Here is a 112,004-nt window from a genome sequence, read left to right as displayed (position 1 = left end):
AACGACGCTTCGGGCACTCATTACCGATCGGGTATCGACGGGAGTGGTCTATACGACCTTCCACCATCCGACGACGCAGGCCAACGTCATCACCACTGATTTCTCTGATTGGGCGACCAATTGTCCGGAATACAAGGTGACGGCGGTTCAGGTCGGCGCATCGAACGGTCCGAGCGACTGGCAGCTCAAATATGACGAGCAGGCCCGCCGGAGCAGGCGCATTGCCCCCGTACTGGACGCGGCCGAATAGTTATGCAATCGCGCCCCACAAGGTTGCCTGTGCCACGCATCACCCGCCGCCGCAAGGACTCGGGTGAAGCCTATGCGACAGACAGCCGGATGGTGCCCGAAGAGACACCGGTCGCCTTCAGCTATAATGGCACGACCCATGCGGTCATGATGGCGACGCCTGCGGATGTTGAAGATTTCGCGGTCGGTTTCAGCCTGTCGGAAGGCATCATTTCGCAGATCGATGAGATCAGCGAGATCAATGTCGAGGAACATAACGAGGGCGTCGATATCCAGATACGTCTTGCCAGCGAGGCAGGCCAGGAACTGACCGATCGCCGCCGGCGTATGGCCGGTCCTGTTGGTTGCGGTTTATGCGGCATCGAGTCGATCGAGCAAGCGTTGAAGCCGGTTGCTTCGGTGCACCGGGTAGGGCTCAAACTGACGCCGAATGAAATCGCCGAGGCAGTGAGGCTGCTCTCTGAAGTGCAGCCGCTGCACAGCGAGACCGGCGCGGTTCACGCCGCCGGCTTCTATATTCCGGGAAAAGGCATCGTCGCGGCGCGCGAAGACGTCGGCCGTCACAATGCGCTGGACAAGCTCGCCGGGGCGCTCTGCCGCGCCGGCATCAAGGGCGAAACCGGAGCCGTGGTCATCACCAGCCGGGTGTCGATCGAGATGGTGCAGAAAACGGCGATCATAGGCAGCCCGATCCTGATAGCTGTTTCGGCGCCGACGGCCCTCGCAATCCGCACGGCGCATGCGGCCGGAATGACCCTGATTGCACTCGTCAGAGGTGATGAGTTTGACGTCTTCACGCGTCATGAGCGTATCCCGCTGATTTCTGTCGAGCTGGCGACCGGCTCGAACGATGTCTTTCTCGGCAATGCGGCGCCGAAACCGAATCCCGACCCCGCCGCATCGACACTTGTTCAATCTCCGTCCGTTCGAATGGTGCAATATGGATAGCAAGAGCCACAAGACAACCGCCGACAAGCTGGTCTACATGGCCAATCAGATAGCGATGTTCTTCCATACTCAGCCGAAGGATGAGGCCGTGGCGGGCGTTGCCGACCATATCAATCATTTCTGGGAGCCGCGCATGCGCGCGCAGCTGTTCACTATCCTCGATCAGGACGACAATGGCCTCGATCCTCTCGTCATCGAGGCCGCAAAGCAAATCCGCAAGCCAGGGCCGGTTCCGGCCTGATAATCTTCACGTACCGCCGTTCTCGGCAACGAGGAGGAAACTCCAAGTATCGCTGATCTAACTCGTTTTTGAACATGAATCATCTACCAGCAGGTGGGAGGAGAAACTCGTCATGTCAGTAACAGATCGGGCAGAAGCAGGCGCATTGGGTAGTCCGGGTATTCTGGACAGGGAGCGCATCGTCGCCAAGGCAGGTTTCAACCGCTGGTTGGTACCGCCGGCCGCGTTGGCCATCCATCTTTGTATCGGCATGGCCTATGGTTTCAGCGTTTTCTGGCTGCCCTTGTCACGGGCCATCGGTGCGGAACAATCCGCCGCCTGCGCCGATCTCAACCTCTTGACCGCGTTGTTCACCACAAGCTGCGACTGGCGCGTCAGTGATCTCGGCTGGATTTACACCCTGTGCTTCGTCCTGCTTGGCTGCTCGGCGGCCATCTGGGGTGGCTGGCTCGAGCGCGCCGGCCCGCGCAAGGCAGGCGTCGTCTCGGCATTGTGCTGGTGTGGCGGCATGGTTCTGGCAGCAATCGGCGTCATCACCCATCAACTCTGGCTGATGTGGATTGGCTCGGGTGTCATCGGCGGCATCGGCCTCGGTCTTGGTTACATCTCTCCGGTTTCTACCCTGATCAAATGGTTCCCGGATCGCCGTGGCATGGCCACCGGCATGGCAATCATGGGATTTGGCGGTGGCGCGATGATCGGCGCACCCCTCGCGAACCTGCTGATGAACCATTTCAAGACACCGGACTCTGTCGGTGTATGGCAGACATTCCTGGTCATGGCTGCAGGCTATTTCGTCTTCATGATGTGCGGGGCCTTCGGCTATCGTATCCCGCCGGCCAACTGGCGTCCTGAAGGCTGGTCACCGCCCGCTGATGCCAAGGCCATGATCACCACCCGCCATGTTCATCTGCGGGATGCGCACAAGACAAAGCAGTTCTGGCTGATCTGGGCGGTGCTCTGCCTCAACGTCTCTGCCGGCATCGGCGTCATCGGCATGGCTTCTCCAATGCTGCAGGAGATTTTCGCGGGCAAGCTGATCGGCCTGCCGGAGTTAAGCTTCACGCAGCTCGATGCCGGCCAAAAGACTGCCATCGCGTCGATCGCTGCCGGCTTTGCGGGCCTGCTCTCGCTCTTCAATATTGGCGGCCGCTTCTTCTGGGCATCGCTGTCGGATCGTCTCGGCCGCAAGGCGACATACTTCACCTTCTTCGCGCTCGGCATCGTCCTTTATGCGCTGGCGCCGACAGCCGCGCATATGGGCAGCCAGGCTCTGTTCGTCGCCATTTTCTGCGTGATCCTGTCCATGTATGGCGGCGGTTTCGCCACTGTTCCCGCCTATCTCGCCGATATCTTTGGCACGCAATTCGTTGGTGCCATCCACGGCCGGTTGCTCACCGCATGGGCAACGGCGGGCATCGTGGGGCCTGTCGTGGTCAACTACATTCGCGAGTTTCAGATCAGCGCCGGCGTGCCTCGCGATCAGGTCTACGATCGCACCATGTATATCCTCGCCGGGATGTTGGCACTCGGGCTAATCGCCAATCTGTTCGTTCGTCCGCTCGCACCGAAATGGTTCATGCCGGATGCTGAAGTAGCGGCGCTCCAGGCCAAGACGAAGACAAGCGCGGCCGGACCGTCCGGCTCATTTGGCATTGGTCATGGCGGGCTTGATGCCAAGGCGGTGCTCGCCTGGGCGGCCGTCGGCATCCCGATCCTTTGGGGTGTGTGGATGACGCTGCAACAGGCGGCAATCCTTTTCAAATGATGCTTGTGAGGTAAGTCAGGAAGGGCCGCACGCGACCCTTTATTTCATTGCCTGCAGACGGTTCGCGGATCGAACGGCAGGTCTGCCAGTTGGTCGAGGCACATGGCCTCCAGTGCCGGGTGCGACAGGGGATCGCGATGCCAGTCAGCGGGCGCATCATCACCGCGGGACCACTTGGACAGAATTCGGAGTAGAGAGAAAATCTTCATTTCATCCATCCCTGAATTTCTAAATATGCGCTATTTTGTTCGTGATTAATGCGAGCCGCAATCCAGATTGCCGAAACCGATGTGAAGAAAATCTTGATGAAGAACTTGAATCGCGTTCATCTGAATGGCTTGAAAGCCGTGGAGGCAATCGGGCGCCTGGGGTCTTTGCCAAAGGCGGCGGGCGAACTCGGCGTATCGGTGAGCGCTGTCAGTCAGCAATTGATCCGCACCGAAGCACAAATCGGTCACGCGATATTTGACAGGACGCGAGGAGGGTTGGTACCGACGTCATTTGGCAAGAGCTTTCTCGCCAAACTGGAAGACGGCTTCCAACAGCTTTCCAGAGCTGTGGCGCTTGCCGACGGCACCGACCAGACCCTGTTGCTTTCCGTTGCCCCGACCTTCGCTTCGAAATGGCTCGTCCCGCGCCTCGGGCGCTTGCGCGCGGCGCATCCAGATCTCAAGATCCGCATCGATCCCTCGCCAGGCATTGTCGATCTGAAAAGCTCGGACATCGATCTCGCCATAAGACTGGGCAGCGGGGACTGGCAGGACGGCGCGCCGGAATGCCTGCTGCCGCAGCGAATGTTTCCTGTCTGCACACCCGCCTTTGCCGAACGCCTGCAGGGGCCGGCCGACATTTTCAACCAGCCGATCATTTGTTACGAGAATCCGATGTTCAGCTGGGACGATTGGCAGGCCGCAACCGGACTTGCCGGGCCTCTGCCGTTTGATGGTCCGACCTTCACTGATCCTTGGCTCGGCCTCGAAGCCACGATCAGCGGGCAAGGCATCATGCTGGCTTGGGATCTCTTTGTCCACGATGCGCTGGCTGATGGGCGGCTGGTTGCGCCATTTCCGGCACGCATACCATCCTCCATCGCCTATTGGCTGGTATCACCGAAAAACCGCAAGCCGTCGGTACAGATGTTGAATTTCCAGCGCTGGATCCGTGCCGAAATTGCGCAAGAGAAAATGACCTAAGCCGCTTGATCTGTTGACAAGTTGGACCGAACTTTGAAGAGTGCCGGACATCTGGATTAGCAGCGGTGGGAGGACATTATGTCTATGCGCGCGGTTATCGGGTTTTCCGTATTGCTTCTCTCCGTTTTCGCTGCCTCCCTGCCGCTTGGTGCGGCAGAAACCAATCGCGATGTGGTCACAACCCAGGATGGTGATTATTTCGGTTTTGACCTGCGCACGGAGCAAGACGTCACGCTGGATCAATGCGAACTTGTTTGCCTGGCCGATCGGTCCTGCAAGGCGTTTACCTACAACCCCAAGGTGAAATGGTGCTTTCTGAAGTCTGATTTCAATCAGCTCAAGAGTGCCCCGGGGTCGGTCGCCGGCAAGGTCGTCGAGACCGCTGCCGAACCGGATATCGGCGCGCCTCCGAAGCTGCAATTCGTATCCGAACTGCTGCTTCAGGATGCACGTCAGGCCAAGGCAACTTTGTCATTGACCGACGAACAGAAGGCGCAAGGCGTCGAGGGTCTCGTCGCCGCAGCACGGCGCGAGCTCGCTGCCGGGAACGTCGCCAATGCGCTTAACGCTTTCAAGGGCGCTCTGGCTGTCATGCCGGATAATGCCGAGCTTTGGATTGAGACGGCTCGCGCCGCCAACCAGGATTCGAGAAACACCACTATCGCCGGGCAGGCAGCACTTGCGGCGTTGAATGGCTATCAGCTCACGCGTACCGCTCAGAGCCGTGCTGATGCGCTGGCAGCGCTGGCGGGGGCCCTTCAGAGCGCCGAAAACTACCGTGGATCGCTCGATGCCTACAAAGCCAGTCTCGCGCTGGTGAACGACAAGATAGTCGAGACCGCCTACCTCGACCTGAGGGCGCGTCAGGGCTTCCGTGTAGTGAACCACACCATCGATGCGGACAGCGCTACGCCCCGCGCTTGCGTGCAGTTCTCTGATCCGCTGGTGAAGATGGGTACGGACTATGCGCCATTCGTCACTCTAAATGGTTCCGCCCCCAAGGCTGTCGAAGCCAGGGGCAGCGAGATCTGTGTTGAAGGTCTCGAACATGGCCAGCGCTACAAATTTGCGTTCCGTCCCGGTCTGCCATCTTCTGTCGGTGAATCTCTTGAAGCGCCAGTCGATCTTGACATCTACATCAAGGATCGTTCGGCCATGGTGCGCTTCACCGGCGATAGTTTTGTCCTGCCGAGCACCGCTCGGCGTGGCATCCCCATCGTCTCCGTCAACACCACAAGCGCCAACCTCAAGCTTTATCGTATTGGCGATCGCGGGCTCGCACCGTTGATGACGAGCTCGCAGTTCCTCACCCAGATCGATGGTTTCAATGCCCAGCGTATGCAGGACGAGGCTGGCGAACTCGTCTGGCAAGGTGCGATCGATATCCAGTCCGAACTCAACAAGGATGTCGTCACAAGCTTCCCCGTCGATGAAGCCTTACCCCAGCGCAAGCCTGGGGTCTATGTCCTTACCGCTGTCTCGCCGGATGCAAAGACCGAGGAATGGGATGCGCAGGCGACCCAATGGTTTGTCGTCTCAGACATTGGCCTCTCCACCTATGCGGGCACTGATGGCCTGAACGTCTTTGCCCGCTCGCTCGCGACGGCACAGCCACTCATCGGTATGGAACTGCAGCTTCTCGCCAAGAACAATGAGATTCTCGGCACCGCCGTTACCGACACCGAGGGCAGGGCCACCTTCACGGCCGGGCTGATGCGTGGCACCGCGGCGATGGAACCGGCCGTGATCACCGCCAAGAACGGCGATGCCGACTACGTCTTTCTGGATATGACCAGAGCAGGCTTCGATCTGTCGGATCGCGGCGTGACGGGACGTCCTGCGCCTGGCGCCATCGACATTCTCGCCTGGACCGAACGCGGCATCTACCGCGCTGGTGAGACCGTACATGCCTCGGCGCTCGCCCGCGACAATGCAGCCAATGCCATCGAACAACTGCCGTTGACATTCGTTTTCAAACGCCCCGACGGCGTCGAAGATCGCCGCATGGTCAGCGACGGTGCCAATCTCGGAGGCCACACCCTCGATCTCGCGCTGCAAGCCAATTCCATGCGCGGCACTTGGACCATGCAGATATTCACGGATCCCAAGAGTTCGCCGATCGCAGAGAAACAGTTCCTGGTTGAAGATTTCGTACCGGATCGTGTCGAGTTCGACCTGACCAGTGATGCCAAGGCGCTTGAAGTGGGCAAGCCGACGCCCGTTAAGGTCGACGGCCGCTATCTTTACGGCGCCCCTGCTGCGGGGCTCAATCTGGAGGGTGAAATTGCCCTGAAGCCGACCCGCGAAAGCGCTGATTTCAAGGGTTATTTCTTTGGTCTCGCCGACGAGCAGGCAAGCGAAGACACGCGTATCCCGCTCGAAGATCTGCAGGCACTGGATGATGACGGTAAGGCAACTTTCGACGTCTCATTGAGCGATGTGCCTTCCACTACACAATTGATCAATGCCGACGTTGTTGTGCGCATGCAGGAAGCAGGCGGTCGCGCGGTCGAGCGCACGCTGACGCTTCCGGTCAAGTCAGAAGGATCGATGATCGGCATCAAGCCGGAGTTTTCCGGCGACCTCGCCGAAAACTCCATTGGGAAATTCCATGTCATTGCGGTCGATCAGAATGGCCTGAAACAAGCGATGCAAGGTCTCGAGTGGAAACTCGTCAGCGTCGAGCGCAACTACCAGTGGTATCGCGACGGCAATTCGTGGAAATACGAACCGATCCTGTCAACCAAGCAGATCGCCAACGGCGTGGTGAACGCAACCCCGGATGGAGCCGAGATATCAGTTCCGGTTACCTGGGGCCGTTTCCATCTGGAAGTGGAAACCGCTGCCGCTGATGGGCCGGCTTCTAGCGTTGAATTCGATGCAGGCTACTACGTCGCTGCAACTTCGACGGAAACGCCGGACGGGCTCGAAATTGCTCTCGACAAGGACAACTATGTCGCCGGCGATACCGCAAAGCTGAAAGTGTCGCCGCGCTTTGCCGGAGAACTTCTGGTCACTGTCGGCGCTGAAAGCCTGCTTGCTACGAAGCGGGCAAGCATTCGGGCAGAGGGCGGCGAAATCGAAATCCCGGTCACCGCCGATTGGGGTGCAGGCGCCTACTTAACCGCCACATTGTTCCGTCCAGGCGATGCGCAGGAAACCCATATGCCCATGCGCGCCATCGGCATCAAATGGCTCAATGTCAGCCCCGGCGATCGCAATCTCGCGGTGAAGCTGGAGGCTCCGCAGAAGACCGAACCGCGCAAGCCGTTGAACATCGCGCTGCAGGTGACAGGGGCGGGTGCCAATGAGAATGCCTTCGTTACTGTCGCCGCTGTTGATGTCGGCATCCTCAATCTGACCCGTTACGAAGCGCCCAATCCCGATGGCTGGTATTTCGGCCAGCGCCAGTTGGGCCTCGAAATCCGCGATCTCTACGGGCGCCTTATCGATGGCTCGCAAGGCGTCACCGGCAAGCTGCGAACGGGTGGTGACGGTGCACAGATGCCGATGCAGGGCAGCCCGCCGACCGAGAAGCTGGTCGCGTTCTTTTCCGGACCTGTGAAGCTTGATCCGCAGGGCAAGGCCAATGTCAGTTTCGACATTCCGCAGTTCAATGGGACGGCCCGGCTGATGGCTGTTTCCTGGTCGAAGACAGGGGTGGGGCACGCCACATCGGATGTGGTCATCCGCGATCCCGTCGTGGTGACGGCGAGCATGCCGAAGTTCCTCGCGCCCGGTGACAAATCATCATTGCGGTTCGACATTGCCAACACGGACGCTCCGGCTGGTGATTACCAGTTGCAGGTCACCAGCAACCCTGTAGTCAGCGTCAATCAGCCAGGTGCATCGCAGACCGTCAATCTGAGCGCCGGTGGCAAGTTTGACCTGACGCTGCCGCTCACCGGCGAACATCCAGGCGATGGCGTTGTTTCGATCAAATTGTCCAATGCTGCCGGCCTTTCATTGGAACAATCACTGAATGTTCCGGTCCGTCCCGCAACCCTGCCGATGACGGTACGCAAGCCAATCAAGGTGGCACCGAACAGCAGCCTCAAGGTCGACGGCGAATTGCTGGCCGGCAACATCCTGCAGGGTGCCTCGGTCAGCCTCAACGTTACCCGTTCGGCTGCGTTCGACATCCCGGCCTTGCTGATGACGCTGGACCGCTATCCCTATGGTTGTGCCGAGCAGACAACGAGCCGTGCCTTGCCACTGCTCTACATGAGTGAACTCGCCAAACAATCCGGCATTGCCGAGGATGGCGAGGTACAGAAGCGCGTGCAGGAGGCGATCTACCGCGTTCTGTCCTACCAGGCTTCGTCCGGTAGTTTCGGACTGTGGAGCCCCGGTTCAGGCGATCTGTGGCTCGACGCCTATGTCACGGATTTCCTGACGCGTGCCCGCGAGCAGAAATACGAGGTGCCGGAAGAGGCGCTCGCGCAGGCATTGGAAAACCTGCAGAACTCGCTGAGCTATGACGTCAACGTCAAGGACCAGGGCAATGAGATCGCCTATGCGCTTTACGTCCTTGCACGCAATCGTAAGGCCGCGATCAGCGATCTGCGCTACTATGCGGATACGAAACTCGCAGAGTTTCCGACACCGCTGGCCCGCGCACATCTCGCGGCGGCTCTGTCACTCTATGGCGATGCGCAGCGTTCGCAGAGCATCTTCACCGATGCCCTGCAGCAATCGACATTGGTGACCAATGTCAGCCTGGTCCGTTCCGACTACGGCTCCTCGCTGCGCGATGATGCTGCCGTTCTGGCACTTGCAGCCGAAAGCCGTCCAGTCCCGCCGATCATCCCGCAACTTTCGAAGATCGTGTCGGAGCAATGGGAGCGCAAGCCCTATACAAGCACACAGGAACAGACGTGGATGTTGCTTGCCGCTCGCGCTATCCAGGGCGGCGACAAGGACCTGAAGCTCGACATCAATGGCGCTGCCCATGCCGGCGGCTATGTTGCGCGTCTGACCGGAGACGAACTGCTTGCCCAGCCTGTGACCATCACCAATGCCTCGACCGAGCCTGTTTCCGCAGTTGTCACGACGGTTGCTTCCCCGGCGCAGCCCCTGCCGGCCGGCGGTGATGGGTTCAGCATAGAGCGGACCTATTACACGCTCGACGGTCAGGCGGCGAATGTCAGCGAGGCCAAGCAGAATGAACGCTATGTGGTCGTTCTGAAGGTGACCGAAACCAACAGCTGGCCGTCACGGGTCCTGATTACCGATCTTCTGCCGGCCGGTTTCGAGATCGACAATCCCGGTCTCGTCAACAGTGCCAGCCTTTCGAACTTTGACTGGATCGGCGAAGTGGAAGCCGCCCATACGGAGTTCCGTAGCGATCGCTTTGTCGCCGCCTTCGACCGGATGTCCGGTGACAACGGCGAAATGACCCTTGCTTACGTCGTCCGGGCGGTGACGCCGGGCACCTATGATCATCCGGCAGCCAGTGTCGAGGACATGTACCGTCCACAGTTCTCGGCGCGCACGGCAACCGGCCGCATGGAGGTCGTCGCAGCACAATAATGACTGTCTGGCGAACATTCTGCATCGGTGTCTCGGCCAATCTGGTTCTGGCCACGGTGCTGGCCTTTGGCCTTGATGCGGCAGACCGTGCGTTCCCACCGCCGCTTCAACGAGCGAGCGAAGTGTCGACAGAAGTCCTGGACTCCGATGGCCAGTTGTTGCGGGCCTTCGCGACCTCTCAGGGTCGGTGGCGGCTCGGCACCACAGCAAAGGACGTCGATCCGCAATTCCTAGCGATGTTGATCGCCTATGAGGATCAGCGCTTCTGGCAGCACCGCGGCGTTGATCCCATTGCGTTGGCGCGCGCTGCGCTCCAACTGGCCAGCAACGGCCGCATTGTTTCCGGGGCGTCGACCCTGTCGATGCAGGTCGCCCGGTTGATCGAGCCGCGCGCGGGACGGTCGCCCACGGCAAAATTTCAGCAGCTTGCTCGCGCCTTGCAGATCGAGCGTCGTCTGAGCAAGGCGCAAATTCTCGATCTCTATCTGACGCTCGCCCCCTATGGCGGCAATCTCGAAGGGATACGCTCGGCAAGCCTTGCTTACTTCGGCAAGGAACCGCGCCGCCTGACCGTGGCGCAATCGGCACTGCTCGTTGCCCTGCCGCAATTGCCGGAAAGGCGCAGGCCGGACCGCAACCTCGCCTTGGCTGAGGCGGCCCGCAGCCGTGTCCTGCACCGAATGGCGGTCGAAAGGGTTGTGGGTGAAGGCGAGGCCGAACGGGCAGGGCTAGCGCCGATCCCATCGCGCCGACTGCAACTCCCGGCCTATGCTGCCCATCTCGCGGAAGCCGCACAGCGCAAGGAACCGCAGGTAAAACGCCACAGGACCACCTTGCATCGCTCCATCCAGAAGGGGCTTGAAACTGTTGCGAAAGATGCGGCGGGCAAGCTCGGCCCGAAAGTCTCCGTTGCGATGGTCATGGCCGATGTTCGCACTGGCGAGATTGTCAGCGAGGTTGGTTCCGCTGATTATTTTGATGCGAGCCGTTCCGGCTGGATCGACATGACCCGCATCAATCGATCGCCCGGTTCGACGCTGAAACCCTTCATCTATGGCCTGGCGTTTGAAGATGGGCTGGTCAGCCAGGAGACCATCATCGAAGACCGTCCCGCCGATTTCTTCGGCTACCGGCCGCGCAATTTCGACATGAGCTACCAGGGCGATGTAAGCATCAGACAGGCATTGCAACTCTCGCTCAACGTGCCTGCCGTTCGCCTGCTCGACGCAGTCGGTCCGACGCGGCTCATGGTCCGGTTCCGCCGTGCGGAAGTGCGGCCCATTCTGCCGCCCAACGAAGCGCCAGGCCTCGCCATCGGCCTTGGCGGTGTCGGCATCACGTTGAAGGATCTGGTGCAGCTCTATGCGGGCCTGGCCAATCGCGGTCGGCCGGTACAACTTGGTGACGGTATCCAGGATAAGCCCGGTACCATCGAGGGTGAACCGCTGCTTAAACCTGTGGCCGCATGGCACGTTGCCGACATTTTGTCCGGCGTGCTTCCGCCGGTCGGGGCAGGCCAGCGCGGTATCGCCTACAAGACCGGCACAAGCTATGGCTATCGCGATGCCTGGTCCGTTGGGTTTGACGGCAATTATGTCCTGGGCGTCTGGGTCGGCAGGCCGGATAATGGCGCGGTCCCCGGCCTCACCGGTTACGGCTCAGCCGCCCCCATCCTATTCGAGGGCTTTGCCAAGTCCGGCGTCGCCATCACGCCCCTGATACCAGCGCCTGCCGCCGCTGTCCGTATCGCGCAGGCGCAATTGCCGGTGAGTCAGCGGCGTTTCTCCATGAATTCGAGCGGACTGCTCGCCTCGACGCGCGAACCCGCCCCGCAGATCATTTATCCGCCGGAAGGCGCACGTATAGAACTCGGGGCAACCGCTGGTGGCGAGATCATGCCGCTTGCCCTGAAGCTCCAGGGCGGCAGGGCGCCTTTTCGTTGGCTCGCCAATGGCAGGCCCCTGCCGGAGACCTCACGCCGCCGTGTCAATCAGTGGGTGCCGGATGGCGGCGGCTATTCCACCCTCACGGTTATCGATTCTATCGGCCGCGCGGCAAGCGTGCGGATATTTGTCGATTGAACGAAAAAGCGGCGCCCGATGGACGCCGTTTGTCGATGTTTACAGGCGCTAGCGGATCTGCACCAGCGTCGAGATCATACCGGTGGCAATACTGATCATGACATAATCATTGTCCGCTCGTACCCACTGGTAGCCGCGCGGTGGCGTGCGCAAATGATAACGATGATAGTCGCGCACCACATTGCGGCGATAGCTCGAAGGAAGGGCGTGGCCACGCGACCAGCGTGTTTTCTTGACGACGACCTTCTTCTTGACGATCACCTCTTTCTGCTGGTGGCCATACCCGTGGCCCCTGTAGTTTTGCTGCTGCGCAAAGGCAGCCGGCGTCGCGATCAGGGAGATGGCAAGTGCAGCCAGAGCTATCTTCTTCATGTTCGTTACCTCGTCAGTTGAGCGGTTGGGTTGAAACCACAGGTGTCTTGGGACGCGCTGTGGTTTTAGGCCCGACGAGATGAACGAAAACTGAATGCTCACCTTAACAATTTGTAATGTTTAAAATGGCTTAGCGCTGATTCTGAGCTCCGCGCACTGTCTCAGCCATACCGGCTGATATTGAGTGGTGACGCATCGACATCCGGCGATTTTCCCGAGACGAGGTCCGCAAGAACTCGTCCGGTACCGCACCCCATTGTCCAGCCGAGAGTGCCGTGGCCGGTGTTGAGGTAAAGATTGGAATATTTGGTACCGCCGCCAATGATCGGAGGGCCGTCCGGCGTCATCGGACGCAGTCCCGTCCAGAAAGTCGCCTTGCTCAGGTCGCCGCCACCGGGAAACAGATCGCCGACCGAGTGGTGCAGCGTCGCCCGGCGCGCATCGCGCAGGTTCAGGTCGTAACCGGAGATCTCGGCGGTACCGCCCGCGCGAATGCGGTTTCCGAGACGCGTGATCGCCACCTTGTAGGTTTCGTCCATGATAGTGGAGACCGGTGCCGCGTCCTCGTCAGCCACCGGGGCGGTGATTGAATAGCCCTTGATCGGATAGACCGGGATGTGCACGCCTATGCGCCTCAGCAGGAACGGCGAATAGCTGCCAAAGGCGACGACATAGGCATCAGCCGTTAGTTCCTCCGTTTCGGTCGAAACGCTGGCGATACGATTGCTGCCGGTGTTGATCGAAGTAATCGTCGTGTTGAAGCGGAATGTTACACCCTCATCGGCGCAGAGTGCCGCGAGCTTTTCGGTGAACATCTGGCAGTCACCGGTCTCATCGCCCGGAAGGCGCAGGCCACCGACGAATTTGCCTTTGACGTTGGCGAGTGCCGGTTCTGCAGCGATGCACCCGGCCGGGTCGAGGAGTTCATAGGGAACGCCAAATTGCTTCAGCACCTCGATGTCTCCGCCGGTGCCGTCATATTGCTTCTGGGTGCGAAAGAGCTGCAGCGTCCCTTGCGTGCGTTCGTCATAGGCAATGCCTACTTCGGATCGCAACGCCTTCAGGCAATCGCGGCTATACTCGGCAATCGGCACCATGCGCGCCTTGTTGCGGGCATAGCGTGCCGAGGTGCAGTTGCGCAGCATGCGCAGGACCCAGAGCGCCATGTAGGGATCGACTTTTGGCCGAACGACCAACGGTCCGAAATGCATCAGCATCCATTTGATCGCCTTGATGGGGACGCCCGGTCCAGCCCATGGCGAAGAATAGCCCGGCGATATTTCCCCGGCATTGGCAAAGCTTGTTTCCAGCGCCGGGCCGGGCTGGCGGTCGACCACGACAACTTCATGTCCTGCCTGAGCCAGGTACCAGGCCGATGTGACACCGACAACGCCACTGCCAAGGACAAGAACTTTCATGGGCGGGAGACTCCTTCAAACAAAGCGATACCCCTTGGAGAAAGGGGAGAAGATGAATCGCACTGTGTGATGGCGGCATATTTCTTTCCAGACTTTTCTTGGGCTTGCGCTGAAATGTCTTGGCTTTTCTGCCGTTCCGCAAAAATTTGGGCAAAATAAAAGGCCGGGAAAACCCGACCTTCTCAAATTCGTCTCTACAATCAGTGCCAGTACATCCGTGGTCAAAGACGCGAAGTCGAATTATTCTTTAGGCAGCCTGAAGCTGATCAGCAGTCATCTTGCCGGACTTGTTGTCACGGACCAATTCGAAGCGGATCTTCTGGCCGTCATTGAGGCTGCGCATGCCAGCGCGCTCAACGGCAGAGATGTGTACGAATACGTCTGCAGAACCATCATCTGGCTGAATGAAGCCGAAGCCTTTTGTGGAATTGAACCACTTTACTGTTCCAGTGCTCATAATGAACCCTTTCAATGGAAATATTTCAATACAGGGCGCGACGCGCCATGCAGTTTTTAGCTCGATTTTTGAAGAAGGATCTTTCAGAGCGCGTAAGGCGCAATAAAACTTATAACAAACTACCAAATACCGAGACTGTTACATAGGACTAGATGGTTGCTTCGTCAATGCCCGGAACGCGGAAATAAATTGCAAATCCAAAATAACGCCCATCGATCGATATTTTTTATTTTGAATTAGTTCCCAACCGCCACTGTCAGCACCCGCGTTTTACTGGCGTCAGGTTGACGTAACAGGAAGAACGTGATCCGAACGCCTCCGCAGCGTTACTTGGGTTTGGCAGTGCGAGCTGACTTCGTCTTCGCCACCGGCGGATTTGCGGCGATCTCCGCTTGTTCTTCCGCTTCCTTGGCGAGACGCAACGCCTTCAGGCGCGCTGTCTTGCTTTCCCATTTTGCCGTTTCATCATTGATGATCGCGGCGGCGGCGGCTGTGGTTGCCAGGCTCTTCTGTTCGGAGGGGCTCAGGACTCGCTTGGGGTGGACGCCGACTTCCGGCATCTTTTTCAGACTGTGTTTCATCATATCTCGCATTGTTGGCTTGCAACCATCGCATGCGGTTAGGCCTAAGTCTATCGTACAATCTTTTGCTGGCCTGGCTTCCAGCCGCGCGCGAAACCATAGGACATGGCAAGAGAGGCATATTCAATCTCGCGCAGCAGGAACTCCCGTTCCGCCAGAAGGGCGGCTATCGTCGCCCGCACATCACCCTGATGATAGGCCAGCGCCTCATCGATTTCGTCTTCCAGTTGTTTGGATATGGCGTTCATCAGAATCTCTCCTTTTCAGAAAGATTGCCACAACCGAGGATATAAGAAAAGGAATTTGTTCCTGTTATGTTCACGTATGTAATGCACCCCGATGTAACCGCAAATTCACAACAGCCTTGAGAATTATTGATTCCGGAACAGTTGTGAGACGACCTCTGTCAGGCTAGCCTCCCTCTTCGAACTGCCATGCCAATAGGCGATATTCGAGCCTGTACCCAACGAGGTGCAAGTCATGGGTAAAGTGTTTGCTTCTTTTACAATGTCACTGGACGGCTACGTCGCCGGGCCGAACATCGACCACGAAAACCCCATGGGCGAGGACGGAGAACAACTGCACGAGTGGTTGTTCGACAAGGGAACCGACGTGGACCGGCAAATGGCTGACGATATCAACGGCCGCGTCGGCGCCGTGGTTCTGGGCCGGCGCACTTTTGATTTGGGGCTGCCCCATTGGAACGATACGCCATTTCCGGCCCCAAGCTTTGTCGTTACCCATGAAAGGCGGCAACCTCTGACCATGCCGAGCGCTGCCTTTACCTTCGTCAATGACGGTGTCGAGAGTGCGGTTCGGCAGGCACGGGAGGCGGCGGCGGGCAAGGATGTCGTTGTCATGGGGGCCAGCATAGCCCAACAGGTGTTGAACGCCGGGCTTGTTGATGAGTTGGTGCTGCAAATCGCGCCCATCCTGCTGGGACAGGGTAGCCGCCTGTTTGACAATATTCAGAAGCAATCGGTTCAGCTGAAAAGTACAAACGTGATCGGGTCATCTCTGGTCACGCATCTGCACTACGAAGTGCTGTAGCCCCGGCCAAGACCGGGGCTTCCAGACGGTTCAGGCCTTTGGCTTGCCTTTTGGCGTCGTGCTCTCGGCCTTCTTCAGCATCGAGCTGAATGGAACTTCCGCCTTGGGAGCGGCCTTGTCCTTCTTTGGTTTGCGTACTTCACGATTGCTGCGCTGTTGACCTTTGGCCATGGTATGCTCCTGCGGCTTGAATCCGATGATGTGTCGACGTGAAATCGGCAATTTGGAATGAGATTGGCGGGTCGAGAACCTCTGACGCCGCGAAGAGCCAAGCCTGGCCAAAAGACGATCTAAATATTTCTCGGCGTCATTTGCGGTTTAATTGCGGTTGTTCTTGGTGCTATCCCGCGCGATCGAATGGTGCTAAAATATCGCCACTTGCCTGAAAAGCCGACTTCAGTCCGCTGGATGATCCATCCACTGCGGCCCGATGGCATTTGGAGGACCCCCACCATGATGTTCATGCACGCAATGAACTTTCTTAAGAAGATCAGGAAACCTGTCGTCACATCGGAGGAAACACCCGTCAAGATCACGATACCGCCCGTCAAGAAGCCCGTCCGCCGGGAAGTTGACGACTGCGATGGAAAGCTGCGGCGGATGCGTCAGCTCGTCGAGCAAAATCGCCTGATCTGATCAGCCAACACATCAAAACCGGCGCTGTGGTCAAATGTGGCGCCGGTTTTGCATGCTCTAACCAAGACTTCCTGCGAAACGCTCGGCCAATCTGTCGCGTTTGACGGCCTCGATGAGAAAATCAACAAACACACGTGTCTTGGCGGGCAGCAGCGAGCGACTGGCGTAATAGATCGAAATTGGTCCGGCATCCCCGTACCATTGCGGTGTCAGACGCATGAGGGCGCCGCTTTCCAGGTGGGGCAGGGCATCCGGCACTGCGATCAATGTCACGCCGAGGCCAAGGAGCGCCGCCCGACACATCGCGACAGGGTCGTTGAGCATGATCGTCTCGCGGGGTACAGCCGGCATCTCGGCGCCATGGGTATTTCTCATGGTCCACTGCCGCACCCTGCCGGTGCGCGAAGAGCGCATGACGATCCCGTCCAAGTCGGCCAGGCCTTGCGGGTCGGCGGGCGGTATCCGTCCCTGCATGTATTGGGGTGATGCAACCGCGATAATGTGCGCCGGCGCCAGCGTGCGCGCAACGATACCCTGCGCCAGTTCGAAACCGCCGCCGATCGCGGCGTCGAAACCCTCGGCAATCAGATCGACCTGGCGATTATCGAATTGCCAGTCGGGACGGATCTGCGGGTAGCGCTCAAGGAAGGACGGGAGGAGCGGCAGGATATAGTTGGTGCCGAAATTGATGCTGGCGCTGATCTTGAGCACACCTGCCGGCTCGCCCTGGTCGGCGGCAACATTGGCGATGGCCTGCTGCAGTCCCTCGAGATTTCCTTCGACAGCAAGCAGAAACCGCTCTCCCTCCTCGGTCAGCGTCAGCTTTCGTGTGCTGCGGTGAAACAGGCGCACACCCAGGTTGCGCTCGAGCATTGCCACGTTACGGCTCACTGCTGCGGGCGTCAGCGCGAGGCGTCGTGCCGCCGCGGAAAAGCCCCCCGTTTCAGCACTGCGGACAAAGGATTCCAGATTCGCCAGCGTTTCCATGATTCAACCTTCAATGATTAGTTGAAAGTAATAAAAGCCATTACTCACTTATCGTCAATGAATGAATGGGCCATCTTCACTCCATCAAAACCAACGAAGAGCCTCAAAGGAGTATGATCATGAGTATTGGAATTATTGGATCTGGCGCAATCGGCTCAGCCTTTGCGCGTGCTCTTGCCAACGCCGGAATCGAAGCCACAATCGCCAACAGCCGCGGCCCGGAGTCGCTGAAGGATTTGGTCGATGAGCTCTCCCCTTCGATCAGGGCCGGCACGGCTGCGGAGGCGGCAAGCGCCGACATGGTGTTGGTCGCGGTGAACTGGAAGAAATTGCCAGATGCCCTTGCCAACTTGCCGGCATGGCGTGACCGCATCGTCATCGACGCCAACAACCCGATAGAGGCGCCATTGTTCGAGCCGGTCGACCTTGGCGGTCGCGCCTCCAGTGAGGTGTTTGCGAAACTGGTGCCCGGTGCACGCGTTGTGAAGTCATTCAATCATCTGCAAGCGCGTTTGCTGTCATCCGACCCGAAGGCTGAGGGTGGACGCCGCGTCCTCTTCTATTCCGGCGACGACACTGCCGCCAAGGCCGAAGTCGGCGCGCTCATTGAACGGCTCGGCTTTTTCGGCCTTGATCTTGGCCCGCTAGCCACGGGCGCACGGCTCGTCCAGTTCCCGGGAGGGCCGCTACCGGTACACAATCTGGTCAAGTTTGGCTAAAGCGCTTGTTCAGAAAGAACCCGCTTCCGGCGACGAGGCGGGTTCCTTGCATTGAACATAATCAGCATTCTCGTTTTCTGGTCCATGAGGCTTGGCACCGCCCGGGGAGGGCATGAATTGAAGTCGATGCCAAACCCCGCTGACGCCAATATGGTCAGCTTACGACAACGCCAGGATCAGTAATTTGTTCCACGGACCAAATGCTATTCCGGTCCGTGCAAATGCCGCTCCTACGGCCCATACAATGGCGAGAAATATCAGCGCGACTGCAGTCAGCAATAGGACCCCGGCAAGAGTGACGGGCCTGTGATCATGCTCGGACATTTTAACATCTCAAGATTGTGTTGGCCGCTTTAATACAACTTATGCGCGAATAAGCAACGAGAACATGTGTCGATGCGGAGGCGCAAAAGAAAGCGGCTTTGGTACCAGGTGGTTGGGACGAGGGCGATCAGACGTACCGGCTTGACGGAATCAAGGCGGCGAGGAATTTCGTTTTGAGAGATTGAAAATCAAGCTGACGCATACGCAAACTTCCCATGACATTCGTGCATTGCGGTATTTCTCCCCGAGTCACGTCGATCGACTCGAGTTTGCAGGCTAACATGGCACCGGCATATGCCATACTGCGCAGCACTAATCCTTTCGATGTAGGCAAACGTGTCACTTGATGATGTTGGCATTGGCGGGCGACGCTGCATTGCAACAAAACCGCTCCTGTTGCTATGAGTGGCGATCGAAGAGAAGGGACAGGCTATATGGTAGCGGGCACAGTTCTCGTAACGGGAGCTTCGGGTTTCGTCGGACTGGCGCTCGTCCCGCAGTTGCGGTCCGCGGGCTACCGCGTCGTTGCTGCGACGCGAAATCCCGACAAATTCGAGGGCTTGGAAGCCGTTCGCTTGCCGTCACCGGCAGAACCGGCCGAGGCTTTCGCGCATATCGTCGCGAACGTTGATCACGTGGTGCATCTGGCCGCCATTGCCCACACGCAGCTTGCCGGCGCCGCCGCCACCTACCACGCCGTCAACTGCGAGCTGGCGGCCAAGCTGGCCGAAGCTGCCCACAGGACCATCGCCGGCAAGTTCGTCTTCGTCTCGTCCATCCGGGCACAATGCGGAAGTGTTCACTCAGGAGTTGCGGTCGAGAGTGATCCGCCGCAACCGACCGACGACTACGGGCGGGCAAAGCTCGCCGCAGAGGCCGAAATTGCCAGCATCATGACGCGCGGCAACTACACCATCCTGCGCCCCGTCCTCGTCTATGGCGCCGGTGTCAAAGGGAATATGGCGGCGCTGAGCAAGCTCGCATCGCTGCGAGCGGCACTGCCGTTGAAATCGCTTGATGCGAGGCGCTCCCTGCTCGACCGCGCCTCTCTCTGTGCCGCGATCATCCATAGTCTGCGCGAGACAGGAACGGATGCCGGTACATTCATAGTAGCAGACAAAAGCCCGGTAACAGTGCCGCAAATTATCACTGCCATTCGCCGCGGGCTGGGGCGCAAACCTGGGCTGTTTTCCTGCCCGACCTGGGTTTTGGCGGCGGCGGCGCGGCTGACAGGCCAGGGTGCCCGCTGGCAAACGATGAACGGCGATCTTATCGCCAGCTCGGCAATGCTGCAGTCGACCGGCTGGAGCGCGGTTGAAAATTCTGCACGTCGGATTGAGGACCTGTCGCGGCATTGACCCTGACGCAGATTGCTAATTTGCGCCTAAAGTCTGCTGAGGTTCATGTCAGGGCGCGCCGAAAATGGTGATTTTCGAGAACCGGAGCGCAGTGAACTTTTCATGTTCATGAGCACCGGATCGCAGAAGAGCGCCATTTGCAGGCCGTCATGACGTTGAATATCAAAAGACCTTGGCCCTTGGATATTCGCCAAAGCATGCTACATTGTGCCCAACGTTAATTGAACAGCGTCATGCTTGCGTCCTTTTAGGTTCGCGCGGCGCTCGAAGGATAAGACTTTGAAAGACCCCGAATCGGGCGCATCGGACGCGCCGAATGGAGGGGCGTCTGGCGGTGGCAACGTGTCGAATGGCACGGTAGGTCCCGCCAAGAACGGACCCGGGCCGCATGGGGATCCTGCGCAAAATGTGCAGGAAAACTGGTCCGATTCTGAAGGTAGACGCTTCGACAAAAACCCCAAGAAACGTGCGCGCCGCCGCAGGCGTGGCAAGTCGAAACAGTCGCCTGCTTCGACGGTGCCGGCTGTTGCCACGGCGGCGCCGCCTGTTACGGCGGAGGGCATAAATCCCACCGTAAAGACCGGCAAGAAGCGCCGCCCCAACCGGTTTCGCCGTCGTGGCCGCGCGGGCATCAAACCGGCCGACGCAGTTGCCCCGGCTGTCTCTTCGCCGTCAAACGGATCTTCTGCGCCATCCGCGCCGGAAGCACCGCGGCATGAACCCAGGCACTTCAATCCGCTTTATGCCGCGCTTGATCTTGGCACCAACAATTGCCGGCTTCTGGTGGCATCGCCCACGCGCCCCGGGCAATTCCGCGTGGTGGATGCATTCTCGCGTATTGTTCGTCTTGGCGAAGGGTTGGGCGCTTCGGGGCGCCTTAGCGTCAACGCCATGAGCCGGGCGATCGAGGCGCTGAAGATTTGCCGCGACAAGCTCGACAATCATGATGTGCGCAAGGCGCGCCTGATTGCCACTGAGGCTTGCCGCCAGGCAGAGAATGGCGAGGAGTTCCTCGACCGGGTGAAGGAAGAGACCGGTCTGGAGCTTGAGATCATCAACCGTCAGACCGAGGCGCGCCTTGCGGTCTCGGGCTGCGGTACGCTGGTTGAGCGCGAGACCGACGCGGTCGTGTTGTTCGACATTGGCGGCGGCTCATCTGAGATCGCGCTGATCGATGTTTCGGAGCGCCGTTCGCCGCGTCTTGCCGAGCATATCATTGCGTGGACATCACTGCCGGTAGGCGTTGTCACGCTTGCCGAGCGCTTTGGCGGGCGCGATGTGACGAGGGACAACTTCGCCATCATGGTCAATCATGTCGCGGAACTCCTGAGCGATTTCTCCGAACGTCATAAGCTCGGCGATCTCGTCAAGAGCCAGAACTTTCATTTGCTCGGCACGTCGGGCACTGTGACCACGCTTGCAGGCATCCATCTGGGGCTAGAGCGCTATGACCGCCGCCGCATTGATGGCATCTGGATGCAGAATGACGACGTTACCGAAATGACGAGCCGGCTCTTGTCCTGGAGTTTCGACGAGCGCGTTGCCAATCCGTGTATCGGCGCAGACAGGGCTGATCTCGTTCTTGCCGGCTGCGCCATCCTCGACGCCATTCGCAATGTCTGGCCCAGCCAGAAGCTGCGCGTCGCCGATCGCGGCTTGCGCGAAGGCATATTGACTGAACTCATGTCGCGCGACGGCGCGTGGCGCAATCGTTGGCAGCGTTCCGGGAGTGCACATGGCTAAGACAACAACTGGTGGCCGTGGTGGTACGGGTACGCGCGGACTTCATACCAAGATCAAGAAAAAGGCCGGCACGATCAAGGAATCGTCGCGCCGCTGGCTTGAGCGTCACATCAACGATCCCTACGTACAGCGCTCCAAGCAGGATGGCTATCGCTCTCGTGCAGCTTACAAGCTGATCGAGATCAATGATCGCTACAAGCTCCTGAAGAAGGGCCAGCGGATCATTGATCTGGGCGCCGCTCCGGGCGGCTGGAGCCAGATTGCCGCGTCGATCGTCGGTTCTCCCGATGATTTTCCGACGGTTGTTGGCATTGATTATCTGCACGTCGATCCCTTGCCGGGCGTGACCTTGCTTGAAATGGATTTCCTCGACGACGCGGCACCGGAAAAATTGATTGAAGCGCTCGGCGGCAAGCCTGACATCGTGCTCTCCGACATGGCAGCGCCAACCACTGGCCATCGTCGTACCGATCACATCCGCACGACGCATCTTTGCGAGGTTGCTGCGGATTTTGCGGTTTCCGTCCTGCGCCCGGGCGGTCATTTCCTCACCAAGACGTTTCAGGGTGGCACGGAAAACGAGTTGCTCACGCTTCTGAAGCAGAATTTCAAGTCGGTGCACCACGTCAAACCGCCGGCATCGCGGGCAGAATCGGTGGAGCTTTACCTGCTGGCGCGCGACTTTAAAGGGTAACCAGGCGACGCTTCATCGCCTTGGAAATGCAACGAACGCTGCTATATTGCATCCTGGAGTGGGAACGAGCTTTCGCCCGTCCCCGATCCTTATCTTGAGAATTGAACCCGGACAGTGACTTGCCAGCCAGGCCGGGTTCTTTTCATGATAAGGGTGATGCACAACGGTTTCACCCGCATGGATCACCTCCAAGTTTGAGGGCAAGGCTGATGTCGCAGTTGGAGGAGCCAATCTCCTCCAATGCACCGGCTGGCGCGGTGTTTGTTGCTTTTACCTTCAACCCAATCACTATCGATTTTGTTGCGATTGGGCACAACAAACGCAGAGTTGTAGCGCTCTCACTCCGCCGGCGCAGCAGACTTGACCAGCGACCGGTGTCCCGAGACCTCTGCGCCCGCATCGGGCTTTAGGCCCCTGAACGAAAGACACGCCAGCGCCGATATCGCCGCAACGATAAAGAATCCGATGTGGAAATCCGACAGCTGCAGCGGTCCGCCATGAATCTTGGTCGAAACCTCGAGAATGCCGCCGGCGACCGCAACGCCGAGCGCGATGGAGATTTGCTGCGCCACGGAACTGATGGGCGTCGCGAGGCTCGTCTGCTCGTTCGGGATATCCGCATAGGCGAGGGCATTGGTCCCGGTGAAGAACAGAGAGCGGAAGAAACCGCCGGCAAGCAAGAGAACGACCATCAGCCAATACGGCGTTTCGGGTGTGAAGAACCCGTTGATCGCGATGAACGCCGCGGCGACCACGGACCCATACATGAGGGAATTGCGGAAGCCGGTCTTTTGGTAAAACCATTTCGTCACGAGCTTCATGCTCATGGCGCCCAGTGCCGACACAAACGTGATCAGGCCAGATTCGAACGGTGTCATACCGAAGCCGATCTGGAACATAAGCGGCAGAAGAAACGGAACAGCGCCGACACCGATGCGAAACAGGCTGCCGCCGACGATTGACGCTCTGAACACCTGGTTGTTGAAAAGATCGAGCGCGAGCAAGGGCTCCGCCGTTCTGCGCGCGTGAAGCAGATAGAGGATCGTCGATACGATGCCCAGGGCGAGCGTCGACAAACCCACCCAGGTCGGCAAGGCAGGAAGGCTGACGACCGATAGCCCGAACACAATCCCGGACGCGGCAATGCCGCTGAGGAAAAAGCCGGGTACGTCAAGCGGCCGCTGCACCAGGGTCTCGATCGCCGGAAGATAGCGCGTCGCGAACCAGATTCCGATGATGCCAATCGGAACATTGATCAGGAAGATCCAGTGCCAGCTGAAATAGGTGGTGAGGAAACCGCCGACAGGGGGCCCGAGGAGCGGACCTATAAGGGCTGGCATGGTCAGCCAGGCCATCGCCCCGACGAGCTCATTGCGCGGTGTCGATCGCACCAGAACAAGGCGCCCGACAGGTGTCATCATTGCCCCGCCCACGCCCTGGAAGAAGCGTGACATGACGAACGCCAGCAATGAATTGGAGACAGCACAGGCAATGGATCCAAGCACGAATACGACGATCGCCGCCCGGAATACATTCTTGGCACCAAATCTGTCGGCCATCCAGCCGCTGACCGGAATGAAGACGGCGAGAGAAACGAGATATGCCGTCAGCGCCAGTTTCAGTGCAATCGGGCTGGTACCGATGTCCGCGGCGATTGCCGGAAGCGATGTGGATATGACGGTAGAGTCCATTTGCTCCATGAACAGAGCCACAGCAAGCACGAGCGGAACGATGCGATTCACATTGAATTCCAGTTCTCAAATGGTTGAGAAAGCAGGCGGCGGGGTCCAGGCGGAAGGACTCGATTGCTCTTGATGCGAGTTCCGATAGCACCGGTGGCGGCAGCGCTCAAGCGCCGATCAAACAGAAGTGATCCAACACCCAATTCTTGTGATCGATTCGGAGTGTGGCAACCGGCGACGGCGACGGAGCGACGTGTAAACTGCGCCGACCCATAATGGCTGATCAAGGAGATATCTTCATGTCGACATTCGAGATTTCCCGCCGCGATCTTTTCCTTGCTTCCAGCGCCGTGGCAGGAGGACTGGCGATCCCGCAATTCATGACAGAAACTGCCGATGCGGCCGTACCACCATCAGACGCAAAGACCCCGGGTTTCAAGCGTTTCCAGCTGGGGGAGTTCGAGGTCACTACACTGCTCGATGGATTGCGGCCTGGCGATGGTCCGCATCCAACCTTTGGCGCTAATCAAAAGCCGGAAACCGTCGCCGAATTGATGAAGGCAAACTTCCTGCCTGAAACGAAAACCGTCAATGGTTTTGCTCCCACTTTGATCAATACGGGATCGGAACTCATCCTGTTCGATACCGGGTTTGGGGCAGGTGGCCGGGAGAATGGTCTCGGGCAAGTCGAAGCCAATATGAAAGCGGCCGGTTACACACCTGATCAGGTCACCATCGTCGTCATCACCCACATGCATGGCGATCACATCGGTGGGCTCATGAACGGCGAAACGCCAGGTTATGCCAATGCGCGCTACGTTGCCGGTGAGATTGAATATGGCTACTGGACCGATCCCGCCCGCGCTGGAACGCCAGCGGAAAACGGCGCGAAGGGCGTCAATGCCAAGGTCAAGCCGCTTGCCGAAAAGACCACATTCATCAAGGCGGGCGATTCCGTCGTCACGGGCATCACCAGCGAGGCGGCCTATGGCCATACGCCCGGGCACATGATTTTCCACATTGAGTCTGCCGGAAAACATCTTGTCCTGACCGCCGATACCGCCAACCACTATGTCGCGTCGCTGCAGCGCCCGGATTGGGAGGTTGCTTTCGATACGGACAAGCAAATGGGTGCGGCAACGCGTACGAAGGTCTTCGACATGATCGCGACCGACAAGCTTCCATTCGTCGGCTACCACATGCCATTCCCGGCTGTCGGCTTTGTCGAAAAGCAGGATATGGGCTATCGCTTTGTGCCCGTCACCTATCAGTTCGACGTCTGAAAGATAGACCGGACGATGCGGTTCGGCGCATTCCCGTCGAACCGCTCGGTTTGGACAATTCTTGTCCGGGGGCTTTCCAAACCGACATATCCGTGTTACCAGCCCGTGCCAATTCACTTGAACACAACCGACTCGGCGCTCCACCACCGTGGTGCGCCCTTTAGTCGTATTAGCGGTATGGTAAGGAATTGGTCATGGCAAAAATCGTTGAATCCGCGACAGGCGCGTTGGCGTTGACATTTGATGATGTCCTGTTGCAACCCGGTCATTCCGAAGTCATGCCCGGCCAGACCGATATTCGTACGCGCATTGCTCCTGATATCGAACTCAACCTGCCGCTGCTTTCGGCAGCCATGGACACGGTCACTGAATCGCGCCTCGCCATCGCCATGGCACAGGCGGGCGGCATGGGCGTCATCCATCGCAATCTCTCGCCGGAATTGCAGGCCGAGGAAGTCCGGCAGGTCAAGAAGTTCGAATCCGGCATGGTCGTCAATCCCGTCACCATTGGTCCCGATGCAACGCTTGCAGATGCGCAGGCTTTGATGCGCTCCCACGGGATTTCGGGTATTCCGGTCGTTGAGAACGCCGGCGAGGGCAGTCGCAAGCCGGGTCGCCTCGTTGGCATCCTCACCAATCGCGACGTCCGTTTTGCCTCCGATCCGGCGCAGAAAATCTATGAATTGATGACGCGCGAGAACCTGATCACCGTCCGCGAGAACGTCCAGCAGGACGAAGCCAAGCGCCTCCTGCATCAGCACCGCATCGAAAAGCTGCTCGTCGTCGACGACAAGGGTTATTGTGTTGGCCTGATCACAGTCAAGGACATGGAGAAGTCGCAGCTCAACCCGAACGCTGCCAAGGATGCCCAGGGCCGGCTTCGTGTCGCTGCCGCATCGAGTGTTGGCGAGGATGGGTTCGAGCGAGCCGAGCGCCTGATTGCCGCCGGCGTCGACGTCCTCGTCATTGACACTGCCCACGGCCATTCGCAGCGCGTGCTGGATGCGGTCACCCGTGCCAAGAAGATGTCCAACGCGGTTCGCATCATCGCCGGGAACGTCGCGACTGCCGCAGGAACGCAAGCGCTCATCGATGCTGGTGCGGACGCCGTCAAGGTCGGCATTGGACCGGGGTCGATCTGCACCACGCGTATTGTCGCCGGTGTTGGCGTGCCGCAATTATCCGCGATCATGTCCGCCGTCGAAGCGGCGCATAAATCAGACATTCCAGTCATTGCCGACGGCGGCATCAAATACTCCGGCGATTTCGCCAAGGCTCTCGCTGCCGGCGCCGCCGCTGCCATGGCCGGTTCGGCGCTTGCCGGAACCGAGGAAAGCCCCGGCGAGGTCTATCTATATCAGGGCCGCTCGTTCAAGGCTTACCGCGGCATGGGCTCGGTCGGTGCCATGGCCCGTGGCTCGGCGGATCGCTACTTCCAGGCGGAAGTGCGCGACGAACTGAAACTCGTACCGGAAGGTATCGAAGGCCAGGTTGCTTACAAAGGCCCGGTCTCCGGTGTCCTGCACCAGCTGGCCGGCGGCCTGCGCGCCTCCATGGGCTATGTCGGCGCAAAAAATCTGGAAGAATTCCGCGAAAAGGCTACATTTGTCCGCATCACCAATGCGGGCTTGCGCGAAAGCCACACCCATGATGTCACGATCACCCGCGAAAGCCCGAACTATCCGGGCGGCAACTAAAGCAATTCCACGAAAAGTGGGAACCGGTTTTCCGTTCGGAATTGCTCCAAAACATAGAGTTAGAGCATTTCCATGCATCTGTCTAAAATGGGAATGCTCTGATAGAGGAGCGGAAGGCGATGGCTGACAACGCCCTCCGCGACCACTTCTCGGCCATGGCGCGCAACAGCGCCTGGTCGAACCACAGGCTGCTCAGCGCCTGCTTGGAACTGACGGATGAAGAGTTCGCGCAGGAGCGCACCAGTTTCTTCCCGTCGATCCAGATGACGCTCAATCACAATCTCATCGTCGATCATATCTACATGGCGGACATGATCGGCAAGGGGCGCCAGAATATCGGCCTCAAGGGCGACATCCCCTTTCCGAAGGCCGCCGATCTGAAACGGGCCCAGGACGAATTCGACAGAAGTCTGATCGAGTTCTGCGATGGCCTGACTGCTTCCGATCTCAACCAGGCCATCTCGATCACCTGGCGCACGGGCGAGACCTCGCAGGAACCGATCCGCCTCGTGCTGTCGCATCTGTTCGTGCACCAGATCCACCATCGCGGCCAGGCACATGCCATGCTGGCAGGGACGAAAGTCCCGCCGCCGCAGCTCGACGAGTTTTTCCTCAACTACGACATTCCACGGCGGAAGGGCGAACCTCACGCTGGTTAGGCCGCTGCCTGATTGCCATTACGCTCATTGATATCCATCTGTATATCCACTATGTTATATCCAAAATATACCCATGAGGATATACCGTGCCGCTTTATATCAAAGACGACAGGATCGACGAGCTAGCCCGACGCTATCAAACCGCGATCAAGGCGACATCCAAGACCGAGGCAGTGAAGAAAGCTTTGCAGCGCGCGTTGGCTGAGCAGAATGCACAGCTTAGTCTTGCCGACATGGTAGCTGATTTCGCCCGGGCATTGCGGGTCAAGGGCGAGGTGGAAGCAGGGCTTCCGGCAGACAAGCAATTTCGGGATAGCCTCTATGACTGATTCCGTACGTGATTGCCTGCGCGGTTGATGCCATGTTCATAGATGCATCGGCGATGGTATCGATGATGACTGGCGAAAGTGATGCTCGTTCGCTTGCTACAAGAATGGAGACGTCACCGCGACGCGTAACCTGCCCCGCTGCCGTCTGGGAGACGGCTGTGAGTGTAGCGAGGGTCCTAAATCTTCCGATCAAGGAAGCAGCGGCGGCTGTTCAGGACTTTCTGGCTTTGGCAACTATTGAGCTGGTCGAAATACCACCGCAGGCGGCTTTTCTCGCGCTTGAAGCTTTTGATCGCTACGGCAAGAACCGTCATCCGGCAAATCTCAACTTTGGCGATTGCTTTGCCTATGCCTGCGCTCGCTTCTACAGCATGCCCTTGCTCTACAAGGGCAATGATTTTCTGCAGACCGATATTGACGCCGCCTGATCATCACGGGTGAGCTGTCACGGAATAATCCTCCGTGCCTTGAGATCACTGAACACGCGCAGGAACATCTCTTCCGTATCGACGTACTCGTGAAAACCCGCGCGCCGCAGCTTGGTGCCGTCGGCAAAGAAGTCGTAGTTCCAGCCGAATACCGCATCGCCGAACGCCCAGGACGACACGTCCCCGTAGGGCGTATCCGCAAGACCATGCTTTTCAACCATTCGGTTCCAGAGCGTTTCCTTGTCCGCCATTATGGTGTTGAGTGACATCGGCAGTGGCGGCGCCACCTCCAGCTCAAAGAATTTGGCGATCTTTGGCCACATCTCGCTCCAGCGAAACAAATCGCCATTGTTTATATTGAACGCCTGGTTGCCGCATTGCGGGTTCGTTGCGATGAATACCGTTGCCCGCGCCAGCAGTCCCGCATCGGTCATCTCCAGCAGACTGTCATAGGCGCCGGGTTTACCGGGAAAGCGCAGCGGAATGCCGAGTTCTTTCGACATCGAGGCATAGACGGCGATCACCGAAGCAAGGTTCATGGGATTGCCGAGCGCAAAGCCTACGACGACTGATGGCCGTAATGCCGACCACGTCCAGCTCTTGCCCTTCTGCAATGCCTCCAAAAAGTCCTGCTGATCGATGTTGAATTCCGGCGGCATGTGACTGGCATCGGTCTCGCGCGCCGGCGTCTTGAATGGCCCAAGATGCGCGCCGTAGACCTTGTAGCCCTGCATCAGGCTGATGTGCTCCAGCCCCGGCGCTATAGATTCAATCGCATTGATGACGTTGACCAGCATCGCCAGGTTGGGCGGCACCAGTTCGGCCCAGGTCGGCCGGTCCTGATAGGCGGCATAGAAGATGTGCGTTGCGTCGGTGAGGTGCGCGAGCTTGTCTCTGGCATCCGCCGCGTCGAGCAGATCGACGGCAATATGGCTGACTTTGCTCACGGCTTCTCCACCGCGCCGCGACAGACCGACGATCTCCCAGTCTCCGAGTTCAACGAGATGGGTGATCAAATTACCGCCGATGATGCCATTGGCTCCAACAACCACTGCTTTCTTGGTCATTCCAGAATCTCCAGTTCAAGTTTCTGCGACCAGAAATGGATCATTCGCCCAGCTTTGCGTAGCCTGTTGAAAATGATAGCATTCATAAGAAATGCTTTGAGGACACCGAATGGACAGATTCGCCGCGATGAACACTTTTGTCCGCGTTGCGGAACTCGGCACCCTTTCCGCGGCAGCGCGAGAGCTCGGGTTGACGCAGCCGGCCGTCAGTCAGCAGATCGCCGCGCTCGAACGGCATCTCGATGTGCGGCTGTTTCATCGCTCAACCCGCAAGCTTGCGCTGACCGAAGGCGGCGAGACCTACTATCAGCACGCGCTTCACATTCTGCGGGCGGTCGGCGAGGCGGAAGAAAGCGCCGGCGAATTGTCCTCGGCATTGCGCGGCAATCTGCGCCTGCATGGACCCGTCGGGTTTGGCCAGACGCATCTATCACCGATCGTCATCGAATTTCAGCGCCTGCATCCGGAATTGATCATCGAGCTCGTCCTTGACGACCGTGTTGCTGATCTGATCGCCGAAGGTGTCGACGTCGCGATCCGTTTCGGCGAGCTGAAGTCATCCGAGCTCATTGCCCGCAAACTCGCCACCTTCGAGCGCATCCTCGTCGCATCGCCGGACTATATTGCGGAACACGGCAACCCGCGGACCCCGCAAGATCTCGCCACCCACCGCCATGTCCGTTTCATATGGTCCCCGCAGGGCGAAGCCATTCCGCTGATCGGACCGCGGGGGCACGTTGCCGCGCCGGTTCGCTCCACCTTCCTCGCCAACAATGCATTCGTTCTCAATGATGCGCTCTGTGCCGGGCTCGGCATCGGTGGAGCACAGGCGCCGCTGGTGCAGGCATTGCTGGACGAGGGCAATCTGGTGCGGGTCCTGCCGGAGTACTCCTACGCTCCCATGGACATTCATGTTGTCTACCCGACAACCCGCTTTCTGCCGCGCAAGGTGCGCGTCTTCGTCGATCACCTCGAGTCACGATTGAGCAGCGTCGCGGGCTTGCGCATGATCCGCAATCCTGAAAGGTACGTAGAGTAATCTCATCAGGAGGATTTCATGTCGCAAACCGCAATTTTCTGGCCGATGATCGCGCTGACATTTTTGATCTGCTGTGTCTATGCCGTTCTCTTTCTCCGGCGCCAGCAGGCCTTGGCAATCGGACAGGCGACTCCGCATGATTTCAAGCTCCCGCTGAAGGAACCGGAAGCCAGCGTCACGGCCATCCGCAACCTGATGAATCTCTACGAACTGCCGACACTGTTCTATGTGGTCTGTCTCTCGCTCTATGCGGTCAACGGCGCCACATTGCTTGCAGTCATCCTCGCTTGGCTGTTTGTGGCCGCGCGCGCCGTCCATACGATTGTCCACATCACGTCGAACCGCTTGCGTCTGCGCCAGCCGCTGTTCCTTGTCGGCTTCATATTGAATGGAGCGCTCTGGGTGCTGCTTGCCCTGCACCTTGCCTTGCCGCCCGTCGCTTAGGCCGCCAGGCCATCCAGCTCTTCGGCCGAAACCATCAGCTTGCTTCTGCAATCGACAATCGAGGCCGCCAACGCTTCGAAATCATCGCGACGCTCGCTCTGCTTGCGCCAGATCAGGCCAATTTCGCGCGATGGTTCCGGATCGGCAAAGGCGACGATGCGGACATTGTTGCGGCTGGCTTCGGTACGGACCGCAATCTCCGGTATAAGCGTCAATCCCATGCCGTGGCTGACCATCTGCAGCAGTGTAGCCATGCTCGTTGCACCGAAATTGACGAGCTGGCGGTGTTTGACGCTGGTACAGACCGCAAGCGCCTGGTCGCGCAGGCAATGGCCTTCCTCGAGCAGAAGCAGTCTTTCCACCGCGACATTTTCCTGCGTCATTGGAGACGTGAGCACGTCGGTATCGTTGCTGGACGTCGCAATCAGGAAGCGGTCGCGAAACAGCGGCTTGGCAACCGTGCCCTCGCCATCGATTGGCAGGGCAGCGATTAGCACGTCGAGATCGCCAAGGCGCAGGTCCTCCACAAGCTTCGATGTAACCGCCTCGCGCAATTCGATCACGAGTTCTGGATACGCCGCCCGTAACTCCGGAATCAGCAGCGGCAGCAGGTAAGGGGCAATTGTTGGAATGATGCCAAGCCGCAATCGACCTCTTAGGATGCCGCGCTTCTGCGCCGCCATCTCCTCGAGTGAGCGTATTTCCTCGAGTATGCCGCGTATGCGAGGTAGCAGCCGCCTGCCCATATCGGTGAGAACAACCGTCCGCCGGGTTCGCTCGAACAGACTGGCGCCGAGCCGCATTTCCATTTCCGCGATCTGCGCCGAGAGCGCCGGCTGCGATATGCGGGCCAATTCAGCGGCTTTGCGGAAATGCAGCGTCGTGGCGAGGATATCGAAATAGTGCATTTGGCGAACTGAAAACATGATAAGTAAATCCTATCAATAATTATTCTAAATTCAATTGGAAACTATGATTAGAAAGGTTCTATGGTATTGGTGAGGATGCGGCTGCCCTTGTGCGCCGGCGATTCCAACTGTCAAACACGAGATTCAAGGGGAGAAGCCAATGGCTGACCGTCCGACATTGACGACAACTGCCGGTGCGCCGGTATCAGACAATCAGAACAGCATCACCGCGGGCGAACGCGGTCCTGTCTTGATGCAGGACTACCAGCTTCTGGAAAAGCTGGCCCACCAGAATCGTGAACGCATTCCCGAACGCGTCGTGCATGCCAAAGGCTGGGGTGCATTCGGCACGCTGAAGATCACGGGCGACATTTCCCGCTACACCAAGGCGAAAGCCTTGCAGCCCCGTGCGGAAACGCCGATGCTGCTGCGCTTTTCGACGGTTGCCGGTGAGCTCGGCGCTGCCGATGCGGAGCGCGATGTGCGCGGCTTCGCGCTGAAGTTCTACACCAGCGAAGGCAACTGGGATCTCGTCGGGAACAACACGCCGGTCTTCTTTGTGCGCGATCCGCTGAAATTCCCCGATTTCATTCACACGCAGAAGCGTCATCCGCGCACCAACATGCGTTCCGCAACCGCCATGTGGGACTTCTGGTCGCTGTCGCCGGAGAGCCTGCATCAGGTCACGATCCTCATGTCCGATCGGGGTCTACCGGTCGCTCCGATGTACATGAACGGCTACGGCTCGCACACCTATTCCTTCTGGAACGACAATGGCGAGCGTTTCTGGGTCAAGTTCCACTTCAAGACCCAGCAGGGCCACAAGTTCTACACCAATGCCGAAGCCGAAAACCTTATCGGCAAGACGCGCGAATCCTATCAGGAAGAGCTGTTCGGCGGCATCGAGCGTGGTGAGTTCCCCAAATGGACCGTTCAGGTCCAGATCATGACCGAAGCCCAGGCCGAGCAGACCTCGTTCAATCCGTTCGACCTGACGAAGGTCTGGCCGCATGGCGAGTTCCCGCCAATCGAGATCGGTGTCATGGAACTCAACCGCAACGCTGACAACTACTTCGCAGAAATCGAGCAGGCGGCCTTCTCGCCGTCGAACGTCGTGCCCGGTATTGGCCATTCGCCGGACAAGATGCTGCAGGCTCGGGTGTTCTCCTACGCAGATGCACACCGCTATCGTCTCGGCACCCATTATGAGGCGCTGCCGGTCAACCAGCCGAAGTGCCCTGTCCATCATTACCACAAGGATGGCCAGATGAACTTCTTCGGCCAGAAGACCGGCAATGTCGACGCCTATTACGAGCCGAACAGCTTCTCCGGTGCCGTCGAGCAGCCTTCGGCAAAAGAGCCGCCGCTGCCAATTTCCGGCGCTGCCGACCGCTACAACCACCGTATCGGCAATGACGACTACGGCCAGGTGACGGCGCTGTTCAACCTGTTCGATGCCGGTCAGCGCTCGCGCCTGTTCTCCAACATCGCTGCGGCGATGGGCGGCGTACCGGGCGAGATCATTGAACGGCAGCTGGCGCACTTCAAACGCGTGCACCCGGCCTATGAAGCCGGCGTACGCGCCGCATTGAAGGAAGCGCATGGCTACGAAGCCAACGCAATTTCCAACGAAGAGAAGAACGCAGCTGCCGAGTAATCGCCGCTCGAACCATCTTCATAGCAAATCAGAAAGCCGGAGTTCACGCTCCGGCTTTCTTTTCTTGCCGGGCCCATGTATGCGACACTCTTGATTGAATGAAGGAATGAACATGCGACTTGGTGGACGCCTGCAGGCGGCAATCGAAGTTCTCGACGATATTGAAAACCGCAAGCGGCCAGCCTCGGATGCTCTGAAGGATTGGGGTCTGTCGCATCGCTTTGCCGGTGCCGGCGATCGCGCGGTCATTGGCAATATCGTCTACGATGCCCTGCGGCGGAAACTTTCGCTCGGCTGGCGCATGGATAGCGACGCCGCGCGCCACATCGCTTTTGGCGTCCTGCTTTCGGATGCTGAACTTGATATCGAGGACATCAACACCGCCCTCGAAGGCGATAAATTCGCGCCCGAACCGCTGGAAGCAGAGCGCATGGCGAGCTGGGGTGAGCGCGATCTCAGCTCTGCGCCGGATCATATCCGCGCCGATGTTCCAGAATGGTGCATTCCGCATTTCCAGGCAATCTTTGGCGACAGGTGGGTCGAGGAAGCGGCAGCCCTCAGTGACCGCCCGCCGGTGGACCTTCGCGTCAATACGCTGAAAGCCGATCGCGACAAGGTGCTGAAGGAACTTGCTCGCGCTGGCGCCAACCCCGCGCCCCTGCTGGAAACGGCCGTGCGTGTGCCGCCCCTGCGTGCCATGGGACGCCATCCCAATGTCCAGGCGGAACCTGCGTTCCAGCGCGGCCTGTTTGAGGTGCAGGACCTCGGATCGCAGCTCGCGGCCAAGCTCTCAAGCGCCAGGGCCGGCGAGCAGGTGCTTGATTACTGCGCCGGTGCCGGCGGCAAGACGCTCGCCCTTGCGGCCGAGATGGGCAATAAGGGCCAGATCCATGCTTACGATGCCGAGCGCGCCCGGCTAGCTCCGATCTTCGACCGGCTGAAGCGGGCAGGGGTGCGCAACGCGCAGGCCCACGCCAATGTTGGCGATCTTGCCCCGCTCGAAGGCCAGATGGATCTCGTGCTCGTTGATGCGCCGTGCACCGGATCGGGCACATGGCGGCGCCGTCCCGATGCCAAGTGGCGCCTCAGTGATCAGCAGCTCGAACGCCGCGAAGTCGAACAGCGCGAGGTGCTCGATGCGGCAAAAGCATATGTGAAGCCGGGTGGACGCCTCGTCTATATCACCTGCTCGCTGTTTGCGCCGGAAAACGGCAATCAGGTTGCCACATTTCTGGAGGCGAACAGTGACTACAGCAGAGTCGATACGCGAGCCTTGTGGGATCAAGCCGTGTCAGCAAAGACCGAACTGAAGCCGCTGTTCAAGGATGGAACGGCGATTCTCTCACCCCTGTCGACATCCACGGATGGCTTCTTCATTTCAGTTCTCAGGCGGGAAAAATAACGATACAAACGGGACAGCACCGTACGCATGAGAGAGGTCATGTATGTCCCGTTCGCAGGCGCTTCTGTTGTTTCTCGTATTGGTTGTCGGCGGCGGTCTCGCCATAGGTTACGTCACCTTGCCGGGCGAATGGTACGCCAGCCTGATCAAACCCTCTTTCAACCCGCCGAACTGGGTCTTCGCGCCGGTCTGGACAGTCCTTTATGTCCTCATCGCCATTGCCGGTTGGCGGGTCTGGGATCACGAGCTGACCGCACCGCAGCAATTCTGGTGGGGGCAGCTGGTGCTGAATTTTCTCTGGTCGCCGATCTTCTTCGGCTTGCAGCAGATGGGGCTGGCCCTGGTCGTCATCGTCCTTCTGCTTCTCGCCATCATCGGCTTCATCAAGGTGACCTGGAAGTCCGAACAGGTCTCGGCTCTGTTGTTTCTTCCTTATCTCCTCTGGGTGGCGTTTGCGACGCTCCTCAACGCTTCACTCTGGATGCTCAATGCAGGTTGACATGTTGGCTTACTTAACGCCGCTCGCCGGCAAACGTGTACTCTTTGCCATGGCCGTGGATGCGGAATACGGGCCACACCTGCAGCAGCTTTTCACACCGCTGATTACGGGTGTCGGTCCGGTGGAAGCTGCCGTGAGCGTGTCGGCTACGCTGGCCAGTCTCGCTGCCAACCAATCCTTGCCGGATCTAGTCGTCTCGCTTGGCTCGGCCGGATCGCGAACGTTGGAGCAAACCGAGGTCTATCAAGTCACCAGCGTCTCTTACCGCGACATGGATGCATCGCCGCTCGGCTTCAAAAAGGGTGCGACGCCTTTCCTCGATTTGCCTGTCACGGTGCCGCTCCGACACCGCATACCCGGCGTCAAGGAAGCAACGCTTTCGACCGGCGCCAACATCGTCTCCGGCAACGCCTATGATCTGATCGACGCTGATATGGTCGAGATGGAGACTTTTGCGGTCCTGCGCGCATGCCAGCGTTTCGAATTGCCGCTCATCGGCTTGCGCGGTATCTCGGACGGCGCCGCAGAACTGCGCCACGTCAGCGACTGGACCGAATATCTGCATGTGATCGATGAAAAGCTGGCACGCGCAGTGGAGGCGATGGCTGAAGCGATCGTATCGAGAGCCATCGTTTTGTGATCCTTTTAGGCTATTTCTCGATACAGAAAAATGATGCATGATTTGCCTATGACCACGATGCACTACAAAGGCTATGAAGCCACTATAGAGTTCGATGAGCACGCCAATGTTTTTAATGGCGAAGTGGTCAATTTACGCGATGTCATTACGTTTCAGGGCTCGTCAGCGGCGCAGCTGAAACAGGCGTTTGCGGAATCGGTAAAGGATTACCTGGCATTCTGCGCCGAGCGCGGTGAAGAGCCGGAAAAGCCATTCTCCGGCCAGTTCGTGGTGCAGGCCGAACCCGATCTGCACAAGGCCATTTCCAGCGCGGCACAGCGGGCAGGCGTCAGCCTGAACAAATGGGTCGTCACGACGCTTGAACGCTCGGTCCGCTGACGATCATTGCCATCTCCTGAATCAATTTGGCAATGGCTTCATCCATCCTGTGAACAATCGGAATCACTTTTTGAGTCACTTGCGGTAACCCATTGCGCCGACTCGACATTTGCTTTAAAGGCCCGCCATGAACACACCCACTCATCCCGATACAGTCCTCATCGTCGATTTCGGCAGCCAGGTTACGCAGCTGATTGCGCGCCGCGTGCGCGAAGCCGGTGTCTATTCCGAGATCGTCCCGTTCCAATCCGCTGACGAAGCTTTTCGCCGTATCAACCCGAAGGCGGTCATCCTTTCCGGCAGCCCGCATTCGACTGTCGATATCGGCAGCCCGCGTGCGCCGCAGGAAGTCTTTGATGCCGACATTCCGGTCCTCGGCATTTGCTACGGTGAACAGACCATGTGCGCCCAGCTTGGCGGCAAGGTCGAAGGCGGTCATCACCGCGAGTTCGGCCGCGCCTTCCTCGACATCCAGGAAGATTGCGCGCTGTTCGACGGTGTCTGGGCCAAGGGAACACGCCATCAGGTGTGGATGAGCCACGGCGACCGCGTCGTCGAAATTCCGGATGGTTTCAAGGTCGTCGGCACATCGACCGGCGCGCCGTTTGCGGCGATCGCCAACGAGGCACGTAAATATTACGCCGTGCAGTTCCACCCGGAGGTCGTACACACGCCGGATGGGGCCAAGCTCCTCGAAAATTTCGTCCATCGCATTGCCGGGATCCAGGGCGACTGGACCATGTCCGCCTATCGCGAGCAGGCAATCAATGCGATCCGCAAACAGGTGGGCGACAAGAAGGTCATCTGCGCGCTTTCCGGCGGCGTCGATTCCTCGGTGGCGGCCCTGCTGATCCATGAAGCGGTTGGCGACCAGCTGACCTGCATCCTCGTAGACCATGGCCTGATGCGCAAGAACGAGGCTGCGGATGTCGTCAAGATGTTCCGCGAGCATTACAATCTGCCGCTCATCCTCGTTGATGCGTCCGAGCGTTTCATCAGTGCGCTCGAAGGCGAATCCGATCCCGAGAAGAAGCGCAAGACGATTGGCAGGCTCTTCATCGAAGTCTTTGAGGAAGAAGCCAAAAAGCTCGGTGGTGCCGATTTCCTCGCGCAGGGAACGCTCTATCCGGATGTCATCGAAAGCGTCTCCTTCACCGGTGGCCCTTCGGTGACGATCAAGTCGCATCACAATGTCGGCGGTCTGCCGGATCGCATGAACATGAAGCTGGTCGAGCCGTTGCGCGAGCTCTTCAAGGACGAGGTTCGCGTCCTCGGCAAGGAGCTCGGCCTGCCGGAGCATTTCATCGGCCGCCATCCTTTCCCGGGGCCTGGCCTTGCCATTCGCTGCCCCGGCGGCATCACCCGCGAGAAGCTGGAGATCCTGCGCGAGGCCGACGCGGTCTATCTCGATGAGATCCGCAAGGCCGGTCTCTATGATGTCATCTGGCAGGCTTTTGCCGTGCTCCTGCCGGTGCAGACCGTTGGTGTCATGGGCGACGGCCGCACCTATGAGTTTGTCTGCGCGCTGCGCGCCGTGACTTCGGTCGACGGCATGACCGCCGATTTCTATCACTACGACATGAGTTTCCTCGGTCAGGCGGCAACGCGTATCATCAATGAAGTCAAGGGCATCAACCGCGTTGTCTACGACGTCACTTCAAAGCCACCCGGCACGATCGAGTGGGAGTGACGGATACAAACGGGGGCAATAGCGTAGTTTCGGCGGCTATTTTCGCCGCCGTTCGAACGTCGTTCCAGTCCGTCTCTCAATTTCTGACGCTCTTCATTTCGTATCGTCAGCTCCGATCTGCGCCCGCTTTCGCAATGATGTAAAGTCGCTTCAACGAACCGGAGTGCCCTGGCGTAGCGTGGCGTGCAGAAAGGCGGAGTAGTGAAGAGCCAAGCGGCCGACCTCGAGATCGACGACTTCATGACCCTCCCACGCTCGCGCCCAGGCTGACGAGAAGCTCGTCTAGTTGCTCGAACTGCTCGGGCATCCCACCCTCCATCCCTTCGATGGCCTCGTCGAGAGCCTCCTTCGAGGGATAGAGTTCGTGCAGGACCAGCAGCGTCTTGTCGCCTTTTTCCTCGAAGGTCACCGTGGTCACGGCAGCGTCATCACTTTCCTCATTCGTCCAGACGAGGCGCGCGTTCGGTATCACTTCGATGTACTTGCCGAAGAATACCATAGGCTCTGAGGCGTCTTGGCCAAATGCAACACGGTACCCGCCTCCGACACGAACATCCATCTCGCAGGAAAGCAGCGGCACGCCCGTCGACTTGGGTGCCCACCACCGCATGAACAGCTCGGGCTTGGTCCACGCCTCGAACACGATGCGCGCGGGGCCATTGAAGATTCGCGTAACGACCAGCTCACGCTCGGACTTCCTTTCTACCGTCGTGCCGTTCTCCATCGGGGCGGGCTCACTCTCTCTTCTTGCGTCCATCGACCTTCTCCTTCCGTTTCAGTTCCTCAACAATCTTGTCCAACTCGTCGAAGCGTGCGTCCCAGACCTGGCGGTACCTCTCTATCCATGCCGCCTCTTCCTCCAGTCCGCGTAGGCCGAGCTTGCAGGTCCGCACGCGCCCGACCTTCTCCGTGGTGACGAGCCCCGCCTGCTCCAAGACGCCGACATGCTTCTTCATGCCTGTAAGGGTCATGTGAAACTTCTCGGCAAGGTCCGTGATCGAAGCGTCTGCACGTCCGAGCTGCTCCAGAACGCCGCGTCGGGTGGCGTCCGAGAGCGCGGCGAACGAGGCATCGAGACGGGCTTTCGCATACTGAACCATTCGGTTCAGTATGTAGCACACGGATTAGCGGCATGCAAGGGAGACCGAGCGCGCTGCTTTGCCGGCCGCCTTCACTCCCAAATCGACCTCATTTCAATGCAGATTCGATCTTCTCTGCCGTCCACAATCTCTTCGTCCCACCCCGCACAAGCCGGTCCGCATTTCAAATTCAATTGCATCGCCTCGGCGCCATGGCCGAGTGGAAAACCATGACCGAAACACTCGCCTGAAAACCCAGATCACTGCTTCCATACATTCTTTTGCCAACAAGGTGACAACGCCCTTTCGCGTGCGATACTGCATTGGTTGGAAAGTCAAAGGGCTATCTGTCCGCCGATTTCATCGGCGAGAAACCGTGAAAAATCGTCGACCAGGCGTGGCAATTTACGCGCCGCCATGGTCTGGATTTCCAGACTTCTGTTGAACGCCGTGTCCTCCACGAATGGGCGGGCGACAAGCAGTCCATCGGTAATCCATGTCCGTACCGAAATTGGAGATGCAAAGGCAATGGCACCACCCTGCCGGGCGAAATGCATCAGGCCAGCACTGTGACTGGACACCATGACGACGTTGAGCAGAACGCCTTCCGCGGCGCAGCGCATGTCAATGACTTGGCGCAGTGTGGTGTCGGGGGTCGAAAGTGCAACAGGATAATTCGCAAGGTCCGCCATCGTTAGATGATCGCGTGCCGCGAGCGGATGGTTTGGATGCATGATTGCCACGGTGGTCACACGGACGCGCCGGACCACATGAACCGGAATTGGTGTGCCGACAGCAAAAGCAATGCCGATGTCGACCTCGCCTTCGCGAACCATCAGCGCGATATTGGGTGGCGCCACGACGTGGATGTCGAAACGCACCTCCGGATATTTCTCCCGGAAGAAATATGCCATCTCGGACATGAAAACATTGGCTAAGCCCTCACTGGTTGCGATGCGGATCGTTCCTCTGAGTGTGTCGACTCTCCCTCGTATCTCAGCTGCAACATCCTCGGCATCCAGAAAGGCGCGACGAGCGTAGTCTGCGAGCTTTTCGCCGGCAGGGGTCAGGACCATGCCACGCGGTTTGCGTTCGAATAGCGGCGTTTCGAATTGCATTTCCAACGCCGAAATTTGTCGACTGATGGCAGAGCCAGCAACGTGCAATCGCTCTGATGCCCCGTTGACCGAACCGATACGCGCGACTTCAAGGAAATATCTCAATGCGTTGGGTAGCATGATTTAAAGGAGCCTCATTGCCGCTATGGCAATGGCCTATTCTAAACATTGATATTGCAGCATGGCAATGGTTGCCTCAATAATGAGCGAAAAATACAACAGGCGAAAAAACGAGCAGCTTGGTTGCCGTGGTATTGCGGCTTCAATAAATGGGAACTACTGGCTATGAAGAAGTTTATTTTCGGCTTGGCAGCGGCTGTCACGCTTGCTGCGTTTAATATCGGTGGTGCTTTCGCAGGAAAGCCGGACAACAGTATCCGATTTGCCTATGATCAAGCACCTGAAAGCGTTGACCCTTATTTCAACAATGTCCGCATTGGTGTGATCATCGGCCAGCATGTCTGGGATACGCTGATCTATCGCAACCCGGAAACGGGCGAGTACAAGGGCGAACTCGCGAGTGCCTGGCAGCAGGTCGATGACCGCACCATTGAATTTGACCTGCAGCACGGAATCAAATTCCACAATGGCGAGGAGTTCGACGCTGACGATGTCGTCTACACGCTCAACTACGTTGCCGACCCAAAACATGGTGTAACGACGCAACAAAACGTCGCTTGGATCGAGAAGGCCGAAAAGATCGACAAGTACAAGGTCCGCCTGACCACCAAGGAAGTTTTTCCGGCAGCGATCGAATATCTTTCCGGACCTGTGGTTATTCACCCCAACGAATATTACGAAAAGGTCGGACCAGAGGGAATGAATGCGAAGCCGGTAGGGACAGGGCCGTTTCGTGTTACCGAATACGATGTTGGCAAGTCCATCACTTTGGAAAAAAACCCGGACTACTTTGCCGATTCTCCCAAGAAACAGGGGCCGATCGAAAAGATCGTGATACGTTTCATTCCAGATCGTCAGACGCAGATGGCCGAAGTGCTCTCGGACGGTGTCGATTTTATCATGTATGTACCAAAGGATCAGGCGGAGCAGCTCGAGGCAGTACCCAACCTTCAGGTGGTTTCGGGCGAGACCATGCGAATTGCCTTCATGCAAATGAATTCGCAAGAAAATACGCCGTCGAAAGCACTTAAGGATGAGCGTGTGAGAAAGGCGATCATTTATGCCATCGACCGCGAAACCATGGTCAAAGAGATCGTTGGAGCAGGTTCACGTGTTCTCAACACGATCTGCTTCCCCAAACAGTTCGGCTGCACCGATGAAGGCGCGCCGGGATACGAATATAATCCTGACAAAGCCAAAGCGCTGCTTGCAGAGGCAGGATATGCCAACGGTCTTGAACTCGATCTGGTTGCCTACCGTGAACGCAATCAGACTGAGGCCATTATTGGTTACCTCAAAGCTGTCGGTATCAATGCCAATCTGCAGTTTCTTCAATATGCTGCCATGCGGGATCTCATCCGCTCGAACAAGGCAATGCTAACCCACCAAACCTGGGGTTCGTTCTCCGTCAACGATGTGTCGGCTGCAACGCCGGTCTATTTCGGGTATGAGAAAGACGATATCTCACGTGATTCGGAGGTGCGGGACCTTCTCAAGAAAGGTGACACGACAATGCTTCCAGAAGATCGCAAGGCCGCCTATCACGATGCGCTCAAGCTCATTGCCGAGCACGCCTACGCTGTGCCTCTATATTCGCTGCCGGTCTACTATGTCGCGACAGCCGATTTGAACTTCAAAGCCTATCCGGACGAGATGCCCCGTTTCTGGGAAATGACCTGGAAATAGCTGCATTAGCGCTCCGTTTCCAATTTCTGGGAACGGAGCGCGCCTTTACATCTTGAAAGGGAATAGCGCATGACGTTTTTCATCCTGAAAAGATTGGGCCTGGCCATTCTTGTTTCGCTGGCCGTGTCGGCAATAGCGTTCTTTCTCCTGCGCATCTCCGGAGACATCGCAATCGCTATCGCGGGGGAGGGTGCACGCGATATCGATATCGCTGCCGCCCGCCAGCTACATGGCCTCGACCGGCCCCTGATTGTTCAGTACTGGGTCTGGCTCCTGCAGATATTCAACGGCGATTTCGGCCAATCGATCTTCTTCAAGAGCGACGTACTGTCGCTGGTTTGGGCCAAGCTCCCGGTGACCCTTCTGCTCGGCGTCCTTTCTCTCGCGTTCGCGCTTGTGATTTCCATACCGCTCGGTATCCTTGCCGCTGTCTTCGCCAACAGTTGGATCGACCGTTTGGCGCTGTCCGTCGCTGTGGTTGGACAGGCACTGCCGAATTTCTTCTTTGCCCTTGTCCTCATTGTGCTCTTTTCGATCACATTGCGTTGGCTGCCCGTTTCAGGGAGCGCCACGTGGGCCCATTATATCATGCCGGTGATTGCGCTCGGCTACTACGTTGCACCGGCCTTCATGCGTCTCGTGCGGGCAGGCATGATCGACGTGCTCTCCGCCGACTACATACGCACGGCGCGCGCCAAGGGCCTTCCCGCTCATATCGTCATTTTCAAGCATGCACTGCGCAACGCCGTGATGCCGGTCGTGGCACTGACGGCGGTCCAACTTGGTTATCTCCTCGGCGGTTCTGTGGTGATCGAGACCATCTTTGCTCTCGATGGACTGGGCTTTCTTGCCTATCAAAGCATCACGCATAAGGACTTCCCGGTTATTCAGGCGGTCGTCATGCTTCTCTCTGTGCTTTACGTGCTGCTGACGCTGCTGGGCGACATCGCCAATGCCTGGCTCAATCCGCGGTTGAGGATCTCCTAAGATGGTCGACGCTGCACTGTCTCTCCAGACAATTATGGAGCCGGCCGCAGGGGCGCGGCTTCGGCGGCGCATGTTCGGTCAGAAGAGCTTTGTCTTGGGTGGCGGACTTCTGCTTGTCATCATAGTCGTTGCGTTGCTGGCGCCATTACTGGCCACACACGATCCTTATACGCAAGATCTGGCACGTCGCATGGTGCCGCCTTTCTGGTACGGCAAAGGTTCATTCGAGCATATTCTCGGGACGGACAATCTCGGTCGCGATTATTTCTCGCGCCTGCTCTATGGCGCGCGCATATCTCTGTTGATCGGCCTTTCCGTCATGGTGATATCCGGCATTATAGGTACAGCGCTCGGCCTTGTGGCCGGGTATTTTGGTGGCAAGGCCGATCTTGCGGTTACCTTTCTCGTCACGACGCGGCTTGCGATGCCGGTCATGCTGGTGGCTCTCGCTGTGGTCGCCATCGTGGGAGGATCCCTGCCGGTGATCATTCTCGTGCTCGGCTTTCTCAAGTGGGATCGTTTTGCGGTTGTCATGCGCAGCGCAACCCAACAAGCCAGATCGCTTGATTACGTGGCGGCCGCCGAAGCTGTCGGCGCCTCGACTTCGCGTATTATACTTGGTGAAATCCTGCCCAATGTCCTGCCGCAACTAATTGTGGTGGCAACGCTGGAAGCCGCCAGCGCCATTCTTCTGGAAGCCTCTCTGTCGTTTCTCGGTCTCGGCGTCCAGCCGCCCTTGCCATCCTGGGGGCTCATGATCTCAGAGGCGAAGAGCTATATGTTCTTCTCTTTCTGGCTGATCGCTATCCCCGGCACCATGCTGGCGCTGCTTGTCCTGGCGATCAATCTGGCTGGCGACGGGCTGAGGGATATTTTCGCCCCGGAGGGTCGCTGACATGGCAGACACTTTGCTTGAGGTCGAGGGCCTGTCGGTCGATATCAAGACCGGCAATGGTACATTGCACACCGTGCGCAACATCTCGTTTTCCGTCAAACGCGGCGAGACGCTCTGTCTGGTTGGCGAATCCGGTTGCGGAAAGTCGATGACCTCTCTCGCCATTATGGACCTGCTTCCCAAAGGTGCAAAGCGCAGTGCACGCCAACTGGTATTCGCCGGGGAGGACCTGACGAGCAAGAAGGCGGACCAGTTCAACGTGCTGCGCGGCAATCGAATGGCCATGATTTTTCAGGAGCCCATGACGGCGCTCAATCCGGCCTATACGATCGGTGATCAGCTGATGGAAGGGTATCGGCGCCACAAGAGCGCAGGTATCGCCGAGGCGCGCGATCGAGCAGTTTTCCTTCTCAACAAGGTTGGCATTGCTGCGGCTGATGAGAGGTTTGGTCAATATCCCCATCAGCTTTCCGGTGGGTTGCGTCAGCGCGTCATGATCGCCATGGCGCTGATGTGTGGGCCGGAACTGCTGATCGCCGACGAACCGACGACAGCGCTCGACGTGACCATTCAGGCACAAATCCTGCGTCTTCTAGCAGAGCTTCGCGAGGAATTGGGCATAGCGATTATTCTTATCACGCATGATCTGGGTGTCGTGGCGCGTATAGCAGATCAGGTTGCGGTCATGTATGCCGGCGAGATCGTAGAGCAGGGGCGGGCAACCGATATCTTCAGCGATCCGCGACATCCCTATACACGCGGCCTGATCGACTGTATTCCCCTTCCGGGCAAGACGACACCGGGCAGAAAGCTTGGTGTTATTCCCGGCGTCGTGCCGTCGCTCATCGGTGAAATCACCGGTTGTACCTTTCGCGATCGCTGCGCTCACGCCGAGGCGCAATGCCGTGAACCTCCACCGCCCAGACAGGTTCCGCATCATTCCTGGCGCTGTATTCTGGAGGACGCATGACCGCTCTCATCGAAGCCCATGATGTCACACGCTCGTTCGAAGTAAGCGCCGGGATGTTCCGCAGAAAACGCAAACTGCATGCCGTCAACGGAATTGACTTGACGCTTGAGAAGGGAGAGGTCCTCGGCATTGTGGGTGAATCGGGTTGTGGCAAGTCGACCCTTGCCCGCATTCTGCTCGGTCTGTTGCCGCCGACCTCTGGAACCATTCGTTTCGACGGTCGGGATCTGCGCACGCTTAAACGGCGTGATTTGGCGCGCCAAGTGCAGCCGGTCTTTCAGGACCCGTATTCCTCACTCAATCCCCGTCGCACAATCGCTTCGATCGTGGCTTTTCCGCTCGATGTGCATGGCATCGGCTCATCCGCCGACCGCAGGCGGGAAGCGTTGAAGATCATGGATCTTGTCGGGCTGCCCGCCCGTTTCGCAGACCGCCACCCGAGAGAGCTGTCAGGTGGCCAACGCCAGCGCGTCGCGATCGCCCGTGCTCTCATCATGAAGCCCGAGATCATTGTTTGCGACGAGCCCACCTCGGCACTTGATGTTTCGGTGCAATCGCAGATCCTCAATCTGTTGCTTGAGCTTCGCAACGAATTTGGCCTGACCTATGTTTTCATCAGCCACAATCTGGGTGTGGTTGAGCACATCGCGACCCGTGTCGCGGTGATGTATCTCGGTCGTGTCGTGGAGCTTGCCGAAACATCTGCGATGTTTGCTAATCCGCGCCATCCCTATACGCGCGCGCTACTATCTTCCATTCTCACACCTGTGCCGGGGCTTGGTATTCCGGAAACAGGCCTCGGTCTTGCTTTCCCGGACCCGCTCAATCCGCCCTCTGGCTGCGTTTTCCATCCTCGTTGCCCGTCGGCTTTCGACGCCTGCAAATGCGTGGAACCACAACTTGCCGGCAATGGACAGGTTCGTGCCGCCTGTCATCTTGAATCGTTTAATACCGGACCAGAAGGAACGTCTGCTTATGAGTCGTGAAGCCGCAATTGCCCGCGCAACAAGCTATTTCGATACGGGCGCCTTTCGTGACGATCTGGCGCGTCGTGTCGCAATGCCCACGGAGAGCCAGAATCCAGAACGGGCTGACACGTTGCAGGCCTATCTTGCCGACGAAATGAAACCGGCGTTGGAAGAGCTCGGCTTCTCGGCCGAAATTGTTCGCTGCGGGGGTGTCACACCGCCATTTCTGCTTGCGCAGCGCATCGAAAACGATGCGCTGCCAACTGTTTTGGGTTACGGCCACGGAGATGTCGTCCGGGGCCTGGATGATGGTTGGTTGCCGAATCTTTCGCCGTGGAGCATGAGCGAGGTTGAAGGAAAATGGTACGGGCGGGGCACCGCCGACAACAAGGGCCAGCATTCGATCAATATAGGAGGGCTCAAAGCCGTCCTTGAAACACGCGGCAAGCTGGGTTTCAACGCCAAATATCTTGTCGAGATGGGCGAGGAGCAAGGGTCCCCCGGACTGCGCGAAATTTGCACACAATATCGGGAGAGGCTGTCTGCCGATCTCTTGATCGCTTCCGACGGACCGCGACTTCGTGCTGAGCGGCCGACCGTGTTTCTCGGATCCCGGGGCGGGGTGACGTTTGATCTTTGGATTGATGCGCGCGAGGGCGGTCACCATTCCGGCAATTGGGGAGGAGCACTGTCAAATCCGGCCATTCAGCTCGCCCACGCCATTGCATGCCTTGTCGGACCGACAGGGCAAATCCGTGTGCCGGAATTGGTGCCGGACGAAATTCCGCAGTCAGTGCGCAATGCGCTTGCCGATTGCGAGATTGACGGTGGGCCTGGTGGTCCGGCAATCGAACCTTGGTGGGGCGAGCCTGGCCTGACAACTGCCGAACGTGTCTTCGGCTGGTGCTCACTGGAAGTGCTCGCTTACGAGACCGGCAACCCGAAAACCCCCGTGAACGCCATTCCGCCACGAGCCTGGGCTCGATTGCAGCTGCGTTTCGTTGTCGGTGTTGATCCGCACGCCGTGCTTCCAGCTGTACGCCGCCACCTCGATCGGCATGGCTTCGCCATGGTAGAAACCGGCCTGTCACGCGATGAAATATTCAACGCCACACGCCTTGATCCGGAAGATCCATGGGTGAATTGGGCCATCGCCTCGATAGCCCAAACCACCGGAAAGAAACCTGCGCTTCTCCCCAATCTCGGCGGATCGCTGCCGAACGATGCATTCTCCGATATTCTAGGAATGCGCACAATTTGGGTGCCACATTCCTATCCAGGCTGTTCACAGCATGCGCCGAACGAGCATCAGCCCTCGGAAATTGCTCGGGAAGGATTGGCGATCATGGCGGGTCTCTACTGGGATCTTGGAGAACCGCGCATCCCGGTGCGTTAGGGTTCTCCACCCTGATAATAGCGCGCTAGACGGAACGAATTATGATCAGAAATCAAGTGGCGCGTTGTCAACGACCTCTTTCATGACGAAAAAGGTTCTGGTCTGACGTACGCCCGGCAGAGCAATGAGCTGGCTGCCATGAATGCGATTGAAGTCCGCCATGTCTCGGACCCTGATCTTCAGGAAATAGTCGAAATCTCCAGCAACCAGATTGCAATCGAGGATGAAACTGAGCTTGGAGACCGCTTGTTCGAACTGGGCAAAGCTTTCCGGCGTCGAGCGGTCCAGGACCACACCAACCATCACCAACGCTGCCCGGTCCACCATTTGCGGTTGCACCATTGCCCGGACAGTTTTGATGTAACCGTCGTCGAACAGGCGCTGAGTGCGGCGATGGCAAGTCGCGGGACTAACGTCGGCGAGGGACGCCAGTTCAGCGTTGGTCAACCGGCCGTTTTTCTGGAGCAGGCGCAGCATTTTTAGATCAATTCGGTCTAGTCCTGCCGACATGAAAGAATCTTCCATAATTAGATCAATCTTTGAAGCTGCAAGACAAAAGCTGTGTCAAAAATTTAGATGAAGCGAATGTTTGCGTCAAACTATGAGAGCACCTTTCATTCGAAGAATGATAGCGTTTTGCTGAAGCAGCCACATCGGAGGGAAAACTCATGTTGGAAAAATTTGAACGCTACCCGCTTACATTCGGACCTACTCCAATTGAAACCCTGGACCGGCTGTCTGAGCATTTGGGTGGGAAGGTCCACCTTTACGCCAAGCGCGAAGATTGCAATTCAGGATTGGCTTTTGGTGGCAACAAATTGCGCAAGCTTGAATACATCATACCGGATGCCATCGCGTCGGGAGCTGATACTCTGGTGTCTATTGGCGGCGTTCAGTCCAATCACACGCGCATGGTTGCGGCAGTTGCCGCAAAGATCGGCTTCAAATGCCGACTGGTGCAGGAAAGCTGGGTGCCGCATGAGGACGCCGTCTACGATCGCGTCGGCAATATTCTCTTGAGCCGGATCATGGGCGCAGACGTCGAGATGGTTGACGAAGGTTTTGACATTGGCATTCGCGAAAGCTGGGAAAATGCCATCGAAGATGTGAAAGCCAATGGCGGCAAACCCTATCCAATTCCGGCGGGCGCTTCAGTTCATAAATATGGCGGGCTCGGTTATGTCGGATTCGCGGAAGAAGTCCGTGCGCAGGAAGCGGAACTCGGATTCAAGTTTGACTACATTGTGGTCTGCACGGTTACGGGTTCGACCCATGCCGGTATGCTGGTCGGCTTTGCCAAGGATGGGCGCGAACGCAATGTCATCGGCATTGATGCCTCGGCAACGCCCGAAAAGACCAGGGCCCAGGTGTTCGAGATTGCCCGCCGTACGGCAGACCTTGTTGAACTCGAACGAGAACTGACCGAGGACGACGTGGTGCTTAACGAAGATTATGCTTATCCGATCTATGGCGTGCCTTCGCAAGAAACCAAGGCTGCCATTCGGCTCTGCGCACGGCTTGAAGGCATGATCACGGATCCGGTTTATGAGGGAAAATCGATGCAGGGGATGATTGATCTTGTCGGGAAGGGCTTTTTCCCGGAAGGGTCTCGGGTGCTTTATGCCCATCTCGGTGGGGCACCAGCGATTAACGGTTACGCCTACACGTTTCGCAACGGGTGAGGCGCGGGAAGAAAGGTGCCCGCGCCAATCCTTTGTCCGTGTCTATTCTCAGATAATGCCGGGGACAACAAGAACGAGCCAGGCGACAACGGGGCCGATAATGGCAATCAATGCACTGTAGATGAGCAGCTTGCGCAGCACATCATCGCGTTCGGCTTCAGGTGCGTTGGCCACCACAAGAGCACCATTGGTCGAAAATGGGCTCGTATCGACAATCGTGGTCGAGATAGCGATGGCGGCGACGACACCGATGGCGCTGATGTGTCCCTGCATGAGGAAGGGGACCGCCAGCGGAATGATCGCGCCGAGCAGTGCGGTCGAGGAGGCGAAGGCTGAAACGATCGCACCGGTGAAACACAGGAGCAGGGCGGCCAGAAGCGGCATGCCGAGACCAGAGATACCGGATGCCACATAGTCCACCGTACCGGCCTTTTGCAGTACACCCACATAGGTGATGATGCCGGCGATCAACAATACGGTTGACCAGCTGACCTTGTCGATCGCCGCTTTTTGCGTCTTGGGCGACAGCAGCGCCAAAGCCACAGCCACGGTGATCGCAACGAGACCCACATTGAACTTGAGGACGAGTGCACCGATGGCGAGTGCGGTGAGGCCAACCAACGTCATCAACCTTTCCCGGGTCAGGCCTTCGCCCGATGGGATTGCCGCGCCTGTGGGTGAAACTGCGCTGCGATGGTAGGCGGGGGACGCCGGTGTGCCGCCATGGCCGACGATCGAGCGCGACGCGCCGGCGAGATGGGTGTCAGGGCCGGGACCTGAGGCGGCCGCATGATTACGCAGGCTCTTCCAGCCGCCAAAAACGAAGAACACGACAATGGCGATGGCGAGGTTGAAGAAGAGGCTGGAGAGAAACAGCGATGTCGGGCCATAGGGCAAGCCGGCTTTCTCGACGATCTGGTTGGTGATGCCACCATAGACGCTGATAGGCGAAAAACCGCCTCCCTGGGCGCCGTGAATGACCATCAGTCCCATCATGACCGCGCTGATGCGGTATTGCGCGGCAAAACGCAAAGCGACCGGAGCCAGAATAGCGACAGCCGCAGGACCGAGAGCACCAAAGCCAGTAATGATAGCAGCGACGAGGAACATGACCCAGGGTATGAGCGCCATATGTCCGCGCACCAGCCGGACGGCCTGTTCAACCAGCCAGTCGATCGTTCCGTTATTCTGGGCGATAGCAAAAAGATAGGTGATGCCGACCAGCGTTAGAAAGAGATCGCTCGGAAAACCGGCGAATATGTCATTGGGCGTCATTCCCATAATCAGCGAACCGACAATGAAGGCGGCAGCGAAGGCCAGCGCACCCATGTTGATTGGTAGGATCGTTGCAATAACGAACATGCCAATCAGGACAAGAATGGATAGAATCTCAATATTCACGGCAAAAATCCTCCCTCTACGGCGCGCCGGACGACGGCCGTCTTTCCTCATTGATGTGGCGTGAGCTCCCCTACGCCGCTTTCGCGCCTGTCATCCTCCCGACGACAGCCTTGCTTGCTTCAGTCATGCACTCGCGCGACCGGTATAAAGATTGCAATAGCGTTCGCGCAGGACGTTTTTTTGGACCTTGCCCATCGTGTTACGCGGCAGGTCATCGACAAAGATGATCTGTTTTGGCTGCTTGTAACGTGCAAGACGATCCCGAAGCGCATCAAGAATAGCTCGCTCGTCAAGGCTGGAATCGGACTGCCTGACGACGATGGCAGTGACCCCTTCGCCAAAATCAGGATGGGCAACGCCGATGACCGCGCATTCGATAACGCCGGGAAGCTGATCAATTTCGCTCTCGACCTCCTTCGGATAGATGTTGTAGCCGCCGGAGATCACCAGATCCTTGCCCCGTCCGATAATGTGTACATAGCCTCGCGGGTCAATCTTGCCGAGATCGCCTGTGATGAAGAAACCGTCGCCGCGGAATTCCGCCTTCGTCTTTTCCGGCATGCGCCAATAACCCTTGAAAACGTTCGGCCCCTTCACTTCGATCATGCCCGTCTCACTTGTGACAAGCGTTTCACCGGTTTCGGGATTGGTAACCCGTACCGTGACACCCGGAAGCGGGAAACCGACGGTCCCGGCAATCCGATCACCATCATAGGGATTGGACGTGTTCATGTTGGATTCCGTCATGCCGTAACGCTCAAGGATGGCGTGGCCGGTGCGTTCTTGAAACGCGCGATGAGTATCGGCCAGTAGCGGTGCTGAACCGGAAATGAACAGTCTCATGTTGGCCACGACGTCGTGGTTTAGCCCTTCATGCTGGAGCAGGCGAACATAGAAGGTTGGAACGCCCATCATTGTTGTAGCACGCGGCATCAATGCCAGGATTTCCGCCGGATCGAACTTCGGCAAAAGAAACATTGATGCGCCGGAGGTCAGAATGACATTCGTTGCAACGAAAAGTCCGTGCGTGTGAAAGATGGGCAGGGCATGGATCAGCCTGTCGTTCGGCGTAAAGCGCCAGTGGTCTCGCAGCGTCAAGGCATTCGACAACAGGTTGTCATGTGTGAGCATCGCCCCTTTCGACCGGCCGGTTGTGCCAGAGGTATAAAGGATGGCAGCGAGATCATCGGCAGTTCTCGAAGCTTCGACAAAATCCGCTGATTCATCATTTGCAAGCTCGATGAGCGATCCGCCGCCATGCTGGTCCAGCGTCTCGACAAGTGCGCCATATTTGGAGGCGATAGTCTTGGTGCCATCTGCACTCTTCGGGTCGGCCACGACAAGACGCGGCTCTGCATCGCTGATGAAATAGTCGAGCTCGGCCAGCGTATAGGCCGTGTTCAGGGGCAGATAGACTGCTCCGCAGCGGATACAGGCAAGGTAAAGCATCAGAGCCTCAGCGCTCTTCTCCACCTGAACGGCAACGCGATCACCGGGCCTGACGCCGAGCGTATCGATGGCGCCTGCGATCCGCCCCGACCACTCCACCATGTCGCCATAGGTCCACCGGCGGCCCTCCGCGGTTTCGATGAAGATGGCATCATCGGCAGCGATTGAACGACGAATAGCGTCAAACAGATGATTGCTCATGAACTCAATTCCTTGCTGTTCGCTTTGTTCTTGTCCGGCTGTTTATCTTTCGTGTTCGTCCCGCTGGTTGCAGCAAAGCTGCGTCCGGACCGTTCGCTGCGCAGCAACTTCCGGACGCCCGGTGCGGCCACGATCTCGTTGCGCTGGGCAAACGCTTCGTGATTGGCTTCAATATCGTCGAGTTTGTAGAGATAATTGACCATGAGGCCATGCGCCTGTCGCATTGCCCGGCTGGACGTGTCGCCAAGAAAATTCATCCGTTCGAGCCGCGCACCATTGCCCAGGTGAAAACGGGCAACCGGGTCGATTGGACGTCCATCTGTTGTACGCCCCTTGAAGAAATACCACGCGGCGGCGGGCATCAATGCTGCTCTCACCGCTGCAGCTTTTGCAGGATCGTCGGACCATTCGGCATCGTCCAGCGCCGCGAGGGTGGCTTGTTCCTCTGTGCTCAGGATCTCAGAGTGTTCCTTACGCCTCTCATGTGTCAGCCAGCCAGAGAATCCTGGAACCGGTGAGAGCGTGACGAACGTATCCAGTTTGGGAAGATCCCGGCGCAAATCTTCCACCACCTGTTTGATGAGGAAATTGCCGAAGGAAATGCCGCGCAAGCCGGCCTGACAGTTTGAAATCGAATAGAAAACGGCGGTTCTGGCATCCTGTGCCTGAATGGGCGCGCGCGTCTCATCGAGGACAGCGGAAATGTTTTCGGGAATGTCCCTGGTCAACGCGACTTCAACGAAGATGAGGGGGTCATCAGCGAGCTGCGGATGAAAGAAGGCGAAACATCTGCGGTCGGCAGGCGCGAGCCGCCGGCGCAATTCATCCCAATTGCCGATCTCATGCACCGCCTCATAGCGAATGATCTTTTCGAGGATATGGGCAGGTGTCGACCAGTCAATGGGGCGCAGGATCAGAAAACCCCGGTTGAACCAGGAGGCAAAGAGATGGGCAAAATCGGCATCGACGGTTTCAAGATCGGGCGTGTCGGCTTTCAGCCTCAACAGCCGCTCACGCATACGCACGAGCGTGGAAATGCCGCTCGGCGCAAGATTGAGGCGCCGGATCAGTTCCTGCCGGCGGGGTTCGGCCGCCTGATGAAGTTCAAGCACTGCCCGTGAGGTCCGCGCAGCGCGATAGGCCTCGATCGCCGCATCGAGTTTGTCCGGGTCCGGACCGAATTTTTCGAAGAGCAGAAGCATGAACTTGCGCTGGTCTTCATCGCTCAGGCGCAACCACTGCTGCAAGATTTCTGCTGCAAGCGCCATGCCGGAGGCCTCGCCGCGGCTCGACAACAACATCTCACACAGGCGTTCGAGACCCGAAATGCCAGAGGGGAGCCGTTCCGCACGGGGGGCGAACGATAACAGCTTCCGGCCTCGCTCCGTTATGGTCTGCACCATGTCGCTGAAAAAGGATGTGCCAGTCATTGCGAGCTCCGATGTATCGGATGGGTGAAACAGGAAGATAGTTTGGGCTGGGATTATTCCAAATCTCCCGCCGGAGTGATATAAGGTTTCAACGATCTAGCGTGCAAAGTCAACATCCTTGTATGCAAGAATAAGAGTTATGCATTTTTTAGAGGGCTCATGGCCGAAAATATCGTACAAAGACTGAGAGATGAGATCGAAAACGGGATTGTCACAAATCAGTTTGCTCCAGGCGACAGGCTGGATGAAATGCAATTGGCCAAGCATTTTGGCGTCTCGCGAACACCTATCCGCGAAGCGTTGATGCAGCTTGGCGCCATTGGCCTGATTGAGATGCGCCCCCGTCGCGGCGCCGTGGTTGTTGAGCCGGGACCGCACCGGATCTATGAGATGTTCGAGGTGATGGCCGAATTGGAAGGAATGGCCGGGTCGCTCGCCGCACGCCGCCATACGGACACGGATCGGACCGAGCTGCTTGCCGCTCATGGCAGATGCGAACAATCCGCCAAAGCCGACGACGCAGATACCTATTATTACGACAATGAACTGTTTCATCAGGCCATCTACACTGCAAGCCACAGCAGCTTTCTGATCGAGCAATGTACGGCGCTGCATCGCCGCTTGCGCCCTTATCGCCGCCTCCAGCTTCGCGTACGCAATCGGATGAAGACGTCATTTAGCGAACATGGAGGTATCGTCGAAGCTATCCTGTCGGGAGAAGCGGAGCTGGCTCGCGCACTGCTCCGGCAGCATATCGCCGTGCAGGGCGACCGCTTTAGTGATCTCGTTGCAACCCTTGCCCAGCGCGAAGTGCGCCCGGGCTAGTGTGACAAGAGTTGGGCCCGACCTTAAATCTATATGGTTCTGTCGCGAACTTTTCAGTTGCGAGTCTTGTGGCATTAGTCTTCGACGGTTCTCGGAGGTTTGTAATGTTCAAAGGTTGTCATTTCGATCGCTCAGTCATTCTACTTTGCGTACGCTGGCGCGATCTGGAAGAAATGATGGCTGAACGCGGCACCAGCGTCGATCATTCCAGTGTTCATCGCCGGGTCGTCCGCTTCTCGCCATTACTGCTGAAGCGGTTCAATCTGCGCAAGCGCGCCGTGACCCGCAAATGGCACATGGACGAAACCTACATTAAGGTACGCGGGCAATGGCGGTATCTCTATCGGGCTATCGACAGCGTCGGTGACACGGTCGAGTTCCTGTTCAGCGAACATCGTGATCCAGCCGCAGCAAAGCGTTTCTTCAAGCGAGCTCTCGCACGGCACGGAAGTCCCCGTCGCATGGTCATCGATGGTAGCCAGACCAACCATGAAGCCATTGTTTCCTGCGATATGACACATCGACTTCAAGTCCACACGGCGGGATCCACAAAGCCGATCGCGATCCGCAAAAGCAAGTATTTGAATAACCGGATAGAGCAGGATCACAGGAGGATCAAACGTCGCATCCGACCGATGCTCGGGTTCAAATCGTTGGTGGCGGCAAACAGCATCCTGCAGGCATTGAGATGATCCACATGATGCGAAAACGACAGGCGAGGTTCGCCTTCAATCCAAATCCGTCTCTGGCCGAGCAGTTTGCTATTCTGGCTGCGGGAGACAATTCTCACCACCTGTAATTCCCGCCACACTGCAAAATTTCGCGACAGAGCCCTATACAGGACATTCAACCGTGGAACTACCATCGCAAGGCAACTTCTGACATACCCGTGCAAGAACTGCTGGCTAAGTCAGCGAGGCCCCGAGCCATGGAGTTCATTTTACAGATAACAATTGTGGACAATACTTGGATGGGCTGAAACTCTAAACAGGAACCGGCATGCCCCCAATCATTCGAAAAGCCAGCCGCGCCGATCTCGATATCATGATCGACTGGGCCGCAAGGGAGGGCTGGAATCCCGGCCTCGACGATGCGCCTGCCTTCTGGGCGGCAGATGCGGCAGGATACTGGGTCGCCGAGGAAGACAATGTCGTCGCGGCGGCGCTTTCGTTGGTCCGCTATGGTGCGACCTATGCCTTTCTCGGTTTCTACATGGCGCATCCGGATTATCGCGGCCAGGGCATCGGCTTCGCCCTCTGGCAGAAGGTGGTACTGAACGCGGGAGTTCGTACGATCGGGCTCGATGGCGTGGTGGCGCAGCAGGACAACTACCGCAAATCGGGTTTCGTCCATGCGCATGCCAATTTTCGTTATGGCGGCGAGGTCCAATGTGTTGGGCCATCGGCTACGGCGTTGGTTTGCGTCTCCCCGGCGCATGTCCCGATATTGGTCAATTACGACGCGCGTTTCAATCCGGCCCGGCGCGATGCTTTCCTGCGCGAATGGCTGAAGGCACTTTCAACGCGCAAGAGCTTTGCGCTGATCCGAAACGCAGAGATATTGGGCTATGGCAGCATCCGCGCCTGCCGGGAGGGCCACAAGATCGGACCATTGTTTGCCGATACGGAGACGAGCGCAGACCTAATCTTTCGCAAACTGGTGACGAGCGTCGGCGGTGGCCGGATCTATCTCGATATCCCCGAGCCGAACGCCGCCGCGCGGGCGCTCTGCGATCGCTACAATCTGAAGCCGGTGTTCGAGACGGCGCGAATGTATCGCGGCCGGACGCCGGATCTGCCCCTTGGCCAAATCTATGGGATCACCACGTTCGAGCTTGGATAGGGGATTTGGCTGGCATCAGGCCAGTGGAAATGATTGTGCTGCCTGCCGATGATCAGGACGCTGGAAAACGCTGGTATCTCGACTGAGTCAGCGTCGACCATTCATCGGATCATCGCTTTGACGGTACTATATTGGAATTGCCAAATCCGATTATCGACGTTCGCAGCGCGTGCAAAATGTCCGATAGATGTCGATAGTCCACAGAATTTTTACAGCTGCAGCTGCGCCGAAAAACCCTGTAAAATCAACAGGCTAACTTTTTGACGGTCCCGTTAGCGGTGTATGAAGCGCGACGAGAAATTTTCGATAATAAAAACAAATGCTTAGAGTATAAAAAATAATTGAGTGGGAGTGAATAGGCGCTGACGGCGCAAGCGAAGCGCCGTCGGCACGCGTGTCTGCAAACCTGATTGTATTCACTTTTATACGCTGGTGCTTCGCGCGCTGCGCCATTTGGTGGTATATGGCAGCACGAACATATAAAGGCCGCTGAACAGGAGCAGGAACAGCGGCGGCAGCGGCGAGTAGACGATCCAGGCAGGCGGTTGCCCCATCCCCATGGCGACGAAGTTGGCGATCACGGTCACCGTAAAGGCGATCGAGAGCCAGCGGTGGATTTGTCGAATAGATTTGTTCCAGTTCAATGTTACCTCCTTTTAAAACGACCCGGAGCCGACGCGACGGCCTTCATTCCGCCCGCGCCAGGACTTTCTCCAGGTTTGCGAAGAACTCCTTCCACCCGCTCTTGGCGCCTCCATAGGCCTGCTTCTGATCCGGACGGAAGCCCTTTTGCTCCATGCGCAGGTGAGTGCCGGTATTTGTTGGGGTCAGCGTAAAGGTCACCACACTCCTCAGATTGTAAGCGGCATCGTCGTGCATGAAATTCCAGGTGTACGACAGTGTCCTGTGCGGCTCGATGGCGACGACCTCGCAGTCCAGCACGCCGCCCCAGTCTCCGCGAAGATTGAAGCGGTGGCCCTCGACTGGCTTGAAGTCGTTCTTCATGAGCCACTCTTCGATCAGGTGCGGTTGCGTAAGCGCGCGCCAGAGCTTTTCCGGCGGATAGGGCATCTCCCGCTCGACAATGACGGAGAGCGTTTCGGTTTGGTTCATTGATCCATCCTTTTGAGCAGATCTTCGAGATGGTCAAACCGGGTTTCCCAGAACCCGCCCATCTGTTTTGTCCAATCGATAAGCGGAGCCAGGGCACCAAGCCGCGCGCTATAATGCGTCTGGCGGCCTTCGTGCCGGTCGTTCACCAGCCCGGCGCGCTTCAGGACCCCAAGATGCTTTGAGACCGCGGGCTGCGAGACTCCGGCCTGGGCCGTCAGCGACCCGACCGTCTGCTCTCCTTGGCGGCACAGCCGTTCAAAGAGAGCCCGCCGGGTCGGATCGGCGAGCGTTCTGAACAGTATGTCGTGGGCATCCGGCATTGGAACATATAACCCGTTGGCTATTGATCTGACGTATAACCGACGGGATATATGTTAGTCAAGCAGGAGCGACACCCCGAAAGGTGCGCAACACAAACAAATTAGCATTGACTAATGAATTAGTATTCGCTAATCATTGGCGTATGACCGAAGCTGCAACCATTACCGCCGTCATGCGCGCCCTTGCCGATCCCACCCGGCGGGCCGTGTTTGAACGCGTAGCCAGTTCCGACGAGATCACCGTGGTCGAGTTGACCCGGGGGAGTGGCGTAACCCAGGGCGCCATCTCCCAGCACCTCAAATCATTGAAACAGGCTGGTCTGGTCGCTGAACGCCCCGACGGCCGGAATGTCTATTATCGCGCCGAGCCTGAAGGGCTCGAACCGCTTTTCGACTGGATGAGCCACTATGGCGTCTTCTGGCGTGAGCGGTTTACCAACCTGCGCACCCTCTTGAAGGAGATCGATCCATGAACAACGCCGCATTGAAGAGCCGCACGCAGGATATTGTCGTCGACGAAATCTTCCCGCATGCGCCGGAGACGATCTGGAAAACGCTGACGAGCGGCGAACTCATGGCCCGCTGGATAATGGAGCCGACAGGATTCGAGCCTGTCGAGGGCAATCGCTTCACGTTTCAGACAACTGCATCCGGCCCTTGGGATGGTGTCATACATTGCCAGGTTCTGGAGGTGATCCCAAATGAGCGCTTCACCTACGCCTGGAAAGGCGGGCACAAGGACAACGTCGGATACGGCTCACAGCTCGACACCGTGGTTACCTTCATCCTCTCCAAAGTCGAAAACGGCACGCGTCTTCGGCTTGTCCATTCCGGCTTCGTGCTGCCGAAGAATGACACTGCCTACAAGAACATGAGCGATGGCTGGAGGAAGGTTGTCCGCAACCTCGACGCAGTCGCGGCGGAACAGGACTCATCCAAAAAGCATTGATTGGACAGATGCGACGATCTTTCGGGGGAATGGTACAACGAAGGAGAAGAGCTATGACGAAGCACATGACCGGCACCCGTGAAGAGTGGCTTGCTGCCCGGCTCGAACTGCTCAAGCAAGAGAAGGAGCTGACGCGGCAAAGCGACGAGGTGGCGCGACGACGGCAGGAGCTGCCATGGGTCCGCATCGACAAGGATTACCGCTTCGAGACCGACGCGGGGAGCGCTTCGCTGAAGGATCTTTTCGGCGGACGCTCGCAGCTCCTCGTCTACCACTTCATGTTCGGTCCTGACTATAAGGCGGGGTGTCCGTCCTGCTCGGCAATCGCCGATGGGTTCAACGGCATTGTCGTTCACCTGGAGAACCACGACGTTGCCTTCACGGCAATCTCGCGCGCGCCGCTGGCCAAGCTGCAGGCCTACAAGCAGCGATTAGGCTGGACGTTTCCTTGGGCGTCCTCGTTCGGCGATGACTTCAATTACGACTTCAGTACCTCGTTCACCGCGGAGCAACAACGCGAGGGCATTGAATACAACTACGTGCGGGAACCGAAGCTGGAAGCCGCCTCGGGGGGAGACGACCCCTTCGCAGCCATGTCCGGAACTGACTCCGACACGTATACGCGTGAGCGGCCGGGCATAAGCGCATTCGCCCTCGAAGATGGTGCCGTCTATCACACCTATTCCGCCTATTCGCGCGGTGTGGATGGCATCTGGGGCATGTACCAGTGGCTCGATCGCGCACCCAAGGGACGCAACGAACCCGACGTTTGGTGGCGCCGTCACGACGAGTACAACAAGGGCTGATACGGGAGAAACAAATGAGCAAGGCTTATACCGGCGGGTGCGCCTGCGGCGCAATCCATTATAAAGTTTCGGTAGAACAGGTGGTCATGAACGACTGCCAGTGCCGCGACTGTCAGCGGCGCAGTGGCACAGGGCACGGTTCCTACCTGACTTTCGTGGATGCAGACGTGAAGCTTGAGGGCGACGCAAAGCATTGGGAAGTCGCCGGCGAGAGCGGCAATATGAAATCGCACGCCTTCTGTCCCACCTGCGGGTCACCCGTCTATCTGACCTTCGCGGGCATGCCAAATCTTTTCACCGTCCACGCAGCGAGCCTGGACGATCCTGGCCTGTATCAGCCGCAAATGGTGACGTACCGCATACGCGGTCACGCCTGGGACCATACCGATCCCGCCCTGCCGCATTTTGACAAGATGCCGCCGATGTAGGCCGAGCGCGCGGCGTCACGCCATTACCTTGGGCAGGGCGGACGCCAGCGCATCGACAGCGAGGCGGACCTTCAGCGGCAAATGCGGTGTCCGCAGCCATAGCGCGTAATTGTCGAAGACATAGGCCGGCTCGTCCGCCAAGAGGATCACAAGCGCGCCCGCTTCGACGCGCTCGCGAATGAGCCAGGATGGAAGCCAGGCAAGCCCCATTCCGGCGGTAGCAGCATCGGCGATCGCGTCGAGATCGTCGAGCCGCAGCCGGTTTGGGGGCGTGACCTCCGCTGGCCGCTGGCCATCGCGCGGAAACAGCCAGGGGTGAACCCAGCCCGGCCGGCTATAGATGACGGCGTGATGGCTGCCGAGATCCCCTAACTGCTGAGGCTGGCCGTGCATATCCAGATAAGATGGCGATGCGCAGACGAGCATGCGGTGGCGCGCGATGCGGCGTGCAATCACCCCGGCTCTGTCCTCGAGAGCGCCGGTCCGGATGGCGAGGTCATAACTACCCTCTGCAAGATCAGTGATGCGGTCGCCGAAAAACAGGTCGAGTTCCAGGGCAGGATATTTCTGCGCAAGCTCAAGCAGGATAGGGGCGACGCAGCGCCGGCCGAGGAGTGCGGGCATGGTCACCCGCAGGCGTCCGCGCGGTTCTGACAGTTGATCCGCCGCGAGGTCGTCCGCTGCATGCGCCTCGGCAAGCACAATGCGGCAACGCTCATAATAGACGCGCCCGAAATCCGTCAGGCTCTGGTGACGTGTGGTCCGGTTGAGAAGACGCACGCTGAGGCGCTCCTCAAGAAACCGCACGTGCTTGCCGACCATCGGTCCGGACAGGTCGAGCGCCGCCGCGGCCGCCGCAAACGAGCCGAGATCGACGGCCTTTACATAGACAGCCATGCTCGTGAGGCGATCCATATTCAAAACTCCTGGTTTCTACTGCTCTGCCCATAGCGCTATTTATCCAAAGAATGCCCGCTGTCATAGCTCATTCAGTCCAAATGATTTGGAGTTGTATCAGATGGCGCGTGTTGTTCGCTTTCATGAGCATGGTGGTCCCGAGGTCTTGCGCATCGAGGAGATGGAGGTTCCGGGACCGGGCCGGGGCGAGGTTCAGATCAATGTCAGGGCGTTGGGTCTCAACCGGGCGGAGGCTCTGATCCGTTCCGGCTCCTATATCGAGACGCCGCCTTTGCCATCCGGGCTTGGCCTTGAGGCAGCAGGGGTCGTCGCGGCAGTCGGGGAGGGCGTCCGCGATTTCGCGCCGGGCGATGCCGTCAGCGTCGTGCCGCCGCTGTCGATGGTGCGCTGGCCCGCCTATGGCGACGTTGCTACCTTTCCGGCGGAACTTGTCGTGAAGCATCCGCCATCGCTCCGTTGGGAAACGGCGGCCGCCGTCTGGATGCCATATGTCACCGCCTACGGTGCACTGATCAACATCGCCAAGCTCAGTAAGCCGGACTTTGTCGTCATTACCGCCGCATCGAGCAGTGTCGGACTTGCTGCGATCCAGATTGCCAACATGGTTGGGGCGACCCCGATCGCCGTCACCCGGACATCTGCCAAGAAACAGGCACTGCTTGCGTTCGGCGCGGCCTATGTCATCGCCTCAGCGGAGGAAGATCTGGAAGCGCGGCTGAAGGAGATCGTGGGTCCGGGCGGCGTACGGGTGGCGTTTGATGCGGTTGGCGGCCCGGCGTTTGAGCCGCTGACTGCTGCGATGTCGCGGGGCGGCATCCTCATTGAATATGGCGGGTTGAGCCCGGAACCGACACCTTTCCCGCTGTTCAGCGTGCTGAGCAAGAACCTCACGCTGCGCGGCTACCTCATCCATGAGATCGTCAGCGATCCGGCGCGCCTTGAGGCTGCCAAGGCGTTCATCCTCGACGGGCTGGAGTCGGGTCAGCTCAAGCCAGTGATTGCCAGGACCTTTCCGTTCGACCAGATCGTCGAGGCCCACCGCTATCTGGAGTCGAACGAACAATTCGGCAAGATCGTCGTGACGGTCTGACCGGCTAACCTAATGCACCCCTAGAAACTGCTTTAGTTCCGGTGTCTTCGGGTCGGCAAAGACCTCCTCCGGCTTGCCGATCTCATGCACCCGGCCCTGGTGCATGAAGACCACCCGGCTGCAGACGTCGCGGGCGAATTTCATTTCATGCGTGACCATCAGCAGCGTCATGCCCTCCGACGCGAGTTCCCGCACGACACCGAGAACCTCTGCCACGAGTTCCGGGTCGAGCGCCGAGGTGATCTCGTCGCATAGCAGCGCGATCGGCTGCATCGCCAACGCCCGTGCGATAGCCACGCGCTGCTGCTGGCCGCCGGACAGTTCGTCGGGAAAGGCATCGTATTTATGGCCAAGGCCGACACGCTCAAGCATCTTGTGCGCCATCGCTTCGGCCGCGGCCTTGGGCGTCTTCTTGACCACCATCTGCGACAGCATCACATTGCCGCCTGCCGTCAGATGCGGAAACAGATTGAACTGCTGGAAGATCATGCCGACCTTCAGCCGCAGCGCCTTGAGATGGAGCTCATCCGGCAGCAATTGCGCGCCCGCAACGGAAATCGAGCCGTCGTCGATCAGCTCAAGGCCGTTGATGCAGCGCAAGAGCGTTGATTTACCGGAGCCGCTCTTGCCGATGATGGCAATGACTTCGCCTGGATCGACATCGATGTTGATGCCCTTCAGAACCTCATTGGCCCCGAAACTCTTGCGGACTTCAGTGATTTCGATGAGCGACATTGAGCTTCCTTTCCAATACCTGGCTGCTCTTTGATAGTGGCCAGCACAGCGCGAAATAGATGAGCGCGACGAGTCCATAGACCATGAAGGGCTGGAAGGTCGCATTGGTCACGACGGTTCCGGCCTTTGAGAGCTCGACAAAACCGATGATCGAGGTGAGGGCAGTCCCCTTGATGACCTGAACGGAGAAGCCGACGGTCGGGGGGATCGCAATCTTCAGCGCTTGCGGCAGGATCACGTAGCGCATCTGCTGCACATACCCCATGCCGAGGCTCGATGATGCCTCCCACTGGCCCTTGGCGATCGCTTCAACGCAGCCGCGCCAGATCTCGGTGAGGAATGCAGCGGACCAGAGGATCAGCGCAACGCCCGCCGCCAGCCAGGCGGGGACGTCGATGCCGAAAAGACCGAGCCCGAAGAATGCCAGGAACAATTGCATCAGCAGCGGCGTGCCCTGGAACAGCTCGACATAATATTTGGCGAATAGGCGCAATACGCGCCTGCGTCCGATGCGCATGAACAGCAGGAGCGTTCCTACCAGAGCGCCTCCAATGAAGGATACCAGCGACAGAACGACTGTCCATCGCGCCGCCAGCAGGAGGTTGCGGACGATGTCCCAGAGCGAAAATTCGATCATCGGCCGCTCCTCCGCGGGAAAATGAATGAACCGGCCGCAATGAGCACCTGCCGCAGCAGGATCGCCAGCACCAGGTAGATTGCCGTCGAGACGAAATAGGCTTCGAAGGCCCTGAAGGTGCGGGACTGGATGAAATTGGCGGCAAATGTCAGGTCTTCGGCAGCAATCTGCGAAACGACGGACGAACCGAGCATGACGATGATGACCTGCGAACAGAGCGCCGGCCAGATCCGCTGCAGCGACGGGACAAGGATGATATGACGGAAGGTCTCGAACGGCGTCATGGCAAGGCTCGCCCCCGCTTCGAATTGCCCGCGCGGCGCCGCCTGGATTCCCGCCCGGATGATCTCGCAGCTATAAGCACCGAGATTGATGATCATCGCCAGGTTGGCCGCCTGCAATTCGCTCATCTGCAGGCCGAGCGACGGTAGGCCGAAAAAGATGAAGAACAGCTGGATCAGGAACGGCGTGTTGCGGATGAGTTCCACATAGGCCGTTACCGGCGGGCGCAACCATTTCGGCCCCAGGCTTCGAACCCAGGCACACGCGATACCGAGCGCTGTGCCCGCAACCGCGCCGACTGCGATCAGCTGGACGGTAACGAGAATGCCTTTCAACAGCACGGGCCAGTACTGGGCCAGCCAGGCATAATCAAACATGTACTTCAAGTGGAACCCCCGTCCGCTCGAGAGGATGGGCGCCCCGCATCAGGGGGCGCCGAGCGATGGTCTTTCAGAGGTCGGCCGGGATGCCGGCGCCCAGCCATTTCTGCGCAATGCTGTTCAGCGAACCATCGGACTTTGCGGATGCAATGACGGCATTGACCTTTTCGAGGAGCGCCGGCTCATTCTTGTTGAGGCCGATATAGCAGGGAGAATTTTTGATCAGGAACTTCAGCTCCGGGCGCTTTGGCGGGTTCTTGGCAAGGATGGCCGCTGCAACCACATTGCCAGTCGCCACGACTTCGACCTGGCCGGAGAGGAAGGCGGAAATCGTACCATTATTGTCTTCATAGCGCTTGATCACCGTGTCGCCGGTGGCGATCTTGGTCAGTTCGAGATCCTCGATGGCGCCGCGCGTCACGCCGACTGTCTTGCCGGAGAGATCTTCAGCTTTCGATACGGCGATGGTCTCTGGCGCAAAGACGCCGTTGAAAAACGGCGCATAGGGTGTTGAAAAATCGATGACTGCTTCGCGTTCTGCGTTCTTGCCAAGACTGGAAATCACCAGATCAACCTTGTTGGTCTGCAGATAGGGAATGCGGTTGGTGCTCGTTACCGGCACCAGTTCGGTCTTCACACCGAGTTTCTGGGCGATCAGGTTGGCCATGTCGATGTCATAGCCCATGGGCGCCATGTCGGTGCCAACGCTGCCGAAGGGCGGGAAGTCCTGCGGCACTGCCACACGCAGTGTACCGCGCGCCGTGATATCGGCGAGCGCGTCGGCATGCGCGGCCTTGGGCGCCAGCATGGGCGTCATCATCATGACCGCGGCACCGAGGGTGAGGAGAAATTGTCTGCGCTTCATCTGCATGTTTCCTGTTCTGGCTTGTTCTCAGGATTTGTTGAAGCAAGTCCCATGCCAAACATCCGGAACATTTGCATGCGGGCGAACAGATCAATGAAACTGCCGGTTGCAGCTAGTACACACACCTCGCCGCGACAGGCGAGGTGCTGGTTTCGTCGGCAGTCCTGCACGATTGCCTAAGACTTGAGCAGTCAATGGTCATATCGTCTTGACGTAGGCCACCATCTGGTCGAGCACTGTACCCCAGCCGTCGAAGAAGCCCATCTCCTCATGCTGCTTCTGCGTTGCCTCGTCGCGGTGCATCGCCATCGCGGTGTATTTCGTGCCATTTCCATGGGCTTCCAGCGTGATGATCGCCGTGAGGAAGGGCTTTTCCGCAGGGCGGTATCCGGGTAAGAGAGCATCGGTCCACACCAGCCGCTCATTCGGAACGATCTCCAGATAGCAGAAGTGGTTGATCGCTTGTTCGCCGTCTGGTCCGTTCATGATCGTCCGGAAAATGCCGCCGGGCCGCAAGTCGATCTCGCAGTCAGAGATAAACCAGGGTTTCGGAGTGAACCATTTGGCGACATGCTCGGGCGTCGTCCACGCCTTCCACACCAGTTCGCGCGGCACATCGACAACCCGTTCGAGCACGAGGTCGAGCTTGGGATTGGGTACAATGGGAGCTTGTGTCATGCGTCTTTCTCCTTGAGTTCAATGAGATAATCGTCGAGTTGATCGAGGCGGCGCTCCCAAAGCGTGCGCTGTGTGGCCAGCCAGTTCTCCGCGAGTTGCAGGGGTTCAGGGACGAGCGAATAGGTCCTGACCCGACCAGCCTTTTTTGAACGCACAAGTCCGCTTCCTTCGAGAACCTTGAGGTGCTCGACGAAGGAGGGCAGGGCCATCTCGAAGGGCTCGGCAAGTTCGCTCACCGATGCGGGGCTGCGGGTCAGGCGCTCCAGCACATGGCGGCGCGTTGGGTCGGACAGGGCGCGGAAAATGCCGTCGATAGGGGGTAGGCTTGGCGCCGCATTGAGGGCAGGTTCCATATGGTTTGATCCCTTCTTATCCTTGCAAAATATTACTTAGGATAAAACCTAAGTAATTGCAACCGCACCCGTCAGCGATTCCACAGGCAAAGCCCCAATCGATCACTCGAAATTACCAAACGATCAAATTTATTGGCTTGTCACTGGTCCGGGCGGCGATAATGTCCGGCGCATGAATCCTCCCAGTTCCAATCCTGTCCGGTTTGCCCTCGGCGGTCTCGTGGCAATGGCCATCGGCATGGGTATCGGCCGATTCATTTTCACGCCCATCCTGCCCGGCATGATGACAGAACTTGGCCTGACGCCAGGCGATGCAGGGATCATCGCCTCGGCCAATTATGTCGGCTACCTGCTCGGAGCCATCATCGCCGGCTTCGGCTGGGCGTCTGGGATCGAACGCACGCTGGTGTACCTGTCGCTTGCCGCGAGCGCGGCGCTATGTTTCGCCATGAGCGTCAGCGATGGCGTTGTTGTGTTTTCCGTCGTCCGGTTCTTCGCCGGTGTTGCCAGTGCCTTCATGCTGGTCTTCACCGCAACCATTGTCTTCAGTCACCTTGCTGTCGCCAATCGCCAGGATTTGCAGGCGGTACACTTTGGCGGTGTCGGCTCCGGCATAGCTCTTTCCTCCCTGCTGGTCGCATTCAGTTCCGCCAGCGGCTATGGCTGGCGGGAAAACTGGATAGCGGCGGCGATCCTGTCAGCGCTCGGGCTTCTCGCCGTTCTGACATTGATCAGACAGGGACCGGTGCGCGGCGGTGCAGCGGCGACAGAGCCGCCCGTCACCTGGACGTCGGACTTCGTCAAGATCAATGTCGCCTATGGCATATTCGGCTTCGGCTACATCATTACGGCAACCTTCATTATCGCGATTGTGCGCTCCAGCCATGGCGGAGCCTGGATGGAAGCGCTGGTCTGGCTGCTGACTGGTGCTTGCGGTGCAGTCTCCGTCTGGCTATGGACGCCGCTCCTGCGCAAGGTCGGCCCATTCGTCGCGCTGGCGCTTGGCTGCGCGGTGCAGGCTGTTGGCGTCGCTGCGAGCGTGGCTCTGCCGTCGCCCGCTGGTCCGTTGCTGGGCGGTATCCTTCTCGGACTGACATTCATCGTCATCACGGCGTTCGGGTTCCAGGCGGGACGCGTTCTCCTGCCGCACTCGCCGCGCCGGGTCATGGCGGTGATGACCGCGGCATTCGGCATCGGCCAGATCATCGGTCCGCTGGTTGCAGGCTATCTCGCCAACATCACCGGAGACTTCACCTTCGCCACGCTCACTGCAGCGGCGAGCCTTGTCGTGGCAGCATTCTTCGCTTTTTCAGCCGGGCGCCATCAGGGTTGAGGTTGGCTATTGAGCTGCTTGCACCTGCCGACGTGCAGTCCGATATCAAAGATTACAGCAATTTAATTGCCGCTGTTCACTCTTTGCCCAAATCGTGCTGTTAAGTTCAATTCAGAGCAACTCCGAATTGCGACTTTTCACCCCGAGGGATCTACCAACGTGTTTATTTCATTCTTTCCCAAGCCAAAGCTCTTCTTCATTTCTGCCGTGCTTTGGTCATTGGCGGCCGTGCTGTTCTGGTTCTTTGCCGGGCGTGATTTTGGCGCCTATCTTGGCATGCCGCCTGCGGCGCCGGATGTGCCGCCCGTCGTGGGTATCGCGATTTTCGCGACCAAGCCATTCATCTGGTTCTACATTTATTACACGATCTGCGTTGCAATCTTTTACGCGTTCTGGTCGTGGTATTCTCCCCACCCTTGGCAAGCATGGTCCATTCTCGGTTCAGCGCTGATCCTGTTCATCATCTACTTTCAAGTCCAGGTCGACGTCGCGATCAACAATTGGTACGGCCCTTTCTGGGATATGGTGCAAGGCGCCATGGCGAAGACGGCGCCGATCACCATTGATCAATACTATACCGGCTTTGCCACCTTTGCCGGCCTTGCCTTTGTCGGCGTCTTCGTCAGCGTGCTGACGGCGTTCTTCGTCAGTCACTACATCTTCCGCTGGCGCATCGCCATGAACGGCTACTACATGGATCATTGGAGCAAGCTGCGTCACATTGAGGGTGCCTCACAGCGCGTCCAGGAAGATACGATGCGGTTCTCCACGATCATGGAGGGATTGGGCACCAATTTCGTGCAATCCATCATGACGCTGATAGCGTTCCTTCCGGTGCTTTTGCACCTCTCAGTCAACATCACCGAATTGCCGTTCTTTGGGCACGTCCCCAATGCTCTCGTTGTGGCGGCCATCTTCTGGTCGATCCTCGGTACCATCACAATTGCTGTTGCAGGCATGAAGCTTCCCGGGCTGCAGTTCCGCAACCAACGCGTTGAAGCCGCCTACCGTAAGGAGCTCGTCTACGGCGAAGATCATGATGACCGCGCGCAACCGGTGACAGTGCGCGAGCTCTTTGACAATGTCCGCCGGAACTATTTCCGCATGTACTTCCACTATGTCTATTTCAATGTGGTCCGCTACATGTACGGGCAGGCGAACGGCATCTTCTCGTTCCTGATCATGGGCCCCTCCATCGTGGCCGGGAAGATCACGCTCGGCCTCATGAACCAGGTGGCCTTTGCGTTCTCGCAGGTGACGTCGTCGTTCCAGTACCTTGTGACGTCGTGGTCGACGATCGTCGAACTACTTTCGGTCTATAAGCGCCTGCGTGCTTTCGAATCCGTTATCTATGACGAACCCTTGCCCGAGATTGACGAGCGTTATCTCAAGACGCAGTCCGAGGACGCTTGATATTTCAACCCCGCGAGCGGCGGTCACATCCCGCCGCTCGTGTCTTCATACTCATAATTTCCCAGCCTCAGACGAGCTATGGACATGCATAATGTTGATGCGCCAAAGGTATCTGTGGGGAAGATAATTATTCACGCCACCAGGTAGGAGTTTTCAGCACTTCTTCCTAGCCGCAGCCGCATTTTTTACGTGCTGCCTGACCCAGTTCACTTGGATGGTCGCGGGCGTTGATAGAGGCTCGGTAGCTTGCCCGCAGAGTAAGGTTGCACACCGAGCCCCGTCGAACTCAAGATCCGACAATGCACTGTCGTCCTGCGGACAATTTGAGTCAAATCACAACAAAACTCGAAACGCCACAATATCGGAGAAAGGCTCGGCGGAGCTGGTGATTGTGGTCTGGGTCTCGACGCCGAGCCTATGCCGTTAACGGGCACATTCGAAATATCTAGTTATTTCCGATATTTAACAATAAATCGTGGTTTCGATAATAGGAGTGATGACCAAAGGATTTGGAGTGATGACCAAAGGCCCGACCGCTAATCGGGGCAGCGGTCGGGTGCACTGACCTGGATGGGGACTTGGGGAAGGGCCAGTCACCAAAGGCTGCTCCTGCATGGTTAAGAAATGATTAAGCGTTCCGAGAGAAGTGTCGGGCTTCTAAAAGAGACTTGGCCCGCGGACCAAGTCTCTTGAAGCATCTCCGTACCTACTCGCCTAAGTAATTACGGTGAGACTTCAACTGATGACGGATATCGCTTGTGGACAACGCCATCAATCGCTTTCACGTTACTTAGAATAGAAGATTGTGCAATGCACAATCTTCCCCGATCTGCACGTCATCGATCAAGCGTAACCCAAAGGTCACAGAAAGGATCATCTACTAACGAAGTCGGAGCGGCTGGAAGGGCACTGATGCCCCAATTTTGTGACGTGAACGGAAGCAATCTGGACAAGTCTTGTTGAAATGTTTGCTTTTAGCGCGAAGCGGGCATTCTTGTGAAAGTGGAGAGTGTCCAATGGAACGTCTTTGCGATGAGGTAGATAATGCGCCAGCTGACCCCGGGAGAATTTTCACATCCCGCCGCTCGATGCCGGCAGCCTCAGATCGGCGCCTGCAACGGGCGTCACCGCACCCGTTTCCTTCAGATATTCGCTATAGGTTGTGCATCGCACGTCCGGCTTCGTGCAAACTTCGGTGGTAAAGCGCTCCAGCGCCCGCCAGTAGGCATCGCCGTTCATCAGGGTAAAATGCAAGCCGATCTGGAATGGTATGCGCTGACCCTCATATTGCCGTTCGAACGCGCCCTTGAACGCGGTATAGGCGCGGGTTTCGAACTCACCCAGATGATCGGTGCGCTCAAAGCCGCCGGAGTGGCGAACGAAGAGATTGTAATCCATGGCGATGACAGGCCGGTTTTGCGGACCTTCACTGATGGTCGGCAGCCCGAACTGATATAGTCCGTTTGCCCGGATGGGCAGGGCCGGGCCCTTCGAAACCCCGCTTCCGTCAAAAACATAGGCTTGGTTTTTCAAAGCCGCCAAGAGGGCAGGGTTCTCTGAAAGATAGGGCGCGCGAAACCCGCGGATTTCTTCTGTAACGAAAGGTTTCCAGCCCTCCGGCTCCGGATCGCTGCCATATTTACTCCAGGCCTGGCTCAGAACCTGTTTGTAGGTGGTCAGCTCACGTTCCCAGTCGGATTTTGACCAGGCCTTGCCGTCAAAATGGCCGCAGGCATGGCTGGCAATTTCGTTGCCCTCATTGCGGGCGCGCCAGATATTGTCCAGCCGTTTGGCAATATCCGCTTTGGAGGTGGCAAAGCCGATATTCGAGCGGCCGGGGGCTTCGCCCGGTGCCTGATAGGATTTGCGGTCGTCCCGGTTGATCAGGAACACGCAGGACAGAAAATAGGTGAACTTGGCGTTGGAGCGCTGGGCGAGTGCTCTGCTGCGATCCCAAAGAGCATTGCTGCCGGAATTATCGAACGAGATCAGCACATATTGCGGCTTGGCGCCGATCGAGCCGCGCAGCTCCGTGCCGCTATTCGCAAATGCGGGCGCAAATTGCGACAAGGCGAGGGTTGCTGCGAGAGTTGGGCAAATCGAACGCATGATAATTGGACCGGCGGTCTGGGAAGTGAAGCGGAGTCGCTACAGGTGAATTGTGGCGATGATCGGACGCGGCGATCCACCGCAAGCCTTATACCTTCTAACATGTGCCGCATGGGTCTATCTTCGCGCCAGCATTGAGGAGGGCGATCATGCTGGTACTGATTCTTGGGATCATTGTTTTTCTTGGAATTCACTCGGTTCGCATCGTCGCCCCGGAATGGCGCCTCGCCAAGATGGAGCAATGGGGCGAGAATACATGGAAGGGCCTCTACTCGGTCATCTCGCTCGTCGGGTTCGGACTTCTCGTCTGGGGCTATGGCATGGCCCGACCCGATGCACCCATCCTTTACGAACCGCCGGCATGGATGAAACACATCGCCGAATTGTTGATGCTGTTCGCCTTTATTTTCCTCGGCGTTTACATCGCCAGGCCCGGCAGAATGAAGCCGGCACTGAAGCATCCGATGCTCATTGCCATCAAGACCTGGGCGCTGGCGCACCTCCTGGCCAATGGTGACCTCGCCTCTCTTATCCTGTTTCTCTCGTTTCTGGCTTGGGCCGTGGCTGATCGCATCTCCATCAAGCGGCAGGAGCGGGCGGGCCTCGCGGCTCCCTATATCGTACCAGGTCCGGCCTCCAACGATGTCATCGCGATTGTTATCGGTGTCGTGCTTTACGGGCTCTTCGTGTGGAAATTGCACGAGCTTTTGATCGGTGTATCGCCAATGTAAGGCCTATTTTCAAGTTAGGTCTTACATCTCGTAAGTTTTCCGACTAAAAGCGCGTGAACTCTTTGCGCGGGCGGCACCAGCTGCGCCGCGTTTTATCAATTGATCTGATGGCGCAAGGCTATCCACGAGGCACTATGACTGACGACGGCTTTTTCCGTGAGGTAAATGAGGAACTGCGTTCCGACAAGGTGAAGGCGATCTGGACCCGCTATGGCTCGCTGCTCATTGGCGCTGTGATTGCCATCGTTGTCGGCACCGGCGTCTTTGCCTTCTACGAATACTGGACGGAAAAGCGGGCTTCGCAGTCGGGCGACCAGTTTCTCGCGGCCCTCAATCTCGTCCGCGACGGCAAGAACGACGAGGCGCTGAAAACGCTTGAACAACTGGAGAAGGATGGCTACGGCGCCTATCCGGTGCTGGCGCGCATGCGCGCCGCCGGCGTCATCGCCCAGAAGGGCGATCTGGCCGGCGCCGTCGCTGCCTTCGACAAGGTTTCCGCCGACACCTCGATTCCGCAGGCCATTCGTGATCTCGCCAAGCTTCGCGCGGCATTCATCCTGGTCGATACCGGCTCCTATGATGATGTGGCGAGCCGTGTCGAGGCACTGTCGTCCGACAGCAACCCGATGCGCCATTCCGCCCGTGAGGCGCTCGGCCTTGCCGCCTGGAAGGCCGGTCGCGGTGCGGACGCATCGAAGCTCTTCCAGCAGATCTCCGATGACGAGACGGCTCCAGCCAATGTCCGCCAGTTTGCCGACACGATGCTCGACATGCTGAAGAGCACCGGGGCAACGCCCGCTGCTGCTGCCGGTTGAAGGATATTGAGCTGATGAGCTTTACCCTTGCGATTGTCGGCCGTCCGAATGTCGGAAAGTCCACGCTGTTCAACCGCCTTGTCGGCCGCAAGATCGCACTTGTGGACGACCTGCCGGGTGTCACACGCGATCGCCGCGTCCATGCCGCGAAACTGTACGACCTGAAATTCGACGTCATCGACACCGCCGGTCTCGAAGAGGTCGATAGCGCCTCGCTCGAAGGTCGCATGCGCGCCCAGACGGAAGCGGCAATCGGAGAAGCCGATCTCATTCTCTTCCTCGTCGATGCCAAGGCAGGCATCACGCCAACGGACGTTACCTTTGCCGATCTCGCTCGCCGTTCCGGCAAGCCGGTCATCCTCGTGGCCAACAAGGCTGAAGCGCGCGGCGCCGAGTCCGGCATGTACGATTCCTATGCGCTCGGCCTTGGCGAGCCGTGCCCGATCTCGTCCGAACACGGCCAGGGCTTTCCCGATCTGCGCGACGCTATCGTCGATGCGATGGGTGAGGAACGGGTCTTCCCCGATGAACATGTAAAACCCAGCGCCGACGATTCCGTCGCCGTCACCATTCCGGCCACGCCCCGCTCCATGGACGATCTTGTCGGCGACGATATCGACGATCCGGACGCCGAGGATGTCCCGGCCTATGATTCATCGAAGCCACTGCGCATCGCCATTGTCGGCCGCCCGAATGCCGGCAAGTCGACGCTCGTCAACACTATGGTGGGTGAGGAACGGCTGCTGACCGGTCCAGAAGCCGGTATCACCCGCGATTCCATCTCCGTCGACTGGGAATGGAATGGCCGGAAGATCAAGCTCTTCGATACGGCCGGACTGCGCCGCAAATCCCGTGTTCAAGGCAAATTGGAAAAGCTGTCCGTCGGCGATGCGCTGCGAGCCATCCGTTTTGCCGAAGTCGTTATCATTGTGCTCGACGCGACGATCCCGTTCGAAAAGCAGGATTTGCAGATCGCAGATCTGATTATCCGCGAAGGCCGCGCTCCGATCATCGCCTTCAACAAGTGGGATCTGGTCGAAAACCGCCAGATGGTGCTTGCCGACCTGCGCGAAAAGACCGAGCGGCTCCTGCCGCAGATCAGGGGCATCAGGGCCGTGCCGATTTCCGGCGAGCGCAATCAGGGCATCGACAAGCTCATGGCTGCCGTCGCCACGACCGACGAGGTCTGGAACCGCCGCATTTCCACCGGCCGCCTCAACCGCTGGATGGAAGGCGTCATCACCCACCATCCGCCGCCCGCCGTTGCGGGGCGCCGCCTCAAGATCAAATACATCACGCAGGTCAAGACCCGCCCGCCGGGCTTCGTCATCTCCTGCTCACGTCCGGAAGCGTTTCCGACATCCTATGTGCGCTACCTGTCCAACGGTTTGCGCGAGACGTTTGACATGCCGGGTGTGCCCATCCGCGTTGTCCTGCGCACCTCCGACAACCCCTTTGCCGGCCGGGCAAAGAAGAAACGTTAATCAATTTCTCCCATCCCTGTTAACTCTCCATCAAGGTTAATGCTTCATTTTTACGACCAGAATTGTTCGGTTGTGAGTGGGGTATCGGCGTGCGTTTCTCTGAGTTTTTGCGGGCATCGACTTCGCGGCTGAAGAACCGGACAAATCGGCAATATAAGGGGCCGTTAAAGCAATTCCAGGAAAAGTGCGAAGCGGTTTTCCGTCCGGAATTGCGTCAAGACAATGTGAAAGCGCAATTCCGTGGTTCGAAGAGAAACGCAATTGCTCTCGTCGGCGCAGCGATCTTTTTGTTTTCACCGACAATAACCGCATACCAGGACATGGCGAGCCTCTTGTCGGGGTCCGAGTCCGGTCAAGGTCGCTGGACTTCCTATCTGGAAAAGTCGCCTGCGGGATCGATCCAGAAGGCCAATATGTCGTTTGTCGATGAAACGGCGATCACTTCCAGCGTGCCCGCCAGCGGCGTCAATGCGCCCGGCATTGGCCGTATCGCTATCAATGGTTCACAAAAGTCCCCGGACGCAACACCCGATGAAGACCGTATCAATCGCGCCGAAAAGCAGGGCCGTATCGTGTCGGTCAGCAAGAAGGCGCCGCCCAAGGCGTTCAGTGCCGGCTCGATCCTGCAGCGTTCCAGCCTGCTGATCCGCCCCAGCCACGGCGTCGAAGTCGAGATGGCGTTTGCCAAACCCAAGATCGCGGGCAAGGAAATCCAGATCGCGCTTGCCTTCCACAAGCGGGCTCCTGAGAAGACAGCGGACGATATTGCGCCTATGCTGGCCGGCTTGGTCAACAACGATCAGCCGGACGTGCTTGCACTAGGCTATGCGCCTGCGACGCCGGACTATTCCAAGACCTCTCCCTTCGATTCAATCCTGAGCGAACCCAAAGAATCGGGCCGATTCGTCCCACAGCTCGGCAAGGGCGATCACAACTGGCTGGCGACCCCATTGCCGCCGGTCGTTTTCACAAAGGAAGAACAGAAATGCCTGGCGACAGGCATTTACTTTGAGGCGAGAAGCGAAAGCGTCAAAGGTCAGGCCGCCGTTGCCCAGGTCATTCTCAATCGCGTCCGCAACCCGGCCTATCCGAAGACCATCTGCAAGGTTGTTTATCAGAACAATGACTGGATCAACCGCTGCCAGTTCTCCTTTGCCTGCGAAGGACGCAAGCTCAACGTTACTGAGCCCAAGCAATGGAAAGTGGCGCAGGAAGTCGCGCTTGCAGTCACATCGGGACGCATCTTCCTTCCCGAAATCGGTTCGGCTACCCACTATCACGCGGTCTATGTTCGAGCCAATTGGGCGCACACAATGAAGCGCATCGACAGGATCGGTCAGCACATCTTCTACCGCACTTATGGCGGCGGCTGGATCTGATCTCATCCAACTTGGAAACAGGCGGAAAACTGCTATATTGTTCCTGGAGTGGGGAACGAGCTTTCGCCCGTCCCCCGTTCCTCATAAATGGAATTGGACCCGGAACACGACTTGCCAGCCTGTCCGGTTCCTTTTCATTATGAGGGTGATTCTAAGTGGACGTCGCCACATGAATCACCTCCAAGGTTGAGGGCAGGGCCTTTGCCCCAGAGGTCGAAGCGGCCATCCCTTCGACGCACCGGCTGGCTCGGTGCTTTCTGCTTTTGCCCTCAAACCGCGATCAGATCATTTATTGTTTGGTTTGAAGGACCCCGCAACAAACGCTGGGTTGTGTCAGGTCATTCGATCAGGTGGCATCGAGTGATTGGTCGCGCCGGCGGCGCGATACATTCATCTCCGTACGCTCCCGTGCCATGTTGCTGACCGCCGCGCGCAATGCCGGATGCCGTGCCATGAACATATTGAAGTCCCGGCGTTCGAGCAGGAGGAATTCACAGAAATCAACGGCGACAACATCGGCTGTGCGGCGTCCGCCGCTGAGCAGTGCCATCTCGCCGAAAAACGCTCCAGCTTCCAGGCGAACGTTCTCGTCTTCGAGTTGCACCTCCACGGCCCCGGAGGAAATGAAGTACATTCCGTCGCCGCGATCACCCGCTCTGACGACACGTTCGCCAGGAGACGCCGATTTCGGTCTGAACAGCAAAAGCAGCTCCTCCTGCGAGTCCTCGCTAACCTGTGCAAACATCGGAAACGTCTCGATCAACTGCTGCATTTCCAGTTGGTGCTGCCGGTTTCTTTCCTCGTTTCGGGTCTGGATGATCGCCAGTTCGCGCGAGAGTTTATCATGGTTTCGCTTGCCGTATTTCTTGGAGAGAGACGGCCAGGCCGAACGAATGCTCTTTTGCAGGCCTTCGCCCGCGAGCAAGACAAGCGGGTTCAAGGTAATCGACAGGATTGCCCCGGCCAGGATGAGGTCTTGCCCTTCACGCGGCAACAGGCCGAGCGAAACCCCAAGACCTGCCAGTATGAACGAAAACTCGCCGATCTGTGCGAGACCTGCAGCAATCGAAAGGCCCATTCCAATCGGATATCGCAGCAGCAGTACGATGCCAAAGGCAATCACCGAGCGCGCAACGATGATGAGCGCGAGCACGGCAACCACGGCGATGGGATCGCGAACAAGAATGGAGGGGTCGAACAGCATTCCGACGGATACGAAGAACAATACCGAGAATGCATTCTGCAGCGGCAGCGAATCGGCTGCGGCCCTGTGGCTGAGATGCGATTCGCTCATCACCACTCCGGCGAAAAAGGCCCCGAGTGCAAAGGATACGCCGAAGATCTCGGCTGATCCAAAGGCAATGCCAAGCGCAATCGCCAGAACCGAGAGCGTGAAAAGCTCGGGTGAGCCGGTGCGCGCAACGAGCGTAAGTACCCAGGGCACCACTTTCGGTCCAATGAATATTGCCATGCCAGCGAATGCCCCAACCTTGAGCAGCGTCATGGCAAGCGTCAAAGCGATGGCTATGCCCTCCGTACCAGCGGCTGATCCGGATGCCGCGTCCGCGTGCCCGCCGAGAAGCCCCGCAAGTGGGGGAAGCAGCACAAGCGCGAGTACCATCGCCAGGTCTTCAACAATCAGCCAGCCGACAGCCACGCGGCCGTCGACTGAGTCCACCATGTTCTGTTCTTCGAGCGCCTTGAGAAGAACCACAGTGCTGGCAACCGAAAGGCTGAGGCCGAAGACCAACCCCGCACCAAGACCCCATCCCAGCCAGAAGGCAAGACCGATGCCGATCAAGGTTGCAAACAGGATCCGGCCGAGTGCGCCGGGGACAGCCACGCCGCGGACAGCCAACAGATCGGAGGTCGAAAAATGCAATCCGACACCAAACATCAGAAGGATCACGCCCATCTCGGCGAGTTGGGATGCGAGCTCACCGTCAGCCACGAAGCCGGGCGTATAGGAGCCGATCATGATGCCTGCAACGAGATATCCGACAAGCGGCGGCAAGCGCAGCCGATCCGCGAGATAGCCCAATACCGCTGCGAACACGAAGCCAACGGCAACGGTTGCGATTAATCCAACTTCCTGATGCACGTACGTCCTTCGATTGTCATTGTTCTCGTGGAGCAGCTTGTCATTGATTATTTGGACCTGCTCATCAAGCTTCTTGTATCAATATCTTTTGCCCACTGTCATTGCTGTTCGAAACCCGTCGTCATTGTCGATGTAGACGGACTCGGGACCGGCTCCGACAGCGTCGAAGAACCGGCTGACAAAGCATCGGAACGCAGCACAAAGCGCTATGTCACAAATCTGTTGGTCGGTGAAGCCAACTGATCGCAGTCGATCGACATCACGCTGTTCGACTTTGGATGCATCCTTGGCAATTTTCTCTGCATAAGCCAGCATCTCGACATCTTTTTCCGGCAATCCCGCGGTCCGGAAATCGCGTTGAACAGCCAACACTGCGTCCTTTGATCCAAGATCACCGATAAGCTGCTTGCCATAGACATAGGAACAGTACGTCGACGGTATATGTTTTGCAGCGATAAGCGTGATCAGGCGCCACTCACGCACGCCAAGCGAGAACCCTGAACGAAGCTTGTCGAAAAAATCGGTATAGATCGGCAGGAAGTCGGGCCGTGCGGTAAAGGACCGTGCAGTGGCCATGACAAAACCCATCTGCGATTTCTGTGCCTCGTAGATATCGGCAACCCTGCCGGTCGCCTCCTCTTCCCCAATAGTTTGCAAGAACATGCGGCTCTCCCATAAGCGCTTCTGGATCAACCTAACAGAATTCTACGGGAACCGGGATTCGGAATGCACAGATTAGCGGCCGGCGACCTCAAGAGTGGCGTCGAATATCGCGGATTCGGAGGCGATTCTTGCTCCGAGAGGTGAGACATAAAGTCATATTTGGCTAACATATTGAATTTCACCGCGAAAATTACCTTTGAGAGTCTTGTCTCTGCGCCTTGACTAGCGCGGGGCGTAACAATATGTTGCGCGCGACTTCGAAGCGGGGGTGAAGCCCTGCGTTCAGCGTGTAAAGGACATTGCCATGGCCACAGGGAAACGTCCCGACAAGTCAGGTTCTGTCGATGCGCCGGGTGCCGGGAAAATGCCGGCTTCGGATGAACTGGACAGCCGCCGCCGCTCTCTGGAAGCAAAACTTGTTTCCAAAGGTGTGGGGCCAAAGGCCAGTTCGGATGACAAGGGGACGGAAACCGCCGCCGGTGTCGCGCAGGCCATGAAACTGTCGAGCGAGTTCATCGCGGGCGTTCTGGCTGGTGCGGGGTTGGGCTGGTTAGCTGACCGATTTTTGGGTACTTCACCTTGGGGGCTGATCATTCTGCTCCTCCTTGGTTTTTGTGCTGGAACGCTGAATATCCTGCGCTCTGCAGGGCATGTGGCGGAAAACCGCGGTTTGACATCGATCAAAGAGGTCGACCGCGACAAACCGGAATAAGTCTTGGCGGCAATTGCCACTCAAGAATGGTTAGAGAGAGACGAGGTTAGAGTGTCCAACGATCCGATTCATCAGTTCCATATCAACAAGTGGGTTCCCATTGATGTGGGCGGAATTGATCTATCCTTCACCAATTCGTCGGCCTTCATGCTTGCCACGGTTGGCGTAGCCTCGGCATTTCTCTATCTGACCTCGTCCAATCGCGGCCTCATCCCGACCCGTCTGCAGTCGGTTTCCGAGATGGCCTATGAATTCGTCGCATCCACATTGCGCGAATCGGCCGGCAATGCGGGCATGAAGTTCTTCCCGTTTGTTTTCTCGCTGTTCATGTTCGTGCTCGTGGCAAACATGCTCGGCATGTTCCCATATTTCTTCACGGTCACCAGCCAGATCATCGTCACCTTCGCCCTTGCAATTCTCGTGATCGGCACGGTGTTGACCTACGGTTTTATGAAACATGGTTTCAAGTTCCTCGGCGTCTTTGTGCCTTCGGGTGTTCCCGCGCCGCTGCTTCTGCTCGTGGTGCCGATTGAAATCATCTCGTTCCTTTCCCGTCCTATCAGCCTTTCAGTCCGTCTTTTCGCCAACATGCTTGCTGGCCACATCACGCTGAAAGTCTTCGCAGGTTTCGTTGCTTCGCTGAGCGCCTTCGGCGCCATCGGTGTTGGCGGCGCGATCCTGCCGCTTGCCATGACGGTCGCTCTGACCGGTCTCGAATTCCTGGTGGCTTTCCTTCAGGCCTATGTCTTCACGGTGCTCACATGCATGTACCTGAATGATGCAGTCCATCCCGGCGGTCACTGAGAAGAACCTCACCGGCGGGGTTTCCGCCAAACGCAAATCTATCAATGAGCATTCTATCCAAAGGAGTTTAATATGGATCCGGTAGCAGCAAAGTACATCGGTGCAGGTCTCGCCTGTTTTGGTATGGCCGGTACGGCCCTCGGCCTCGGCAATATTTTCGGCAGCTATCTCTCCGGTGCATTGCGCAACCCTTCAGCAGCTGATGGCCAGTTCGGCCGCCTGGTATTCGGCTTCGCCGTTACCGAAGCTTTGGGCATTTTCTCGCTGCTCATCGCTCTTCTGCTTCTCTTCGCTGTTTAATTCAAACAGTGACTGATGCTGGCTGCGCCTGGCGCGGCCAGCATACTATTTCAAGATTGGGCCTGGCCCGAACCCAAGGGGGCAATACATGTTTGTGTCTTCGGCTCATGCCGCATCCACAACCGATACAACCGTCGCTCAGGGCGAAACCCATGGTGCTACCGAACCGGCAGCTCCTGGAACAACGCCTGACGCCCATGCCACTGAGACACACACCGAAACCGGTGTGGCTCATGAATCGGCTGTATTCCCACCCTTCGACTCTACCCATTATGCATCGCAGATCCTCTGGCTGGCTCTGACGTTCGCTGCCTTCTACCTGTTCCTGTCGCGTGTGATTCTGCCGCGTATCGGCGGGACCATCGAGACGCGCAGTAATCGCATCGCTGCCGACCTGGATGACGCTGCCCGCATGAAGCAGGAGTCGGACGAATCCCTTGCCGCCTACGAGCAGGAACTCGCCGACGCCAAGAAAAAGGCCGGCGGCATTGCCCAGACCGCACAGGACGAAGCCAAGGCCAAGGCCGATGCGGAACAGGCAAAGATTTCTGCTGAGCTCGAAAAGAAGCTGAGCGAGGCCGAGGCCAGCATTGCCGCCATCAAGGACAAGGCAATGAAGGAAGTCGGTACGATTGCCGAGGAGACCGCCACCGAGATCGTCAAGAAAATCGTCGGCGGAACCGTGGACAAGGCAAGCATTTCCGCCGCTGTCAAAGCCGTGCGAGGCTGAGGAGAACTACTATGGCACTTGATGCAACATTCTTCGCCCTCGTCGGTCTCGTCATCTTCCTCCTGCTGGTGGTTTTTCTCAAGGTTCCAGGCACCGTCGGCAAATCGCTTGACGCCCGCGCCGACCGCATCCGCGACGAGCTGGAAGAAGCCCGCCGCCTGCGTGAGGAAGCTCAATCCTTGCTTGCCGAATATCAGCGCAAGCGCAAGGAAGCCGAGAAAGAGGCAACCGAGATCGTCGCCATCGCGCAGCGTGAGGCTCATGGCCTGTTCGAAGAAGCCAGGAAGAAGACCGAGGAATATGTTGTCCGCCGCAACAAGCTCGCCGAGCAGAAGATCGCTCAGGCCGAGGTTGAGGCAGTCAACGAGGTTCGCGCTTCCGCTGTCGATATTGCGATCGCTGCTGCCAGCCGTATCCTGGCTGACAAGGTCGACACCAAGACTTCGTCAGACCTGTTCAAGTCATCGCTGACGGAAGTGAAATCCCGCCTCAATTAAGAACGCGACATTTCATCTGAGCAAAGCCGCCGCAAGGCGGCTTTTTTGTTTTGGCTATCCCGCATCTGATAAGATTTCGGTACCGAAGCATCCAGGACTCGTACAAAAACCTGCGATTTCGATACAAGAAAGTTCGAAATCGGGACAAGAATTTCAACTGCGGCGATAAATTTGGTGGTGCCAGGTTGAGCTGACCGCCCTGACTAGATCTGGCGGTCTTTCAGCGGCGAGAAGCTGAAGCGATGCAGGCCAACGACAGGCCCATGGGTTTCCATCGCATTGCGATGAAACTCCGTGGCATAGCCAGCATGGGATTCAAGGCCGTAAAGCGGATAATAGCGGCCGGTCTGAGCCATCATCCGGTCGCGCGTCACCTTGGCAAGGATCGAGGCGGCCGCAATCGACACCGAGCGCTGGTCGCCCTTGATAAGGGCGGTAGCGGGGCATGGAAGACCGGGTGCCACATCGCGTCCATCGATCAGCGCGTGACCCGGCAAGATGGCAAGGCCGCATACCGCGCGGCGCATGGCCTCGAGCGCCGCCCGTAGAATATCGCTTGCATCGATAGCGGGCGCAGAAATACTGGCAACGGCGCAGGCAAGCGCAGTATCTGTAATGATTTCAAAGAGTTCTTCGCGGCGCTGCGCCGTCAGGCGCTTTGAATCATCAAGACCTTCAGGGATTTTCTTCGGGTTCAGAATGACTGCGGCTGCAACCACCGGACCCGCCAGCGGCCCACGGCCGGCTTCATCGATGCCGACGACAAACTCTATTCCACTGCGCATGAGTTTCCGCTCGCTGGCAAAATCCGGTTTGCCAGGTTCGAAAGGAAGAAGCAGAGAATCAGAACGCGATCGAGCCATGTTGCGGCGAGACTCGCATTCGTTCTGATTCTCTGCAAGCCCTTGGGTGGCTGATGGGGTGGGCTACCCAAGGTCACGTCAGGCCGGATGGGGATGTGCCTGACGGAACTGCGATTAGAACAACGACAATTGCTCGCTACCTGGCGTTGCGGCAAACAGGTCCGTGCGCAACCGTCGTTTGGAAAGGTTCATACCGAGGCGCTTCGCCGCTATCTCGAACCGCCGTCCGATTTGCCAGGCATAGGGGCCTTCGCCGCGCATTCGTTTGCCCCATTCGGCGTCATAGTCCTTGCCGTTTCGCATCGACCGTATCAGCGAAAGTATGTGCCGGTAGCGATCCGGATAGTTGCGCAACAGCCATTCCTTGAAAATCGGACTGACCTCCAGGGGCAGGCGGAGCAACACATAACCGGCCTCGAGTGCGCCCATGGCGCGCGCGCTGTCGAGCACGCGTTCGATCTCATGGTCGTTCAGACCCGGAATGACCGGTGCGACCATGACACTCACCGGTATGCCTGCATCAGAAAGGCTGCGCAGGGCCTGCAGGCGACGCGTTGGCGTCGAAGCGCGGGGCTCCATCGTCCTTGCAAGCTTGCCGTCGAGTGTCGTCACCGACAGGGCGACCTTGGCAAGTCCTTTCTCAGCCATGCGTGTCAGAATGTCCTGATCGCGCATGACCAATGCCGATTTCGTAACAATACCAATAGGATGGTTGTGCGCTTCCAGCACTTGAAGAATATCGCGCATGATACGCCACTTCTTCTCTATTGGCTGATAGGGATCGGTATTGGTGCCGATTGCTATCATCTTTGCCGTGTAACCCGGCCGCGACAGTTCCTTGTCCAGCATCTTAGCGGCGTCCGGCTTGGCAAAAAGCTTCGATTCGAAGTCGAGGCCGGCGGAAAGGCCCATATAGCTGTGCGTCGGGCGGGCGAAACAATAGATGCAGCCATGTTCGCAGCCGCGATAGGGATTGATGGAGCGGTCGAAGCTGATGTCGGGCGAATCGTTCCGCGTTATGATCGTGCGGGGCTTCTCGACCTGAACTTCCGTTTTGAACGGCGGCAGGTCTTCGATCGTCTCCCAGCCATCGTCATAGACGTGGCGGCTTTCGGCTTCGAACCGTCCAGACGGATTCATGCCTGCGCCGCGGCCGCGGCGACGTTCGCTGTCGATCCGCAGCCCGGCTTCCTCAATCAGCGCATTGGCGCGTTGTGCGCGGCCTTGCCCGAAGGCCGCCTTGTCCGCTTGCACGACGATGTTCATTTGCATTCTCCTTGGGCTCCGGGAGCGAAACGAGTCGCTCATGCAACATGAAAACATTCCTATCAAACTGTGAGAACAAATCAAGAACAATATGCGCCAAAAGGAGTGATGGAAATTCGTTTAATAATACTATATTGGCACCTGATGATTTCGGTCCTGATTGAAACCCAGAATTCTGATGAACTCCTGGCCAGAACGCTTGGCGGTCTGGTTGGCGGCGCTGTCGAAGGGCTGCTAAGCGACGTGATCATCATCGATCATGGCTCGGTAGACCAGACCCACCGGGTTGCAGATCAGGCAGGTTGCATATTCCTGCAGGACCAGACATTGATTGACGGATTCAGGCGGGCGCGCAGCGAATGGTTCCTGTTTCTCGAGCCCGGAGCACGCTTGCTTGACGGCTGGATCGAACCCGTCGCGGTCCACATCGAGCGCATGCAGGGGCCGGCCTGTTTCACCCGGTCCCATACCCACCGGCGGCCGTTTCTCAGCCGGGTTTTCTCCCCCGGTAGTCCACTCGCCGACGGGCTATTGATTTCCAAGCGCCAGTCCATGGCGCTCTTCAATCCTGGGAAGAAGGCGGTTGATCTGGCGCGCGGCCTCGCCATGAAGCGGCTGAGAGCGGAAATCATTCCTGCTGCGTTAAAGTGAGCGCGCAGAGACCGCCGCGGTAGAGTTTTCGAGGCAGTCTCTCAGCTCTTGCCGCTGCGCTTCAGATGCTCGTCCAGACGCGGCATGATCTCGACGAAGTTGCAGGGCATGTGCCGGTAATCCAGCTGGTACTGCAGAATGTTATCCCAGGCATCCTTGCAGGCGCCCGGAGATCCGGGAATCACAAAAACGAAGGTCGCATTGACCACGCCGCCCGTTGCCCGGGACTGTATCGTTGAGGTGCCGATCTTGTCATAGGAGATGCGGTGAAAGACTTCGGAGAAGCCGTCCATTCGCTTCTCGAAGATCGGCTCCAGCGCTTCCGGAGTAACATCGCGCCCGGTAAAGCCCGTACCCCCGGTAGTGATGATTACATCGATTTGCGGGTCTTTCGACCATGAGAGCACGCGGTCACGGATTTTGTCCCGGTCATCCGTGACAATGGCGCGCTCGGCCAGCGTATGGCCAGCAGCAAGGACCCTCTCAGCCAATATGCTGCCGGACTTGTCATCTTCAAGCTTGCGTGTATCGGAGACCGTCAGAACGGCAATCTTGACCGGCACAAACGGACGTGTCTCATCGATGCGGGCCAATCTCAGCTCCCTTCCTTAACGCTATGGGTAGCGACAACAAACCAGTCCGGATTCCTTTGGCGAAGATTTTTCGCCGCAGTCTCGGCCTCACCATCGCTGTCATAGATGGCAAAACACGTGCCGCCGGAGCCGGACATGCGGACCAGCCGGGCATCGGTGTTGCGCAGTTCATCCATTGTTTCACAAATTGCCGGTGTCAGTCTTGCCGCTGCGGCAAACAGATGATTGTCGGTTTCGGCCAGGTAGGCACAGACATCAAGGACTGTAGCCAGGGCTGGCAAAGCAGGAAGGGGAGGGTTGTCGCGTTTTTCCAGCGCCGCGAAGACCTGTGGTGTCGAGACCGACAGGCCGTTATTGGCGAGCAGGATCGGCAGATGCGGAAGACCCGCGACGTGCTCGATATCCTCGCCAATGCCGCGGGCAATCAGGGACCTTCCCTGCAGGCACATCGGAACGTCTGCACCCAGCATCAAGCCGATCGCGGCTAACTGTTCTGGTTCCGCTTCAATGCCCCAAAGCGCTGCCAGGGAACGGACGGTCGCCGCGGCATCGCTCGACCCGCCACCAATTCCCGAGGCGACTGGAAGTCGCTTCTCCAGATGAATGGCGACCGGCGTGGCCTGTTCCGGAAAATGCCGGCGCAGTGCGTCCCTAGCCCTGAGCACGAGATTGTTCTCATCATCCGGCAGTTCGCTTCCGAACGGACCTGACATCGCGAAAGAATCGGCGGGAGCGTGCTTGACGTTCACCTTGTCGCCGAAAGCGGCAAAGATCACGAGACTGTCGAGTAGGTGGTAGCCGTCGCTCCGCCGACCGGTTACATGTAGCGCAAGATTGATCTTTGCCGGGGCAGCCAGGCTGATTGTGCGGTCAAGACTGTCCAGCATGGTGGTCAATCTTTGCGCACATGGTATTCGCCGGTCTCGGGATCCTGCACAAGAGTGCCCTGTGCGTGATTCTGGACTTCTTTTTCCGCCTCGCGCACCCGTTGCGAAACCCGATGTGCTTCTCGCTTGAAGGAACGGTAACCGTAATAGGCCGCGGCACCCACAAGCGCGAAAAAGATCAATTGTGCCATCGTCCTTAACCCTCGATTATCGATGCAGTTCCCATTGGCACCATAGCACGGACCGGGTTCTGTCTATAGTCGATTTACAATCCGAAACGCGACCAAAGTGCGCGTTCCTCTGCCGCTTCGATCAAACCGTTGGCAAGACCTGAACCGAGCTGATCCATATGGACATCGACTGACGGGACCTTGCGTCCAAACAGACCGCGGGGTGCCGAGATCAATCGCAGCCTGGTTTTCGGACCATACTGCGACTGGAGATAGGAGCGCATGTCGCCAATGCCGTCGACAAGACCGAGCTCCAAACCTCTCGTTCCGGTCCAGAACAGACCGGTAAACAGATCTGGATTATCGCTGAGTTTCTCGCCGCGCCGCTCCTTGACCAGATTGATGAAGGTCTCGTGTATTTCCAGCTGCAGCGCCTTTAGATGTTCGACATCTTCCTTGTTCTCGGGGCGGAAGGGATCAAGAGTTGCCTTGTTCTTGCCTGCGGTATGCACCCGCCGCTCGACGCCGATTTTCTTGATAAGGTCGGTGAATCCGAAGCTTGCGGAGACGACGCCAATGGAGCCAACGATGGAGGAGGGGTCCGCGATGATTTCATCGCCGGCGACAGCAATCATGTAACCGCCGGACGCCGCTACATCCTCGACGAACATGTAGACTTTTTTGTTCTTTTCCTCGGCGAGATCGCGAATACGCCGGAAAATCAACCGCGATTGCACCGGAGAGCCGCCCGGGGAATTGATGGAAATCGCTACCGCCGGCGCGTCCTTCTCAGCGAATGCCTTCTCCAGAACAGCAGCCGTGGTGCTGAGCGACAGGTTCTGCCGGAACGGGCCGCCGCCAGTCATGATCACGCCATGGAGGCGAACAACGGGTATTTCCTGATAATCGGGACGCCAGCGGCGGGGCAGTAATTTCCTGATGAATCGGGGCAAGCGTGTCTCCTGTCGAGGTTTGCTGTCACGAGCATGTAGGCTGTGCGCGGAAATTCGCAATGGTTTCGAGGTCTAAAACAGCGATGCCAACCCATTGTTGATTGCATTTGCCCGTTCGGTGAAGCCATTTCCAGTCTCGTGATGCATCACGAGTGCCGGATGCAGGGAGAGGCCGGCGCGACTGCCCCTGATACCCTTGATGACGATGCGGATGGCGGCGTCCTGTGGTCTCGGCTGTACTGGAACGATGATCAAGCCGCCGAACCGCCCCTTCAGTGCATCAAGAAGGTCGGCAATCGATGTTGGCCGGGCGATGATACCGATCGCTCCGCCGGGTTTCACGATGGCTGCCGCTGTCCTGATCCACTGCTCCATCATGCCCTGCGTCATGACGTGCGCCTCCGCCTTGACCGGATCGGGCGTCGAACGATCGGTCGGAGGGTTGAAGGGTGGGTTCATAATGACAAAGTCGAAGCCGTTGTCGCCGAGACCTGCTGCAACCCGGGCCCTTCCAGTCAAGGTGACGTCCGCTTCGATCACCTCGGCGCGGCTGGCGAACGCCTTGTTTTCAGGAAGGGCCAGGGAGCGCCTGGCGAAATCAGCCATGAAGTCCGAGCGCTCGATCAGCGATGCTCGTGCGGTGGAGCACCGGGAGAGGACTGCAAGCCCGGCAGCGCCGGCACCGGCGCCGAGATCGGCAACATGGCCCTTGAATTCATCCGGCACGACACTTGCGAGAATCATCGCGTCGACGCCCGAGCGATGCCCCTTTGCGGCTGGTTGCAGCAGATGAAACCGGCCGCGATGAAATGCGTCAATCGTATACGGAGCGTCATTGGCGAGCATAGGGTTAGTCGCGAAGCTCCTGTTCGATCCCGGCATCCTTGAGCAGTTGCCGTGCCTCCTTTTCGCGACTGTCGTCGACCATGACACGACGGGCTAGTACGCCGAGCGATCCCTCAAGAATGCTCATGTTTGAATCCGCGACGAAGTGCGCGATTCCTGCTTCCTTCAGCAAAGATTCCACAAATGAAATTAGGACAAGGTCATTGGTGCGCATTATTTCGATCATGTCATTACCGGTACTGGAAGGAGCAAAAAGCACAGTTTCAATAGATGGAAATCTGTTCAGGCCTTATCACGAATTTGTAACCCGTGCTATTTTTGCGCGCCAATTCGCCGCTTGCGGGTTATAGCCTGTCAAAATAAGGTGTCGCCGCATCATGCCAGAACCGTAGGAGTTTCGTTTTGGGCGTCGTTGTCAGTCTTGACGATAAGAAAACCAGCACCGGATCCGTTCAACCGCTGATCGATCTGACGAAAGCGGATATGGGCCGTGTCAACGAGCTCATCCTGTCAAAGGCCGGGTCTGACGTCGAGATGATCCCGGAAGTTGCCAACCATCTGATCTCGTCCGGCGGCAAACGCTTGCGCCCGATGATCACCCTCACAGCGGCGCGCATGTTTGGTTACAAGGGCGATGGCCATGTCAAGCTCGCTACCAGCGTCGAGTTCATGCACACGGCAACGCTTTTGCACGACGACGTTGTCGATGAGAGTGACCTGCGCCGCGGCAAGAGCACTGCGCGGATGATTTGGGGCAACCAGGCCAGCGTTCTCGTTGGCGATTTCCTGCTTGGCCAAGCGTTCAAGATGATGGTGGACGTCGGTTCGCTCGAAGCCCTCGATGTGCTTGCGACCTCCGCTTCCGTGATTGCGGAGGGTGAGGTAATGCAGCTTGCAGCTGCAAAGAATCTCGAAACAACCGAAGATGAATACCTCGCCGTGATCAAGGCCAAGACCGCTGCGCTTTTCTCTGCCGCAGCTGAAGTCGGGCCCATTATCGCGTCGGCGTCGCGAACTGACAGACAGGCTCTGCGCTCCTACGGTCTCAATCTGGGGCTCGCCTTCCAGCTTGTCGATGACGCGCTTGACTATGGCGGCAACGCCAAAGACCTTGGCAAGAACACCGGAGATGATTTCCGCGAGGGCAAGATTACCCTTCCGGTCGTCCTGACCTATCGGCGCGGTACTTCGGAAGAGCGACTTTTCTGGAGGGATGCACTGGAAAACGGTGCAAATGACGACAAGGGGTTGGAAAAAGCCAAAGGTTTGATGACGCGTTATGGCGCGCTTGGTGATACAATACAGCGTGCGCGGCATTTTGGCGGGATCGCCAGGGATGCATTGGCCCCGCTAGACCAGTCGCCGCAGAAGGATGCGCTTCTCGAAGTGATCGACTTCTGCATAAGCCGCGTCAATTGATGCACTCGCGCCCGGATTTGCCTGCGAGCCTGTGAAGCCGGCATCCTAAACTTTCAATGACCTTGAGGGAAAACCGTAAAAAGGCCATGGTTTCCTTGAGATTCGGGCAATATTTTCAGATTGGGACAGTGAAGATGGTTTTTGATATGCAGCGCAGTAAATTGCTTGGCTCTGTGATGGGCGCAACACTTGCTGCGTTTGTTGTTGGCAGTCTTCCAGCTTCAGCAGCAACGGGCAATCCTCCCACCCTGAACGCGGGCACGCTGTCCGGCGCCTTCTTGTCCGCTCGTACGGCGGAGCGCGGCAATGATTTTGCCAGCGCCATCGCCTTTTACCGGCAAGCGCTGGCCTATGACCCGAAAAACACCGAGCTTCGGCAAAGCCTGCTATTGGTTCTCCTCACAGACGGCCAATTCAAGCAGGCACTGCCGATCGCCGACGAGCTGAAGGCCGTTCCGGAAATCGAACGGTTCTCGCGTCTGGCGCTCGGCATCGATGCCCTGAACAGAAAGCAGTACCAGAAAGTCAACACATTGATGATGCTGTCGCTCCAGTCTGATCTGGATCGCATGATCACGGGGTTGATTTCCGCCTGGGCCAAGGCCGGAGCAGGCAAGCCGAACGAGGCCTTGTCCATGATTGACAAGCTGCAGGGACCCGAGGGCTTCAGCCTGTTCAAGACTTATAATTCCGCGCTGATCGCGGATATGGCCGGACAGAAGGACAAGGCGGCGGTTTTTTACCAGAGCGCGCTGGAGGACAGGGCCAATGTGGCTGCAGCTCCGGATACTTATGAACGCCTCGTCGAAGCCTATGCCTCTTTCAAGATTCGATCGGGTGACAAGGCGGGCGCCGAAGCCTTGGTCAAGGAAGCAACAGATGTGCTTTCTGGCCGCATGGTCCTTGTCGAGTTCGGCAAAGAGCTGACTGATGCAAAGACCGTGAAGCCTTTGATACAGACGCCGCAACAGGGCGCTGCAGAGGTGCTGTATACGCTTGCCACTGCCATCAATCGCAATGGTGGCGAGGCCTTCTCGAAACTCTATCTGCAGATGTCCCTGCCGTTGCGTCCTGATCATGACGCAACGCTCTACCAGCTCGGCGATATCAGTGCGAAACTGGATCAGCCAGAAAAGGCCATCGACTTCTTTGGCCGCATTTCCAATGGTTCTGCCTATCGCCGCGATGCCGAAATGCAGCTTGCAATCAATCTGGCGATCCTCAAGCGCAATGACGAGGCGATCCAGCACCTCAACGGCCTGCTTGCAAGCGACCCGGGGGATATGCGTACCTATCTGGCGATCGGCAGCATCTATTCGCAAGACAAGGACTACAGGAAGGCTGCGGACACGTACGACAAGGCTGTCGCAGCGCTGGAGGCGCCCACCCGCAACGACTGGACGATCTTTTATCAGCGCGGCATTGCCTATGAACGGCTGAAAGAATGGGACAAGGCTGAGCCGAATTTCCTCAAAGCGCTCGATCTCTATCCGAACCAGCCGCAGGTGCTGAATTATCTCGGCTATTCCTGGATCGACATGAACATCAAGCTTGAGCAGGGCCTTGACCTGATCAAGAAGGCTGTCGAGGCCCGCCCGCAGGATGGTTATATCGTCGATTCTCTTGGCTGGGCCTATTACCGCCTTGGTCGCTACGACGAAGCTGTTGCCCAGCTGGAGCAGGCCGTCAAGCTGCGCGCGGAAGATGCCACGATCAATGACCATCTGGGCGATGCCTATTGGCGCGCAGGACGGAAGCTGGAGGCAACATTCCAGTGGGCGCATGCCCGCGACGCGAAGCCTGAACCAGAAGAACTGGTCAAGATCGAGAACAAGCTGAAGAACGGCCTGTCTGACGAAAAGGATGCGGGTGTGGCCAAGAACGGCGTCGACGCGCCGAAGCCGCCCGTGGAACCGGCACCCGCGCCGGCACCCGACAAGAAGGGCTGAGCGCTTCAGCGCTTGACCGGCTTGAGTGCAGGTCTTAATGCATGGTCCCGAAAAGTTGCATGACTTTTCGGATAAGATCATGCATCGATTCAAGGACTTAAAATCAGCCATTTATTGGCCGTTTTTAAGCTTGCACTCCATCCTTCTCGTCAAAAAGGCCGTCCGGTGACTTCTCCCTTGCCTGATCACATGCAGCCGACCCGTTCGTTTCAGGGTCTCATTCTGACGCTCCACAATTATTGGGCCGAGCAAGGCTGCGTGATCCTGCAGCCCTATGACATGGAAGTGGGCGCTGGTACGTTCCATCCGGCTACAACGCTGCGCTCGCTTGGGCCGAAGCTGTGGAAGGCAGCCTATGTACAGCCTTCGCGCCGCCCCAAGGATGGGCGTTACGGCGAGAACCCGAACCGGTTGCAGCATTACTACCAGTACCAGGTGATCATGAAGCCATCGCCGGCCAATCTGCAGGAACTCTATCTTGGTTCGCTGCGGGCAATTGGCCTCGACCCGCTTGTGCATGACATCCGATTTGTCGAGGACGACTGGGAAAGCCCGACGCTCGGCGCATGGGGCCTTGGCTGGGAGTGCTGGTGCGACGGCATGGAAGTTTCGCAGTTCACCTATTTCCAGCAGGTCTGCGGCATTGAGTGTGCGCCGGTTTCCGGCGAGCTCACCTATGGTCTGGAACGTCTTGCCATGTACGTGCAAGGTGTCGACAATGTCTATGATCTCAATTTCAATGGGCTCGAAGGCGACGAGAAGGTCACGTATGGGGAAGTCTTCCTGCAGGCGGAGCAGGAATATTCGCGCCACAATTTCGAACACGCCAACACCACCACACTGCTGCGCCATTTCGAGGATGCGGAAGCAGAGTGCGAGGCGCTGCTAAAAGCAGGCAGCCCAAAGGAGGGCGATAACCGCCCGATGCACAAGATGGTCCTCCCGGCCTATGACCAGTGCATCAAAGCATCGCACGCCTTCAATCTGCTCGACGCGCGCGGCGTTATCTCAGTGACCGAGCGGCAAAGCTATATTTTGCGCGTCCGTAATCTCGCCCGGCAATGCGGCGAAGCCTTCCTCTTGACGGAAGCGGGTGGTGCCAATCTCAAAAGCGAGTCCGTATAATGCCTGATCTTTTGCTCGAACTCCGCTCGGAAGAAATTCCCGCACGTATGCAGCGCAAGGCCGCGGGCGATCTGAAGAAGCTCGTGACCGACGGGCTGGTCGAGGCCGGCCTGACCTACGAGGCCGCCGGTGACTACTGGACGCCGCGCCGCCTCACGCTGGACATACGCGGTCTCAACGCCCGTTCCAAGGACGTGCATGAGGATCGCAAGGGTCCGAGCGTCAATGCACCCGAACAGGCCATCGCCGGTTTCCTGCGCTCCGCAGGTCTTTCGGATATTTCCGAAGCGCATGTGCATACGGATCCGAAGAAGGGTGACTTCTACGTCGCCCATCTGACGAAACCCGGCCGCGCTGCCGAGGATATCATCGCCGAACTGCTGCCCAGCATCATTCGCGAGTTTCCCTGGCCGAAATCCATGCGTTGGGGCGCTGCTTCCTCAAAGCCCGGCAGCCTGCGCTGGGTGCGTCCGCTGCAATCCATTCTCTGCACCTTTGGCCCCGAGACCGAAGAACCGGTCGTCGTCGATTTCGAGATCGATGGCTTGCGTGCAGGCAATGTCACCTATGGCCATCGCTTCCTGAGTGACGGCAAGCCGATTACGGTACGCCGGTTCGACGACTATGTGGCAAAACTCGAAAAGGCTAAGGTCGTGCTCGACGCGGATCGCCGCAAGGAAATGATCCTTTCCGACGCGCACAACATTGCCTTCGCATCCGGACTTGAACTGGTCGAGGACGAGGGACTTCTCGAAGAGGTATCTGGCCTTGTCGAGTGGCCCGTGGTGCTGATGGGCGAATTCGAGGAAGAGTTCCTCGCCATCCCGCCGGAAGTCATCCGCCTGACCATCAAGACCAACCAGAAATGCTTCGTCACGCGCAGGCACGGCGAGGCTGACCGGCTGTCAAACAATTTCATTCTGGTCTCCAACATCGAGGCAACGGATGGCGGGCGCGAAATCGCCTACGGCAACGGCAAGGTCGTCCGCGCACGGCTTTCCGATGCGCTGTATTTCTGGCACACCGACCAGCATGATCTGCCGGACATGCACACGCTTGCTGCGGCCGGTATCAAGTTTGACCTCGATCTGAAGAAGCCGCTCGACCAACGCATGGCACGGCTCGATGCGCTGAACGTCACGTTCCACGCCAAGCTTGGCACGCAGGGCGAACGGGTCACGCGCATCAGGGCGCTCGCCCGCGACATCGCTCCGCTGATCGGCGCCGATCCTACATTGGCCATGCGCGCGGCCGTTCTGGCAAAGGCCGACCTCACGACGGAAATCGTCGGCGAGTTCCCTGAATTGCAGGGCGGCATGGGGCGCAAATATGCGCTGCTGCAGAAGGAGCATCTGTCTGTAGCCGCCGCCATCGAAGAGCATTATAAGCCGCAAGGCCCTGCCGATTTCGTGCCGAGCGATCCGGTGTCAGTCGCGGTCGCGCTGGCTGACAAACTCGACACGCTTGTCGGCTTCTGGGCAATCGACGAGAAGCCAACCGGTTCAAAGGATCCGTTCGCTCTCCGACGTGCCGCTCTCGGCGTTATTCGCCTGTTGCTTTCCAGCGATCGGAAATTCGAACTGTTGCCTGTGTTCGAGGCAGCTTTTGCGCAGTTGCGCGAAGACAGTATCGAGCAGCGTCTCGAGCAGTTCGAAGAAAGACAGGCAGCACAGCAGACAGGCGATGTGGATGGTGAGGAAGATGTCATCAATGCTATTTCGGGTTTTGAAAAGCGCGTGCGTGACCAAGTCTCAGCACGGGCCCGGCCGGTTCTCCTTGACCTTCTTGGCTTCTTCCACGAACGATTGAAGGTGCATCTGCGCGACCTCGGCGCACGTCATGATCTCATCGACGCCGTCCTCACCGAGGGCGCAGACAACCTTCTGTTGATCGCCCGCCGCGTCGAAGCGCTGGTGGTGTTCCTCAATACGGAAGACGGCAAGAACCTTCTCGCCGGCACCAAGCGTGCGGCGAATATCCTGAGCGCCGAGGAGAAGAAGGGGACGGTCGTGACCGAGACTGTCGATCCGGCCCTGTTCAGTCTCGACGAGGAAAGGCACCTGCATGCCGCGGTGAATCAAGCTGAGAGCCAGGCGGCACAAGCGATTCAAAAAGAAGACTTTTCCGGCGCCATGGTCGCACTTAGTGCTTTGCGTGAACCGGTTGATTCATTTTTTGAGAAAGTGCTGGTTAACGACGAGAATCCGGATATCCGCGCCAATCGTCTGGCCCTTCTTTCGCGTATCCGAACTGCGACGAACACCGTTGCGGATTTCTCGAAAATCGTTGGATAATAAGAAGATAGGGGCGAAACTTCGCGCCTATCTGTTACATGCCAGCCCGAAGCGGTGTCTCGGCAACGTTCGTAATGGTCTTCTCGGGCACGGGCTCGCCGGCGGGAACGAGTGGCGAGGCGTTCGCAGCGATCATCGACGTGGAACCTGCCGGCACCTCTTTGCCTTGCAGACGCGCCATATACTGGCGTGACCGTTCGCGCCGCTCCGCATAGGCCTTGAGGCGGGCAGCCTCTTCGGCGCGCTTGGCCTGACAGGGTGTGCAGATGGGATTGCCGTTCGCATCAAAACTATCATAGCCGACATAGGAAACGGAGTTTGGCTTGGCGGATGGCCCCATGATCGCGATCGAGTCGCCAGCATAGGCGGACACGGTAAGCAGTGTCATGGCGGTTGCGGCAATCATCTGGAGAAGCATGGCAGTTGGTCCCCTGTTCGTTTCTTGATGCACTCCTATCAGCGATTCATTGCCAACCCTTATGCGGGATCGTTTCAATTTTAATCATGACCTCATTCTCTGAGTTCATCAGCCGGCACTTGCAGCAGGTCGTCGCCTTCGTGTAGGCAATGCCGACGATCGGAGATATCCTTGGCCCGGATCATAGGCACAGATGAGCAGGCAATCCGGACGGCAGCCAACGCGCTTGCCGAAGGGAACCTCGTCGCCATTCCAACGGAAACCGTTTACGGGCTCGCTGCCGATGCCACGAATGGCGACGCGGTCGCTGGCATTTTCGAGGCCAAGGGCAGGCCGCATTTCAATCCGCTGATCTGCCATGTCTCCGATATTGCCATGGCGGAACGCTATGCGCTGATCGATCCGCTGTCGCGGCGATTGATGGACGTGTTCTGGCCAGGACCTCTGACACTTGTGCTGCCCTTGCGACCGGACACCGGCCTCCATCCGCTGGTTGCGGCTGGGCTTGATACGATTGCTTTGCGCATGCCGCGCGGCGTCGCCGGCAAGATCATCGCTGCCCTGAACCGTCCATTGGCGGCTCCGAGCGCCAACACGTCCGGCAAGATCAGCGGAACGAGCGCATCTGCTGTCGAGGATGATCTCGGTTTGAAGATCGCGCTGATCCTTGATGCCGGCCCGTCGGAGGTTGGCCTTGAGTCGACGATCGTCAAGGTTGATGGTGACGCTGTTCAACTTCTCCGTCCGGGCGGACTTGCCGCGGAGGACATCGAAGCCCTCATCGCCGGGACGTTGAAACGTATCGACCAGCGCTCTGCCATCGAGGCGCCCGGCATGCTGGCCTCGCACTACGCGCCGTCGGCAGGTGTGCGTCTCAATGTGCATGAAGTGCGGGCAGGGGAGGCATTGCTCGCCTTCGGTCCCCAGCGCGTGAGCGGCGCCGAGGGGGCGGCTGCAAGCCTCAACCTCAGCGAGACCGGCAATCTGCGCGAGGCCGCTGCAAACCTCTTCGATTACATGAAACGCCTCGACGGTTCCGGCAGTGCCGTGATCGCCGTTGAACCCATTCCCTTCAATGGACTTGGCGAAGCCATCAATGATCGTCTTGTCCGTGCGGCCGCGCCGCGCGTGCCGCCAATTGCTTTGGAACAGATAAAATGACCCTGACGCCGGACCTCGTGGAACGTTTTGTTGCGATTGTTGGCGAGAAGAACGCGCTTAGCGATCCCCATGACATCGAGCCCTACCTGATTGAGCCGCGGGAGAAATTCGGCGGCAGAACATCGCTTGTCTTGCGGCCCTCCGAGGTTGAGGAAGTCTCGTCGATCCTCAAACTCGCCACAGAGACCGGTACGGCCATCATTCCCCAGGGCGGCAATACTGGCCTTGTCGGCGGTCAGATGCCCGATGACAGCGGCCAGCAGGTCATCCTGTCGTTGTCACGGCTGAACCGTATCCGTGCCATCGATCCGTCCGGCAACCTCGCCATTGTCGAAGCAGGCGTCGTCCTGACGATGCTGCAGGAAGCAGCCGAGAATGCAGGCAGGTTGTTTCCGCTGTCCCTCGGCTCGGAAGGCTCCTGCCAGATCGGCGGCAACCTCTCCTCCAATGCGGGCGGAACAGCGGTTCTCGCCTATGGCAATACGCGTGAACTCTGTCTTGGGGTCGAGGTCGTCTTGCCGACGGGCGAGATCCTCAACGATCTGCGCTATGTCAAGAAGGACAATACCGGCTACGACCTGAAGGACCTGTTTGTCGGAGCGGAGGGGACACTGGGGGTGATCACAGCCGCGGTGATGAAGCTGTTTCCCCTACCGAAAGGCAAGGGCGTTGCCTATGCCGGCCTCGCCAGTCCGGAAGATGCATTGAAGCTCCTCAGCGTCGCGCAAAGCCATGCCGGCCCTTCGCTCACCGGTTTCGAACTGATGCCTCGTATCGGCGTAGAGTTCTCCGTTGCCCATACGGACGGTGTGCGCGACCCGCTGGAGGCGCCGCACAATTGGTATGTTCTTATCGACATTTCCTCGTCGCGGTCTGCCGAAGATGCGCGTGAGACCATTGAGGCAATCCTGGTGGAGGCCTATGAAACCGGTCTAGTGGAGGATGCGGCGATTGCCGACAGCACGGCCCAGGAAAAATCATTCTGGCATATGCGCGAGGCCATGTCGCATGCGCAACGGCCGGAAGGCGGATCGATCAAGCACGATATCTCCGTACCTGTTGCAAGAATTCCCGAATTCATCGCCGAGGCCGATGCGGCGGTGCTCGAGCTCATCCCCGGCGCGCGCATCGTTTCCTTCGGCCACATGGGCGACGGCAATCTGCATTACAATATTTCCCAACCTGTCGGGGCCGACAAGGAAGCATTTCTTGCGCGCTGGTCCGAAGTCAACAAGCGGGTCCACGACATCGTCCGCTCCTACAAGGGCTCGATCTCGGCGGAACACGGCATCGGTCAATTGAAGCGCAAGGAGATGTCGGAAACGAAGTCGCCGGTAGCGCTGGATCTGATGCGCCGGATCAAGAAATCGTTCGACCCCGCCGGCATCATGAATCCGGGAAAAGTCATCTGAAGTTCTCAATCCTTTTTTCATGGCCCTTACCAAAACCTTGGGGCCGGTTGGGTTTCGATAACCATTCCATCTAATCACAAAGAGTTAACCCAGTTCGTTAAGCGGGATTGGGAAATTGGGCGCCTATTGTTTCCCCATACGAGACCAGAAAATGGTCCGCTCTACAGGGAAATACAAAGAGAAGACCGGAAAACCGGCTCTCAGGATCGACAGAAGGCGTCACATGAAGAAAACCGGAGCGAAGCCGGTTTGGGCAGGACGGGAATTCCGGCTTGACCCATTCCATCTACCCCAGACGGTCACCTATGCCACGCGCGATGACCGTGGCGACATTACCTTCACGCTGCACGAACGAGGTGCGGTGGTGAAGCGCTTGCTGCCGGCAAGTCATTTGCCGGTGTCGCTGGCCTTGCCTGCCTGTGCCTTCCTTGGCGTCACGGCGCGCGCGGCGGAAGATGACCTCGGCGACATCACGGTCACGCTCGAACTCATGCATACCGACCCGCATCTGTCGGTGCCATTGCTCGTTGCCCACGACCTCAACGACATCGCTGCCGATTGGCGTGCCTGGTCAACGCTGTTCAAATTGCCGATGATGCTGGTTGAAGAAGACGGTGTCGCACGGCAGCTTGAGCAAAGCATCGGCCCCGTCACGGTGTCGGCACCGAAAGAACGCCGTCAGGGTCGTGAACCGCGCCGCCGCCGTCCACGCTTCCTGGCCCGCCGCAAGATGGGCGATCTTGGCCTGCGGCTGGTCATCGGCGGTGAGGAAATAATCGCGCAGGGTGCGAAGTAGCCTTATCTCCCCTTGCGGGGGAGAAAGGATTTTCTTGGTGTTAGCGCAGCTAACCGTAGCAAATCCAAGAGAGGCGATAAGTTTTCATGCTTCGCAGATCCCCTCATTTGCGATTTCCAGCACTTAGAGCATCTTCGATGAACGCGGAGTCGGTTTGAGGAGTTGTGCGACAGATAGCCCGCTTTGCGACCTCAGCTTCCAACGTCAATCGCCGATGACATATCCATCGCCGCCGTGACAATGGCACGTCTCAACCATATGTGCCTGGGCGCGTCTTGCTGGCGCGCGTGCCAGGCGAGGCTCATCGTGAAGCTCCCAAGATCGAGGGGCGGCGGCAACGATACGAAGCGCCTCATGTTGGCGGCCGCTCGTGCCAGGCTTGACGGCAGGGTCATGATGAGGTCGGAGCGAGCGGCTATCTCGACCGCCGCGAAGAAGTTTGGCACGCGCAGCTTCACCCGTCGCGTTCGCCCCATCCGCGCAAGCACCTCATCGACAGGTGCAGGCCCGACGCCGGTGACGCTCACCACGATATGCTCAAGCGCGAGAAAGCGATCGAGCGTGAGTTTTCCGGTGAGCGCAGGGTGATGCGCCCGCATGAGCGTCACGAGTTCTTCGTCATAGAGGCGGCGTCGGTGGATGCCGGCCGGCGCTTCGTCGATCAGCGCCACCATCACGTCGGCGACACCTTGCTCCAGCGCTTCGATCCTGTTCGCGCCGGGCGCGACGATATCGAGATCGAGGGACGGTGCCTCGCGGGCGAGGCGGGCAAGCAAATGCGGCGTGAGCGCGGCGGCCTGGAGATCGGGCATAAGAAGCCGGATTCGACCCGTCGCCGTCGCGGGATCGAACGAGTTCGCTTCCAACATTTCTCCTACGCCTGCCAGTATCCCGCGCAGCACGGGGTGCACCTCTTCAGCACGGGAGCTGAGGACGTAGCCGCCCGGCCCATCGACCAGCAGCGCGTCCGAAAACAGCGCGCGCAATCGCCCCAGGGCACGGCTCGCGGCCGGCTGGCTCATGCCGAGCCGGTGGGCGGCCCGTGTGACGCTCTTCTCATCCAGCAGCGCCTCAAGCGCTACCAGCAGGTTGAGGTCGACACTGCGTAAATCCACTTCGCGCATACTGATTATATACGACATGCATTGGACGCATGCAAATCCCGCACCTATCCTTTCCTCTATCGAGTGAGCGGAGTGGAAATCATGTATGTTATGTTTGGAGCAAACGGACGGGCCGGCGGCGAGGCAGCGCGTGCCCTCATGGAACGCGGCGAGGCCGTGCGCGTCGTCCTGCGTCGCAAGGAACAGGGTGAAAAATGGACAGCTCTCGGCGCGGAGGTGGTCGTCGCGAGCGATGGCCGATGCGCTGAAGGGCGCATCGGGAGCATTCCTGATCAATCCGCCGCCGGTGAGCGGTGATCCCTATGCGCGCACGGAAGAACTCGGCGCGGCGCTGGCCGATGCAGCACGGCGGGCGCGTCTGCCCAAGGCCGTTGTCCTGTCGTCTATCGGAGCGCAGCATACCTCCGGCACCGGCGTCATCGCCACCCTCAACCGGTTCGAGGCATTGCTTGACGGGGTGGCACCGGCGACCGCCTTCCTGCGGTCGGGCTATTTTGTCGAGACCTGGGGCGAGGTGGCGGAAACTGTCATGTCGGAAAGCGTGCTGCCAACCTTTCTCGAACCCTCTCAGAGAATCCCGATGGTGAGCACGATCGATGTGGGGCGCACGGCGGCAACCATACTGTGCGAGGAATGGACCGGGAAGCGGGTCGTGGAACTGGGCGGACCGGAAGACTGGAGCACCGGCGATGTGGCGTCGGCCTTCGCGGAAGTTCTCGGCCGCCCGGTGGTGCCGGTGCCCGTCCCGCCGGAGCGCCGCGCCGCGCTGCTTGCCGAGGAAGGCGTGCCCGGCGAGGTGGCGAGCGCGCTTCTCGGCATGTATGAGGGAATCGCCAACGGCCTGTTCATGCACCAGGAGGACAGCGAACACCGGCGCGGCACGATTTCTCTGACGGCGGCGATAAAGCGCGTTGTCGCAACGGTTGAACCAGCCGGCCGCTGATCCTCAGCCGAGTAGCGAGTTTTAGGATTCACGCGACGGGCCTGTCTGATTCACTGCTGCTGGTGTTTGTCAGGAGGTGGAGATGACGAGGGGCCTGAGAGCCGACATTCGCGGGCGGCGATTGAGGATGGGGTTTCGACGCGTGAGGCGGCGCGTCGCTTCCGGATCGGGATTTCGACGGTCGGACCTGTTATCGCCGCTATCGCACGACCGGCGGGATGGAATCGCGCAAACAGGGTCAGCCGTCGCGTTCGAAGCTCGACGCACACGAGGCCTTCATTCTCTGGTTTATCGCGGAAGCGCCGGACATCACCCTTGCGCATAGCCTGGTTCGACGGTCAGCTCGATCTCGACCCCGAGAGGCTGATCTTCATTGACGAGACCGCGGCATCTACGAAGATGGCCTGGCTGCCAACCACTTCAATGGCCAGACGCGAAAGTGGGCGTGGCAAGTGGAAACCACACCCGGTTCTTTGACAGGTGAGCAGAATTAGAAGAGCGGTTTGACGACCGTCCACAATCCGCCGAACACCAGCCCGAGGAAGACGAGCCAGCCGACGACCGTATTTGATTTGAACAACCGCAGGCATTCGGTTGGATTGTCGATGTCGAGCGTCATGATCTGGCGATACATGTGCGCGCCCGCAGCAAGCAGCCCGGCAACAGCTGGCATGGGTACTTCAGCAACGGCAAATGCTCCGAGGAACAGGGCAAGTGCTCCGCCATAGAGAATCATCAGCGCTTCACGCGTGCGGCTACCGAACAGCCTGGCAGTCGAGTGCACGCCGACCAGCGCATCGTCCTCCTTGTCCTGATGGGCGTAGATCGTGTCATAGCCGATCACCCACAGGATCGATCCTGCGTAAAGCAGCACAGCCGGCAAAGAGAGCGAGCCGAAATGTGCCGACCAGCCAACCAGCGCGCCCCAGGAAAAGGCAAGACCCAGGACAAGCTGGGGCCAGTTGGTGATGCGCTTCATGAAGGGATAGATGGCGACGATCACCAATGATCCGATGGCAAGGAGGATGGTGAAGAGATTGAACTGGACGACCACCGTCAGTCCGACAAGTGCCTGCAGGACCAGAAATATCTTGGCCTGCTTGCGCGTTACCTGACCGGAGGGAAGCGGCCGCGAACGCGTGCGCGCCACCTTGTTGTCGATGTCTTCGTCGGCAAGATCATTATAGGTGCAACCTGCACCGCGCATGGCGATGGCGCCGATCAGAAAAAGGACGAGGTGGTAAGGCGATGGCAGCACCGACCAGATGTGGACCCCGACTTTCGCGCCAGCGGTCGCGGCAAGTGCGGTTGCCCACCAGCACGGCCACAGCAAGAGCCACCAGCCAATTGGTCTGTCCCAGCGCGCGAGTTGCGCGTATGGCCACAGCCAGTTCGGCAAGGTGCGGTAAACCCAATGTCCCGATGGCGCATCGAAAACACGGCCACGGGTTTCCGTTGACTGAATAATGTCTTTTTCTGTTGTCATCGTTTGACCTTGGCCAGCGGCCAACTTCCCAGTCAAGCACTATACGCCGTTTTTCAGGGCAAATTTGCGAATGTGCGCTTGACCCTTGCGCTTCAAGGCCATACCGACACGGCAAATCTTCTGGAATAGCGGAGCGATCTCGATGAATGTCTTGCTGATAGGTGCCGGTGGCCGTGAACACGCGCTGGCATGGAAAATCGCAGCTTCGCCGGTATTGGCAAAGCTCTACTGCATTCCCGGTAACCCAGGGATTGCAAACGTTGCCGAATGCCGTCCGCTTGATCCGGCAAATCACCAGGAGATCGTTGCGTTCTGCAAGGAGAAATCCATCGACTTTGTCGTCGTTGGCCCGGAAGCGCCGCTGGTTGCCGGAATTGCCGATGATCTGCGTGCGGCCGGTATTTCAGTCTTCGGTCCATCAAAGGCCGCTGCGCGGCTGGAAGGCTCGAAGGGCTTCACCAAGGATCTTTGCGCTCGCTTCAATATTCCGACCGGAGCCTACCAGCGCTTCAACAACGCGGAAGCAGCCAAATCCTATGTGCGGGAGCAGGGCGCGCCAATTGTAGTGAAGGCTGACGGGCTTGCAGCTGGCAAGGGCGTCGTCGTCGCGTTCGAGATTCAAGAAGCGCTCGATGCCGTCGATGCCTGCTTTGAGGGGGCATTCGGCGGTGCTGGAGCCGAAGTTGTCGTCGAAGAATACCTCGACGGCGAAGAGGCCAGCTTCTTCTGCCTGTGCGATGGCAAGACGGCATTGCCATTCGGCACTGCACAGGATCACAAACGCGTCGGCGACGGCGATACCGGTGCCAATACGGGCGGCATGGGCGCCTATTCTCCCGCGCCGGTGATGACGCTGGACATGGTCGACCGGACCGTGCGCGAACTGATCGAGCCGACCATGCGCGGCATGGCGGAAATCGGCTCGCCCTTCAGTGGCGTGTTGTTCGCTGGCCTGATGATCACCAGGGATGGTCCCAAGCTCATCGAATACAACACGCGCTTCGGCGATCCGGAAACGCAGGTGCTGATGCTGCGTCTGAAGGATGATCTCCTGCTGCTGCTCAAGGCCGCTGCCGATGGTGTCCTGGACCAGATGTCGGTGCGGTGGAACGACGATCCGGCGCTCACGGTCGTCATGGCAGCCAGAGGTTACCCCGCATCGCCGGAGAAGGGCAGTGTGATCAAGGGCGTTGAGGCAGCCTCAAACAATGATGCGGTTGAGATATTCCACGCCGGAACAGCCGAAAAGAATGGCGAACTCGTTGCCAATGGTGGGCGGGTGCTGAATGTCACGGCGAGCGGCAAGACCGTCAGGCAAGCGCAGGACGCAGCTTATGCCGCGATCGCAAAGATTGATTGGCCCGGAGGTTTTTACCGGCATGATATTGGTTGGCGCGCGATCGCTCGTGAAAAAGGCGACGCCCTATAGAAATGGCGTCAGGGCCGGGTAGCGGATGTGATCGGCGGCCTCCAGTGAAATGCCAGCTTTTCCCAGACACGCTGGCGAGATTCCAAATGCCGGATGGCTGTTGATATGATCGATCTGCCGGGCAATGGATTTGCTCAAGGCGTCGGACAACGCGCCAACTGTCATTGCCCGGACCTGCAGTAGACCACTCTTCGGCTGCAGCAACACTGACGCCGTCAAAGTAGCGTCGACCGGCGATTTGCCCCCTGCGGACGCAACTAGAATATCCGCAGGCTTGGTGTCAGGTTTGGGAAGATCGTCAGGTGGTATGGCCTTGACGAGCTCGCCGAAGGGCCATGATCTTTTGAGTTCCGCTACCGTCATGTCCGCTACATTCACGTCAATGTCGCGGTTGGTGCCGGGCGGCCGGTAAGGGCAGCGCTGCTTGCTGCAGTTGCTCTGCGACGTAAATTGCCAGAGCGCATAATCCCGCCAGTTGCCCTTGGGGAAATGCAGCGCGATATCCGGTTCATACCGCGCATACCAAAGCGGGAGGCGCGATAGGATTGGGAATTCCAGTCGGTGATCGGCAATGTATTTTGCTGTGATGCCATTGGTGTAGAGCACCGGATATCGTCCTGCCCGGAACTTGACGTGCTCGGCGAAAATCTCCGCGTCACGGAGTGACATGAATTTCTCCGGGTCATTGTCCTCGATGTCGATGGCAATCAGTTCATCGGCGGTAGGCTCCGTGTAGTCAATGAAGTGGTTGGCCTGATCGATCGGATTGCCCGGCCGTGCAAGGTGGTAGGCGCCCCACTTCAGGCCGAGTACTTTGGCAAGCGCCCGGCGCGTCTGGTAAAGCTCACGGGAGACTGAATAGTTGCGCCATATGCGTTTGCACAATTCCTGCTGCATCGCCTCCCGGATGCGTGTGCAGTGATAGTTGGCGGGCATGCCATCGGAGCCCTTGTGGATAAAGGCAGCGACCCGGGGATCTTTGACGATTTCGGCGAGATTGAAGGAATTGTGCTCATAGCCGTCGAGAACGATCGCACGTTCTTTATTTGACCAGGGCGTCCGGAACTCCGACTCTGCATGCGACGAACCGCCAGAAAATAAGGCGGCGACAATCATCGCAAAAGCACGTAACCGGCATGTCAAATGGGATGCCCCCTCAAACCTCGCCATCGGTCTCCAGACCCACTCTACTGGATGATGGTCGCTGCATCGCGGTTAATATATCGTTAGTCACCGTTAAATGCGCTTGTTTTGTGGTCAGAGAAAATATCTTACGTTTACGTAAAAATACACTTGCCTTGAAAGCCCTGTCGGTTGCAATGTGCGGCCCGCAACAAGCATCACTGCATGAGGAGACTGTGATCATGTACCGCGCACCCGTCGAGGAAATCGCCCATACGCTAAAGATAGTCGCCGGGCTGGACGATGCCATCGCGCAAGGCCGGCTTGGTGATCTGTCGGACGATCTTGTTGATGCCATCCTCGAAGAAGCCGGAAAATTTGCCTCGACCCGGGTCGCCCCGCTGCTCCAGATAGGCGACGAGCATGGCACCCCTCTGAAGGATGCCGACGTCACGATGCCGCCCGGCTGGAAGGAAGTTTACCGGGAATGGATTTCCGGTGGCTGGAATGCCCTGACCGGCAAGGAGGAATTTGGCGGGCAGAGCCTGCCGATGATGCTGGCGATCGCGACGTTCGAAATGTGGAACTCAGGCTCGATGGCCTTCGGCATTGGACCGACATTGACACTCGGCGCCATCGAAGCGCTTGAAGCGCACGCAACCGATGAGTTGAAGCAGACTTTTCTGCCAAAACTCGTTTCAGGCGAATGGATGGGTACGATGAACCTGACCGAGCCGCAGGCTGGCTCCGACGTTGGTGCCCTGCGGACGCGGGCGGAACGGGCCGAGGACGGCACATACCGCATCTTCGGCAGCAAGATTTTCATCACCTATGGCGAGCACGACCTGACCGAAAACATCATCCATCTGGTTCTGGCCCGGCTACCTGATGCTCCGGCAGGCACCAAAGGCATATCGTTGTTTCTGGTTCCAAAATTTCTTGTGAATGAAGATGGCTCACTGGGCGCGCGCAACGATGTTTTCTGCGGTGGCATCGAACACAAGATGGGGATCCACGGCTCTCCGACATGCACCATGATCTATGGCGACGGATTCGCCAGAGCCAAGAAGCCGGGTGCCGTCGGTTGGCTTGTCGGCGAGGAAAACAGGGGTCTGGCCTGCATGTTCACCATGATGAACAATGCCCGCCTCGCTGTGGGCATCCAGGGCGTGGCCGTTGCGGAGGCCGCCTATCAGAAGGCACTTGCCTATGCCGAGGAGCGCCGCCAGATGCGTGCACCTGGCTGGACCGGCGAGGGCATGAGCCCGATCATCGAGCACCCGGACGTGCAGCGTAACCTTTTGACGATGAAGGGGCTCACGGCTGCAGCCCGGTCCATTGCCTATGCCTGTGCCCACGCGATCGACATGGCTAAATCCGGAACGGGCGATGATGCCCGGCACTGGGCTGATCGCGCCAATCTGCTGACGCCGGTCGCCAAGGCGTTCTCGACGGATGTCGGCGTCGATGTGGCATCGATCGGCATTCAGGTCCATGGCGGCATGGGGTTCATAGAAGAGACTGGTGCGGCGCAATTGCTTCGTGATGCACGTATCGCCCCCATCTACGAGGGGACTAACGGCATCCAGGCGATTGACCTCGTCCAGCGCAAACTACCGCTGGGCGGCGGGGAGCACATCAAAACGTATGTCGCAGAGCTGCGCGCGGTAGCGAAGTCTGTGGCCGCATCTAACAGTGCAGATTTTGGAGAAACCGGACAACGCCTGCTGGCGAGTTTGGAAGATCTGGAGACGACGAGCCTTTGGCTGCAGCAGGCGCTTGCCAAGGGCAAAATCAGCGCGGCATTCGCCGGAGCCACGCCCTATCTGCGGCTTTTCGGTCTCGCCGCCGGAGCGACGTACCTTGCAAAGAGTGCACTGGGCAGCGAGCAAGCTGGACGCACGGCGTTGGCGCGGTTCTTCGCGGAAAACCTCCTGTCCGAAACTTCAGCGCTAAAAGACCGCGTCATTCATGGCGCTGCCAGTTTATTCGGCGCGCGTTCGGCCCTCGCTTCATAAGGAAGATCCATGTCAGACCATATTCAAATCGAGCGCCATGGCGCTGTCCAGATCATCCGCATGAACCGGCCGGACAAGAAGAACGCTCTTACCCGCGCAATGTATGCGACGATGACCAAGGCGATCGTCGAGGGTGACGCCGACGTTTCGATTCGCGCTCACGTGTTTTTTGGCGTGCCAGGAGCCTTTTCTGCCGGCAACGACCTGCAGGACTTCATGGCTTTTGCCACCAGCGGAAATATGGGCAGCGAAGTCATCGATTTTCTGATTACACTTGTTAATGCCAAGAAGCCGCTTCTGGCAGGCGTTGACGGCCTTGCCATCGGCATCGGAACCACGATCCATTTCCACTGCGATCTGACGTTCGCGACGCCGCAATCATATTTCAAGACGCCCTTTGTCGATCTCGGACTGGTACCAGAAGCGGGTTCCAGTTTGTTGGGCCCCGCATTGATGGGGCATCAAAGGGCCTTTGCGTTCCTGGCGATGGGCGAAGGCTTGCACGCGGTCGAAGCCAAAGAGGCCGGGCTGGTCTACAAACTGGTAGAAACGGATGAGCTGGAGAGCACCGTGTTGAACGTGGCGGCCGAGATAGCAGCAAAGCCACCGGAAGCCATGCAGATTTCACGCGATCTGCTGCACATGCCACGGCAAGATGCTGTCGAACGTATCAAGCTCGAGGCAAAACTTTTTGCCGAGCGCCTCCAGTCGGAGGAGGCGCGCGGCGCATTAATGGCCTTTCTCACACGTAAGAAGGGCTGATTACGGTTCTAAGGATAGAGCCTGGTCTTGCCCCAGTCGCCTTCCGGCGTATCACGGCTGAAGACCATGCGGTCATGCAAGCGAAACGGCCGGTCTTGCCAGAATTCAATCGACGTTGGACGAATGCGAAATCCCGACCAATAGTCGGGCCGTGGAATTTCGCCGATAGCGTAACGAGCGGTGTATTCGGCTACGGCCTTTTCAAGCGCAAACCGGCTTTCTAGTGGTCGAGATTGCTTTGATGCCCAAGCGCCAATGCGGCTGCCGCGAGGGCGCGTTGCATAGTAGGCATCGGCCTCTTCTTTGCTGACGATCTCGACAGGACCGCGGATGCGGACTTGACGGCGAAGCGATTTCCAGTGAAAGCACATCGCGGCTTTCATGGATCCCAGGATTTCCTGACCCTTCTGGCTCTCGAAATTAGTATAGAAAACAAATCCTTGGCTGTCGAATCCCTTAAGGAGTACCATGCGAACATCTGGCAAACCATCGCTGTCAACAGTTGCCAGCGCAACAGCATTGGGGTCGTTGGGCTCAGCCTTTGCGGCTTCTGCCAGCCATTCGTCGAAGAGAGCCAACGGCTCGGATTTCTCTGTGAAGTCATCGGTTGTTAACTTCATTTAATCCATAGTCCCATAGTCATTTCGGATTGACCTTGTTAAAGAGAGGCATGTGTTTGGCGTTTCTACGATCTGATAGCAAGAAATTCAGTGCAACAAAACTGCATTGGCGCGGGCCTTGCCACGGCCTAGCCCTAGGCATTGCCCTGTGCTTGTTTTCCGGTTGCGCCATGAAGGACTTCGGCATCGAGAAAGCGGTTCCAGACCAGGCCACGGTAACCGGATCGGTTGCTCCGGCACAATCCGTCGACATGAAGGGTTCATCTGACCAAACGACAGTGCGCAACATTGTCTCGGCTCTCAATTTCACGCAATGGGGCAGCAAGCCGGTTCCGTGGTCCAATCCTGAAACCGGTAGTCAGGGAACCATAACGGCCATTGCTGAGAAGAAGGATGAAAGCGGCCTTTGCCGGGAATTCCAGACTTCACGCGAATCATTTGATGGTGTCATGCTTTATAAGGGTGAAACCTGCATGCAGAATGGCGGGCAGTGGACATTGAAATCCTTCGCGCCGATGTAGCCGGTTGTAAATCTGATACCATTCTTGCGCTTTTTTGCTTCAAATCTCTGGAATTTCTTCCTATTCATGAACATATAGCTGCGGAATCCCAAGGCATCTCGCTTTTGCGAGGAAAGGCAGACACATGCGCGATCCCTATAGCGTACTGGGCGTCGCCAAGACGGCGAAGCCTGAAGAAATAAAATCGGCGTTTCGCAAACTCGCCAAGAAATATCATCCTGACCAGAATCAGGATGACCCGAAAGCGCAGGCCAAATTTTCAGAGATCAACCAGGCCTACGAGATCGTTGGCGACAAGGAACGTCGTGGTCAGTTTGATCGCGGCGAGATCGACGCCGAAGGCAAACAGCGGGTTCCACACGGTTTTGAAGGTTTCTCAGGCGGAGGGGGCGATCCCTTTGCCGGGTTCGGCGGCGGGCGTCAGCGGGCTGGCGGCTTTGAGTTTCGCAGTGGAACGGGTGGCAATGCCGGCTTCGGCGCCGAAGACATCTTGAGCAGTCTGTTTGGCGAAACGGCCGGCATGGGCGGTTTTGGCGGAGGTGCGCGGCGCGCCGGGCCCCGCAAAGGCGCCGATTTGCAGGCAACCATCGACATTTCGCTCGAGCAGGCCGCAGGAGCCGAAAAGGTCGAAGCGGTATTCCCCAACGGAAAACGGTTGGCGATCAAGCTTCCGGCGCAGGTCGAAAACGGCCAGACGATTCGGCTGAAGGGCCAGGGAGAAGCCATTCCTGGCGGCACCGCAGGTGACGCATTGGTCACAGTCCGGTTCAAACCGCACCCCAAATTCCGTGTCGAGGGCAGGGATCTCCACATCGATCTCCCCGTGCCGTTGCGTGATGCCGTACTTGGATCGCGGCAGGAGGTCGAGACTCTGAACGGTCGTGTTGCTGTCAAAGTGGCGCCCTGGACCAGTTCCGATCGCGTTTTGCGGCTGAAAGGCAAAGGTTTGCCAAAGAAGCCCGACGGCCATGGCGACCTGTTCGCGCACGTTCGCATCATGTTGCCGGAAAATGGCGATCCTGCACTGGAAGCGTTCTTGCGCGACACCAGTCACTGAAAATCCAAAACGGCATTGACAGTGTGCTTGAAGCCCGGCGCGGGCTGTGCGATACCGCACATCAATCACAAGTCTCATGAAGGGTTGGTATATGACCGCCAAAACTGGTTTGATGCAGGGTAAACGTGGCCTCATTATGGGTGTCGCCAATAATCGGTCGATCGCCTGGGGCATTGCCAAGGCCGCTCGCGATGCCGGTGCCGAACTTGCATTCACCTATCAGGGCGATGCGTTGAAAAAGCGCGTCGAGCCGCTTGCTCAGGAACTCGGTGCTTTCCTGTGCGGCCATTGCGATGTCTCGGATGCGTCGACCATCGATGCTTGCTTTGCGGCACTTGAAAAGGAATGGGGCAAACTCGATTTCGTCGTTCATGCCATCGGCTTCTCCGACAAGGATGAGCTAACCGGCCGCTATGTCGACACGTCGGAAGGCAATTTCACCAAGACGATGCTGATTTCGGTCTATTCGCTCACAGCTGTCGCCAAGCGCGCGGAAAAGCTGATGACGGATGGCGGTTCTATTCTGACGCTAACCTATTATGGCGCCGAGAAGGTCATGCCGAACTACAATGTCATGGGTGTTGCGAAGGCCGCGCTCGAGGCAAGCGTCAAATATCTCGCGGTTGACCTCGGTCCGGACAATATTCGGGTCAACGCGATCTCGGCAGGGCCGATCAAGACGCTTGCGGCCTCGGGGATCGGTGACTTCCGCTATATTCTCAAATGGAACGAGTATAACGCCCCATTGCGCCGTACCGTAACCATCGAAGAAGTTGGCGATGCCGGACTTTACTTCCTCTCGGACCTTTCTCGCTCTGTCACCGGCGAGATACATCATGCCGATAGTGGTTATCACGTCGTTGGCATGAAGGCCGTGGACGCTCCGGACATTTCAGTCGTCAAGGATTGACCCGCAAGTGATTTCGCCTGACACGTTGATCTATTTCTCGCGTCACGGCGAGACAGACTGGAACGCGACTGAACGGATCCAGGGGCAGGCGGAGGTCGATATCAATGCGCGAGGCCGGGCGCAGGCCGATCGCAATGGCGATCTGATGAAATCATTGATCGGCGATGGCACAGGCTTTGACTTCATTGCCAGCCCGATGCGGCGTACCCGTGAGACAATGGAGCGCATCAGGACCCGCATGGGCGTTGATCCCAAGGCTTACCACACGGATCCGCGGTTGATGGAAGTCCATTTTGGCGACTGGCAAGGCTTCATGCTCCAGGATATTGCAGCCAAGACGCCCGAGCTGGTCAAGGCCCGGGCCAGGGACAAGTGGAATTTCGTGCCGCCCGGTCACACGGCTGAAAGCTATTCAATGCTCGGTGTGCGGGTGGCGAGCTGGCTGTCGGAGGTCAAGGAGCCCACAGTCTGCGTTACGCATGGCGGTTGCCTGCGAACGATTTTCCAGCTCGTGAAAGGGATGGACGGGCACGACGCAGCGAATCTTGCTATCACCCAGGACCACATTCTGCGATTAGAGCACCGCCAGCTTACCTGGCTGTAGCGGATGATTCGCGCTGGCCGTTATTCCTGCGTCTCTTCGATGTCGGTGATGAAGCGTTCCTTGTCGACGACGTCGAACATCAAGGTGACCTTCATGCCTTCTTCGATGACACTCAAATCAAATTCACCTGGCAGTTTGTAGACTTTGCCGTCATCGAGTGTGATCGTGGAATTATCCGCATCGATATTGGTGATTTTGCCTTGCGCATCGTCCGCAAGGGCACCGACCGGGAATAGGGAAGCGACGAACATGAATGTTGCTACGATGAAGCGCATTTGATTTCCTCTTTATATCAAATCGGTGTGCCGGTCAGGGCTGCAGTTAGAACGCCCATTTGTGGCAAAACAATTGCTTTTTTTGTCAGGATAAAGGAAATTCAGCGGCGGATTTGACCACAAGAGTAAACGCTCATAAAACCCCCTGACAAAACGTCGGGTACGCACATGTCGCATAATACGTTCGGTCATCTTTTTCGTGTCACCACCTGGGGCGAAAGCCATGGCATTGCGCTTGGATGCGTGGTGGACGGATGCCCTCCCGGCATATCGTTTACGGAGGCCGAAATTCAGGCTTATCTCGACAAACGCAAGCCGGGACAGTCGAAATATACGACACAAAGGCGGGAGCCCGACCAGGTGCGCGTTCTCTCAGGCGTGATGTTGCAGGATGACGGCGTCACCATGATCTCGACCGGAACGCCGATATCCATGATGATCGAGAATACCGACCAGCGTTCAAAGGATTATGGCGATATTGCCCGCCAGTATCGACCGGGCCACGCCGATTACACCTATGATGTGAAATACGGCATTCGCGACTATCGCGGCGGCGGCCGCTCGTCGGCGCGCGAAACCGCTGCCCGTGTCGCGGCCGGTGCTATCGCGCGCAAGGTTGTACCCGGGCTCGTCGTTCGCGGCGCGCTGGTAGGCATGGGGATTCATTCGATCGACCGAGGTCGTTGGGATTGGGACGAGGTCAATAACAATCCGTTCTTCACACCCGATGCCGGCTCGGTCGAAACCTTCGCCACTTATCTTGATGGCATCCGCAAGGCGGGCTCGTCTATCGGCGCGGTGATCGAAGTTGTCGCGGAAAATGTTCCGGCGGGCCTTGGGGCTCCGATCTACGGCAAGCTTGATCAGGATATTGCCAGCTATCTCATGTCGATCAATGCCGTGAAGGGTGTGGAGATCGGCGACGGATTTGATTCGGCCAAGCTTACTGGCGAGGAAAACGCCGACGAAATGCGCATGGGCAATGATGGCACGCCGATTTTCCTGTCGAACCACGCTGGTGGTATACTGGGTGGTATTTCCAGCGGCGCGCCGATCGTCGCACGTTTTGCAGTCAAGCCGACCTCGTCCATACTGACGCCGCGCCGCAGCATCGATGCGGACGGCAACCAGGTGGATGTCATGACCAAAGGCCGGCATGATCCTTGCGTGGGTATTCGCGCCGTGCCAATTGGCGAAGCAATGGTGGCTTGTGCCATTGCTGATCATTATCTCAGACATCGCGGCCAGACAGGCCGCATTTAATAAAGGGCTCTAGCATGGCTTACAATCAGAAACGGGTGGTTGATGCCCTGCGTGCCTTCGAACGCGGCGAAATCGTTGTCGTCATGGATGATGACGGACGCGAGAACGAAGGCGACCTGATCGTTGCTGCGGTTCACTGCACACCGGAAAAGATGGCCTTCATCGTACGCCACACCTCCGGCATCGTGTGCACGCCAATGCCGCGTGATCACGCGCGCCGCCTTAACCTTGCGCCGATGG

General features: G+C 58.1%; 116 protein-coding genes and 2 pseudogenes (2 of these 118 only partly in view). 72 read left to right on the top strand and 46 right to left on the bottom strand.

The window, feature by feature from the left end; translation table 11 throughout:
* The 4 genes from fdhF to CU102_RS01670 form a co-directional block, all read left to right on the top strand.
* On the top strand, nt 1-250 hold the end of the coding sequence (fdhF, locus tag CU102_RS01685; RefSeq protein WP_106709211.1) for a formate dehydrogenase subunit alpha. 2,630 nt of this gene lie to the left of the window's left edge; only the last 250 of its 2,880 coding nucleotides appear in the window; its start codon lies beyond the left edge, outside the window; the stop codon is at nt 248-250.
* A 2-nt stretch (nt 251-252) separates the two neighbouring features.
* Nucleotides 253-1,197 carry a formate dehydrogenase accessory sulfurtransferase FdhD gene (gene fdhD / locus CU102_RS01680; protein WP_106709210.1) on the top strand — a complete coding sequence of 315 codons (945 nt, stop codon included), beginning with the start codon at nt 253-255 and terminating at the stop codon, nt 1,195-1,197.
* On the top strand, nt 1,190-1,438 hold the full coding sequence (locus tag CU102_RS01675) for a formate dehydrogenase subunit delta (protein WP_106709209.1): 249 nt from the start codon (nt 1,190-1,192) through the stop codon (nt 1,436-1,438). The genes fdhD and CU102_RS01675 overlap by 8 nt, the downstream gene beginning before the upstream one ends.
* Nucleotides 1,439-1,550: 112 nt before the next feature.
* On the top strand, nt 1,551-3,206 hold the full coding sequence (locus CU102_RS01670; protein WP_106709208.1) for an OFA family MFS transporter: 1,656 nt from the start codon (nt 1,551-1,553) through the stop codon (nt 3,204-3,206).
* Between the two features lie 44 nt (nt 3,207-3,250).
* On the opposite strand, the gene CU102_RS29635 is transcribed toward CU102_RS01670, so the two are convergent.
* On the bottom strand, nt 3,251-3,415 hold the full coding sequence (locus tag CU102_RS29635; RefSeq protein WP_166648291.1) for a hypothetical protein: 165 nt from the start codon (nt 3,413-3,415) through the stop codon (nt 3,251-3,253).
* 96 nt (nt 3,416-3,511) lie between these two features.
* On the opposite strand from CU102_RS29635, the gene CU102_RS01665 reads away from it, so the two are divergent.
* The 3 genes from CU102_RS01665 to pbpC all read left to right on the top strand — a co-directional run bounded on the left by CU102_RS01665 (nt 3,512) and on the right by pbpC (nt 12,012).
* Nucleotides 3,512-4,399 carry a LysR substrate-binding domain-containing protein gene (locus tag CU102_RS01665; protein ID WP_106709438.1) on the top strand — a complete coding sequence of 296 codons (888 nt, stop codon included), beginning with the start codon at nt 3,512-3,514 and terminating at the stop codon, nt 4,397-4,399.
* 84 nt (nt 4,400-4,483) lie between these two features.
* Nucleotides 4,484-9,931, top strand: a complete 5,448-nt coding sequence (locus CU102_RS01660) for an alpha-2-macroglobulin family protein (RefSeq protein WP_106709207.1) — start codon at nt 4,484-4,486, stop codon at nt 9,929-9,931.
* A complete protein-coding gene (gene pbpC / locus CU102_RS01655) occupies nt 9,931-12,012 on the top strand; it encodes a penicillin-binding protein 1C (RefSeq protein ID WP_106709206.1) in 2,082 nt (693 codons plus the stop codon). The genes CU102_RS01660 and pbpC overlap by 1 nt, the downstream gene beginning before the upstream one ends.
* A 48-nt stretch (nt 12,013-12,060) precedes the next feature.
* Here the strand turns inward: pbpC and CU102_RS01650 are convergent, their stop codons facing one another.
* From CU102_RS01650 to CU102_RS01630, 5 genes are all read right to left on the bottom strand, one after another.
* Nucleotides 12,061-12,384 (bottom strand): RcnB family protein, encoded by a 324-nt coding sequence (locus CU102_RS01650; protein WP_106709205.1) that lies wholly within the window; start codon nt 12,382-12,384, stop codon nt 12,061-12,063.
* A 161-nt stretch (nt 12,385-12,545) separates the two neighbouring features.
* Nucleotides 12,546-13,802 carry a D-amino acid dehydrogenase gene (locus CU102_RS01645; protein ID WP_106709204.1) on the bottom strand — a complete coding sequence of 419 codons (1,257 nt, stop codon included), beginning with the start codon at nt 13,800-13,802 and terminating at the stop codon, nt 12,546-12,548.
* Between the two features lie 247 nt (nt 13,803-14,049).
* On the bottom strand, nt 14,050-14,259 hold the full coding sequence (locus CU102_RS01640) for a cold-shock protein (RefSeq protein WP_106709203.1): 210 nt from the start codon (nt 14,257-14,259) through the stop codon (nt 14,050-14,052).
* Nucleotides 14,260-14,585: 326 nt separating this feature from the next.
* Complete coding sequence (locus CU102_RS01635; protein ID WP_245425114.1) at nt 14,586-14,843, bottom strand: hypothetical protein; 258 nt, start codon at nt 14,841-14,843, stop codon at nt 14,586-14,588.
* A 47-nt stretch (nt 14,844-14,890) separates the two neighbouring features.
* Nucleotides 14,891-15,088 (bottom strand): hypothetical protein, encoded by a 198-nt coding sequence (locus CU102_RS01630; protein WP_106709202.1) that lies wholly within the window; start codon nt 15,086-15,088, stop codon nt 14,891-14,893.
* Between the two features lie 232 nt (nt 15,089-15,320).
* Here CU102_RS01630 and CU102_RS01625 point away from each other — a divergent pair, with 232 nt between their 5' ends.
* Nucleotides 15,321-15,890 (top strand): dihydrofolate reductase family protein, encoded by a 570-nt coding sequence (locus CU102_RS01625; protein WP_106709201.1) that lies wholly within the window; start codon nt 15,321-15,323, stop codon nt 15,888-15,890.
* 30 nt (nt 15,891-15,920) lie between these two features.
* Here the strand turns inward: CU102_RS01625 and CU102_RS29630 are convergent, their stop codons facing one another.
* Nucleotides 15,921-16,061 (bottom strand): hypothetical protein, encoded by a 141-nt coding sequence (locus tag CU102_RS29630; protein ID WP_166648292.1) that lies wholly within the window; start codon nt 16,059-16,061, stop codon nt 15,921-15,923.
* A 282-nt stretch (nt 16,062-16,343) separates the two neighbouring features.
* Here CU102_RS29630 and CU102_RS01615 point away from each other — a divergent pair, with 282 nt between their 5' ends.
* Nucleotides 16,344-16,526, top strand: a complete 183-nt coding sequence (locus tag CU102_RS01615; protein ID WP_133624363.1) for a hypothetical protein — start codon at nt 16,344-16,346, stop codon at nt 16,524-16,526.
* Nucleotides 16,527-16,583: 57 nt separating this feature from the next.
* On the opposite strand, the gene CU102_RS01610 is transcribed toward CU102_RS01615, so the two are convergent.
* Complete coding sequence (locus tag CU102_RS01610) at nt 16,584-17,513, bottom strand: LysR family transcriptional regulator (protein ID WP_106709198.1); 930 nt, start codon at nt 17,511-17,513, stop codon at nt 16,584-16,586.
* A gap of 119 nt (nt 17,514-17,632) precedes the next feature.
* Here CU102_RS01610 and CU102_RS01605 point away from each other — a divergent pair, with 119 nt between their 5' ends.
* Nucleotides 17,633-18,232, top strand: coding sequence for an NADPH-dependent F420 reductase (locus tag CU102_RS01605; protein WP_245425112.1), 600 nt, complete (start codon nt 17,633-17,635; stop codon nt 18,230-18,232).
* A 159-nt stretch (nt 18,233-18,391) separates the two neighbouring features.
* On the opposite strand, the gene CU102_RS29625 is transcribed toward CU102_RS01605, so the two are convergent.
* Nucleotides 18,392-18,556, bottom strand: coding sequence for a hypothetical protein (locus CU102_RS29625; protein WP_166648293.1), 165 nt, complete (start codon nt 18,554-18,556; stop codon nt 18,392-18,394).
* A gap of 434 nt (nt 18,557-18,990) precedes the next feature.
* Between CU102_RS29625 and CU102_RS01600 the strand changes: the two genes are divergently transcribed.
* The 3 genes from CU102_RS01600 to CU102_RS01590 all read left to right on the top strand — a co-directional run bounded on the left by CU102_RS01600 (nt 18,991) and on the right by CU102_RS01590 (nt 22,351).
* Nucleotides 18,991-19,914 carry an NAD-dependent epimerase/dehydratase family protein gene (locus CU102_RS01600; RefSeq protein ID WP_166648294.1) on the top strand — a complete coding sequence of 308 codons (924 nt, stop codon included), beginning with the start codon at nt 18,991-18,993 and terminating at the stop codon, nt 19,912-19,914.
* Between the two features lie 279 nt (nt 19,915-20,193).
* Nucleotides 20,194-21,657 carry a Ppx/GppA phosphatase family protein gene (locus CU102_RS01595; protein ID WP_106709435.1) on the top strand — a complete coding sequence of 488 codons (1,464 nt, stop codon included), beginning with the start codon at nt 20,194-20,196 and terminating at the stop codon, nt 21,655-21,657.
* Nucleotides 21,650-22,351, top strand: coding sequence for an RlmE family RNA methyltransferase (locus CU102_RS01590; RefSeq protein ID WP_106709196.1), 702 nt, complete (start codon nt 21,650-21,652; stop codon nt 22,349-22,351). Before CU102_RS01595 ends, CU102_RS01590 begins: the two co-directional genes overlap by 8 nt.
* Before the next feature lie 338 nt (nt 22,352-22,689).
* Here the strand turns inward: CU102_RS01590 and CU102_RS01585 are convergent, their stop codons facing one another.
* Entirely contained in the window at nt 22,690-24,093 is a 1,404-nt protein-coding gene (locus CU102_RS01585; protein WP_106709195.1) for a DHA2 family efflux MFS transporter permease subunit, read from the bottom strand.
* Nucleotides 24,094-24,332: 239 nt separating this feature from the next.
* On the opposite strand from CU102_RS01585, the gene CU102_RS01580 reads away from it, so the two are divergent.
* The 5 genes from CU102_RS01580 (at nt 24,333) to CU102_RS01560 (ending at nt 28,429) form a co-directional block, all read left to right on the top strand.
* Entirely contained in the window at nt 24,333-25,316 is a 984-nt protein-coding gene (locus CU102_RS01580; protein WP_106709434.1) for an MBL fold metallo-hydrolase, read from the top strand.
* 194 nt (nt 25,317-25,510) lie between these two features.
* A complete protein-coding gene (guaB, locus tag CU102_RS01575) occupies nt 25,511-27,013 on the top strand; it encodes an IMP dehydrogenase (RefSeq protein ID WP_106709194.1) in 1,503 nt (500 codons plus the stop codon).
* 119 nt (nt 27,014-27,132) lie between these two features.
* Nucleotides 27,133-27,672 (top strand): DinB family protein, encoded by a 540-nt coding sequence (locus CU102_RS01570; RefSeq protein ID WP_106709193.1) that lies wholly within the window; start codon nt 27,133-27,135, stop codon nt 27,670-27,672.
* An 86-nt stretch (nt 27,673-27,758) separates the two neighbouring features.
* A complete protein-coding gene (locus CU102_RS01565; protein WP_106709192.1) occupies nt 27,759-28,001 on the top strand; it encodes a type II toxin-antitoxin system VapB family antitoxin in 243 nt (80 codons plus the stop codon).
* A gap of 32 nt (nt 28,002-28,033) precedes the next feature.
* Nucleotides 28,034-28,429: a type II toxin-antitoxin system VapC family toxin gene (locus CU102_RS01560; RefSeq protein ID WP_106709433.1), complete on the top strand. Its 396-nt coding sequence runs from the start codon at nt 28,034-28,036 to the stop codon at nt 28,427-28,429.
* A gap of 17 nt (nt 28,430-28,446) precedes the next feature.
* Here the strand turns inward: CU102_RS01560 and CU102_RS01555 are convergent, their stop codons facing one another.
* A complete protein-coding gene (locus CU102_RS01555) occupies nt 28,447-29,496 on the bottom strand; it encodes an SDR family oxidoreductase (RefSeq protein WP_106709191.1) in 1,050 nt (349 codons plus the stop codon).
* A gap of 109 nt (nt 29,497-29,605) precedes the next feature.
* On the opposite strand from CU102_RS01555, the gene CU102_RS01550 reads away from it, so the two are divergent.
* Nucleotides 29,606-30,535 (top strand): LysR family transcriptional regulator, encoded by a 930-nt coding sequence (locus CU102_RS01550; RefSeq protein ID WP_106709190.1) that lies wholly within the window; start codon nt 29,606-29,608, stop codon nt 30,533-30,535.
* Nucleotides 30,536-30,553: 18 nt separating this feature from the next.
* A complete protein-coding gene (locus CU102_RS01545) occupies nt 30,554-30,979 on the top strand; it encodes an MAPEG family protein (protein WP_106709189.1) in 426 nt (141 codons plus the stop codon).
* Here CU102_RS01545 and CU102_RS01540 read toward each other — a convergent pair.
* Nucleotides 30,976-31,905 carry a hydrogen peroxide-inducible genes activator gene (locus tag CU102_RS01540; protein ID WP_106709188.1) on the bottom strand — a complete coding sequence of 310 codons (930 nt, stop codon included), beginning with the start codon at nt 31,903-31,905 and terminating at the stop codon, nt 30,976-30,978. The two genes, CU102_RS01545 and CU102_RS01540, sit on opposite strands and share 4 nt — an antisense overlap.
* Nucleotides 31,906-32,047: 142 nt before the next feature.
* Between CU102_RS01540 and katA the strand changes: the two genes are divergently transcribed.
* From katA to guaA, 6 genes are all read left to right on the top strand, one after another.
* Complete coding sequence (katA, locus tag CU102_RS01535; RefSeq protein WP_106709187.1) at nt 32,048-33,544, top strand: catalase KatA; 1,497 nt, start codon at nt 32,048-32,050, stop codon at nt 33,542-33,544.
* A gap of 112 nt (nt 33,545-33,656) precedes the next feature.
* Nucleotides 33,657-34,946: an RsmB/NOP family class I SAM-dependent RNA methyltransferase gene (locus tag CU102_RS01530; protein WP_106709432.1), complete on the top strand. Its 1,290-nt coding sequence runs from the start codon at nt 33,657-33,659 to the stop codon at nt 34,944-34,946.
* 43 nt (nt 34,947-34,989) lie between these two features.
* Nucleotides 34,990-35,445, top strand: a complete 456-nt coding sequence (locus tag CU102_RS01525; RefSeq protein ID WP_106709186.1) for a TspO/MBR family protein — start codon at nt 34,990-34,992, stop codon at nt 35,443-35,445.
* 1 nt (nt 35,446) lies between these two features.
* On the top strand, nt 35,447-36,085 hold the full coding sequence (locus tag CU102_RS01520; protein ID WP_106709431.1) for a 5'-methylthioadenosine/S-adenosylhomocysteine nucleosidase: 639 nt from the start codon (nt 35,447-35,449) through the stop codon (nt 36,083-36,085).
* Between the two features lie 48 nt (nt 36,086-36,133).
* Nucleotides 36,134-36,463 carry a type II toxin-antitoxin system HicB family antitoxin gene (locus CU102_RS01515; RefSeq protein WP_208113783.1) on the top strand — a complete coding sequence of 110 codons (330 nt, stop codon included), beginning with the start codon at nt 36,134-36,136 and terminating at the stop codon, nt 36,461-36,463.
* Nucleotides 36,464-36,590: 127 nt separating this feature from the next.
* Entirely contained in the window at nt 36,591-38,153 is a 1,563-nt protein-coding gene (gene guaA / locus CU102_RS01510) for a glutamine-hydrolyzing GMP synthase (RefSeq protein ID WP_106709185.1), read from the top strand.
* A gap of 238 nt (nt 38,154-38,391) precedes the next feature.
* Here guaA and CU102_RS01505 read toward each other — a convergent pair whose 3' ends face one another.
* Both CU102_RS01505 and CU102_RS01500 read right to left on the bottom strand, forming a co-directional pair.
* Nucleotides 38,392-38,877, bottom strand: a complete 486-nt coding sequence (locus tag CU102_RS01505) for an SRPBCC family protein (protein ID WP_106709429.1) — start codon at nt 38,875-38,877, stop codon at nt 38,392-38,394.
* 10 nt (nt 38,878-38,887) lie between these two features.
* Nucleotides 38,888-39,253: an ArsR/SmtB family transcription factor gene (locus CU102_RS01500; protein WP_106709184.1), complete on the bottom strand. Its 366-nt coding sequence runs from the start codon at nt 39,251-39,253 to the stop codon at nt 38,888-38,890.
* Between the two features lie 104 nt (nt 39,254-39,357).
* Here CU102_RS01500 and CU102_RS31050 point away from each other — a divergent pair.
* A pseudogene (locus CU102_RS31050) lies at nt 39,358-39,483 on the top strand (IS6 family transposase); the annotation flags it as partial.
* Nucleotides 39,484-39,567: 84 nt separating this feature from the next.
* Here CU102_RS31050 and CU102_RS01490 read toward each other — a convergent pair.
* Nucleotides 39,568-40,470, bottom strand: a complete 903-nt coding sequence (locus tag CU102_RS01490) for a LysR family transcriptional regulator (RefSeq protein ID WP_106709183.1) — start codon at nt 40,468-40,470, stop codon at nt 39,568-39,570.
* A gap of 165 nt (nt 40,471-40,635) precedes the next feature.
* Between CU102_RS01490 and CU102_RS01485 the strand changes: the two genes are divergently transcribed.
* The 6 genes from CU102_RS01485 to CU102_RS01460 all read left to right on the top strand — a co-directional run bounded on the left by CU102_RS01485 (nt 40,636) and on the right by CU102_RS01460 (nt 47,372).
* Nucleotides 40,636-42,156 (top strand): ABC transporter substrate-binding protein, encoded by a 1,521-nt coding sequence (locus CU102_RS01485; RefSeq protein WP_106709182.1) that lies wholly within the window; start codon nt 40,636-40,638, stop codon nt 42,154-42,156.
* A gap of 69 nt (nt 42,157-42,225) precedes the next feature.
* Nucleotides 42,226-43,143, top strand: coding sequence for an ABC transporter permease (locus CU102_RS01480; RefSeq protein WP_106709181.1), 918 nt, complete (start codon nt 42,226-42,228; stop codon nt 43,141-43,143).
* A 34-nt stretch (nt 43,144-43,177) separates the two neighbouring features.
* Nucleotides 43,178-44,038: an ABC transporter permease gene (locus tag CU102_RS01475; RefSeq protein ID WP_245425133.1), complete on the top strand. Its 861-nt coding sequence runs from the start codon at nt 43,178-43,180 to the stop codon at nt 44,036-44,038.
* A 1-nt stretch (nt 44,039) separates the two neighbouring features.
* Entirely contained in the window at nt 44,040-45,008 is a 969-nt protein-coding gene (locus tag CU102_RS01470) for an ABC transporter ATP-binding protein (RefSeq protein ID WP_106709179.1), read from the top strand.
* The gene (locus CU102_RS01465) at nt 45,005-45,994 is read left to right on the top strand and encodes an ABC transporter ATP-binding protein (protein WP_106709178.1); all 990 of its coding nucleotides are present in this window, start codon (nt 45,005-45,007) and stop codon (nt 45,992-45,994) included. Before CU102_RS01470 ends, CU102_RS01465 begins: the two co-directional genes overlap by 4 nt.
* Nucleotides 45,984-47,372 (top strand): M20 family metallopeptidase, encoded by a 1,389-nt coding sequence (locus CU102_RS01460; protein ID WP_106709177.1) that lies wholly within the window; start codon nt 45,984-45,986, stop codon nt 47,370-47,372. The genes CU102_RS01465 and CU102_RS01460 overlap by 11 nt, the downstream gene beginning before the upstream one ends.
* A gap of 45 nt (nt 47,373-47,417) precedes the next feature.
* Here the strand turns inward: CU102_RS01460 and CU102_RS01455 are convergent, their stop codons facing one another.
* On the bottom strand, nt 47,418-47,882 hold the full coding sequence (locus CU102_RS01455) for an Lrp/AsnC family transcriptional regulator (RefSeq protein ID WP_106709428.1): 465 nt from the start codon (nt 47,880-47,882) through the stop codon (nt 47,418-47,420).
* Nucleotides 47,883-48,040: 158 nt separating this feature from the next.
* Between CU102_RS01455 and CU102_RS01450 the strand changes: the two genes are divergently transcribed.
* Complete coding sequence (locus CU102_RS01450) at nt 48,041-49,054, top strand: 1-aminocyclopropane-1-carboxylate deaminase (RefSeq protein WP_106709176.1); 1,014 nt, start codon at nt 48,041-48,043, stop codon at nt 49,052-49,054.
* 48 nt (nt 49,055-49,102) lie between these two features.
* Here the strand turns inward: CU102_RS01450 and CU102_RS01445 are convergent, their stop codons facing one another.
* The 3 genes from CU102_RS01445 to CU102_RS01435 form a co-directional block, all read right to left on the bottom strand.
* Nucleotides 49,103-50,455, bottom strand: a complete 1,353-nt coding sequence (locus CU102_RS01445) for an SLC13 family permease (RefSeq protein WP_106709175.1) — start codon at nt 50,453-50,455, stop codon at nt 49,103-49,105.
* 123 nt (nt 50,456-50,578) lie between these two features.
* Nucleotides 50,579-52,105, bottom strand: coding sequence for a malonate--CoA ligase (locus CU102_RS01440; protein ID WP_106709174.1), 1,527 nt, complete (start codon nt 52,103-52,105; stop codon nt 50,579-50,581).
* Nucleotides 52,102-53,535 (bottom strand): malonyl-CoA decarboxylase, encoded by a 1,434-nt coding sequence (locus tag CU102_RS01435; RefSeq protein ID WP_106709173.1) that lies wholly within the window; start codon nt 53,533-53,535, stop codon nt 52,102-52,104. The genes CU102_RS01440 and CU102_RS01435 overlap by 4 nt, the downstream gene beginning before the upstream one ends.
* Nucleotides 53,536-53,694: 159 nt before the next feature.
* On the opposite strand from CU102_RS01435, the gene CU102_RS01430 reads away from it, so the two are divergent.
* The 3 genes from CU102_RS01430 (at nt 53,695) to CU102_RS01420 (ending at nt 56,202) form a co-directional block, all read left to right on the top strand.
* Entirely contained in the window at nt 53,695-54,360 is a 666-nt protein-coding gene (locus CU102_RS01430) for a GntR family transcriptional regulator (RefSeq protein ID WP_106709172.1), read from the top strand.
* Nucleotides 54,361-54,464: 104 nt separating this feature from the next.
* A protein-coding gene (locus CU102_RS01425) for an IS6 family transposase (RefSeq protein WP_208113789.1) occupies nt 54,465-55,159 on the top strand; the annotation gives its coding sequence in 2 pieces (ribosomal slippage) (nt 54,465-55,038 and nt 55,038-55,159; 696 coding nt in all).
* Nucleotides 55,160-55,359: 200 nt separating this feature from the next.
* Complete coding sequence (locus CU102_RS01420; RefSeq protein WP_106709170.1) at nt 55,360-56,202, top strand: GNAT family N-acetyltransferase; 843 nt, start codon at nt 55,360-55,362, stop codon at nt 56,200-56,202.
* 422 nt (nt 56,203-56,624) lie between these two features.
* On the opposite strand, the gene CU102_RS01415 is transcribed toward CU102_RS01420, so the two are convergent.
* Genes CU102_RS01415 through CU102_RS01405 form a run of 3 tightly spaced genes read right to left on the bottom strand, consistent with a single transcriptional unit; the run spans nt 56,625 to nt 57,635 of the window.
* The gene (locus tag CU102_RS01415; protein WP_106709169.1) at nt 56,625-56,846 is read right to left on the bottom strand and encodes a hypothetical protein; all 222 of its coding nucleotides are present in this window, start codon (nt 56,844-56,846) and stop codon (nt 56,625-56,627) included.
* Between the two features lie 43 nt (nt 56,847-56,889).
* A complete protein-coding gene (locus tag CU102_RS01410; protein WP_106709168.1) occupies nt 56,890-57,315 on the bottom strand; it encodes an SRPBCC family protein in 426 nt (141 codons plus the stop codon).
* Nucleotides 57,312-57,635: an ArsR/SmtB family transcription factor gene (locus CU102_RS01405; RefSeq protein ID WP_106709167.1), complete on the bottom strand. Its 324-nt coding sequence runs from the start codon at nt 57,633-57,635 to the stop codon at nt 57,312-57,314. Before CU102_RS01405 ends, CU102_RS01410 begins: the two co-directional genes overlap by 4 nt.
* Before the next feature lie 143 nt (nt 57,636-57,778).
* Here CU102_RS01405 and CU102_RS01400 point away from each other — a divergent pair, with 143 nt between their 5' ends.
* Genes CU102_RS01400 through CU102_RS01385 form a run of 4 tightly spaced genes read left to right on the top strand, consistent with a single transcriptional unit; the run spans nt 57,779 to nt 59,818 of the window.
* On the top strand, nt 57,779-58,108 hold the full coding sequence (locus CU102_RS01400; protein WP_106709166.1) for an ArsR/SmtB family transcription factor: 330 nt from the start codon (nt 57,779-57,781) through the stop codon (nt 58,106-58,108).
* Nucleotides 58,105-58,584, top strand: a complete 480-nt coding sequence (locus CU102_RS01395) for an SRPBCC family protein (protein ID WP_106709165.1) — start codon at nt 58,105-58,107, stop codon at nt 58,582-58,584. The genes CU102_RS01400 and CU102_RS01395 overlap by 4 nt, the downstream gene beginning before the upstream one ends.
* Before the next feature lie 53 nt (nt 58,585-58,637).
* A complete protein-coding gene (locus CU102_RS01390) occupies nt 58,638-59,390 on the top strand; it encodes a DUF899 domain-containing protein (protein ID WP_106709164.1) in 753 nt (250 codons plus the stop codon).
* Nucleotides 59,391-59,404: 14 nt separating this feature from the next.
* Nucleotides 59,405-59,818 (top strand): GFA family protein, encoded by a 414-nt coding sequence (locus CU102_RS01385; RefSeq protein WP_106709163.1) that lies wholly within the window; start codon nt 59,405-59,407, stop codon nt 59,816-59,818.
* Nucleotides 59,819-59,833: 15 nt separating this feature from the next.
* Here CU102_RS01385 and CU102_RS01380 read toward each other — a convergent pair whose 3' ends face one another.
* A complete protein-coding gene (locus CU102_RS01380; protein WP_106709162.1) occupies nt 59,834-60,733 on the bottom strand; it encodes a LysR family transcriptional regulator in 900 nt (299 codons plus the stop codon).
* A gap of 103 nt (nt 60,734-60,836) precedes the next feature.
* Between CU102_RS01380 and CU102_RS01375 the strand changes: the two genes are divergently transcribed.
* Complete coding sequence (locus CU102_RS01375) at nt 60,837-61,826, top strand: zinc-dependent alcohol dehydrogenase family protein (RefSeq protein ID WP_106709161.1); 990 nt, start codon at nt 60,837-60,839, stop codon at nt 61,824-61,826.
* A 9-nt stretch (nt 61,827-61,835) separates the two neighbouring features.
* Here the strand turns inward: CU102_RS01375 and CU102_RS01370 are convergent, their stop codons facing one another.
* The 6 genes from CU102_RS01370 to CU102_RS01345 all read right to left on the bottom strand — a co-directional run bounded on the left by CU102_RS01370 (nt 61,836) and on the right by CU102_RS01345 (nt 65,756).
* Nucleotides 61,836-62,561 (bottom strand): amino acid ABC transporter ATP-binding protein, encoded by a 726-nt coding sequence (locus tag CU102_RS01370; protein ID WP_106709160.1) that lies wholly within the window; start codon nt 62,559-62,561, stop codon nt 61,836-61,838.
* On the bottom strand, nt 62,539-63,198 hold the full coding sequence (locus tag CU102_RS01365) for an amino acid ABC transporter permease (protein ID WP_106709159.1): 660 nt from the start codon (nt 63,196-63,198) through the stop codon (nt 62,539-62,541). The genes CU102_RS01370 and CU102_RS01365 overlap by 23 nt, the downstream gene beginning before the upstream one ends.
* Nucleotides 63,195-63,866, bottom strand: a complete 672-nt coding sequence (locus CU102_RS01360; RefSeq protein WP_106709158.1) for an amino acid ABC transporter permease — start codon at nt 63,864-63,866, stop codon at nt 63,195-63,197. The genes CU102_RS01365 and CU102_RS01360 overlap by 4 nt, the downstream gene beginning before the upstream one ends.
* Before the next feature lie 64 nt (nt 63,867-63,930).
* Nucleotides 63,931-64,683, bottom strand: coding sequence for a transporter substrate-binding domain-containing protein (locus CU102_RS01355; RefSeq protein ID WP_425351506.1), 753 nt, complete (start codon nt 64,681-64,683; stop codon nt 63,931-63,933).
* A 240-nt stretch (nt 64,684-64,923) separates the two neighbouring features.
* Nucleotides 64,924-65,403, bottom strand: coding sequence for an SRPBCC family protein (locus tag CU102_RS01350; protein WP_106709157.1), 480 nt, complete (start codon nt 65,401-65,403; stop codon nt 64,924-64,926).
* On the bottom strand, nt 65,400-65,756 hold the full coding sequence (locus CU102_RS01345; protein WP_106709156.1) for an ArsR/SmtB family transcription factor: 357 nt from the start codon (nt 65,754-65,756) through the stop codon (nt 65,400-65,402). Before CU102_RS01345 ends, CU102_RS01350 begins: the two co-directional genes overlap by 4 nt.
* A 172-nt stretch (nt 65,757-65,928) precedes the next feature.
* Here CU102_RS01345 and CU102_RS01340 point away from each other — a divergent pair, with 172 nt between their 5' ends.
* Together CU102_RS01340 and sbmA are read left to right on the top strand one after the other, a co-directional pair.
* Complete coding sequence (locus tag CU102_RS01340; RefSeq protein ID WP_106709155.1) at nt 65,929-67,089, top strand: YbfB/YjiJ family MFS transporter; 1,161 nt, start codon at nt 65,929-65,931, stop codon at nt 67,087-67,089.
* Between the two features lie 159 nt (nt 67,090-67,248).
* On the top strand, nt 67,249-68,502 hold the full coding sequence (gene sbmA, locus CU102_RS01335) for a peptide antibiotic transporter SbmA (protein WP_106709154.1): 1,254 nt from the start codon (nt 67,249-67,251) through the stop codon (nt 68,500-68,502).
* Between the two features lie 1,071 nt (nt 68,503-69,573).
* Here the strand turns inward: sbmA and CU102_RS01330 are convergent.
* Entirely contained in the window at nt 69,574-70,611 is a 1,038-nt protein-coding gene (locus CU102_RS01330) for a polysaccharide deacetylase family protein (RefSeq protein ID WP_106709153.1), read from the bottom strand.
* A 149-nt stretch (nt 70,612-70,760) separates the two neighbouring features.
* Between CU102_RS01330 and CU102_RS01325 the strand changes: the two genes are divergently transcribed.
* From CU102_RS01325 to CU102_RS01310, 4 genes are all read left to right on the top strand, one after another.
* A complete protein-coding gene (locus tag CU102_RS01325) occupies nt 70,761-71,342 on the top strand; it encodes an NnrU family protein (protein WP_106709152.1) in 582 nt (193 codons plus the stop codon).
* Nucleotides 71,343-71,476: 134 nt separating this feature from the next.
* Nucleotides 71,477-72,157, top strand: coding sequence for a tetratricopeptide repeat protein (locus tag CU102_RS01320; protein WP_106709151.1), 681 nt, complete (start codon nt 71,477-71,479; stop codon nt 72,155-72,157).
* A 14-nt stretch (nt 72,158-72,171) separates the two neighbouring features.
* Entirely contained in the window at nt 72,172-73,641 is a 1,470-nt protein-coding gene (gene der / locus CU102_RS01315; RefSeq protein WP_106709150.1) for a ribosome biogenesis GTPase Der, read from the top strand.
* A gap of 224 nt (nt 73,642-73,865) precedes the next feature.
* Nucleotides 73,866-75,020 carry a cell wall hydrolase gene (locus tag CU102_RS01310; protein ID WP_425351505.1) on the top strand — a complete coding sequence of 385 codons (1,155 nt, stop codon included), beginning with the start codon at nt 73,866-73,868 and terminating at the stop codon, nt 75,018-75,020.
* Nucleotides 75,021-75,366: 346 nt separating this feature from the next.
* Here CU102_RS01310 and CU102_RS01305 read toward each other — a convergent pair whose 3' ends face one another.
* Nucleotides 75,367-77,121 carry a cation:proton antiporter domain-containing protein gene (locus CU102_RS01305; protein ID WP_106709149.1) on the bottom strand — a complete coding sequence of 585 codons (1,755 nt, stop codon included), beginning with the start codon at nt 77,119-77,121 and terminating at the stop codon, nt 75,367-75,369.
* Between the two features lie 78 nt (nt 77,122-77,199).
* On the bottom strand, nt 77,200-77,784 hold the full coding sequence (locus CU102_RS01300) for a carboxymuconolactone decarboxylase family protein (protein ID WP_106709148.1): 585 nt from the start codon (nt 77,782-77,784) through the stop codon (nt 77,200-77,202).
* Nucleotides 77,785-78,088: 304 nt separating this feature from the next.
* Between CU102_RS01300 and CU102_RS01295 the strand changes: the two genes are divergently transcribed.
* The 5 genes from CU102_RS01295 to CU102_RS01275 all read left to right on the top strand — a co-directional run bounded on the left by CU102_RS01295 (nt 78,089) and on the right by CU102_RS01275 (nt 80,827).
* A complete protein-coding gene (locus tag CU102_RS01295; protein WP_106709147.1) occupies nt 78,089-78,496 on the top strand; it encodes an AtpZ/AtpI family protein in 408 nt (135 codons plus the stop codon).
* 51 nt (nt 78,497-78,547) lie between these two features.
* The gene (locus CU102_RS01290; protein ID WP_106709146.1) at nt 78,548-79,300 is read left to right on the top strand and encodes a F0F1 ATP synthase subunit A; all 753 of its coding nucleotides are present in this window, start codon (nt 78,548-78,550) and stop codon (nt 79,298-79,300) included.
* Between the two features lie 72 nt (nt 79,301-79,372).
* Nucleotides 79,373-79,600, top strand: coding sequence for a F0F1 ATP synthase subunit C (locus tag CU102_RS01285; RefSeq protein ID WP_008125314.1), 228 nt, complete (start codon nt 79,373-79,375; stop codon nt 79,598-79,600).
* 88 nt (nt 79,601-79,688) lie between these two features.
* Nucleotides 79,689-80,330, top strand: a complete 642-nt coding sequence (locus CU102_RS01280; RefSeq protein ID WP_106709145.1) for a F0F1 ATP synthase subunit B — start codon at nt 79,689-79,691, stop codon at nt 80,328-80,330.
* 11 nt (nt 80,331-80,341) lie between these two features.
* A complete protein-coding gene (locus CU102_RS01275) occupies nt 80,342-80,827 on the top strand; it encodes a F0F1 ATP synthase subunit B (protein WP_106709144.1) in 486 nt (161 codons plus the stop codon).
* Between the two features lie 203 nt (nt 80,828-81,030).
* Here the strand turns inward: CU102_RS01275 and CU102_RS01270 are convergent, their stop codons facing one another.
* Nucleotides 81,031-81,690: a ribonuclease HII gene (locus tag CU102_RS01270; protein WP_106709143.1), complete on the bottom strand. Its 660-nt coding sequence runs from the start codon at nt 81,688-81,690 to the stop codon at nt 81,031-81,033.
* Between the two features lie 114 nt (nt 81,691-81,804).
* Nucleotides 81,805-82,956, bottom strand: coding sequence for a PA0069 family radical SAM protein (locus CU102_RS01265; protein ID WP_106709142.1), 1,152 nt, complete (start codon nt 82,954-82,956; stop codon nt 81,805-81,807).
* A 108-nt stretch (nt 82,957-83,064) separates the two neighbouring features.
* Here CU102_RS01265 and CU102_RS01260 point away from each other — a divergent pair, with 108 nt between their 5' ends.
* Nucleotides 83,065-83,607 (top strand): glycosyltransferase family protein, encoded by a 543-nt coding sequence (locus tag CU102_RS01260; RefSeq protein WP_106709141.1) that lies wholly within the window; start codon nt 83,065-83,067, stop codon nt 83,605-83,607.
* 41 nt (nt 83,608-83,648) lie between these two features.
* Here CU102_RS01260 and moaB read toward each other — a convergent pair whose 3' ends face one another.
* From moaB to CU102_RS01230, 6 genes are all read right to left on the bottom strand, one after another.
* The gene (gene moaB, locus CU102_RS01255; RefSeq protein WP_106709140.1) at nt 83,649-84,200 is read right to left on the bottom strand and encodes a molybdenum cofactor biosynthesis protein B; all 552 of its coding nucleotides are present in this window, start codon (nt 84,198-84,200) and stop codon (nt 83,649-83,651) included.
* Nucleotides 84,201-84,202: 2 nt separating this feature from the next.
* On the bottom strand, nt 84,203-85,087 hold the full coding sequence (locus CU102_RS01250; protein WP_106709139.1) for a 4-(cytidine 5'-diphospho)-2-C-methyl-D-erythritol kinase: 885 nt from the start codon (nt 85,085-85,087) through the stop codon (nt 84,203-84,205).
* Between the two features lie 5 nt (nt 85,088-85,092).
* Entirely contained in the window at nt 85,093-85,278 is a 186-nt protein-coding gene (locus tag CU102_RS01245) for a hypothetical protein (RefSeq protein WP_106709138.1), read from the bottom strand.
* 74 nt (nt 85,279-85,352) lie between these two features.
* Nucleotides 85,353-86,210, bottom strand: coding sequence for a S49 family peptidase (locus tag CU102_RS01240; protein WP_106709137.1), 858 nt, complete (start codon nt 86,208-86,210; stop codon nt 85,353-85,355).
* 72 nt (nt 86,211-86,282) lie between these two features.
* Nucleotides 86,283-87,056 (bottom strand): tRNA1(Val) (adenine(37)-N6)-methyltransferase, encoded by a 774-nt coding sequence (locus tag CU102_RS01235; protein WP_245425106.1) that lies wholly within the window; start codon nt 87,054-87,056, stop codon nt 86,283-86,285.
* Nucleotides 87,057-87,060: 4 nt separating this feature from the next.
* A complete protein-coding gene (locus tag CU102_RS01230) occupies nt 87,061-87,282 on the bottom strand; it encodes a putative signal transducing protein (RefSeq protein ID WP_106709135.1) in 222 nt (73 codons plus the stop codon).
* Nucleotides 87,283-87,458: 176 nt separating this feature from the next.
* Between CU102_RS01230 and CU102_RS01225 the strand changes: the two genes are divergently transcribed.
* From CU102_RS01225 to glyS, 4 genes are all read left to right on the top strand, one after another.
* Complete coding sequence (locus CU102_RS01225) at nt 87,459-88,475, top strand: polyprenyl synthetase family protein (protein ID WP_106709134.1); 1,017 nt, start codon at nt 87,459-87,461, stop codon at nt 88,473-88,475.
* 134 nt (nt 88,476-88,609) lie between these two features.
* Nucleotides 88,610-90,424, top strand: a complete 1,815-nt coding sequence (locus tag CU102_RS01220; protein ID WP_245425105.1) for a tetratricopeptide repeat protein — start codon at nt 88,610-88,612, stop codon at nt 90,422-90,424.
* A gap of 189 nt (nt 90,425-90,613) precedes the next feature.
* Nucleotides 90,614-91,549: a glycine--tRNA ligase subunit alpha gene (locus CU102_RS01215; protein WP_425351504.1), complete on the top strand. Its 936-nt coding sequence runs from the start codon at nt 90,614-90,616 to the stop codon at nt 91,547-91,549.
* Nucleotides 91,549-93,843: a glycine--tRNA ligase subunit beta gene (gene glyS, locus CU102_RS01210; RefSeq protein WP_106709132.1), complete on the top strand. Its 2,295-nt coding sequence runs from the start codon at nt 91,549-91,551 to the stop codon at nt 93,841-93,843. The genes CU102_RS01215 and glyS overlap by 1 nt, the downstream gene beginning before the upstream one ends.
* Before the next feature lie 34 nt (nt 93,844-93,877).
* Here glyS and CU102_RS01205 read toward each other — a convergent pair whose 3' ends face one another.
* A complete protein-coding gene (locus CU102_RS01205) occupies nt 93,878-94,261 on the bottom strand; it encodes a hypothetical protein (RefSeq protein ID WP_106709131.1) in 384 nt (127 codons plus the stop codon).
* 171 nt (nt 94,262-94,432) lie between these two features.
* Here CU102_RS01205 and CU102_RS01200 point away from each other — a divergent pair, with 171 nt between their 5' ends.
* The 3 genes from CU102_RS01200 (at nt 94,433) to CU102_RS01190 (ending at nt 97,630) form a co-directional block, all read left to right on the top strand.
* Nucleotides 94,433-95,422 (top strand): L-threonylcarbamoyladenylate synthase, encoded by a 990-nt coding sequence (locus CU102_RS01200; protein ID WP_106709130.1) that lies wholly within the window; start codon nt 94,433-94,435, stop codon nt 95,420-95,422.
* Entirely contained in the window at nt 95,419-96,834 is a 1,416-nt protein-coding gene (locus CU102_RS01195; protein WP_106709129.1) for an FAD-binding oxidoreductase, read from the top strand. Before CU102_RS01200 ends, CU102_RS01195 begins: the two co-directional genes overlap by 4 nt.
* A gap of 223 nt (nt 96,835-97,057) precedes the next feature.
* Entirely contained in the window at nt 97,058-97,630 is a 573-nt protein-coding gene (locus tag CU102_RS01190; protein ID WP_106709128.1) for a DUF6101 family protein, read from the top strand.
* A gap of 191 nt (nt 97,631-97,821) precedes the next feature.
* Here the strand turns inward: CU102_RS01190 and CU102_RS01185 are convergent, their stop codons facing one another.
* Nucleotides 97,822-98,754 carry a LysR family transcriptional regulator gene (locus tag CU102_RS01185; RefSeq protein WP_166648307.1) on the bottom strand — a complete coding sequence of 311 codons (933 nt, stop codon included), beginning with the start codon at nt 98,752-98,754 and terminating at the stop codon, nt 97,822-97,824.
* A gap of 81 nt (nt 98,755-98,835) precedes the next feature.
* Here CU102_RS01185 and CU102_RS01180 point away from each other — a divergent pair.
* Both CU102_RS01180 and CU102_RS29620 read left to right on the top strand, forming a co-directional pair.
* Nucleotides 98,836-99,697 (top strand): annotated as a pseudogene (locus CU102_RS01180) (NmrA family NAD(P)-binding protein).
* Between the two features lie 315 nt (nt 99,698-100,012).
* On the top strand, nt 100,013-100,174 hold the full coding sequence (locus CU102_RS29620; protein WP_166648280.1) for a hypothetical protein: 162 nt from the start codon (nt 100,013-100,015) through the stop codon (nt 100,172-100,174).
* A gap of 13 nt (nt 100,175-100,187) precedes the next feature.
* On the opposite strand, the gene ubiA is transcribed toward CU102_RS29620, so the two are convergent.
* Nucleotides 100,188-101,183, bottom strand: coding sequence for a 4-hydroxybenzoate octaprenyltransferase (ubiA, locus tag CU102_RS01175; protein ID WP_106709126.1), 996 nt, complete (start codon nt 101,181-101,183; stop codon nt 100,188-100,190).
* A 142-nt stretch (nt 101,184-101,325) separates the two neighbouring features.
* Between ubiA and purD the strand changes: the two genes are divergently transcribed.
* Entirely contained in the window at nt 101,326-102,612 is a 1,287-nt protein-coding gene (purD, locus tag CU102_RS01170; protein ID WP_106709424.1) for a phosphoribosylamine--glycine ligase, read from the top strand.
* On the opposite strand, the gene CU102_RS01165 is transcribed toward purD, so the two are convergent.
* On the bottom strand, nt 102,607-103,782 hold the full coding sequence (locus CU102_RS01165) for a glycoside hydrolase family 25 protein (RefSeq protein WP_245425103.1): 1,176 nt from the start codon (nt 103,780-103,782) through the stop codon (nt 102,607-102,609). The genes purD and CU102_RS01165 overlap by 6 nt on opposite strands.
* A 194-nt stretch (nt 103,783-103,976) precedes the next feature.
* Between CU102_RS01165 and CU102_RS01160 the strand changes: the two genes are divergently transcribed.
* Entirely contained in the window at nt 103,977-105,752 is a 1,776-nt protein-coding gene (locus CU102_RS01160) for an acyl-CoA dehydrogenase family protein (protein ID WP_106709423.1), read from the top strand.
* Nucleotides 105,753-105,761: 9 nt separating this feature from the next.
* Nucleotides 105,762-106,514, top strand: coding sequence for a crotonase/enoyl-CoA hydratase family protein (locus tag CU102_RS01155; RefSeq protein WP_106709124.1), 753 nt, complete (start codon nt 105,762-105,764; stop codon nt 106,512-106,514).
* An 8-nt stretch (nt 106,515-106,522) separates the two neighbouring features.
* Here CU102_RS01155 and pdxH read toward each other — a convergent pair whose 3' ends face one another.
* Nucleotides 106,523-107,134, bottom strand: coding sequence for a pyridoxamine 5'-phosphate oxidase (pdxH, locus tag CU102_RS01150; protein WP_106709123.1), 612 nt, complete (start codon nt 107,132-107,134; stop codon nt 106,523-106,525).
* A 170-nt stretch (nt 107,135-107,304) separates the two neighbouring features.
* Between pdxH and CU102_RS01145 the strand changes: the two genes are divergently transcribed.
* From CU102_RS01145 to CU102_RS01130, 4 genes are all read left to right on the top strand, one after another.
* Nucleotides 107,305-107,655, top strand: coding sequence for an RT0821/Lpp0805 family surface protein (locus CU102_RS01145; protein WP_106709122.1), 351 nt, complete (start codon nt 107,305-107,307; stop codon nt 107,653-107,655).
* Nucleotides 107,656-107,779: 124 nt separating this feature from the next.
* Complete coding sequence (locus CU102_RS01140) at nt 107,780-108,712, top strand: DnaJ C-terminal domain-containing protein (protein WP_106709121.1); 933 nt, start codon at nt 107,780-107,782, stop codon at nt 108,710-108,712.
* Between the two features lie 91 nt (nt 108,713-108,803).
* A complete protein-coding gene (gene fabI, locus CU102_RS01135) occupies nt 108,804-109,622 on the top strand; it encodes an enoyl-ACP reductase FabI (protein WP_106709421.1) in 819 nt (272 codons plus the stop codon).
* Nucleotides 109,623-109,632: 10 nt separating this feature from the next.
* Nucleotides 109,633-110,226 (top strand): histidine phosphatase family protein, encoded by a 594-nt coding sequence (locus CU102_RS01130; protein ID WP_106709422.1) that lies wholly within the window; start codon nt 109,633-109,635, stop codon nt 110,224-110,226.
* A 20-nt stretch (nt 110,227-110,246) separates the two neighbouring features.
* Here the strand turns inward: CU102_RS01130 and CU102_RS01125 are convergent, their stop codons facing one another.
* On the bottom strand, nt 110,247-110,501 hold the full coding sequence (locus tag CU102_RS01125; protein WP_106709120.1) for a DUF1344 domain-containing protein: 255 nt from the start codon (nt 110,499-110,501) through the stop codon (nt 110,247-110,249).
* A gap of 168 nt (nt 110,502-110,669) precedes the next feature.
* On the opposite strand from CU102_RS01125, the gene aroC reads away from it, so the two are divergent.
* Both aroC and ribB read left to right on the top strand, forming a co-directional pair.
* Nucleotides 110,670-111,764, top strand: a complete 1,095-nt coding sequence (gene aroC, locus CU102_RS01120; RefSeq protein WP_106709119.1) for a chorismate synthase — start codon at nt 110,670-110,672, stop codon at nt 111,762-111,764.
* Nucleotides 111,765-111,778: 14 nt separating this feature from the next.
* A protein-coding gene (gene ribB / locus CU102_RS01115) for a 3,4-dihydroxy-2-butanone-4-phosphate synthase (RefSeq protein WP_106709118.1) crosses the window boundary here: on the top strand, nt 111,779-112,004 show its 5' end (the start). The gene runs 878 nt beyond the window's last position; only the first 226 of its 1,104 coding nucleotides appear in the window; the start codon lies at nt 111,779-111,781; the stop codon falls past the right edge of the window.

It is taken from the genome of Phyllobacterium brassicacearum (assembly GCF_003010955.1).
In the GTDB taxonomy this organism is placed as follows: Bacteria; Pseudomonadota; Alphaproteobacteria; order Rhizobiales; family Rhizobiaceae; genus Phyllobacterium; species Phyllobacterium brassicacearum.
The sequence above is the reverse complement of the archived record's forward strand: the minus strand, read 5'-3'. Positions and strand labels throughout refer to the sequence as shown.

Bases quoted from the DNA above. Each gene is read 5' to 3' on its own strand.
- fdhD (WP_106709210.1), top strand. From the start codon at position 253: ATGCAATCGCGCCCCACAAGGTTGCCTGTGCCACGCATCACCCGCCGC.
- CU102_RS01675 (WP_106709209.1), top strand. From the start codon at position 1,190: ATGGATAGCAAGAGCCACAAGACAACCGCCGACAAGCTGGTCTACATG.
- CU102_RS01670 (WP_106709208.1), top strand. From the start codon at position 1,551: ATGTCAGTAACAGATCGGGCAGAAGCAGGCGCATTGGGTAGTCCGGGT.
- CU102_RS29635 (WP_166648291.1), bottom strand. From the start codon at position 3,415: ATGAAGATTTTCTCTCTACTCCGAATTCTGTCCAAGTGGTCCCGCGGT.
- CU102_RS01665 (WP_106709438.1), top strand. From the start codon at position 3,512: ATGAAGAACTTGAATCGCGTTCATCTGAATGGCTTGAAAGCCGTGGAG.
- CU102_RS01660 (WP_106709207.1), top strand. From the start codon at position 4,484: ATGCGCGCGGTTATCGGGTTTTCCGTATTGCTTCTCTCCGTTTTCGCT.
- pbpC (WP_106709206.1), top strand. From the start codon at position 9,931: ATGACTGTCTGGCGAACATTCTGCATCGGTGTCTCGGCCAATCTGGTT.
- CU102_RS01650 (WP_106709205.1), bottom strand. From the start codon at position 12,384: ATGAAGAAGATAGCTCTGGCTGCACTTGCCATCTCCCTGATCGCGACG.
- CU102_RS01645 (WP_106709204.1), bottom strand. From the start codon at position 13,802: ATGAAAGTTCTTGTCCTTGGCAGTGGCGTTGTCGGTGTCACATCGGCC.
- CU102_RS01640 (WP_106709203.1), bottom strand. From the start codon at position 14,259: ATGAGCACTGGAACAGTAAAGTGGTTCAATTCCACAAAAGGCTTCGGC.
- CU102_RS01635 (WP_245425114.1), bottom strand. From the start codon at position 14,843: ATGATGAAACACAGTCTGAAAAAGATGCCGGAAGTCGGCGTCCACCCC.
- CU102_RS01630 (WP_106709202.1), bottom strand. From the start codon at position 15,088: ATGAACGCCATATCCAAACAACTGGAAGACGAAATCGATGAGGCGCTG.
- CU102_RS01625 (WP_106709201.1), top strand. From the start codon at position 15,321: ATGGGTAAAGTGTTTGCTTCTTTTACAATGTCACTGGACGGCTACGTC.
- CU102_RS29630 (WP_166648292.1), bottom strand. From the start codon at position 16,061: ATGGCCAAAGGTCAACAGCGCAGCAATCGTGAAGTACGCAAACCAAAG.
- CU102_RS01615 (WP_133624363.1), top strand. From the start codon at position 16,344: ATGATGTTCATGCACGCAATGAACTTTCTTAAGAAGATCAGGAAACCT.
- CU102_RS01610 (WP_106709198.1), bottom strand. From the start codon at position 17,513: ATGGAAACGCTGGCGAATCTGGAATCCTTTGTCCGCAGTGCTGAAACG.
- CU102_RS01605 (WP_245425112.1), top strand. From the start codon at position 17,633: ATGAGTATTGGAATTATTGGATCTGGCGCAATCGGCTCAGCCTTTGCG.
- CU102_RS29625 (WP_166648293.1), bottom strand. From the start codon at position 18,556: ATGTCCGAGCATGATCACAGGCCCGTCACTCTTGCCGGGGTCCTATTG.
- CU102_RS01600 (WP_166648294.1), top strand. From the start codon at position 18,991: ATGGTAGCGGGCACAGTTCTCGTAACGGGAGCTTCGGGTTTCGTCGGA.
- CU102_RS01590 (WP_106709196.1), top strand. From the start codon at position 21,650: ATGGCTAAGACAACAACTGGTGGCCGTGGTGGTACGGGTACGCGCGGA.
- CU102_RS01580 (WP_106709434.1), top strand. From the start codon at position 24,333: ATGTCGACATTCGAGATTTCCCGCCGCGATCTTTTCCTTGCTTCCAGC.
- guaB (WP_106709194.1), top strand. From the start codon at position 25,511: ATGGCAAAAATCGTTGAATCCGCGACAGGCGCGTTGGCGTTGACATTT.
- CU102_RS01570 (WP_106709193.1), top strand. From the start codon at position 27,133: ATGGCTGACAACGCCCTCCGCGACCACTTCTCGGCCATGGCGCGCAAC.
- CU102_RS01560 (WP_106709433.1), top strand. From the start codon at position 28,034: ATGTTCATAGATGCATCGGCGATGGTATCGATGATGACTGGCGAAAGT.
- CU102_RS01555 (WP_106709191.1), bottom strand. From the start codon at position 29,496: ATGACCAAGAAAGCAGTGGTTGTTGGAGCCAATGGCATCATCGGCGGT.
- CU102_RS01550 (WP_106709190.1), top strand. From the start codon at position 29,606: ATGGACAGATTCGCCGCGATGAACACTTTTGTCCGCGTTGCGGAACTC.
- CU102_RS01545 (WP_106709189.1), top strand. From the start codon at position 30,554: ATGTCGCAAACCGCAATTTTCTGGCCGATGATCGCGCTGACATTTTTG.
- CU102_RS01540 (WP_106709188.1), bottom strand. From the start codon at position 31,905: ATGTTTTCAGTTCGCCAAATGCACTATTTCGATATCCTCGCCACGACG.
- katA (WP_106709187.1), top strand. From the start codon at position 32,048: ATGGCTGACCGTCCGACATTGACGACAACTGCCGGTGCGCCGGTATCA.
- CU102_RS01530 (WP_106709432.1), top strand. From the start codon at position 33,657: ATGCGACTTGGTGGACGCCTGCAGGCGGCAATCGAAGTTCTCGACGAT.
- CU102_RS01525 (WP_106709186.1), top strand. From the start codon at position 34,990: ATGTCCCGTTCGCAGGCGCTTCTGTTGTTTCTCGTATTGGTTGTCGGC.
- CU102_RS01520 (WP_106709431.1), top strand. From the start codon at position 35,447: ATGTTGGCTTACTTAACGCCGCTCGCCGGCAAACGTGTACTCTTTGCC.
- CU102_RS01515 (WP_208113783.1), top strand. From the start codon at position 36,134: ATGACCACGATGCACTACAAAGGCTATGAAGCCACTATAGAGTTCGAT.
- guaA (WP_106709185.1), top strand. From the start codon at position 36,591: ATGAACACACCCACTCATCCCGATACAGTCCTCATCGTCGATTTCGGC.
- CU102_RS01505 (WP_106709429.1), bottom strand. From the start codon at position 38,877: ATGGAGAACGGCACGACGGTAGAAAGGAAGTCCGAGCGTGAGCTGGTC.
- CU102_RS01500 (WP_106709184.1), bottom strand. From the start codon at position 39,253: ATGGTTCAGTATGCGAAAGCCCGTCTCGATGCCTCGTTCGCCGCGCTC.
- CU102_RS01490 (WP_106709183.1), bottom strand. From the start codon at position 40,470: ATGCTACCCAACGCATTGAGATATTTCCTTGAAGTCGCGCGTATCGGT.
- CU102_RS01485 (WP_106709182.1), top strand. From the start codon at position 40,636: ATGAAGAAGTTTATTTTCGGCTTGGCAGCGGCTGTCACGCTTGCTGCG.
- CU102_RS01480 (WP_106709181.1), top strand. From the start codon at position 42,226: ATGACGTTTTTCATCCTGAAAAGATTGGGCCTGGCCATTCTTGTTTCG.
- CU102_RS01475 (WP_245425133.1), top strand. From the start codon at position 43,178: ATGGAGCCGGCCGCAGGGGCGCGGCTTCGGCGGCGCATGTTCGGTCAG.
- CU102_RS01470 (WP_106709179.1), top strand. From the start codon at position 44,040: ATGGCAGACACTTTGCTTGAGGTCGAGGGCCTGTCGGTCGATATCAAG.
- CU102_RS01465 (WP_106709178.1), top strand. From the start codon at position 45,005: ATGACCGCTCTCATCGAAGCCCATGATGTCACACGCTCGTTCGAAGTA.
- CU102_RS01460 (WP_106709177.1), top strand. From the start codon at position 45,984: ATGAGTCGTGAAGCCGCAATTGCCCGCGCAACAAGCTATTTCGATACG.
- CU102_RS01455 (WP_106709428.1), bottom strand. From the start codon at position 47,882: ATGTCGGCAGGACTAGACCGAATTGATCTAAAAATGCTGCGCCTGCTC.
- CU102_RS01450 (WP_106709176.1), top strand. From the start codon at position 48,041: ATGTTGGAAAAATTTGAACGCTACCCGCTTACATTCGGACCTACTCCA.
- CU102_RS01440 (WP_106709174.1), bottom strand. From the start codon at position 52,105: ATGAGCAATCATCTGTTTGACGCTATTCGTCGTTCAATCGCTGCCGAT.
- CU102_RS01435 (WP_106709173.1), bottom strand. From the start codon at position 53,535: ATGACTGGCACATCCTTTTTCAGCGACATGGTGCAGACCATAACGGAG.
- CU102_RS01430 (WP_106709172.1), top strand. From the start codon at position 53,695: ATGGCCGAAAATATCGTACAAAGACTGAGAGATGAGATCGAAAACGGG.
- CU102_RS01420 (WP_106709170.1), top strand. From the start codon at position 55,360: ATGCCCCCAATCATTCGAAAAGCCAGCCGCGCCGATCTCGATATCATG.
- CU102_RS01410 (WP_106709168.1), bottom strand. From the start codon at position 57,315: ATGAACCAAACCGAAACGCTCTCCGTCATTGTCGAGCGGGAGATGCCC.
- CU102_RS01405 (WP_106709167.1), bottom strand. From the start codon at position 57,635: ATGCCGGATGCCCACGACATACTGTTCAGAACGCTCGCCGATCCGACC.
- CU102_RS01400 (WP_106709166.1), top strand. From the start codon at position 57,779: ATGACCGAAGCTGCAACCATTACCGCCGTCATGCGCGCCCTTGCCGAT.
- CU102_RS01395 (WP_106709165.1), top strand. From the start codon at position 58,105: ATGAACAACGCCGCATTGAAGAGCCGCACGCAGGATATTGTCGTCGAC.
- CU102_RS01390 (WP_106709164.1), top strand. From the start codon at position 58,638: ATGACGAAGCACATGACCGGCACCCGTGAAGAGTGGCTTGCTGCCCGG.
- CU102_RS01385 (WP_106709163.1), top strand. From the start codon at position 59,405: ATGAGCAAGGCTTATACCGGCGGGTGCGCCTGCGGCGCAATCCATTAT.
- CU102_RS01380 (WP_106709162.1), bottom strand. From the start codon at position 60,733: ATGGATCGCCTCACGAGCATGGCTGTCTATGTAAAGGCCGTCGATCTC.
- CU102_RS01375 (WP_106709161.1), top strand. From the start codon at position 60,837: ATGGCGCGTGTTGTTCGCTTTCATGAGCATGGTGGTCCCGAGGTCTTG.
- CU102_RS01370 (WP_106709160.1), bottom strand. From the start codon at position 62,561: ATGTCGCTCATCGAAATCACTGAAGTCCGCAAGAGTTTCGGGGCCAAT.
- CU102_RS01365 (WP_106709159.1), bottom strand. From the start codon at position 63,198: ATGATCGAATTTTCGCTCTGGGACATCGTCCGCAACCTCCTGCTGGCG.
- CU102_RS01355 (WP_425351506.1), bottom strand. From the start codon at position 64,683: ATGATGATGACGCCCATGCTGGCGCCCAAGGCCGCGCATGCCGACGCG.
- CU102_RS01350 (WP_106709157.1), bottom strand. From the start codon at position 65,403: ATGACACAAGCTCCCATTGTACCCAATCCCAAGCTCGACCTCGTGCTC.
- CU102_RS01345 (WP_106709156.1), bottom strand. From the start codon at position 65,756: ATGGAACCTGCCCTCAATGCGGCGCCAAGCCTACCCCCTATCGACGGC.
- CU102_RS01340 (WP_106709155.1), top strand. From the start codon at position 65,929: ATGAATCCTCCCAGTTCCAATCCTGTCCGGTTTGCCCTCGGCGGTCTC.
- CU102_RS01330 (WP_106709153.1), bottom strand. From the start codon at position 70,611: ATGCGTTCGATTTGCCCAACTCTCGCAGCAACCCTCGCCTTGTCGCAA.
- CU102_RS01325 (WP_106709152.1), top strand. From the start codon at position 70,761: ATGCTGGTACTGATTCTTGGGATCATTGTTTTTCTTGGAATTCACTCG.
- CU102_RS01320 (WP_106709151.1), top strand. From the start codon at position 71,477: ATGACTGACGACGGCTTTTTCCGTGAGGTAAATGAGGAACTGCGTTCC.
- der (WP_106709150.1), top strand. From the start codon at position 72,172: ATGAGCTTTACCCTTGCGATTGTCGGCCGTCCGAATGTCGGAAAGTCC.
- CU102_RS01300 (WP_106709148.1), bottom strand. From the start codon at position 77,784: ATGTTCTTGCAAACTATTGGGGAAGAGGAGGCGACCGGCAGGGTTGCC.
- CU102_RS01295 (WP_106709147.1), top strand. From the start codon at position 78,089: ATGGCCACAGGGAAACGTCCCGACAAGTCAGGTTCTGTCGATGCGCCG.
- CU102_RS01285 (WP_008125314.1), top strand. From the start codon at position 79,373: ATGGATCCGGTAGCAGCAAAGTACATCGGTGCAGGTCTCGCCTGTTTT.
- CU102_RS01280 (WP_106709145.1), top strand. From the start codon at position 79,689: ATGTTTGTGTCTTCGGCTCATGCCGCATCCACAACCGATACAACCGTC.
- CU102_RS01275 (WP_106709144.1), top strand. From the start codon at position 80,342: ATGGCACTTGATGCAACATTCTTCGCCCTCGTCGGTCTCGTCATCTTC.
- CU102_RS01270 (WP_106709143.1), bottom strand. From the start codon at position 81,690: ATGGCTCGATCGCGTTCTGATTCTCTGCTTCTTCCTTTCGAACCTGGC.
- CU102_RS01265 (WP_106709142.1), bottom strand. From the start codon at position 82,956: ATGAACATCGTCGTGCAAGCGGACAAGGCGGCCTTCGGGCAAGGCCGC.
- CU102_RS01260 (WP_106709141.1), top strand. From the start codon at position 83,065: ATGGAAATTCGTTTAATAATACTATATTGGCACCTGATGATTTCGGTC.
- CU102_RS01250 (WP_106709139.1), bottom strand. From the start codon at position 85,087: ATGCTGGACAGTCTTGACCGCACAATCAGCCTGGCTGCCCCGGCAAAG.
- CU102_RS01245 (WP_106709138.1), bottom strand. From the start codon at position 85,278: ATGGCACAATTGATCTTTTTCGCGCTTGTGGGTGCCGCGGCCTATTAC.
- CU102_RS01235 (WP_245425106.1), bottom strand. From the start codon at position 87,056: ATGCTCGCCAATGACGCTCCGTATACGATTGACGCATTTCATCGCGGC.
- CU102_RS01230 (WP_106709135.1), bottom strand. From the start codon at position 87,282: ATGATCGAAATAATGCGCACCAATGACCTTGTCCTAATTTCATTTGTG.
- CU102_RS01220 (WP_245425105.1), top strand. From the start codon at position 88,610: ATGGTTTTTGATATGCAGCGCAGTAAATTGCTTGGCTCTGTGATGGGC.
- CU102_RS01215 (WP_425351504.1), top strand. From the start codon at position 90,614: ATGCAGCCGACCCGTTCGTTTCAGGGTCTCATTCTGACGCTCCACAAT.
- glyS (WP_106709132.1), top strand. From the start codon at position 91,549: ATGCCTGATCTTTTGCTCGAACTCCGCTCGGAAGAAATTCCCGCACGT.
- CU102_RS01205 (WP_106709131.1), bottom strand. From the start codon at position 94,261: ATGCTTCTCCAGATGATTGCCGCAACCGCCATGACACTGCTTACCGTG.
- CU102_RS01195 (WP_106709129.1), top strand. From the start codon at position 95,419: ATGACCCTGACGCCGGACCTCGTGGAACGTTTTGTTGCGATTGTTGGC.
- CU102_RS01190 (WP_106709128.1), top strand. From the start codon at position 97,058: ATGAAGAAAACCGGAGCGAAGCCGGTTTGGGCAGGACGGGAATTCCGG.
- CU102_RS01185 (WP_166648307.1), bottom strand. From the start codon at position 98,754: ATGCGCGAAGTGGATTTACGCAGTGTCGACCTCAACCTGCTGGTAGCG.
- ubiA (WP_106709126.1), bottom strand. From the start codon at position 101,183: ATGACAACAGAAAAAGACATTATTCAGTCAACGGAAACCCGTGGCCGT.
- purD (WP_106709424.1), top strand. From the start codon at position 101,326: ATGAATGTCTTGCTGATAGGTGCCGGTGGCCGTGAACACGCGCTGGCA.
- CU102_RS01165 (WP_245425103.1), bottom strand. From the start codon at position 103,782: ATGGCGAGGTTTGAGGGGGCATCCCATTTGACATGCCGGTTACGTGCT.
- CU102_RS01160 (WP_106709423.1), top strand. From the start codon at position 103,977: ATGTACCGCGCACCCGTCGAGGAAATCGCCCATACGCTAAAGATAGTC.
- CU102_RS01155 (WP_106709124.1), top strand. From the start codon at position 105,762: ATGTCAGACCATATTCAAATCGAGCGCCATGGCGCTGTCCAGATCATC.
- pdxH (WP_106709123.1), bottom strand. From the start codon at position 107,134: ATGAAGTTAACAACCGATGACTTCACAGAGAAATCCGAGCCGTTGGCT.
- CU102_RS01145 (WP_106709122.1), top strand. From the start codon at position 107,305: ATGAAGGACTTCGGCATCGAGAAAGCGGTTCCAGACCAGGCCACGGTA.
- CU102_RS01140 (WP_106709121.1), top strand. From the start codon at position 107,780: ATGCGCGATCCCTATAGCGTACTGGGCGTCGCCAAGACGGCGAAGCCT.
- fabI (WP_106709421.1), top strand. From the start codon at position 108,804: ATGACCGCCAAAACTGGTTTGATGCAGGGTAAACGTGGCCTCATTATG.
- CU102_RS01125 (WP_106709120.1), bottom strand. From the start codon at position 110,501: ATGCGCTTCATCGTAGCAACATTCATGTTCGTCGCTTCCCTATTCCCG.
- aroC (WP_106709119.1), top strand. From the start codon at position 110,670: ATGTCGCATAATACGTTCGGTCATCTTTTTCGTGTCACCACCTGGGGC.